This window comes from Streptomyces sp. ITFR-21 (assembly GCF_031844685.1).
GTDB lineage: Bacteria > Actinomycetota > Actinomycetes > Streptomycetales > Streptomycetaceae > Actinacidiphila.
Map to the genome: position 1 here is coordinate 1,604,317 of NZ_CP134605.1, position 113,495 is coordinate 1,717,811.

Below are 113,495 nucleotides of genomic sequence, written 5' to 3' on the forward strand. Positions count from 1 at the left end.
ACCGACGTGCTCGCGGCGTTCGAGGCCGCCAAGGGGTTCATGCCGCTCGACGAGGGTCTCGCGCTGTACGCCGCCGCCAAGGACGCCGCCGGGCTCGGGCTGCCGCTGCTGGAAGTGGGCACCTACTGCGGGCGCTCCACGATCCTGCTGGCGGACGCCGCCGCGGACGCCGGCACCGTCGCGGTCACCGTGGACCACCACCGCGGCAGCGAGGAGCAGCAGCCGGGATGGGAGTACCACGACGCGGAGCTGGTCGACGCGGCGACGGGGCGGACGGACACCCTGCCGACGTTCCGCAGGACGCTGTACGGGGCCGGTCTCGAAGACCACGTGATCGCCGTCGTGGGCCGGTCGCCGCAGGTGGCGAAGCTGTGGCGGCAGCCGCTCGGCCTGGTCTTCGTGGACGGCGGGCACACCGACGAGCACGCGAACGCCGACTACGAGGGGTGGGCGCCGCTGATCGCGGTGGGCGGCCTGCTGGTGATCCACGACGTGATCCCGGACCCGGCGGACGGCGGCCAGGCGCCGTACCGGATCTACCGGCGGGCCCTGGCGTCCGGGGTGTTCACCGAGGTGGCCGGGGTGCGGACGCTGAAGGTGCTGCGCCGGGAGCCGGGCGACCTCACGCTGCGAACGGGGTGAGGGGGGCGGCACCCGGCGCGGGGACCGCCGGCGGCGGCCGGCCCCACGGCGTACCGGAATGCCGCACCGGAGAGCCGCACCGGAGAGCCGCCCCCCCGCCGCGCGACGGCGGCCCGCCCGCGCCGTACCGGAGAACCGTTCCGGAAAGCCGCACCGGAACGCCGTCCCGGAACGCCCCACCGGAACGTACGGGAAAGCCACCCGCAGGGCCGGTGCGGGCCCGCGGGATGGGCCGATAGAGTCACTGGCGTGTTCAGCAACGAGTCACGCGGGGGCGGCCGGGGCGCTCCGCTGCTCGTCGCGGTCGCCGCGCTCACCACGGTCGCCGCGAGCGCGGTCTGCCTGGTCGGCTGCGGGTCGCAGACCGGCGCGGGGCGGTCGGACGCCGGCCGGCCCGGGAACCCGGCGCCCGTCACGGCCACCCGGCCGGCGAACACCGGCGCCGCGCCCACCCACACCACCCGGCCGAGGCTCCCGCTGACCGGCAAGGTCGTCGTGCTCGATCCGGGGCACAACCCGGACAACTACCTGCACACCGCCGAGATCAACCGCAAGGTGGACATCGGCAACGGCCGCAAGGAGTGCGACACCACCGGTACGCAGACCAACGCCGGTTATCCGGAGGCCCGTTACACCCTGGACGTGTCCCGCCGGGTGCGGGCGCTGCTGGTGGCGCGCGGCGCGCGGGTCGTACTGACGCAGAACGGCGACCGGCCGTACGGGCCCTGCGTGGACCAGCGGGCCAGGATCGGCAACGGGGCGCACGCGGACGCGGCGCTGTCCATCCACGCCGACGGCGCCCCCGCCGCGGACTACGGCTTCCATGTGATCGCGCCCAAGGCGCTGCACGTGGGCGGCGCCGACACCCGGGCCGTCGCGGCGCCCTCGCTGCGGCTGGCGGTCACCCTGCGCGCGCACTTCGCCGCCGCGACCCGGGAGCCGTTCGCCGACTACCTGGGCGGCGGCAAGGGGTTGATGGTGCGCGACGACCTTGGCGGCCTCAACCTGTCGACCGTGCCGAAGGTGTTCATCGAATGCGGCAATATGCGCAATGCCCGCGACGCCAAGTCGCTGACAGACCCGGCCTGGCGGCAGAACGCCGCGCGGGGTATCGCCGACGGACTCACCGCGTTCATCGAGGACGCGGCGAAGGGAAAGGGGTGACGGGACGGTAGCAGTCCGGTACGGATCGTGCGCCAATGGGCATACCCACTCCCTCGGTCATGATCACCCCCGTACGATGACACCGTCCCGAATATGAGCACCAGGTATGACCAAGTCACCAGGTACGGTCACGTACCGACAGCCGAGCGCGTTCGGCACCGCCGAACTCCGCGGAACCACCGAATGAACCGAATCGACAAAGGACAGGACCTGACGTGAACATCCGCTCCCTGACCCGAGGTGACGGCGCGGTCATCGGAGCAGCGGTGCTGCTCCTGATCTCCTCGTTCCTCCCGTTCTTCAGCTACAAGGTGTCCTTCGCGGGCGCGGAGTCCTCGCAGAACCTGTGGCACTCGGGCCTCTTCCCCATCCTCCCGTCGGTGACGCTGGCCGCGCTCGTGGCCGCCGCGGCGGTCTTCCTGGCCCGCTCGGGGCAGTTCGACGACCGTCAGCCGCTCGGGCTCTCCCTTGAGCAGTGGGGAGTGGCGATCTCGCTGTTCGTCGGCTGGACCGCCGTGTGGGCGACCCTCTTCAACAACCCCGACGGCGTCAGCAAGGGCATCGGCAACTGGCTGACGCTGATCTTCGGCGTGGTCATCGGGGTCGCGGCCCCGCTGCGCACCCGGCTGCCCGCCCTCCAGGCGCCGCTGCTGAACGCGCCGCGTCCCGCCCCCCAGCCGTACGGTGCCGGCGCGCCGCTGACCGGTGGCGCGCAGCCGTACGGTGCCGCCCCGCAGCAGGCGGGTTACGGCTACCCCGGTGGCGCGCAGTCCGTGGACCCGTCGTACGGCCAGGCCGCCCAGCAGACCACGCCGTACGGCGCCGCCCCGCAGGCCGCGGCCCACGCGCCGGCCGCCGAGTTCACCGCGTTCTGGTTCGCGGTGCCGGTGCCGCGCCCGCTGTACGCGGAGGACGGCTCCGGCGCCCAGATCGCCGAACTGACCCCCGGCACCTGGTACCTGGCGGTCGACCAGCACGGACAGTCGCTGATCGCCCAGACCCAGGACGGGCGCCGCGGGGTGCTCCAGGACAGCAGCGGCATCCAGCGGGGCTGATCGCCTCCGCTCCGCCGACCGGCTCTACCCGCGGTCTGCGGGCCCGCGACGTCTCCACCGCTGTTCCGGCGGCCGGTTCCCCCTGTGCCGGGGGACCGGCCGCCGCCGTTTCCGGTGGAGTTTCAATCACCCGTTCGAGGCAATGCGAGAGGCATGGCCAGACGGTATGGCGGCAACCCCGCCGCGGTGATCATCCTCATCGCCGCAGACATCGCAGCACTGATCCTGATCCTGTGGATCCTCTTCTTCGTCTTCGACGCCAACCGCGCGAACGACCTGGTCGACTGGGTGCACCACTCGGCCAACTGGCTGGCGGGCTGGTCGAAGGACCTCTTCACCGTGCACAACCTCAAGTGGCGCACGGTTCTCAACTACGGCCTGCCCGCGGCGGTCTACCTGCTGGTGGCGCATGCCGTCGCGGGCCGGGTGAACCGGGCCTGACCGGCACGGGCCGGACGCCGGGAAGCGGGCCGGCCGGATGCCGGGAACCGCTTTCGGCAGCACCGCGGCAGCACCTCAGCAGCAGCCGGGCGGCAGTCCGTCCGGCAGCCGCTCACCTCCGAAGACGGCGGTGGTCGCCTCATGTCCCCCGAGCGCGGCCACCGCCAACAGCATCGCGCCCGCCGTCCAGGTGGTGCGCTCGACCGGCCACACCTCCTGGTTCTCGAACTCGTAGCCCGTCCAGTACAGGCCGTCGTCGGCCCGCAGGTGCTGGATGTCGGCCAGGATCCGCACCGCGCGGTCGGACTCCCCCACCGCCCAGAGCGCCAGCGCGAGTTCGGCGCTCTCACCGCCGGTGACCCACGGGTTGGGAAGCACGCAGCGCACCCCCTGCCCCGGCACCACGAACCGCGCCCAGCCCTCCTCGATCCGTTCCAGGGCGCGCGGTCCGCGCAGCGCCCCGGACAGCACCGGGTAGTACCAGTCCATCGAGTACCGGCTCTTGTCGAGGAACCGCTCCGGGTGCCGGCGGATCGCGTGGCCGAGCGCGCCGGTGGCCAACTCCCAGCCGGGCTGCGGCTCTTCGCGGTGCTCGGCAATGGCCAGCGCGCAGCGCAGGGCGTGCTGCACCGATGAACTCCCGGTCAGCAGCGCGTCGGTGACGGCCCGTCCGGTGGCCTCCCGCTTCCAGCCGATCTGGCCGCCCGGCTGCTGCAGCGCGAGCACGAACTCCACGGCCGCGTAGACGTAGGGCCACATGCGGTCCAGGAAAGCGTCGTCGCCGGTGGACAGGTAGTGGTGCCAGACGCCGACCGCCGGGTACGCGCAGAAGTTGGACTCCCGGCCGCGGTCGGTGGGCCGTTCCGGGTCGCCGTCCTGGTATCCGGCGTACCAGGAGCCGTCGGGGTTCTGGTGCCGGGCCAGCCAGGTGTACGCGGCCGCCGCCCGGTCGTGCTCGCCCGCCGCGTCCAGCGCCATCGCCGCCTCCACGTGGTCCCACGGGTCCAGGTGGTGGCCGGGGAACCACGGGATCGCGCCGTCGGGGCGCTGGGCCGCGGCGATGGCGGCGACCGTGCCGGCGGCCTGCTCCGCGGTCAGTACGCCGGGCAGCACCAGCTGTTCGAGGCTGCCCTGGCCCTGCTCCTGGTCGGGCCAGGTCACTTGACCGCGCTCGCGGGCAGGTGCGGCTTGGTCGCGTACGCCACGAAGCTCTTGCCGATCACCGGGTTGAGCGCCTGCTCGGCGAGGCGGGTGGCCAGCGGCTTCTTCATGATGTCCCACACCAGCAGCCTGTGGTACAGCTTCACCGGCAGCACCTGGTCGTTGTCGACGCCCAGCGCGCACTTGAGCCACCAGTAGGGCGCGTGCAGCCCGTGCGCGTGGTGCGTGCCGTACGGTTCCAGGCCCGCCTCGCGCATCCGGCCGAGGAGTTCGTCGGCCTTGTAGATGCGGATGTGGCCGCCCTCGACCTCGTGGTACGCGTCGGACAGCGCCCAGCAGACCTTCTCCGGGCCGTAGCGCGGCACGGTCACCGCGATCCGGCCGCCGGGCCGCAGCACCCGGACCATCTCGGCGAGCACCCCCTTGTCGTCGGGGATGTGCTCCATCACCTCGGAGATGATCACCACGTCGAAGCTGTCGTCGGGGAACGGCAGCCGGAGCGCGTCGCCCTCCAGGGCGGCCGCCGTGGCGCCCCGCGGGGCCTCGCCGGCCTCGGCCATCGCCGCGAACCACCGGGCGACCTCGCGGATCTCCCCGCCGTCGCGGTCCAGCGCGACCACCCGCGCGCCGCGCCGGTAGCACTCGAAGGCGTGCCGCCCGCCGCCGCAGCCGAGGTCCAGGACCCGGTCGCCCGCGGCGACCGGAAAGCGGGCGAAGTCGACGGTCAGCATCAGCGATCGCTCCCCACGGTGGTTCCCGTTCGTGCGGTGGTGGTGCGGGCTGCGGGCGCGGCCGGGGCCGGGGCCTGCTCGGCGATGGCCGTCCGGTACAGCTCGGCGGTGGACTGGGCCGCGCGGGTCCAGGTGAAGCGCGCCAGCACCCGGGCGCGGCCCGCGGCGCCCAGGCGGCGGCGCAGCCCGGGGTCGCCGAGCAGCCGTTCCAGGGCGGTGGTCAGCGCGGCCGGGTCGCCCGGCGGCACCGCCAGGCAGCTCTCGCCGTCCGGCCCGGCGACCTCCGGGATGGCGCCGCCGGTGGTGGCGACCAGCGGCGTACCGGTGGCCATGGCCTCGGCGGCGGGCAGCGAGAAGCCCTCGTAGAGCGACGGCACGCAGGCCACCTCGGCGCCGCGGATCAGGTCCACCAGGTCCGCGTCGCTGATGCCCTTGACGAACGCGACCGCGCCGCCGAGCCCGTACCGCTCGATCGCCTCGGCGACCGGGCCCTTGGCGGGGCGGGTGCCGACGACCACCAGGTGCGCGTCGGGGCGGCCGGCCCGCAGCTTCGCCAGCGCCTCGACCAGGAAGACCAGGCCCTTGAGCGGTACGTCGGCGCTGGCGGTGGTGACGATCCGGCCGGGGATCTCGGGTACCGCCGGGTCGGGCGAGAACAGGCGGGTGTCGGCGCCGACCGGCACGGTGTGGATCCGCTCCGGCCGCACCCCGAGGTCCTCGGCGATCTCGTCCTTGGAGGACCCGGAGACGGTCAGCACCGACGGCAGCCGGCGCGCGACGCGCCCTTGCATGCGGGTGAAGCCGTACCAGCGGCGGAGCGACAGCCGCCGCTTCCAGCTGTCGGCGGCGGCCAGTTCGAGCCGGCGGTCCACCGTGATCGGGTGGTGGATGGTGGTGACCAGCGCCAGGCCGAGCCGGTCCAGGCCCAACAGGCCGTAGCCGAGGGTCTGGTTGTCGTGCACCACGTCGAAGTCGGTCCGGCGGGCGGCCAGATGGCGGCGGGCGCGCAGGCTGAAGGTGAGCGGCTCGGGGAAGCCGCCGGTCCACATGGTGGCGACCTCCAGCGCGTCGATCCAGTCCCGGTACTCGCCGCGTCCGGGCGTACGGAACGGGTCGGGCTCCCGGTACAGGTCCAGGCTGGGCAGCTCGGTGAGGGTGACACCGCCGCCCACCGCGTCGAGCACGGGGTACGGCTGCGCGCCGATCACCTCGACGTGGTGGCCGAGCGCGGCCAGCTCGCGGGACAGGTGCCGGACGTAGACGCCCTGGCCGCCGACGAAAGGATTGCCCTTGTAGCTGAGCAGCGCGATCCGCAGCGGGGTGTCCGGGCCCGGTGCGGCGGAGGAGGTCGCGGCGGCCCCTGCTGAGGTCACTCAGACCCCCTTCTCGCTGCGGTCGGGCCAGGGCCCGACCGGTCGCGCTAATCTAGAACAAGTTTCAGACGTGATGGTACAGAAGGCGAATCCGCCCGGCCCGGGAAGGTCCCCCCGGGCACCCCCTCCGGCGATGCGCACCACGGCTCCCGCCTGCCATCATGCACAGGCGCCGGCGACGGCGCGAGACAGCGGTGAGGCGGCAGGCACATGGCAGTGGGTACCGCGCGAACCGGCTCCGGCGCCCCTGGCGGCGAGGCGGGGGCCGCCGCGGGCGGCGCGGGAGCGCCCGGCGGCGCGGGAGTGCCCGGCGGCCGGACGGGTGGCGGCGCGGGTACGGGCGCGGGTGGCGGCGCGGGAGCGACCGACGCGGGGGCCGACGCCGGAGCGGGTGCCGGCGCGGACACGGGTGGGGGCGCGGAGACGGGTGGGAGCGCAAGGTTCGGCGGCCGTACGAAGGGCGCCGCGGGGGCGGGCCCCCGGGTCAGAACGGCGCCGCCGCCGCTGACCGAGCGGCAGGAGGCGCGGCGGCGCCGCATTCTGGACGCCAGCACCCGGCTCGCCTGCGGAGGCGGGTTCGACGCCGTGCAGATGCGGGAGGTCGCCGAGAGCTCGGGGGTCGCGCTGGGCACCCTCTACCGCTACTTCCCGTCCAAGATCCACCTGCTGGTCGCCACCATGGAGGACCAGCTGGGACAGCTCCACGGCACGCTGCGCAAGCGCCCGCCGGCCGCGACCGCCCCCGGCGAACGGGTCGCCGAAACGCTGCTGCGCGCCTTCCGCACCCTCCAGCGCGAGCCGCAGCTCGCCGACGCCATGGTCCGGGCGCTGATCTTCGCCGACCGCTCGGTCAGCGCGGAGGTCGCCACCGTCGCCCGGCTGACCAGGACGATCATCGTCGACGCCATGACCCCGACCCCGGCCCCGACCCCCACCGGCGCCCGCCTCTGCGCCGTCCGGGTGATCGAGCACACCTGGCACGCCGCCCTGGTCAGCTGGCTCACCGGCCGCTCGACCGCCACCGAGGCCACCCAGGACATCCGCACGGTCTGCACCCTCCTCGACCCCCTCCCCCCGGCGGACACCGGCCGCTGAAGGGGACGGCCGAGTGCTGGCGGTTCGATTTCGGCCAGGCCGGTGTTCGAATGGGAGGCGTGGCGCTGCCGGTTCCCGGCCAGGAGGGTGCGGAATCTGGTCGACGGGTCGCCGGGTGGGGCCGGGGCGGTGCGGCGGCGGGGGGGCGCGCGCGGGTGGCGGAGGGGGCGGGGTTGGGGCGGGGTTGGGGCGGGCCGGGCGGGGGGACGCCGGGCGACGGGCCGGGGGCGGGGGCGGCGGGCGCCGCTCCTCCCGGGCGGCGGGGTCCGGGCCCGGGGGAGGCGTACGGGCACTCCCGCGGCGGCGTGCGCGCCGCCGGAGCCGCCGCCGGCAGGGCGCCCCGGGCGCCGACGACGGCCGTGGGCGCGGCGCGGTGGCTCCGTAAGGCCGTTGTCCTGGCCGGATTTCGCCCGACCGGGCCGCCCCACCACGGGTTCGGCGGCCCTCAGCGGTGCACCCGAGCAACAAGCAGACCGCACAAGGGAGTTGACTGTCCGCATACGATTACCCCAGAAGGGGTTATGGGGCAATAATGCACCTCTGCAACTTTGTCTCCGAATTTTCCAGAAACGATCTGGACCCCGCGAGAGCGGAACGGCACACTCAGAACCAGCGTCAAGAAGGGACACCATGCCGCTCAGAAGCACCGCAACCGCCCGCCAGGAGCGCCTCGGTGCGGAGCTACGGAAGATGCGGGAGGCCGCTGGCACCACCGCCCGGGATACCGCGCGGCTGCTCGGCACCGACCCGGCGAAGGTGAGTCACATCGAGGCGGGCCGACTGGGCGTCAGCGAGGAGCGGTTACGCCGTCTCGCCGCGTTCTACGAGTGCGGGGACACCGCGCTCATCGACGCCCTCGTCGTGATGGCCAACGCACAGGGCCGCAAAGGCTGGTGGGAGGCGTACCGCGGTGTCGTACCCGCGGGCCTGCTCGACGTGGCCGAACTGGAACACCATGCGACGCACCTGCGGACCATCCAGATCACCCACATCCCCGGGGTGTTCCAGACCGAGGACTACACCCGTACGGTCTTCGGCTACGCGATACCCCAGCTTCCGGACAACGAACTGGAGGCGCGGGTCGCCCACCGCCTCGAACGCTCCGGAGTGCTCTACCGGGACGCCGCGCCGCCGTACGAGGCGCTGATCCACGAGGCGGCGCTGCGGATGCGGTTCGGTGGCGGCAAAGTGGCGCGCGCCCAGTTGGAGCACATCCAGGAACTGAGCCACCTGCCGCACATAAGCGTCCGCGTCATCCCCTTCACGGCCGACGGCCATATCGGGTCCGGGCACGCGATGCTCTACGCGAGCGGCCCGGTGCGCCCGCTCGACACCGTGCAGATCGACTCCGCGCACGGCATCAGCTTCCTGCACGCGGCACCGCACCTGAACAACTACCGCCTTCTGTACGACTCCCTTTCCGAGGTGGCCCTCGACCGGTCCCGGTCACGTGACTTCATCCACACCATCTCCCGAGACCTCTGAAAGGCATCGACCCATGACCGCGTCCCTGATTTGGCAGAAGTCCACGTACTCCCAGGAACAGGGCGAGTGCGTCGAGCTGGCCGCCGACGGGGGCGCGGTCCTGCTCCGCGAGAGCGACGCCCCGACGATCGTCCTCACCACCACCCCTAAGGCGCTCGCCCGCTTCCTGCAGGGCATCAAGATCAGCCGCCGCGGCAGCTGAGCGCGACGGTCCGGGCCCCGCCGGGGTCCGGGTTCGCCGCCAGGGGCGCGGCCGGGGCAGGTGCCGGAGCGCCGGGGCCGCGCGGGTTAGGGTGAGGCTCCCGTCCCCCGAAAGGCGGCTCGCTCCCATGTCCCCGCACCGCCGCGCTGCCGCCCTCGCGGCCGTCACCGCGACCGCCCTCCTCGCCCTGACCGGGCCGGCCGCCGCGGGCGAACCGCGCACGGGCACCGCCGGGTACGCCGTACGGCAGGCCGGACAGGCCGCGGCGCCCGCCTCCGCCGCCGCGCCCGCTTCACCCTCCGCGTCCGCGCCGGGCGGGGAGAAGAAGGACCCGGAGCACAAGAAGAAGGACGGCGGGTCCAGCGCCGGTACCTGGCTGATCGTGGGGGTCTTCTTCGTCGCCAGTGTCGGCGTGGGCTTCCTGCTGAGCGGGCGCAGGCGGCGGCAGGACTGACGCCGACGACGCGCGGACCCGCAGGCCGGACGGCCCACGGGTCGCGGTGGTACGGGGGTCCGCCCCGAGGGCGGGTCGGCGTCAGCCGACGTTCAGCAGCTCGTGGGTCAGGTCCCGGTAGCGAGTCAGCGCGACCCGGAGCTCCTCGGTGCCGGTCTTGTCGCCGTTGTCGTCGTGCCAGCTGCCCCGCAGCGAGTCGCGCCGCTCCTCGATCACCCGGGTGAGCCGGCGGACCGCCTCGTCCAGTACGGCGTCGGCCTCGCGTACGGCGCGCCGCGGGTCGTCGACGAAGCCGCCGAGCGCCCGCTCCATCCGGCGGTTGAGCTGGTCCGGGTCCCCGGCGGCGGCCGAGTCGGACCGCGCGACCGCGCTGCCGTTGTCGGTGCCCTTGTCGGTGCCGTCGCTCGGCGCGGTACGGGGCCGGGCGCCGGCCGACGCGGTCGTCGGCGTCAGCGGCCGGTGCATGCCGGCGGCGGCCGGGTTCTGCGACATCCCCGAGCCGGTGCGGGGCGCCATGAGGTCGCCGTCCCGGACCGTCTCGTCACCCTTGCTCTTGCCGGTGGCCGGCCGCGCGTCGGTACGGGTCCCGTCGGCGCCGGTCCCGTCGGTACGGGTCCCGTCGGTACGGGTCCCGTCGGTACGGGTCCCGTAGGCGCCGGTGCGGGCGGCCGCGTCCGTCCCGGTGCGGCGGTCCGCGTCGGTGTGGCGGTCCGTGCCGCCGCGGGCGTCCGTGCCCACGGCCGTGCCGGACGTCCTGCCGGACACCGCGCCGGACTGGGTGCCGGACGCCGTGTCCGCGGTGACGTCCTCGGCCGTCGCGCCACGGTCGACGCCGTCGGCGGTCGAGGAGGCGGCGGTCGGCGAGGCGGCGGAAGAGGGGGTCGCGCGACTCTGGGCGCCGGCGTTGGGGGCGGCGCCGGCGACGATCACGCCCTTGTCCGCGTCGTCATCGCCGTCGTTGTCAGCCGTGGCCGCCGGGTCGGGGGCGGTGGTCGGCCGCTGCGGGACGGTCGTCCGGCCGTCGGCGCGGCCGCCGGCCGCCTGCCCGTCGCGCCGGTCGGTGGCGGCCGTGTCCCGGCCGTCGTCCGTCGCGGCGAGCGTGCCGTCCTGGTCGTCCACTGTGCCGACGGCGTCGGCACGGTCCTCGGTACGTGTGCGGTTGAAGGTCATCGTCTTCGTCTCCTCGGATACCTGCTCGTCACGTGCGCCTGACCGTCCGGCACCGCCACCGCCCCGACAGGGCGGCTCTCGGGGGGTGCGGCCGGACCGGGTCAGCTGTGGTCGTCGGTGCTGCGGTCGTGCCGGGTGCCGGTCAGGGCCGCGAGGCGGTGAGTCGGCGAGCGGTGGTGCCCGCCGCCGTTGCCGTTGCCGTTGCCGTTGGCGTTGGCGTCCGCGGCCGCGTCGGTGCCGGCGTCACGGCCCGCGGCGGTGCCGGTGGTGTCCTGGTCGGCAACGGCGGTGTCCTGGTCGGCGACGGGGGTCCTCTCGGCGGGACCGGCCGGCGCGTCGGGGGCCGGCTGGGCGGCGGCCGGTCCGGTCGCCGTCGCCCTGCCGCCGACCGCGGGCCGGGTACCGGTGCCGCGCAGCATCTCGTCGAAGAGCGCGCGTGCCGCGACCAGCGCCTGCCGCATGTCCTCGGTCGCCTCGCGCCCGTCGGCCTCGCCCCGCGCGGTCAGCGCGTGGGCCTGGCGGTAACCCTGGACCTGGTAGGGGTGGTGCACGGACAGCGCGTCGAAGTGCTCGGGCGAGTCCGCGGCCGGGAAGCCGCGCTCGGCGGCGACCTCGGCGGTCAGCCGGTCGGCCTCCTGGAGCGCCTGGCCGGGCCGGTCCACGAAACGGGCCTGGATCTCGGCCCAGCGCTGCCCGTACCGCTCGCGCTGCTGCGCGTCGACCGGCTGCCGCTCGATGCCGCCGTACCGCTTGACGCGCTCGGTCAGCTCTTCCCGCGTGGCCTTGTCGTCTCCGTCGTGCTGAGCGAGCGTCCGCTCGTACTCGGGGCCGAACCGGCGCTTGAGGCCGACTCCGCCGGTCCCGCCACCGCGCATCAGCGTCACCGCCGCGACGATCGCGATCACCACAACTACCGCCACGATGACGGCGATTATCGCTCCTGTGGACATGAGTGCCTCCCGTTTGTGCAGCTCTCACCACGTCGGCTTGCCGCAGCCCGGCACCCCAAACACCCCCCTCACCCCATGTGCCGTTAACGGCCCGTGCCATCAGCGGAGTTGGCCCCGGAATCCGATCCCGGCCGGGTCCCGTTCGACCCGCTCCGGCCCGCCCGCCCGCACAGGCCCCCGCCAGTCCCCCGCGGGCTTTCCACCCGCCCCGCACACTCCGCACAGGCCCCCGCAGGCCCTCCTCAGGCCGGCTTCCGGCTCCCGGCCGCGCGCCGGTCGACCCGCTCGTGCGGCTGGTCGGCGTCGCCGCCGCACAACTCGGTGCTCAACTTACGGACCAGCGCGGCCAGTTCCGCGTGCTGGTCGGGGTCCCAGTCGCCGAGCAGTTCGGCCAGGACACCGCGGCGGGCCTCGACGAGGTGCTCGGCGGTGGCGCGGCCGGAGTCGGTGAGGACCAGCGGACCGCCGGACCGGGCGGCGTAACCGGGGGCCCGTTCGGCGTAGCCGCGTGACTCCGCCTCGATCACGGCCTGTTCGATCACCGCGGCGGGTACGGCGGTGTGCTCGGCGAGGTCGACGGGATCGGCCTCGCCGACCCGCGCCAGACGCAGCAGCAGCCAACTGGTGGCCGGCCGGATGTCCAGGTCGGCCATCCGGGTGATCCGGACGTAGAGGCCGGCGCGGGCCTCACGGCTGCCGATCACCGACAGGCAGCGGGCGATCTCGTCCAGCGAGGAGCGTTCGACGGGGTTGGTGCCCAGCGTCTCGCCGCCGTCGGGCGCGGTGACCGAGCCCCGCAGCGGCTGCTCCCGCAGGAACCAGGCCAGGACGAAGCCGGCCAGCGCGACCGGCACCGCCCACAGGAACACGGTGGTGATCGAGACCGAGTACGCGTGCCGGACCGGCCCCCTGACCGCCGCCGGCAGCCGGGCGATCGACGTGGGGTCGGCCTGCAGCCGGGACGGCCGTACCCCGGGCGGCAGCGCCGTCCCGCGCAGCGCCGAGGAGAGCTTCCCGGAAAGCCGGTCGGCGAAGATCGTGCCGAAGATCGAGACGCCGAAGGACGCGCCGATGGAGCGGAAGAAGGTGGTGCCGGAGGTGGCCGAGCCCAGGTCCTCGTAGCCGACCGAGTTCTGCACGGCGAGCACCAGCACCTGCATCACCAGGCCGAGGCCCAGGCCGAACACCAGCAGGTACAGGCTCGTCACCCAGACCGCGGTGTGCTCGTCGAGCCGGTGCAGCAGGAGCAGTCCGACGGTGGTGACGCCGGTGCCGGCGATCGGGAACACCTTGTAGTGGCCGGTGCGGCTGACGATCTGCCCGGAGACGGTGGAGGAGATCAGCAGCCCGACCACCATCGGGATGATGTGCACGCCGGAGAGCGTCGGCGAGTAGCCGTGCACGACCTGCAGGAACGTCGGCAGGTATGTCAGCGCGCCGAACATCGCGAAGCCGATGACGAAGGACATCGCCGCGCACAGGACGAAGGTGCGGACGCGGAACAGCCGGGGCGGCAGTACGGGTTCCTCGGCGCGCCGCTCGATCAGCACGAACACGGCGACGAGGACCGCGCCGGCCACCGTCAGCCCGATGACGGCGGACGAGCTCCAGGCCCACGTCGTACCGCCGAGGGAGGCGACCAGCACCAGGCAGGTCGCGGCGGCGGCGACCACGGCCATGCCCGCGTAGTCGATGCGGTGCGAGGTGCGGCGGACCGGGATGTGCAGGACGGCGGCGATCACCGCGAGCGCGACGGCGCCGATCGGCAGGTTGATGTAGAACACCCAGCGCCAGGAGAGCTGTTCGGTGAAGACCCCGCCGAGCAGCGGCCCGAGTACGCTGCTGGCGCCGAACACCCCGCCGAACACGCCCTGGTAGCGACCCCGTTCGCGGGGCGGCACGATGTCGCCGACGATCGCCATGGACAGCGCGATCAACCCGCCGCCGCCCAGGCCCTGGAGCGCGCGGAAGGCGATCAGCTCGGTCATGTTCTGCGCGATCCCGCACAGCGCGGAGCCGATCAGGAACAGCACGATGACGGTCTGGAAGAGCCGTTTCCGGCCGTACATGTCGCCGAGCTTGCCCCACAGCGGGGTGGCGGCGGTGGAGGCCAGCAGGTAGGCGGTGACGACCCAGGACAGGTGGTCGATGCCGCCGAGCTCGCTGACGATGGTGGGCAGCGCGGTGGAGACGATGGTCTGGTCGAGGGCGGCCAGCAACAGGCCGAGGGCGAGCGCGCCGATCGCGATCCGTACCGCCCGCTTGTCCTGGTGCTCGCCCGGCCGGGCGGCCTCGGGCCCCGGCGCGGTCGGGGTGTCCTGGGCCATGAAGGCTCCTCCTGTCGCCCCCCGATGGCCAGACACCTCATATTGACATTGTTTGTGCGGTTATGTGCTGTGACCTTCGACGACTGGCGGGTCGCTTTGCGGTGAGCGGATGCGCGACCGGTCGGATGATCGGCATAATCGCCGCTGACGTTGCGAACACGCGAACGACGACCGGGAGGGGACCCAGTGGCGTCGCAGCACGACGAGGACGCGGCGGGGGAATCCGCCGGCGAGCGGAACGGGCGCGGCGAGCCGGACCGGCGGGGCGGACAGGTCGAGCAGGGCGAGCTGCGGGCCGCCGAGCGCTCGGCGGAGCGCGCCGCCGAGCTGGCCGCGACCGAGGGCTTCCACCCGCTGCGGCTGCGGCCCTACGTCGTCGAGCCGGCCGGCGGACCGGCCGAGACCGCGGGACGCCCGCCGGCCGCGGCCGGCGGGGACGGGCCCGCACCGGCCGATCCGCAGCAGCGGTTCCCGGCGACGTACTCCGGTATCGAGTACGCCCCGCGCGGGCCGGAGCCGGCCGACGCGGCGCCGGCGGTCGTACGGGGACGGCACCGGCGGCACCGGCGCGGCGTCGTGATCGCGACGGCCACGGTCGCGGCGTCGGCGCTGGCCGCGGGCGCGGTGGCGGTCACCGGCCAGGTGATGGGCGCGCAGCAGGGCACCCAGGACCGCTCGCTGCCCGACCTCAGCACGTCCATGCCGGATGTCGAGCTGCCCCACGACGCGGCCCACGCCCAGGCCACCGCGGCGCCCCCCGTCACCCGCGCGGTCCCGACGGCCGGCTCCGCGCCGACCCCCGCGCCGACCCCCACCGCGTCGCCGTCGGCCTCGCCGTCGGCCACCGTGACCCTGCGCGCCGCCGTCGCCCTCACCACCGCGGCCGCCCCGCCGCCGGCCGCCCCCGCGACGACACCCGCACCCGCCGCGTCCACCCCGCCGAGCACCGCCCCCGCCGGGGCACCCGGCCGCCGGCCCGTCCGGTCCGCTCCGGCCCCCGCCACTCCGGCCCCGGCCCCCGTCCCGGCCTTCGCCCCCGACGTCCTCCAGCTCGGCGACACCGGCGGCGCCGTGGCGGACCTCCAGCGCGACCTCCGTGCGATCCACCTCTACCGGGGTCCCCTCAACGGCCGCTACACCCGCACCGTCGAGCTGTCGGTGGCCACCTTCCAGCTCTGGCACCACATCACCGACCCCCCGCTCGGCACCTACGGCCCCACCACCCGCGCCGCCCTGGCCCGGACCGTCCCCCACCACCGTCCGCGCGGCGTCTGAGCCCCCACCGTCAGGCCCCGGCCGGGTCCGCCCCCGCCGACGCGCGCCCCGAGACCCCGGCCCAAGACCCCGGCCCAAGACCTGGGCCCCGCACCCGCACCCGGCCCCCCGGGAACGCGGCGCCTAGGATCGAGCCGTGGGTATCGCAGAGCCGTTCGGTCCCGAGCACTTCCAGCTGGTACTGCTGCGCCGGATGGCGGACCACCGTCCCGAGCTGGTGGACGAGGCCCTCAAAGCCCTGGGCGCCACCCATACGGAGCTGCGGGACGCCCACCGGCGCTGGCAGGCGCGCCTGCACGCGCGGACCTTTCCCGGCGGCGAACGCCGCTACCGCGCCGCGCTCGGCCCCCCGCAGTCGCAGCGGACGCAGCGCGTCGGCGATCTGTCCTGCAAGGCCCTGCTGTGGCCGGTCCCGCTCTGGCCGGACCTGCGCTTCGAGGTGCTGTGCGCCCCCGGCGGCGGCGCGATCCTCAACGAGTGGCTGGTCCGGGCACCGGACGCCCCGCCGCCCGCGCTGACGGGCGCCGCCGACCTGACCCCCTGGTCCTGCACCGTGGAGGACGCCGCCCGCGCCTTCCCGCCGGCCCGGCCGCTCCCCGCGGACGCCCCGAGCCGCTCTGTGCTCGCCCTGACCGTCCCCGGCGTCCCGGGCCGTACCATCGCCCATTTCACCTGGGGACTGCTGCAGTACGCGGCCCCCGGGCAAAACTCCCGCCCGGAAAGGCTGGCGTAACCCGCCTTTGTTTTGTATCGTGATGGAACAAAGTGGTTCCGCTCGCTCCCCCTGACCGGCGAGCGGGGCCACGTTGTACGACGTCCGCGTACAGCTTCCGTGCCAGCGGGCCACTCCGAAGGAGCCGCATGCCGTCCGCGTCCGCCACGTTCACCGCCCGCGCCCTGCTGCTCGACATGGACGGCACCCTGGTGAACTCCGACGCCGTGGTGGAACGCGTCTGGAGCCGCTGGGCCGAGCGGCACGGACTGGACCCCGCCGCCGTCCTGAAGGTCGTGCACGGCCGCCAGGGCCACGCGACGATGGCCGCGCTGCTCCCGGACCGCCCGACGGCCGAGAACCACGCGGAGAACGCGGTGCTGCTCGCCGAGGAGACCGCCGACGTCGCGGGCGTCGTGCCCGTCCCCGGCGCCCCCGCCTTCCTCACCGCCCTCGGCGGCCACCCGCACGCCCTGGTCACCTCGGCCACCGAGGCGCTCGCGCGGGCCCGGATGGGCGCGGCCCTGCTGCCGCTGCCCCCGGTCCTCGTCACCGCCGAGCGGGTCAGCGCCAGCAAGCCCGACCCCGAGGGCTTCCTCAAGGGAGCCGCCGAACTCGGCTTCGCCCCGCGGGACTGCCTGGTCTTCGAGGACGCCGGGGTCGGCATCGCCGCCGCCCGCGCGGCCGGCATGCGCGTGATCGGCGTCGGCCCGCGCGCCGCCGCCCACGACCCGAGCGCCCACGTGGCCTCCCTGGAGCGGGTACGCGTCGAGGCCGCCCCCGGCGGCGGCCTCCTGATCACCGCGAACTGAGCACGCGCGCGCGGCCGTCGTACGGACCGGCCGCGTACGGACGCCGCGGGGGCGCGGGCTCCGGCTGCCCGCACGACACCGTACGGACCGGGCACGTACGGACCCCGGCCCACCGGCCCCGGGAGCGGGGACGCCGCCTGCGCGCGTGTACGGGTGCGTACGGCACCGGACAGGCCCGTCCGGCGGGTCCGGGCCCGCCGCGTACCGAGCGGGCGGGCGGTGTCCGCACCGCCGCCGCCGGACCGCGTCCGCTCAGCCCGCGACCGCCTCGTAGAGGCTGAAGCCGGCCAGCGCCACCATCACCGCCGCCGCGACCTTCGTGATCAGCCGCAGCGGCACCCGCTTCATCAGCAGCTGGCCGCCGAAGATACCGAGCGCGGCGACCGCCCACAGCCCCAGCACCGAGCCGATGCCGACCGAGACCGGGTCGCCGTAGCGCGCGGCGAGGTTCGCGGTCATGATCTGGGTGAGGTCGCCGAACTCCGCCACCAGGATCAGGGTGAAGCCGGTACCGGCCACCTTCAGGAAGCTCTGGTCGGCGGGCACCCGCACCTTCCCCTCCTCGTCGTCATCGTGCGAGAACAGCAGCATCGCCGCCCCGCCCAGGAACAGCAGGCCCACCACGCCCTGCACCAGGCGGTGCGGCAGCAGGGTCAGCAGGCCGCCCGCGGCGATGGCGAGGGCCACGTGGACGACGAAGGCGGCGGCGACCCCGCAGAAGACGTACGAGGCCCGGTAGCGGGTACCGAGCATGAGTCCGGCCAGCGCGGTCTTGTCGGGCAGTTCGGACAGGAAGATCACGCCGAAGACCACGGCGATGACGGTGATGCTGAACACGGAAGTCGGTCCTCGATCGGTCAGGGCGGCCGTACCGAGAGGAACCGCGGGGCGCGGGGTCGCTTCGGCACGGCAGCGTCGGAACACTGCGGCCGAAGGTCTCGCTGGCGGCGCCGGCCGGAAACCCGGCCGCCCCGCCTCCGGGCGCCGGCCCGGTCCGCCATGACGCCCGCACTCGCGGATGCCCTGAACGGCCCGAGCAGTATGTCGACGGTCCGGCGAAGAGCTACTCCCCTTCTGCTCGGCCCAGTCTACGGGACCGGTCCGCCGGGCCGGCGGCGGGGGGAGCACGGTTCCGGGCGGTCGAAGAACGCCGCGCGGACGATCATGAGCTGTCCCGCGGACGATCAAGGAGCGACCCGCGGACGATCACGTGGTGCCCCGCGGACGATCAAGGGATCGAAGATCGTGAAGCAGTTGTGCGCACGGCCGCCCCTTGCCGCCGCGGCGCGGCGACGTACGCTCGACAGCAGGCACTCCGAACTGCGGGAACGCGGACCGTGACGTTTTCGCCGAAGTATTCCCGCCGTAATGACGCCGTGATTGTCTCGTACGTCACGTGACCTGGACGGAACCGCCCAAGGGTACTGGCGTACGCTGTACGGCTGACGGCAGATGAAGATCGGCCGCCGTTGACGCGACACCGGAACCACGTTCGATCCGACCAGGTCAGACGCACAGGTACAGGCAACTCGGCGCTTCGCAACGGACTCGCAGGACCAAGTACGCACAACACGCGCAGGAACTGGCGAAGGACGAGGAGGCGCAGTGCTGCACGGCGTGGGCTCCCTGTTCGACTGGCCGTGGATCTATCTGCTCGTGGGCGTCTCGGTGCTGCTGGACGTCTTCGTCCCGGTGCTGCCGAGCGGGGTGTTGGTGATCAGCGCGGCCACCGCGGGGTCGACCCAGGCCGGTGACGGCATTCTCGACGTCTTCGCGCTGCTGGGCTGCGCGGCCACCGCCTCCTGCGCCGGCGACGTACTGGCGTACCGGCTGGCCTGGCGCGGGGGCGCCTGGTTCAACCGCAGGCTCGCCGGCTCCCGCAAGCTGGCCGCCGCGCACGAACGGCTCGGCCAGGTGCTGACCGGCGGTGGCGGCGCGTTCGTGGTGCTGGCCCGGTTCGCGCCGGCCGGCCGCAGCGTGGTCAGCCTCGGCGCCGGCGCGGCCCGGCGCCGCCCCGGGGAGTTCCTGCCCTGGTCCGCGCTGGCCGGGGTGTGCTGGGCGACGTACAGCGTCGGCCTGGGCTGGATCGGCGGCAGGTGGCTCGGCGCCAGCTGGCTCGGCACGGCCATGTCGCTCGCCGCGCTGGTGGGGGCGGGCGCCTTCGCCGCCTACGTCTTCAAGCGCGAGCGGCGGCTGGCGATAGCCGCCGCGTACGCGACCGTTCCGCTGACGATCCCCGGCCAGGGCACGCCGCCCGACCGCGGTTCGGTCGTCGAAGCGCTCTGAACGCGCGCCGGACCACGTCCTCAGCCCGTCCGGACCCTGCCCGGGTCCCGTCCTTCGCCGTCCCGGGTCACCCGGTGCCGTCCCGGGCGCAGCCCGGTCCGGCCCCGCGTGCCGCGCGGCGCCCGACCGCTCAGCGGCGGCGGCGCGCTCTGCCGTAGGACCAGCCGGTGCCCACCCCGGCCAGGTGCAGCGCGCAGAAGAACAGCCCCGCGACCATCAGGCTCCACGGCGTGAACGCCGCGTCAGTGTGGGTGTTGGTGACGTTGATGAGCCATGCGATGAAGAAGATGACGGCGCCGACGGCAGCCAACATGTGGATTCTCCCTTGGTTCCCAGGGCGCCGGCGGCGCCCGTCACCGCTCGACTGCCCGCCAACCGAAATTCGACGCACACGGGTTCGAGTGGACGGTCGCGCGTCGCCCGCGAGGGCCGTTCCGCCCCCGAACCGCCGTACCGGCGGCCCCACTTACCCGTTTTTCGGAAAGTAGTCTCACTCGTTTCGGCAATAGTCAGCACAGAGCGTGATGGCAAGAATGAGCGCGTACCAGCCACAACGGGAAGGACAGCACATGTCGGTCGACGCGGGCCAGGACACGACACAGGGCGCGCCGCGCAACGGTCAACCGCGGACAAGTCTGGACACGGCCGCCGCCAGGAACCTGGCGACCACCACCAAGTCCGCACCGCAGATGCAGGGCATCTCGTCCCGCTGGCTGCTGCGCGTACTCCCGTGGGTCCAGGTCAACGCGGGGACCTACCGGGTCAACCGCCGGCTGAGCTACGCGGTCGGCGACGGCCGGGTCACCTTCGTGAAGACGGGGTCCGAGGTCCGGGTCATCCCGCAGGAGCTCGGTGAGATCGCCGCCTTGCGCTCGTTCCAGGACGACGGGGCGCTCACCGCACTGGCGGATCGTTTCACCCAGCGGCAGTACGGGCCGGGCGAGGTACTCGCCGAGGCCGGGCAGCCCGCGGACACCGTCTTCCTGATCGCCCACGGCAAGGTGGAGAAAGTCGGCGAGGGCCCCTACGGCGAGCAGAACCGGCTCGGCGTACTGGCCGACGGCGACCACTTCGGCGAACAGGCGCTGTTGACCGGCGACACCACCTGGGAGTACACCGCCAGGGCCGGCGCCGCCACCACCGTCCTGGTCCTCCCCCGGCAGGAACTGGAGCCGCTGCTGGCCCAGTCCGCCGAACTGCGCGGCCACCTGGCGGCGTTCCGCTCGCTCCCCCCGCAGCGCGCCAACCGGCGCGGCGAGGCCGACATCGAGCTGGCCTCCGGCCACCGCGGCGAACCTGAACTGCACGGCACGTACGTCGACTACGAGGTCAGGCCGCGCGAGTACGAACTCAGCGTCGCGCAGACCGTGCTGCGGGTGCACAGCCGGGTCGCCGACCTCTACAACGAGCCGATGAACCAGACCGAGCAGCAACTCAAGCTCACCGTCGAGGCGTTGCGCGAGCGCCAGGAGAGCGAGCTGATCAACAACCCGGAGTTCGGGCTGCTTAACAACGCCGACTACGAGCAGCGGCTCCAGCCGCACGCCGGCCCGCCGCTGCCCGACGACCTGGACGAGCTGATCAGCCGCCGCCGCGGCACCCGCTACCTGCTGGCCCACCCGCGGGCCATCGCCGCCTTCGGCCGCGAGTGCACCCGGCGCGGCCTGTACCCGGACCCGGTGGAGGTGCTCGGCTCCACCGTCCCGGCCTGGCGCGGCGTCCCCATCCTGAGCTGCAACAAGATCCCGATCAGCGACGCCCGCACCACCTCGATCATCGCCGTCCGCACCGGCGAGGACGACCAAGGCGTCATCGGGCTCAACCAGACCGGGCTGCCCGACGAGTACGAACCCGGCCTCAACGTCCGCTTCATGGGCATCGACGAGAAGGCCGTCATCAGCTACCTGGTGAGCACGTACTTCTCTGCGGCCGTCCTGGTGCCGGACGCGCTGGGCGTGCTGGAGAACGTGAACGTGGCCAACTGGAACTGAGCGCGGCACATTCGGCCGGCCCCCGACCCGCCGGCCGCCCCGCCCGCTGACGGTCCCCGTACGAAGAGCGGCTCCCCTGCCGGGTCCGGCGGGGGAGCCGCTCCGCCGTTCCGCGCCTGCCTCAGGACGTGAGCACCAACTGCCGGAACACGTCGGCCGAGACGCCCAGTCCGGTGCCGAAGGGCGCGTCCAGGTCCCAGATCAGGAAGAGCAGGAAGGCGATGAGCGCGCTGAACAACCCGGCCAGCAGCAACTCCCGTGGTGACCGCCGGATCTGCAGCGTGAAGATGAGGCCGACCGTCACCAGCGCGCCGACGATCAGGCCGAACCACACCATGCCGGGCATCGTGGCACCGGCACTCTGCCCGCGCGACGCCCGAGCCTGATCGGCAGCGGCCACCTCGTCCACCACCGGCTGGTACGCCTGCGCGGCCAGGTCGCTCCTGGGGTCGAACTGTGTGACGTCGGCCCGTACCCGGTCGAGCAGCACCGTGCCCCGGGGCGAGAGTTCGCCGTGGTTCCGCAGGTACCGCCACTCGTGGTCGGTGACGAAGGCGGCGTACGCGTCCACGTCCGCGCGCACCTTGTCCCGCACCTGCGGCGGGTACACCTGAACCCGGGCCTTGACCTCGTGCAGCGCCTGCGCCTCGGCCAGGACGTCCGCCTGCGCGGCGCCGCGCCCCTCCCAGACCCCGGCGATGGCCAGGCCGAGGACGATGGCGTAGACCACGCCGATCATCATGACCATGTACTCGATGACGTCCGGCGTCTCGGACGGGTCGTCGTCTTCTGTGATCCTGCGCTGCCTGAGTACGACCACGCTGACCACCACGGCGCAGACCGCGACCATGGCGATGAGCAGTGCCACCCACTGCGACATGCTGAATTCCCCCTTGCTGTGGGTCAGTTGAACGGGTGCGGGTCAGTGGTTCCGGCGGTATGTGCGGGAGCCGGGCCGCAGCACCACCACGGCGAGCAGCGCCGGCACGGTGGTGAGCAGCATCGTCACGGTCAGCGCCTGCCGGTGCGGGGCGGGTGCGGCCGCCGGCTCGGGCTGCCGCACCGGCCACCTGACGGCCGCGGGCGTGACCGCGGGCGCGGGTGCGGTCGTCGGCGCGGGTTCGGGCATGGGCGGCGGGGCCGGGTCGGGCGTGGTCCGGGGCGCGGGAGCCGGGGCCGGCGCGGGGGCCGGCGCGGGGGCCGGCGGGGGCGGGGGTGAGGGGCGCGGTACCGGCGGCACGGCGGCGGGTGGCGCCGGGGTGGGAGTGGGAGTGGGGGTCGGGGTGGGCGTGGGCGGCGTCGTGGGCGTCGGCGTGGCGGTGGGAGTCGGCGACGGGCTGGGCGGCGGGCTCGTCGGAGGCGGCGGGGGCGGGGGCGGCGGCTTCACACAGGGCCAGGGCCAATGCCCATGCCGGCTCCCGAACAGCTGCGGCCACTGCCACGCGCCGTGCCACTGCCACTGCCACTGCCACGCCGCCGGCCAGCCCCACGGCCACGGCACACACCACTGCGGCGGATGTCCGTGTCCGGGCCCGTGGTGGTGCCCCGGTCCGGCCGGCGGACGGCCCCCGGGCCGGTGACGGCCTGGCGTGCTCACGTGCCCGGCCCCCTCGGGGCCCGTGACCGGTCCGGTGGCCTCACCCGGAGCGGGCCGCGGCGCGGACGGCGCCGGGTCCGTGACCGGCCCGCCGGACTGCCCGGGGACGGATCCGGGTGCGCTCCCCTGTCCGGGAGCAGCCGGGGGCGGCGCCGGCGGCGTCGTGGGCCCGGCCGGCGCTTCGGGTCCCGGCACGGGATCCAGTGCGGGATCCGGTGCGGGCGCGGGTGCGGGCGCGGGTTCCGACGGGCTCGGGGGAACCGGGTCCGGCGCGCCCTGCGGCGGCGCGGGGGCGGGCGCGGGCGACCGCGTCCCCGGGACCCGGGTGGGAGCCGGGTCGGCGGCCGGCTGCCTCGTACCGCGCCGCGAAGGCGGCCGGTCCTTGCAGCCGGGGGCCGGCTGGACGGTGGCGTGATGGGACGGCGGGCAAGGCGCGCGGGGCGCGGCTGAAGCCGCACCGCCGAACGCCCACGAGCCCGTCGCCATGACGGTGACGGCGAACGCCGCCCATAAGCGGGTGTGCTTCCCCCACTGAGTGCTCATCCGCTCATGGTCAGCACCCGGCCGCCAACCTGCCTGGCCCAGCACTCCAGTTCCCCCGAACGGGCTATTCCGTGACCAAACCTCCGATCACCCGCACGACCCCTCACCCGGCCGGCAGGGGCGCTGCGCCCCCGGGTCTTCCTCGAAGCCCAAGCCTGTTGGCGCAGCGTCAGGTGGTGAACCGATAACGAAGGCGCATCCAGTAGGACACACGACACGCAGGTCTTTCCGCCGCGCAGATCGACGCTCGTGGACGGGATATCCGACCGACAGCAACGGCTGAGCCGGGCTCCGGCAGAGGACGATTCCGATAATGCGGATTCGTACCCGAGCAGTTGGGACAACCACAGCACTCCGCGAACCGGTGCGGCGCGAAGGAACGCCGGAGAAGGGTGACGGGGACGGGAACCACCGAGCGGAAGAGAGTGGGGGCAGGGCGTAAAACGCTGAGTGCCTCGCCCGGTGGGACGAGGCACTCAGCGTATCGGAGGATACGCAGAACTACGCGGCACCGAACTCTCCAGCCGTGACGCCGCACACGAACGCAGTCCATGCTTCCTGCGAGAACACGAGAGCCGGGCCAGCCGGGTCCTTGCTGTCGCGCGTAGCGACGTGGCCTTCCACCGGAGCCACTTCGAGGCAGTTGTTCTCCATGCCGCTGTAGGTGGACTTACGCCACTGCGCACCGTTCAGATCGACCGCTATATTCACTGGTATTCCTCCCAATATCGCTGAACCAACTCCAACGACGCTTCCTCGTTCAGTGCGAGGGTGCACGTCCGATCAAAGTGCTGCGCCAACTCAACGACCCGCTTGGTCGATTCTACCAGTTCGCCCGAACCGAACGATTCCACGTAGGCGATGGTCGCCCCCGGCGGGGTTGTCAGGAGCGTCAGCGAACCACCGAGCATCCAGTAATCCCCGGCCTCGAACGGCACCACCTGCACGGTCACATCGGGATTCTCGGCCGCCCGGAGGACCGCCGCCATCTGATCCGCCATGACCGCCGGACTTCCGACCGGCCGCTTCAGGGCGGCCTCGTCCATGACCGCCCAATAAGGGGGCGGTTCCCCGCGGCGAAAAACCAACTTGCGGTCCATGCGCCTCAGTACCGCCGCGTCGAGGACCGGCCCCGGCGCCTTGGGCCTCTCCGCGCCGATACGTGCACGCGCGTACTCCTGCGTCTGCAACAGCGCCGGGATGCTGCTACTGGCGAAGACCTGGATCCGTTCCGCGCTGGCCTCGCGTTCGACTCCCTTTCGCTGGTACTCCTGGATGGTTCCACCGCTGATCAACTCCAGCAGGTCACCGAAAGTACCGCCGGTCCCCAACTTCTCGTCAAGGATGCGCACCAGCCTTTCGGATGGGATTTGCAGACCCCGTTCCACGCGTCCCAGATACGCGTGATCGAAGGTCGTCAGATCCTTGAGATCCCGTAGCGACCAACCACGCGCCTCCCGTCGCCGACGCAGTTCGTTGCCCAACACCCGTGACAGGGTCAGGCGCTCGTCATCATCTCGTTCGGCCACTTCACACCCACCTCCTTGACTGCCATATTGCCCCAGCCACGGACCGCGAAGTGACCACGTAGAACAAAAGCGTGTGGCCAACTTCCAGTTGGCCACACGCCACACCTGGGAAGTGGCCGCGCCAACCGCGATGGTGAGGACTCCCGTACAACGCAAACCCGAGGAGTCCGCGTCCGATGGCCCTGCCGCGCGTTGCCCCCACCCCGCCTGTCGGTGCTTTTCCCATGGGCCGGATCGTGCCCTACATCACGGCCTGGTCGTCGGAGCAGGACCTGCCCGGCACGCTCGTCGGCCGCCACGGCCGCCTCGCCTACGCCGACGAGCACCCCGCCGACCGCGACAGCATCGGCACTCTCTGGCGCCGGGTCGGGATCAGTCCCGGCAAGGGCAGGCCCGAATTCGGCGCCGTGCACACCCCGCGCCAACGCCGGGCCATGCAGCGCGTCCTGTGCCAGGTCTGCGGCAACCAGCCCGACCACAACGACGACGGGGTCCTGTGGCTCATGGGCCGCACCGAATACGAACGCGACCCCTGGCCCGCCCCCATCGAATCACCCCACCCGCCGGTCTGTCTGCCCTGCGCCGTCACGGCGGTCACCCTCTGCCCCCACCTGCGCGACCACTACACGGCGCTCCGCGTCCGCCGGTTCCACCCGTCCGGCGTCTTCGGCGCCCTGCACATCCCCGGACCGCTCCGACCGCGGATCATCGCCGCCGAAACCCTCGCCCTGAGCGACAGCCGCCTCCGCTGGATGCAGGCGAGCCAGCTGATCATGCGGCTCGCCGACTACCGCGTCGTCGACCTCGACGCCGAAGCCGCCGCCCACGGACTCATCAGCTGACGATCCCATCCCCCCTCCTCACCCAGCGGACCCGCCATACCGCCTCCCCGGCGGCGGCCAGATCGTCTGGGCCGAACGCGCGTCCGGGCCTGTCCCCCTTGCGATGGCTGCTGCGGCCGTACTCGGCCCGACAGGCGGATCGGGGCCGCCTGTCCCGATCCGCCTGTCGGGCCGATGGCGGGACCGCGTGGTGCCGCAACGCTGGAAGGGTGGATCAGACGTCGACGACTTCGATCGTCCACGCGCACGTGGACTCGACGTCGAGGCGCAGCGTTCCGCCCGCGTGCAGGTGGGTGGTGCCCGAGCCCTTCGTGCCCAGTTCGTCGACGTACCGGTCGGCGGGCGCCGGGCCGTTCACGACGAAGGCGCCCGCGGATCCCGAACCGGTGCAGTCGTAGCTGTACTCAAGGTCCCAGTCGCCCCGGACGGTGAACGTCCCGGTGGACCGGGCACCGCTGCCGGACGCCTTGAGGGCGACGGCCGACGTGTGGACGGCGGGCGCGGTCGTCGGCGCCGTGGCGGCGGCGGGCACGGGGACGGCCGGGGCCGCCGCCGTGGTGTCGGCCCTGTCGCTGCTGCTGTGGCTGCTGACGCCGCCCGTGACCTCGGCGACGACGGCGAGGGTGAAGAGGAGCCCGAGGATGCCGAGGACGATCGGCACGACCTTGGCCTTCCTGCGCGGCGGCGGGGGCGGCGGCCCCCACGGCCCGGCGGGCCGCCCTGGGCCGGGCGGTAAGTCCCAGGGCAGGTCGGGCGGTTGGTACGACATGAGTCCCCCCAAGTGATGCATCCGGTCGATAACCGTATGATCTCAGGCGTAACGGGTGACAGGGGACGTTGTTTCCCGTCTGCGCCGCCCACGGCTCCGGACGGGCCGGCTACAGCAGGTTCGCCGCCCACTTCTTGATCATGCCCGCCCCCTGCTGCGAGGGCCGCTGCTGCTCGCCGTGCAGTGCGTTGAGCACCACCACGGTCCCGGTGAGAGCGGGGATGAGCCACTGCACCACCGCCAGCTGCTTCCGCGCATGCTCCACGTCGACGGGGTGCTTGGCCGCCTTCTCGCGGTGCGAGGGCTCGGGGGACGACACCAGTTCGATCTTCGCGCCCAGTACGCCGCTGTAGGCGGTGGCGGCCATCGCCGCGGCCGTGACCGCCATTTTCGCGACGGTGGACGCGGCCACCCCCTGCTGGTTTTTCACCCGGGCCGCGTTGGCGGCCAGCACGCCGGCGCCGCCGATGAGGTGCACGGCGATCGCGCCGGCGTTGACCGGGGTCCAGCGCTTCCAGCCGACCGACGCGATCCGGGCGGTGTCCATCTCGGTGTCCCCGACGGTTGCGGCGGACCCGTTGAGACCCACGCAGCCCATGAGGGACCCGCCGAACCATGTTGCGATGCCGAGGTCGTGGAGGCTGCGGTACGCGGTGTTGCGCTCAGACATGACGGGCCTTCCCGGTTGGGGCGGAGGGGACGCTGTCCACCCTTATCGGTAAGGCGGCGGCCCGCCACCCGGGGCGGGTGGAAGAGTGGCGTCCCCGCGGACCGGACGGGAACGGTGGACGCCGACCGGGGCCGCACAAAAGCGGCGGCTCGGCCGACGGGCCGGGCCGGGTACTGATCGTCCAGGGTCGCGGACTCCGACCGGGCGCGGGAATGGGGACTCCGTCCGCGCGCAGGGATGGGGAAGACCCCTGCCGCGGCGGCGGAAGGGGTCTCGGCACGGGGTGGGCGTGGACGGTTTCGAACCGCCGACATCCGCCTTGTAAGGGCGGCGCTCTACCGCTGAGCTACACGCCCGAGGGTTGCGACGCCACAGGATACCTTGCGCCGAGGGCTGGTCGGCAACCGTGGGCGGGCGGACCGGACGATGTGATCGCGGCAGGCGGGTGGGAGGATGGAACGGACGGTGGTGGGGGCTGAGCGCGGGGAGAGAGAGTCACGGTGACGACGGCACGCTCGTGGTGGCGGCGCGGCGACGACAACCTGCGTGCCCAGGCCCAGGCGGCGAAGGACGCGGCCGCCCAGGCGTTCTACGAGCTGGACACCGCGCAGCGCGACCTGGAGATCTCGATAGAGACGATCTCGGCCGTGGACGACTCCGCCGAGGCGCGGCGCGCGCTGGCCGGTTTCCGGGCGCTGGGGGAACGGATCGACCAGGTCAGCGCCACGTACATCGCCGCGGTGGACGCGCACGACCTGGACCGGGACGAGCTGGAGCACGCCGCCGCCGGGCGGGCCCGCGCCGAGCTGACCCGGGCCAAGGACGAGTTGGAGAACGCGCAGCGCGAGCTGGAGCGCTTCCGGTCCGGTCTCGGCCCGCTGCTGGGCAAGGCCGAGACCCAGCTGGCCCGGCTGGCCCCGGCCCGGGAGCGGGCCAAGCAGTCGCTGCTCGCGGCGAGCAACGCGCTGGACGCGGCCCGCGCGGCCGGGCTCAAGGCGGACGACCTCGCCGCGCGGCTGGCGGCGCTCGCCCCGGAGCTGACCAAGCTCAACGAGGGGCCGAGCCGGCACGGCGTGACCGAGACCGTACAGCGGGCCGACGGCGTACGGCGCACGGCGGAGGCGGTCAGGACGGAGGCCGAGCGGCTGCCCGAGCGGGCCGCGGAGCTGGACAAGCGGCTGGTGTCGCTGCGCACCCGGGTGCAGGCGCTGGCCACCCGGGCGGAAGGGGTCACCCCGGTGCTGAGCGAGCTGCGGCGGCGGTTCTCGGTGGCCTGCTGGGAGGACCTGCAGAGCGTCCCGGAGCAGGCCGCGCAGGCGGTGCGCCGGGCCGAGGAGGCGCTGGCCGAGGCGCGGCGGGCGCGGGCGGAGCAGCGGTGGGCGGACGCCACCGCGCAGCTGGCCACCGTACGGTCGCTGATGGACGACGTGGACGGCGCGGTGGGCGCCGCGGGCGACCGGCTGCGGCGCCTCAACGAGGTCAGCAAGGACCCCAAGGCCGAGGTCGAGAAGACCCGCTTCGCCATCCGCGACGCCCAGCGCCTGGCCATGCAGGGCCGCAGCACGCCCGAGCCCCGGCATGCCCGCCCGCTGGACGAGGCGGTGGCCCGGCTGGACCGGGCGGTGGCCGCGCTGGATGGCCGGCACCCCGACTACTGGGCGTTCCTCACCGAGACGGCGGCGGTCCGGGAGACCGCCAACCGGGTGGTGGCGAACATCAGGGAGGACCGCGCGGCCGGCCGCTGAGTCAGCTGCAGCAGCCCCCGCCGCAGCAACCGCCGCCCCCACCGCCGGCCGGCGCCGGGGCCGGAGCGGAGGACGGTCCTGCCGAGATGCCCACCGAGACGGTCGACAGCAGCTTCACCGTGTCGGAGTGGCCCTCGGGGCAGACCGAGGGGGCGTTGGCCTGGGACATGGGGCGGCGCAGTTCGAACGTCGAGCCGCACGACTTGCAGCGGTATTCGTAACGAGGCATGGGCCCAGCGTATCCCCCGCGACCCGCCGCGCGACCGTTGCACCGGCCGCCGCCCGGCCGGAAGCGCGGGCCGGCCGCCGCCGACACGGGCCCGGCGCCCGCTGCGAGCCGACCCCGGCCCCCGACCGACCGCAGGCGCGGACCCGGCCCGCCCGTAGCCGACCGCTGCCGTGTGCCCGCCGCAGGCCGGCCGCCGCCGCGAACCGCCCGCCCGTGCGGGGCCTCGGCGGCGCGGGGGCACCGTGCAGGGGTGTAGGTCGGCCGACCGCCACCGCCCGGCGGCGCCGTCCGCGGGGAACGGCCGCCAGCGGGGCGGCCCCTCACGGTGCCAGGCCGTCGCCCTCGGTCCGGTCCAGCATGTGGCGCAGGATCTCCTCGCCCGCCGCCACGCCCACCGTGGGGAGCGCGATGATGTGCGGGGCGCTCCAGCCGGTGTCGGCGAGTTCGCCGTGGCCGGGGCTCCAGCCGCTGTCGGCGGCCATCAGCAGGTCGGCGTCGAGCAGCGAGTCGCCCGCCGCGAGCACCGTCCCGGCGCCGGTCCTGCGGACCACCTCGGCCAGCGCGGCGCTCTTGCTGAGCGGCTTGGGGACCGCGTAGATCTTGCGGCCCTGGAGGGAAACCGTCCAGCCGCGCGGCTCGGCCCACTCCGCGAGTTCCTTGACCCAGCCGGCCGGCAGCAGTTCGCGCGCCACCACCAGGTACGCGAACAGGTCCTCCGCGATGCGTTCCTTGCGCAGCCACTCGGGGTCCGCCGTCGCGGCCAGGTGCGCGCGGACCTCCTCCAGCGGCGCGGAGCCGGCGGCGAGCCGGCGGCGCATCTCGGCGTTCCAGTCGTGGTCGGTGTGGCCGTCCACCAGCAGGTGGCCGCCGTTGGCGCAGATCGCGTAGCGCGGCTGGCGGCCGGGCAGGCTGATCCGGCGGTACTGCTTGCGGGTCCGGGTGGTGGTGGGCACGAACCGCGCGGTGTCGGCGAGTTCGACCAGCAGCCGGCCGGCCGCCTCGGTCATGTACGACAGCGGCCTGGCCTCGTGCACCTCGACGCACAGCAGCCGGGGGGCCTGCTCGTCGGGCATGGTGAGGGCGAGCGCGCCGGTGGAGTAGATGAGGGTGCGGTCCAGGTCGCTGGCGACCAGCGTGCGGGCGGCCGGCCGGAGATCGGGCTTGGCCTCGGGGGACTTCACTTGCTGCCTACCGCCTTGCCGTCGGTACCGGTCGCGCCACGGGTGAAGCGGGGGTGGATGAGGCCGACGCAGGAGTACGGGAGGGCGTCGACCTCCTCCACGGGGACGCCGCGCTGGGCGGCGAGCAGCCGGACGTGGCCGAGGTCGGCGTCGGCGCCGCGCCGGGCGAGGATCTTCCACGGGACGCGGCGCAGCAGGACCCGGGTGGTCTCGCCGACGCCGGGCTTGACCAGGTTCACGTCGCCGATGCCGTACTCCTCGCTGATCCGCTCGACCGCCCGCCAGCCCGCCCAGGTCGGGGAACGGTCCTGCGCGCGCAGCGACTTGACGTCCTCGGCCACCGCGTCGGCGACCGTGTCGAAGGCGGCGGAGACGGTGTCGAGGAAGAGGCCGGAGACATCGTCGGCGAGCAGTTCGCGGTAGAACTTGGCGCCGTGGAAGTCGTCGGGGCCGATCAGGTCGGTGTTCAGCACGGTGCGCGAGATGAGGCCGGAGACCGTGGAGTTGAGGCACGCGGAGGGGATCAGGAAGTCGTCGCGGGTGCCGTAGGTGGACACGCAGCCGCCGGGGTCGGCGAGGACCGCGATGTCCGGGTTGAAGCCGCCGAAGTCCCGTACGGCGTCGGCTAGTTCGCGGGTGATGGCGCCCTTGCCGGTCCAGCCGTCGACGAACACCGCGTCGGCCGGGTCGTGGTGGGCGGCCAGCCAGCGCAGCGCGTTGGCGTCGATGCCGCGGCCCCGCACGATGGAGACCGCGTAGTGCGGCAGTTCCAGGCCGTGCGTGTGCCGGGCCCAGCGGCGCATCAGCACGCCGACCGGGGTGCCGGCGCGGGCCAGCGAGACCAGGACGGCGTCCGGGCCGCGTTCGGCGAGCACCAGCTCGGTGACGGCGCCGACCGCGCGGGCGATCCGGGCCGCCGAGCCGGCCAGCGCGGAGCGGAACAGCTCCTGGTACTCCGGGGTGGGCTGGTACTCCACCGGCAGCGACTCGGCGTAGTGCGCGCCGCCGCTCTGGATGGCCTCCTCGCGTTCCTCGGTGGGCGCCTCCAGTTCCACGCCGGACAGGTCCTTCAGCAGCCAGCCCACCTCGTCCGGCGGGTACGAGGAGAACTCCGGTCCGCGCAGCGGCTCGGGCAGCCGGCGGGGTGCGGTCTCGCTCATGGCGCGGGTGCTTCCGTTCGGTCGGTGGGACGGCACGACGGCGAGCACTACCGTGCCGGTGAGCTCGGCCAGCCGGCCGGCCAGTCCCCCGGGCGCGTGCAGCGCGCCGGTGTCCCCCACCGAGTCCACCACACAGACCACGGCGTCGAAGCCGACGACGTTGTACGCGTACCGCTCGCGCGAGCCGGTGTCGGTGGGTTCGTCGTGGGCCGGGAAGACGATCCGGGTCCGGATCGCGTAGCCGGGGTCGTCCACCGCCAGCACCGGTGAGCGGGTGGTGGTCGAGTACCGCACCTCGGCGGGCACCCCGGCGCCCACCCCGGCCGGCGCCTGGCCGCCCGCCTCCCCCGCCCCGCCGGGCGGCGCCGCCCGCAGCGCGTCCTGCAGGGCCTGGGCCAGGCGCAGGGGCGCGTACATCAGCTCCTCGTTGCCGAGGACCAGGATCCGGCGGGCGGTCCGCGGCAGTGCGGCGGCCAGCCGGCGGCCCATGGCGGGCAGCGCGGCCTCCAGGCGTTCGCGGTGCTCGGGCAGGAAGCCGTGGCGGCCGCCGTCGGGCAGGGCTTCGGGCCAGCCGAGGTCGACCCGGCGGACGGCGGCCGCGGGTGAGCCGCTCGCGGGCGGCCGCTCGTGGGCCGCGACCAGCGCCTGGCCCTTGGCCAGGACGCCGGGCGGCAGGGTGACGGTCCCGGTGGCGAGGGCGACGACGTCGATCCGCGTGCCCAGGGAGTCGGCGAAGTCGGTCAGGGCGGCGCGGTCGGCCGGGGAGCGCAGGTCGGTGAGGGCGACGACGACGTAGCGGGACCGCGGGTGGCGTCCGTGCAGGTCGCTGATGGTGTTGCGGACGGTGCGGCCGGTGGAGAACTCGTCGTCGACCAGGACGAGCGGGCCGTCGCCGGTCAGCAGGGCGGGGTCGGCCGGCAGGATGTGGTGGCCGGTGGCGTGGCTGTGCTCCTCCTCGAAGCCGCCGTGCCGGGCGGCGCCGGGCACGGCGCGGCGGGTCGAGTGCAGGTAGGGGGCGGTGCCGAGGCCGTCGGCGACCACGTGGCCGAGACCGGTGGCGGTCTCGGCGTAACCCAGCACCACGGCCCGGTCCGCCGCGGGGCCCAACAGCAGCCGTACCCGTTCACCGAGCCGGTGGGCGTGCCCGTACACGGTGTCCGGGTCCTGCGGTACGTGCTTGCCGAGCACGTTGGAGACCAGCAGGTGGGCCCGCTTGGGGTTGCGCCGCAGGGCGAGGCCGAGCAGGTCGTGCAGGCCGTCGCCGTGCAGGGCGACGCCCAGCCGGTCGGCGACCCACTGGCCGGGCCAGGGCGCGTTCGTTGCCATCAAGCGGGTTTCCCTTGCTCCAGGTGGTGCGGATGATCCGGGCGGGGCCGGCGGGCGGCCCCGTCAGGAGGACGGCAGGCTCGCCGCCAGCAGTTCCACGAAGCCCACGTCCTCGTGGGCGACGCCGAACACCTCGGCCCGCCGGATGGTCCGCTCCGCCCACGCCCGGTGCGGCTTCACCTCGTTCATCTTGTTCGTGTACGACGAGCGCAGCACGCCGCCGCCGCTGCGGTCCTGGTGCAGGATGTCGGCCGCGTCCGAGAACTCCTCGTGGCTGACCACGTTGAGCGCGTGCACGACCGGTACGTGCGTGGGGTGGATGCAGGTCTTGCCCTGGAGGCCGTTGGCCCGGTCGAGTTCGATCTCGCGCAGCAGCCCGTCCATGTCGCGGGCGAGCAGCGCGTCCCGCAGGTCCTCCGCCTCGGGGGTGAAGGGGCTGCGCCGCAGCTGCGGCTTGAACATCCGCTCGTTGTGCCGGAAGTACTCCCAGACCGGGCCGCTGACGGTGAAGCCGCTGCCGTCGGCGCGGCCGAAGACGTTGACCACGTCGGCGATCACCGACGCGACGATCTGCACGTCGTACGCGGTCATCTCGGGTGCCCGGCGCAGTCCGTAGGAGGCGCAGAAGTCGGTGACGCCGAGCCGCATCGCGAGCACCCGCTCGCGGTACTTGTCGACGGTCCGCGATATGCCGTGCAGCGCCTCCACCCGGGTCTCCAGGTGCAGCAGCTGCGGCGACTCCAGGACCGGCATGGCGAACAGCCGGTGCCCGCAGGCGGCCTCGGCGCGGGTGAGCGCCTCCAGGAAGGGGACGCCGGTCTCCTCGGTGAACTTGGGCAGGACGAATCCGGAGAGCAGTGCCACGGTGTGGCCGAGCCGGTCCACCAGGTCGGTGATCTGCTCGGGGGTGCGGACCCGGATGAAGAGCAGCGGCAGGGCGGCCGCGGCGTCGGGGCGGGCGGCGAGGTCGGCGAACTGCCGGACGAGGTTGGCCTCGCCGGCGACGACGTCGCGGTCGTCGATGGAGTCCTCCAGGCAGAGCACCATGGAGACGACGCCGTTGGCGGCCTGTTTGCGCACGTCGTCGGCGAGCCGCGGCCGGGTGGCGGGGCTGTAGAGCGTGGCGCCGAGGGCGACAGCGAGCGTGTGGGCGGGCGAGTCGGCGGTGAACTCCTGCGGCTCGCGGTGGAACAGTTCACCTCTCAGCTCAGAGGTGAGATGTCCGAAGTGTCGCATACGCCCCCTTTCAGGGTGGTCGGGCCAGGAGACATCTGGCCGATTATCGTACGTGCGACGATGGGGTGCTGGTTCCCCGCTCACGTGAAAAGCAGGTAACCGACGCAGGTCTACCGCATGACCCTCGCACCGGAACGGTTACTTGGTCATGCCATCGAAACCGGCCGGTTCCTTGCGGTCGTGCGCCGGACCCGGCCCGGCCCGCCGCACGGCGTTGTGGGGCGGCCCGCCCGGGGGGCAGGATGACCGGTATGACGCACGTGATGGTGAAGGGTTCGAACATCCCGCTGGACGCCTCCGGCGTCCGGGCCGTGCTCCGCTGGTCCCCCCGGCCGGACGCCCCCGACGTGGACGCCTCCGCGCTGCTGGTCGGCCCCGACGGCCGGGTCCGCTCGGACGCCGACTTCGTGTTCTACAACGAACCCCGCCATCCCTCGGGCCTGGCCCGCCACCTGCCGAAGAAGCGCGTCGCGGAGGGGCTGACCGACACCGTCGAGGTGGACCTGGCCGCGCTGGACGCCACCGTGGACCGGGTGGTGATCGCCGCCTCCTGCGACGGCGGGCCCTTCAGCCAGGTACGCGACCTCGCGCTGCTGCTCTACGACACCGCCGGACCGCAGCACGCCGCCCCGCTGGCCACCTTCGACGTGGTACCGGACACCGGCCACGAGACCGCGCTGATCTGCGGCGAGCTGTACCGCAGGAACGCCGGCTGGAAGTTCCGCGCGCTCGGCCTGGGGTACGCCGACGGGCTGGTCGGCCTCGCGACCGAGTTCGGCATCGCGGTGGACGACGGCGAGCCCGACCCGGACCTGACCACGGCGCTGCCGCCGGAGGCCTTCCAGCCCACCGGGGCGGTGCCCGCCGCCCCGCCCGCGCCCGCCGACCCGGCCGCCACCAGCGCCTACGGCTACCCGCTGCCGGCCCCCGCCCACGTGCCCCAGCAGCCCGCCTACGGCTACCCGCAGCCCGTGGCCGCCGCCCCGGCGACGGTCGCCCCCCCGGTCCACCAGCAGCCGCAGACGGGCTATCCGGCGTACGGCTACCCGCAGCCGGTCGCCGCCACGGCGCCGATGCCGGTACCGGTGCCGGCACCCCACAGCGGCGACTCCGGGTTCACCCTGCCGCCCCAGGGCCCGCAGTTCCAGCCGGGCCGCTGAACGGCCCCCGGGGCCGCCGAGGTGCCCCTCGGCGGCCCCGGGGCGCGGCGCGGGTCCGTCACACCTTCGACTTGTAACCGCGCCCCCACTGGAGCCCCCAGCCGTACAGCCGGTCGATCTCGGCCTGGAAGCCGTATACGTAGCGCACTTCGCGGCGCACCACCAGTTCGCCCTTGCGGTTCTCGATCAGCAGCACCGCGCACGACCTGGCCTGCGGCTCGCGCTCGTTGAGCGAGATCTCGATCCGCGGGCCGGAGCCGGGGAAGATCTCCAGCTTGGCGTGCGCCCGGTCGAAGGCGGGGGTGCCGTCGTAGATGTAGACGAAGACCAGCAGCCGCTTGAACTCCTCGCGCTTGTCGAGGTTGATGAACAGCGTCTCGCCCGAGCTGCCGCCGAACCGGTCGTCGCCGCTCACCTTGATGTACGGCGCCGAATCGAGGTCGCCGAGGAAGCCGCCGAGCGGCTGCACCACGCCCTTGGTGCCGTCGGCCAGTTCGTACAGGCAGGCCAGGTCCAGGTCGACGTTGACCATCGCGGGGCCGGCCGCCTGCACCACCTGCGGCTTGAAGACGTCCAGTTGCCTGCGCAGGAAGCCGCGCCGCTCCACGGTCCAGCCCGCGGTGTCCGACGTGCGCATCTGCCAGGACAGGTTGACCCGCATGTTGCCCACCGCGGCGCCCTGCTTGGTGAGTGAGATCTCCGGGCGCCGCTTGGTCAGCTCGACCGAGTGCACGTTTGTCAGATCGAACTGCCGGCTGCCGCCGGACCCCAGAAAACTCCGCCAGTCCATCGGTCTCCACCCTCCGGTGCTCCGCCGTATCCGTACGGTGCTGTTCCCTGTCCGTACAGTGACATGCCGCTGCCCCCGCCGGAAGACGGGGGCAGCGCCCAGTGCGGCCCGACGCCGGTCAGACCCCGGACGTCACTTCGGTCTTGTCCTCCGACGCCTCGGAGTCCGCCTCGAGCCGCCGGTTGCGTACGACCGACGACCAGTACGACGCGGCGATCAGGACCACGCCGACGAGTCCGGTGATCACCTCGCTCACGTCGTACTTGACGGTGATCACCAGGATGACCGCCAGCGCGCCGATCGCGTAGTGCGCGCCGTGCTCCAGGTACACGTAGTCGTCCAGCGTGCCCTTGCGGACCAGGAAGACGGTCAGCGACCGGATGTACATCGCGCCGATGCCGAGACCGAGGGCGATCTCGAAGATGTCGTTGCTGACCGCGAAGGCGCCGACCACTCCGTCGAAGGAGAAGGAGGCGTCGATGACCTCCAGGTACAGGAACATGAAGAACGCGGCCTTGCCGGCCAGTCCGACGACCTGGGAGGCGGTCGCGCCGCCGCGCTCCTCGGGGATCGCGGCCCCGCCCCCGGCCGGCCCCTCGTCGTCGAGGTCCTCCTCCTCGTCCTCCAGCCGGTCCTCGAAGAAGCTGGAGACCCCGCCGACCACCAGGTAGGTGATCAGACCGCCGACACCGGCCAGCAGGACCGTCTCGCCCTTGTCGACGGTGCCGTGACCGCCGTGCACCGGGACGCCGGTGGCGACCGTGGTGGCCGCGATGACCAGCACGATCATCGCGACGGCCACCGAGAGCATGTCCAGTTTGCCCAGCTTCGACAGCGGCCTTTCCAGCCAGCCCAGCCAGGTGATCTCCCGCTCCTCGAAGATGAAGTCGAGGAAGATCATCAACAGGAACATGCCGCCGAATGCGGCGATGGCCGGGTGGGCGCCGGTGACCAGGCTCTCGTAGCGGTCGTGGTCGTCGATCGCGACCCGGACCGCCTCCCACGGGCTGAGCTTGGCGGTGATCGCCACAATGATGATCGGAAAAACCAACCGCATGCCGAACACCGCGATCAGCACACCGACGGTCAGGAACATCTTCTGCCAGAAGGCGTTCATCTTCCGCAGGATGCCCGCGTTGATCACCGCGTTGTCGAAGGAGAGCGAGATCTCAAGGACGGACAGGATCGCGACGATCGCGAGTCCCTTCGGTCCCCAGAGGACGCCGGCCAGGGCCAGGCCCGCGGCGGTGATGCCGAACGACCAGCCGAAAGTTCTGAGGAGCACGTGCTTCCCACCCAATCCCTTGAGAATCCCCTGAGCCAAGGGAGCCTCGCGCGTACGCGGCTTTACGAAACGTTGACCCCGAAGTCTAGGGCGATGCCGCGCAGCCCGGAGGCGTACCCCTGGCCCACAGCGCGGAACTTCCATTCGCCGCCGTAGCGGTAGAGCTCGCCGAAGATCATCGCCGTCTCGGTGGAGGCGTCCTCGGTCAGGTCGTAGCGGGCCAGCTCGGTGCCGTCCGCCTGGTTGAGCACACGGATATAGGCGTCGCTGACCTGGCCGAAGGTCTGCACCCGGGCGTCGGCGTCATAGATGGAGACGGGAAAGACGATCTTGTCGACGGCGGGCGGGACCTTGGCCAGTTCGACCAGCACCGTCTCGTCGTCGCCGCCGGAGCCGCCGACCAGTTCGTCACCGGTGTGCTCGACGGAACCCTCAGGGCTCTTGAGGTTGTTGTAGAAGATGAAGTAGTCATCTCCCAGTACCCGGCCGTTCGCGCACAGCAGCGCGCTGGCGTCCAGGTCGAAGTCGGCGCCGGTGGTGGAGCGGGCCCTCCAGCCGAGGCCGATCTGCACCTGGGTGAGATTCGGCGCGGCCTTGGACAGGGAGACGTTGCCTCCCTTGGCGAGCGTGACGCCCATCGTGGTCTTTCCTCCCCGCAAATGGTTCCGAACGGCTGTCAGACGTTGACGCCGAAGTCCTGGGCGATGCCGCGCAGCCCGGAGGCGTACCCCTGGCCGATGGCACGGAACTTCCACTCGGCGCCGTGCCGGTACAGCTCGCCGAAGACCATCGCGGTCTCGGTGGAGGCGTCCTCGGTCAGGTCGTAGCGGGCCAGCTCCCGGTTGTCGGCCGCGTTGAGCACCCGGATGTAGGCGTTGCGGACCTGGCCGAAGCTCTGCTGGCGCGGCTCGGCGTCGTAGATGGAGACCGGGAAGACGATCTTGGCGACGGCGGGCGGCACGGTGGACAGGTTGACGTTGATCACCTCGTCGTCACCCTCCCCCTCACCGGTGAGGTTGTCACCGGTGTGCTCCACCGAGCCGTCCGGGCTGCGCAGGTTGTTGAAGAACACGAAGTGCGCGTCGGACAGGACCTTGCCCTGTTCGTCGGTGAGCAGCGCGCTGGCGTCCAGGTCGAAGTCGCTGCCGGTGGTGGTGCGGGCGTCCCAGCCCAGACCGACGACGACCGCTGTGAGATTCGGCGCCTCCTTGGTCAGCGAGACGTTGCCACCCTTGCTAAGGCTGACTCCCACGTGTCCTCCCGTCCCTTCGGTGCGGTGGTACGCGCCAGTGCGTGGACGCACGCGCGTGCCCGATCAACGTGCCGAGCTTAGTGACCGGTTCCCCGCGACTACAGCGCTTCGAGCGCCTTTGCGTATTCGTGAAGGTCACGGGCGTCCGGCAGGCCGTTGACGATGGTCCAGCGGACCGTGCCGCACCGGTCGACCACGAAGGTGCCGCGCAGCGCGCAGCCCTTGTCCTCGGCGAAGACGCCGTAGGCCCGGGAGGCCGTGCCGTGCGGCCAGAAGTCCGACAGCAGCGGGAAGTCCAGCCCTTCGGTGTCGGAGAAGACCCGCAGCGCGTGCATCGAGTCGCAGGAGACCGCGAGCACCTGGGTGCGCTCGTTCTGGAAGGCGGCCAGCTCGTCCTGCACCGCTCGCAGCTCGCCCGCGCAGACGCTGGTGAAGGCGAACGGGAAGAAGAGCAGCACAACGTTCTTACGGTGCCGGAGGTCGCTCAGCGCGACGGGCCGGCCGTGCTGGTCGGGCAGCCGGAAATCGGGCGCGGCGGCGCCCACCTCGATGGCCAAGGCCGCGGTCCCTCCGTCGGTGGCGCGGGTGGTGCGGGCGCGTGCGGGCAGGTGCGGTGGGCCGGGCCGGCCGCGGGGCGGCGTGCCCCGCTCCGCGGAGTCGGCGGCGGCCGGCGCGGCACGACGGGTCATCAGGCGTGCGCCATCGGCCGGCCGAGGGCGCACGCGGGCCCGCCCGCCCGGCGTGGGGGCTGCGCGCTCAGCGGCCGAGCGCGCAGCCCCGGGGACGCTCCGGAGGCCGGCGGCTAGCGCCGGGCGGCGCGCGCCGCCTTCGGGGTGACCAGGCGGCTGCCGGTCCAGTCCCGGGCCGCGTTGACGCTGCTCGTCTGGGCCAGGCCGGCGGTCTGGGCCGCCTCACCGATCTCGCTGGGCTCGACATGGCCGTCACGCCCCGTCTTCGGGGTCATCAGCCAGATCGGTGCGCCGGGGTCGACCGTCGACGTGGCGTCGACGAGCGCGTCGGTGAGGTCGCCGTCGTCCTCGCGGAACCACAGCAGGACGGCGTCGGGCACGTCGTCGTAGTCCTCATCGGCGAGCTCCTCGCCCGTGAGCTCCTCAATGCTCTCGCGAAGCTCCTGGTCGGTGTCCTCGTCGTACCCGAGCTCCTGGACCACCTGTCCGGGCTCGAAACCAAGCCGGCTCGCCGGGTTGGTCCGCTCCTCCGCGTGGTCCGCGGTCGCGCTCACGCTTTGCCTCCTGTCATGGGAACTGCATTGTTCGGCTGAGTCCGTATGTGCCCGCTGCGGCGCGAGCCTATTGGCGGTAGTCCACACGGGCGCGGCGGATCGCGCAAGTACCCGGCGTACGAGACCGCCGAAACGGTGACGATTCGACCGTCTTCCCCGCAACCCGCACCCTGGGTTCCTTACCCATAGTGACGCAGACCACTCCGGTTTGCCGGTGTTGTGGGTGATTGGAGCCGCGCGTCGGACGTACGTCCACCCGGGCGTAGAGTGCAGGTTTGGCCGCCTGTCGGCCGCCGGACCCGCCGGGCTGTGCCGGCCCACCGGTTACCGCTCGGTAGAGATGACGTATCGAACGCTGCGGTACACGATGGATGCGGCGACCCAGCAGAGCACCTTTATCGCACCCCTATCAGTGAAGGAACAGCGTGGCTTCCGGATCCGATCGCAACCCGATCATCATTGGCGGCCTTCCCAGCCAGGTCCCGGATTTCGATCCCGAGGAGACGGCGGAATGGCTCGACTCGCTCGACGCTGCCATCGACGAGCGCGGCCGGGAGCGGGCCCGCTACCTGATGCTCCGCCTCATCGAGCGCGCCCGCGAGAAGCGCGTCGCCGTGCCCGAGATGCGCAGCAGCGACTACGTCAACACCATCGCCACCAAGGACGAGCCGTTCTTCCCCGGCAACGAGGAGATCGAGCGCAAGATCCTCAACGCCACCCGCTGGAACGCCGCGGTGATGGTGTCGCGGGCGCAGCGCCCCGGGATCGGCGTCGGCGGCCACATCGCGACCTTCGCCTCCTCCGCCTCCCTCTACGACGTGGGCTTCAACCACTTCTTCCGGGGCAAGGACGACGGCCTCGGCGGCGACCAGATCTTCTTCCAGGGGCACGCCTCGCCGGGCATCTACGCCCGCGCGTTCCTGCTCGACCGGCTCACCGAGGCGCAGCTGGACGCCTTCCGCCAGGAGAAGTCCAAGGCGCCGGACGGCCTGTCCAGCTACCCGCACCCGCGGCTGATGCCGGACTTCTGGGAGTTCCCCACCGTGTCCATGGGCCTGGGCCCGCTCGGCGCGATCTACCAGGCCCGGATGAACCGGTACATGCAGGCGCGCGGCATCGCCGACACCTCCGCGTCGCACGTCTGGGCGTTCCTCGGCGACGGCGAGATGGACGAGCCGGAGTCGCTCGGCCAGCTGTCCATCGCCTCCCGCGAGGGCCTGGACAACCTGACCTTCGTGGTGAACTGCAACCTCCAGCGGCTCGACGGCCCGGTCCGCGGCAACGGCAAGATCATCCAGGAACTGGAGTCCCAGTTCCGCGGCGCCGGCTGGAACGTCATCAAGCTGGTCTGGGACCGTTCCTGGGACCCGCTGCTGGCCCAGGACCAGGACGGCCTGCTGGTCAACAAGATGAACACCACGCCGGACGGCCAGTTCCAGACGTACGCCACCGAGACCGGCGGCTACATCCGCAAGCACTTCTTCGGCGACGACCAGCGGCTGCGCCGGATGGTGCGCGACCTCAGCGACGAGCAGATCCTGCACCTGGGACGCGGCGGCCACGACCACCGCAAGATCTTCGCCGCCTACACCGCGGCCCAGGAGCACCGGGGCCAGCCGACCGTCATCCTCGCCCAGACCATCAAGGGCTGGACGCTGGGCCCGAACTTCGAGGGCCGCAACGCGACCCACCAGATGAAGAAGCTGACGGTCGACGACCTCAAGCGGTTCCGGGACCGGCTGCACCTGCCGATCACCGACCAGCGGCTGGACCAGGGATACCCGCCCTACTACCACCCGGGCCGGGACTCCGAGGAGATCCAGTACATGCACGACCACCGCAAGAGCCTCGGCGGCTACGTGCCCAGCCGGGTGGTGCGCGCCAAGCCGCTGCCCCTGCCGCCGGACACGGCGTACGCGACCGCGAAGAAGGGCTCGGGACAGCAGTCGATCGCCACCACCATGGCGTTCGTCCGGGTGCTCAAGGACCTGATGCGGGACAAGGAGATCGGCAAGCGCTTCGTGCTGATCGCCCCGGACGAGTACCGGACCTTCGGCATGGACGCGTTCTTCCCGAGCGCGAAGATCTACAACCCGCTGGGCCAGCAGTACGAGTCGGTGGACCGCGAGCTGCTGCTGGCGTACAAGGAGTCGCCGACCGGCCAGATGCTGCACGACGGTATTTCCGAGGCCGGCTGCACCGCCTCGCTGATCGCCGCCGGCTCCGCGTACGCCACCCACGGCGAGCCGCTGATCCCGGTGTACGTCTTCTACTCGATGTTCGGTTTCCAGCGCACCGGTGACCAGTTCTGGCAGATGTCCGACCAGCTCGCCCGCGGTTTCGTGCTGGGTGCCACCGCCGGCCGGACCACCCTTACGGGTGAGGGCCTCCAGCACGCCGACGGCCACTCCCAGCTGCTGGCCTCGACCAACCCGGCGTGCGTCGCCTACGACCCGGCGTACGGCTTCGAGATCGCGCACATCGTGCAGGACGGTCTGCGCCGGATGTACGGCGAGACCGCCGACGGCAGGCCCGGCGAGGACGTCTTCTACTACCTGACCGTCTACAACGAGCCGGTCCAGCACCCGGCCGAGCCCGCCGACGTGGACGTCGAGGGCATCCTCAAGGGCGTACACCGCTTCAAGCCCGGCACGGCGGGCACCGTCCCGGCGCAGATCCTGGCGTCCGGCGTCGCGGTGCCGTGGGCGGTCGAGGCGCAGCGCATCCTGGCCGAGGACTGGGACGTACGGGCCGACGTGTGGTCCGCGACCTCCTGGAACGAGCTGCGCCGGGAAGCCGTCGACGTCGAGCTGCACAACCTGCTGCACCCGGAGGAGGAGCAGCGCGTGCCGTACGTGACGCGCAAGCTCTCCGGGGCGCAGGGCCCGTTCGTCGCGGTGTCGGACTGGATGCGCTCGGTGCCGGACCAGATCGCCCGCTGGGTGCCGGGCCGGTACGCCTCGCTCGGCGCGGACGGCTTCGGCTTCGCCGACACGCGCGGGGCGGCGCGGCGGTTCTTCCACATCGACGCCCAGTCGATCGCGCTGGGCGTGCTGACCGAGCTGGCCGGGGAGGGCAAGGTCGACCGCTCGGTGCTGAAGCAGGCGGTGGACCGCTACCAGCTGCTGGACGTGGCCTCGGCCGACCCCGGCGTCGCGGGCGGCGACGCGTAGGGTCCGCGGGGGCGCGGCACCTGGGCGCGGCGCGTGCGGCCTGATCGCGGCGGCGCGAAGCCGTCCGAGCGGGCACGAAGCGATAGAGGACGGTACGGGACTCCGGCCGGTGGTGACACCGGCCGGAGTTTCGGCGTTTTCCGGCCGTAACCGATTTCCGCCATATTTCGTTGTCAAACGTGACCCGTATCACGCAGCCACCGAGTGATCTTCCACGTCTTCTACCCTGCAAACAGGAGACGCCGTCCGCCGACGGCCCCGATCCTCACCCCGGCCGACCCGCTGACCCCGGGAAGAATGCGCGAGGCAACAGCGAGTGACCCTTCTTCACATGCGCATGAGCCCGACCTCCCTGCGAGCGCTGCTCGCCCTGGTCGTCGTCTTCATCATGCTCGCCACCACCGGCTGGACCGCCGTCCGGCCGCACGGCAGCGCCGACCCGCGGGCCGTGTCGCTGTCGGCCTGGTCGAGCGGCACGATCGGCGCCCGGCGGCTGCCGGACCCGAGCGCCGCGCCCGGCGCCATCGCCCGCTTCTTCGCCTCCCTGACCGCCGGTCAGCGGCGCACGCTCGCCGACCGCTACCCGCTGGTGGTCGGCAACCTCGACGGCGCCCCGCCGACCCTGCGCTACCTGGCCAACCGGCGGGCCCTGCGCCAGGCCCGCGACACCGAGGCCGCGCTCTACCGGGGCGACCGGCTCACGCCCGTGGGCCGCAGGAGCGCCGACGAACTGATCGACCGCTACGACTCGCTGCTCGCCGGCCGCCGGCAGATCCTCGCGTTCGACCCCTCCGGCACCGGCCGCGCCGCCGAGGTCCTCGGCGACCTCGCCACCGCCACCCGGATCTCGATCGTGGTCCCCGGCGTCGACACCGACCTGCTCCGCTTCGAGCGCCTCACCAAGACCTACGAGTCCCCGGTCGGCATGGCCCGCGCGCTCTACGGCGCCGAGAAGGCCGCCGAGCCGGACGCGCGCACCGCGGTGATCGCCTGGGCCGACTACACCACCCCCACCGGGGTCGGCCTGGCCGCCTCCACCGGCGCGGACGCCGAACGCGGCGCGGTCCGGCTGGAAAACCTGCTGGCCGCGCTGCCAGGACACGCCCCGGTGGCACTGTTCTGCCACTCCTACGGCTCGGTACTGTGCGGGGTGGCGGCGCCCGACCTGCCGCGCGGACGGGTCCGCGACATCACCGTCTTCGGCAGCCCCGGCATGCGCGCCCGGCACGCCTCCGACCTCGGCACCACGGCCCACGTCTGGGCGGCCCGCGACTCCGGCGACTGGATCAGCGACGTCCCCCACCTGGAGTTCGCCGGCCTCGGCCACGGCGCCGACCCCGTCTCCGCCTCCTTCGGCGCCCGCGTCATCAGCGCCGCCGGCGCCAACGGCCACCCCGGCTACTTCGCCCCCGACACCACCAGCCTCGCCAACTTCGCCGAGATCGCCCTGGGCCACTACCAGGCAGTCGCCTGCAACGAGGGCACGGAGTGCGCGGGGGGGCTGTAGCCCTCCTGCGCGGTGCTTTCGTCGGGGGGCGGCGGCCCGGCGGTGCCGGGGTGCCCGAGGGTGGGTGCCCAGTGGGGTGAGGGTGCCCCAAGGTGGGTGCCGTGGGGCGTGGGGGTGACCACGGGTGGGTGCCGTACGGCGTCAGGTGAACCAACCGGCGAACCCTACGGCGCCACGCGGGGCAACCCAGCCCCCGGGCCTGGGCCCCCTTGGGTGCCCCGACGCCCGACGGCACCCACCGGGCACCGGCCCATGGGCACCCCGCCACCGGGCACCCACCCATGGGCACCCCCACCCCCCCACCGCGCCCCCTTGGGGCACCGATCCGCTCGGCGGTTCGCCGGTAGCCGGCGAACCGCCGGCCGTGCTGGCGGCAAAAAGAGAACCGGGAGACCCGTTCCGTGCATGTCAGCCATAGGGTGGGCCCCATGGGCGACGTGCTGGCCGGAAACAATGCCGTATGGGAGTTCGAACCCGACGCGGTGGTCATCCGTTACAGCCGGTCGGTGCGGGGGTCACGGCTGCTTCAGGCGCTCGGGGAGCGGCGGGTGCCGGTGGAGGCGCTGGAGGGGGTGGAGCTGGAGGAGGGGCGGCGCGGGACGGTCGTGCTGCGGGGGGTGCCCCGGGCCGGGGTGGATCCGCTGGTGGAGGTGGCCGGCGGGCAGCTGCGGGAGACCGCGGACCCGTACCGGCTGGTGCTGCCCGAGCAGTCGCGGACGCTCGCCGAGTACTACCGGGACGAGCTGCGGGCGGCGATCGCCGCGGCGGAGCCCGCCGAAGCAGCCGGCCGGTTCCTGGTGGCGGCGCCCGCCGGGCCGCGCTCCTTCAAAGCCTACGACGCGAAGGCGTTCTTCGACGGCCGCACCGTCGTCTTCCGCTGGTTCTGGACCGGCGCGTCCACCGCCAAGTGGAAGGCCGGTGACCAGTTCTTCCCGGTGGCGGAGCTGACCGGCGTCGACTGGCGCTCCCCCGAACTGCTCCACGGCCACCTGCGGCTGCTGCGCCGGGACGTGGGGCCGCCGCCGGGCGAGGCCGACCAGGACCCGGCCGCGGTCGTCTTCGGCCTCGGCTACGGGCCGGTGCACGAGTCCCTGCCGTTCGCCGCCGCGGTGCTGGCCGCGATCCGTACCGTCCGGGTGGGCCCGCAGCTCTGACGCGGACGGGCCCGCGGCGCGCTGTGGCGCCGCGGGCCCGGATCCCCGGGAGCGCCGCTACTCGCGGGCCGCCGAGGTGCCGCTCATGTCCGGATAGCGGTCACCCGCCACCTCGGAGGCGATCGGTTCCAGCCACGCCAGCTCGGCGTCGGTGAGGGTGATCCGCGCGGCGGCGGTGTTCTCCTCGACACGGGACGGCCTGCGGGTGCCGGGGATCGGCACCACGGACAGGCCGTGCACCGCGGCCCGCTGGTGCACCCAGGCGAGCGCGATCTGACCGAGGGTCGCGCCGTGCGTCTGTGCGGCCTTGCGGACCGGCTCCAGCAGCGCCGCGTTGTGCCGGGCGTTGTCCCCGGAGAACCGCGGCTGGAAGCGGCGGAAGTCGTTCTCCGGCAGATCGCTGGCCGCGTCCTGGAACGCTCCGGTCAGAAAGCCCCTGCCGAGGGGCGAGTACGGCACGACCGCGACGCCCAGCTCGGCCGCGGCGCCCACCAGCGAGGTCTCCACGTCCCGGCTGAACAGCGACCACTCCGCCTGCACGGCCGCGATCGGGTGTACCGCGTGCGCCGCGCGCAGCTCGGCCCCGGTCACCTCCGACAGGCCCAGGTGGCGCACCTTGCCCTCGGCGACGAGCTCGCCCATCGCACCGACCGACTCCGCGAACGGCACCCGCGGGTCGTGCCGGTGCATGTAGTACAGGTCGATCACATCGGTGCCCAGCCGCCGCAGGCTGCCCTCGACGGCCTGCCGGACGTAGGCGGGATCGTTGCGGACGGCCCGGTACGACGGGTCCTCCCGCCTGCGCTCGATGGCGAACTTGGTGGCGACGGTGATCTCGTCACGGTGCGCCTTGACGAAGGGCGCCAGGAATTCCTCGTTGGCGCCGAAGCCGTACATGTCGGCGGTGTCGTAGAGGGTGACGCCGAGTCCGAGCGCCGTCTCCAGCGTCTGCCGGGCGGCGGCCTCGTCGGTCTCGCCGTAGAAGTCGCTCATGCCCATGCAGCCCAGGCCCTGCGCGCCCACCTCCGGGCCGCCGGTGCCGAGCCGCTCCGTGCCGATACGCCCACTGCTGTCTGCTGCCATCACGTGCCTGTCCTTTCCGGCGCCCGAGCGGCACCCGCGTACGTGGCGATCTTGCCGTCGAGCACGACCAGGGTGTCCTGCAGTTCGGCGATGCGCTGGAGGACGTCGAGTCGCGTCGACTCCAGCAGCGCCCGGCGGTCGCCGAACGTGGCGTCACCGGCCCGGACCATCTCCGCGTACGCCACCATGTCGGCGACCGGCATCCCGGTCAGCCGCAGCTTGCCGACGAAGGCCAGCCAGTCCAGATCCCGGTTGGAGAAGCGCCGCTGCCCGGTGTGTGAGCGGTCCACATGCGGCATCAGGCCGATCCGCTCGTACCAGCGCAAGGTGTACGCGCTGAGCCCGGTGAAGTCGGCGACCTCGCTGATCGTGTACTGGTCCTGCCCGTCGGGCCGCGGATGTCCGGGGTCTTCCTCGCACGTCGCCACGGGGACCGATTCGCTCTTCGCCACCTGCACGACCGTCATACCCCCACGCTAAGACCTTGGAGTGCGCTCCAGGCAAGCGGACCTTTTTTGCCGCCTTCTCGCCTCCGGGCGGATCAGTACCCAAGGGTGGGTGCCCGGCAGCGTGAGGGTGCCCCTTTGGTGGGTGCCGTCGGGCGTCGGGGCACCCAAGGGGGCCCAGGCCCGGGGGGCTGGGTTACCCCACACGGCGCCGTACGGTCCGCCGGTCCGTTCACCTGACGCCGTACGGCACCCACCCCGGGGCACCGACCCGCCCGACGTTCGGCCGTGTAGCCGGTGAGCCGAAGGGCGCGCCGGTGTCGAAAGGGAGAGCGCGCGCAGTGAGCGAGGAACGAGCGAGTGAGCACGGTCGACCGTCGACACCGGACCCAAGCGCCCGGAGGCGAGAAGGCGGCAAAAAAAGGGGGATGGACGGCACCCCACCGCCCCACGGCACCCCCACCCCACCGGGCACCCACCTGTGGGCACCCTCACGCTGCCGGGCACCCACCCGTGCCCACGCCCACCGAACCGCCAACGGCACCCCCGTGTAGCCGGTGAGCCGAAGGGCGCGCCGGTGTCGAAAGGGAGAGCGCGCGCAGTGAGCGAGGAACGAGCGAGTGAGCACGGTCGACCGTCGACACCGGACCCAAGCGCCCGGAGGCGAGAAGGCGGCAAAAAGGGGAGGCCCGGAGGCGAGAAGGCGGCAAAAAAAGGAGGCCCGGAGGCGAGAAGGCGGCAAAAAAGGGCACCCTCTAAGCTCGCCGCCATGGAGAGCCTGCGCTTGATCGGGAACTGGCCGGTGACCGCCGCGGCGGCCGTCGTCGTACGGCGGGACGGGACGACCGCGGGGAGTTACGGGCCTGGTGGGCGGCGGTTCGAGCTGGCCTCGGTGACGAAGCCGCTGAGCGCGTACGCGGTGCTGGTCGGCTACGAGGAGGGCGTCTTCGAGCTGGACGACCCGGCCGGGCCGCAGGGCTCGACGATCCGGCACCTGCTCGCGCACACCTCGGGTCTCGCCTTCGACGAGCACACGGTGGTCGCGGCGCCCGGCACCCGGCGGGTGTACTCCAACGCCGGATTCGAGGTGCTGGGCGAGACGCTGGCGCGGGCGGCGGGGATGCCGTTCGCGGAGTACCTACGGCAGGCGGTCCTGGAGCCGCTGGGCATGAGCGGTACGTCGCTGCCCGGGTCGCCGGCCGCGGGCGGGGTCTCCACGGCGGAGGACCTGGCGCGGTTCGCCGCCGAGCTCCAGGCACCCCGGCTGCTGCACCCCTCGACGGTGGCCGCCGCGACCTCGGTGGTCTTTCCCGGACTCAAGGGCGTCCTGCCGGGCTATGGGCACCAGAACCCCAACGACTGGGGTCTCGGCTTCGAGATCCGCGACGGCAAGTCCCCGCACTGGACCGGCTCGCTGTCCTCCCCCGGCACCTTCGGGCACTTCGGCCAGTCCGGCACCTTCCTGTGGGTGGACCCGGCGGCGGGCGCGGCCTGCGCGGTACTCACCGACCGGGCCTTCGGGCCGTGGGCGCTCCCGCTGTGGCCGCAGCTGACCGACGCCGTCCTCACCGAACTGCAGGGCTGACTTATTTTTGCCGCCTTCTCGTCTCCGGGCGCTCGAATCCGGTGTCGACGGTCGAAGCGCTTGGAGGCGAACCGGCGGCAGAAAAAGGGCCGTGCATCTCCCACACCAGATACTCCGCCGGGCCCCGTGTCGCCGCGTGTACCGCCCGTTCGTCGGTGATCCGGGCCGCGTCTCCCGGCTTCAGCAGGTGGTCGCCGAGGTGTACCCGGCCGCGTACCACGTGGACGTACAGGAAGGGGGCGTCGGGCAGGGGGCAGGAGTCGGGGGCGGTGGGGCGGCCCGCGTGGAGGGCGGCGGCGGGGTGCCGCAGGCGCAGGGCGGGCGCCGTGCCGGGGGCGCCGGAGGCCAGCAGGCGCAGGCCGGGGCCGGGGGGTGCCGGGGCGGGGGCCGCCGCGTAGCCGGGCGGGCCGCCGAAGACGCCGGGGTGCAGCCACATCTGTACGAACCGCAGTGGCGTACCGCCGGCGTTGCGTTCCTCGTGCCGGACGCCGGACCCGGCGCTGAGCACTTGCAGGCCGCCGGGGCCGAGCCGGGTGGCGCGCCCCTCGCCGTCGCGGTGCGCGAGTTCGCCCGTGACCACCCAGGTGACGATCTCGGTGTCCCGGTGCGGGTGCTCGGCGAAGCCCGCGCCGGGCGCGAGCCGCTCCTCGTTGCAGGCCAGCAGCAGCCCGAACCGTACGTTGTCCGGCGCGTAGTGGGCGCCGAAGGAGAACGCGTGCCGGGTCTCGATCCCCGTGCCCGCCTCACCGCTCCGGTAACGGTCGCCGGCCCGCCGTACCTCGATCACGCGACCACCCTACGCACTCGGGGCAAACCCTCTTCAGACCCCCGCACCACCCGCCGCAGGCGATAAGGCAGGCTTGTGCCGTGCCCGACGCCTCGCATGCCCCGCAGCCGCCCGCCGCCGATCCCCTGCGCGCGGAGCACTCCGCGACGCTGCGGCGGCTGGAGAAGTCCGCCGGCCGGCTGGCGGCGAACGCCATCGCACGGATGGACGAGCAGCTGCCGTGGTACCGGGCGATGCCGCCGGAGAACCGGTCCTGGATCGGGCTGGTGGCGCAGGCCGGTATCGCCGCGTTCACCGAGTGGTTCCGGCACCCCGAGGCACCGCAGGCGATCAGCACCGACGTGTTCGGGACGGCGCCGCGCGAGCTGACCCGGGCGATCTCGCTGCGGCAGACCGTGGAGATGGTCCGCACCACCATCGAGGTGATGGAGGCGGCGATCGACGAGGTGGCCGCGCCCGGCGACGAGTCGGTGCTGCGGGAGGCGCTGCTGGTCTACGCCCGGGAGATCGCCTTCGCCACCGCGCAGGTGTACGCGCAGGCCGCCGAGGCGCGCGGCGCCTGGGACGCCCGGCTGGAGTCGCTGGTGGTCAACGCGGTGCTGTCCGGGGAGGCCGACGAGGGCGTGCTGTCCCGGGCCGCGGCGCTGGGCTGGAACTCGCCGGACAAGATCGTGGTGGTGCTGGGCACCGCGCCCAGTGGCGACAGCGAGTTGACCGTCGAGGCGATCCGCCGGGCCTCCCGGCACGCCAAACTGCAGGTGCTGACGGGGGTGTTCGGCGAGCGGCTGGTGGTCATCGCCGGCGGCTCGGGCGAGCCGTTGCGGGTGGCGAAGGCGCTGATCGGCCCGTTCGCGACCGGTCCTGTGGTGGCCGGGCCCGTCGTCGGCGACCTGTTGTCCGCGACGCGTTCGGCGCAGGCCGCGGCGGCCGGCCTCAAGGCGTGCGCGGCCTGGCCGGACGCGCCGCGGCCGGTGCAGTCCGACGATCTGCTGCCGGAGCGGGCGATGGCCGGGGACCGCTACGCCCGCGAGCAGTTGGTGGAGGAGATCTACAGGCCGCTCAAGGAAGCGGGCTCCGCGCTGCTGGAGACGCTGAGTGTCTATCTGGAGCAGGCGTCGTCCCTCGAGGGGGCCGCGCGGATGCTGTTCGTCCACCCCAATACCGTTCGCTACCGGCTGCGACGTGTGACTGACGTCACCGGTTGGTCACCCTCTGATGTACGGTCGGCCTTCACCCTGCGCATCGCACTCATTCTCGGCCGTCTGTCGGATGCGGATCGTTCGCGCTGAGCCTTTGTGGGACACCGACAAATCACCTGACAGTTCTTGGTCCCTGTCCTCACGGGCGGTCCGGGGCGCCGCCGAGAGAGAGTGGGAGTGTGCTCGTACTCGTCGCTCCCGGACAGGGCGCCCAGACGCCCGGCTTCCTCGCCCCCTGGCTCGAACTCCCCGGCGCCGCCGACCGGCTGGCCGGCTACTCGGTCGCGGCCGGACTCGACCTGGCCCACTACGGAACGAAGGCCGACGCGGACGAGATCCGTGACACCAAGGTCGCGCAGCCGCTGCTGGTGGCCGCCGGTCTGCTGGCGGCGGCCGAACTGAACACCGTACCGGGCCTGGTGGCCGGGCACAGTGTCGGCGAGATCACGGCGGCGGCGCTGGCCGGGGTACTGGACCGGTCGGACGCGATGGCCTTCGTGGCCGCCCGCGGCCGGGCCATGGCCGAGGCGGCGGCGGTCACCGAGACCGGCATGTCCGCGGTGCTGGGCGGCGATCCGGAGCAGGTCGTGGCGCATCTGACCGCTCTCGGTCTGACGCCGGCGAACGTCAACGGCGCCGGTCAGATCGTCGCGGCCGGCACGCTGGCCCAGCTGGCGGCGCTCGCCGCCGACCGGCCGGACAAGGCCCGGGTGATGCCGCTCAAGGTGGCGGGCGCCTTCCACACCGCCCACATGGCTCCCGCGGTGGCGGCGCTCGAAGCGGTGGCGTCTTCGCTGAGCGTTGGTGACCCCGTCCTGCCGTATGTTTCCAACGCCGACGGGAAGACCGTGGACAATGGCGCGGAGGTCGTACGCAGGCTGGTCGCGCAGGTGTCGAACCCGGTGCGCTGGGATCTGTGCATGGAGACGTTCAAGCGGTTCGGAGTCACCGCGATCATCGAGGTGGCCCCTGGCGGCACCCTGGTGGGGCTTGCCAAGAGGGCGCTGCCCGGGGTCAGGGCCCTGGCGCTGAAAACACCGGACGACCTCGAAGCGGCTCGTGCGCTGATCGCCGAACTCGGCGCGCCTGCCGAAGAACGAGCCGAATAGGAGTCCTGTCCGATGACAGCGAAGATCAGTCCGACGAAGGGCGCGCCCTACGCACGGATTCTCGGCGTGGGCGGCTACCGGCCGACCCGCGTCGTCCCCAACGAGGTGATCCTGGAGCGGATCGAGTCCAGCGACGAGTGGATCAAGGCCCGCTCCGGCATCGCCAGCCGGCACTGGGCGGGGCCGGACGAGACCGTCGCGGAGATGTCGCTCGCGGCCGGCGGCAAGGCCGTCGCGGCGGCCGGGATCGACGCCTCCGAGATCGACGCGGTGGTGATCGCGACCGTCTCGCACTTCAAGCAGACGCCGGCGATCGCCACCGAGATCGCCTACCGGCTCGGCGCGGGCAAGCCGGCCGCGTTCGACATCTCGGCGGGCTGCGCGGGCTTCACCTACGGGCTGACGCTGGCCAAGGGCATGGTCACCGACGGCAGCGCGTCCTATGTGCTGGTGGTCGGTGTGGAGCGGCTGAGCGACCTCACCGACAAGACCGACCGCTCCACCGCGTTCCTGTTCGGCGACGGCGCGGGCGCGGTCGTGGTCGGTCCGTCGGACGTGCCGGCCATAGGCCCCACGGTATGGGGCTCCGAGGGCGACAAGTCCGACACCATCACGCAGACGGTGGCGTGGGACCGGTTCCGGGACGGCGACACCACGGGCCTGCCGCTCGACGAGAACGGCGGGGTGAAGTTCCCGGCGATCACCCAGGAGGGCCAGGCGGTCTTCCGCTGGGCGGTGTACGAGATGGCGAAGGTGGCCCAGGAGGCGCTGGACGTCGCCGGGATCAGCGCCGACCAGCTCGACGCGTTCATCCCGCACCAGGCGAACATGCGGATCATCGACTCGATGATCAAGGCGCTCAAGCTTCCCGACCATGTCGCGGTGGCCCGTGACATCGAGACCACCGGAAACACCTCCTCCGCGTCCATCCCGCTGGCCATGGAACGGCTGCTCGACACCGGAAAGGCCAAGAGCGGCGACACCGCGCTGGTCATCGGGTTCGGGGCGGGTCTGGTGTACGCGGCGACGGTCGTTACTCTCCCCTAGTCACATCCCCTCGCGGCGCCGCAGTCCCGCACGCCGCACCACCCGGTTACACCACAAGGAGCGCCGCTAATGGCCACCAAGGAAGAGATCGTCGCCGGTCTTGCCGACATCGTGAACGAGATCGCCGGTATCCCCACCGAGGACGTCCAGCTGGACAAGTCCTTCACCGACGACCTCGACGTCGACTCGCTGTCCATGGTCGAGGTCGTCGTGGCGGCCGAGGAGCAGTTCAGCGTGAAGATCCCGGACGACGACGTGAAGAACCTCAAGACGGTCGGCGACGCGGTCGACTACATCCTGAACGCTCAGGGCTGAGCCGGTCCCCCTGGCGGGACTGAGACCCCTCGGACGACGCGCTTGTCGCCCGCCCTTCTAGACGTGGAGAGACATTCCTGTGAGCCCGACCAATCGCACCGTGGTCGTCACCGGTATCGGAGCAACCACACCGCTGGGTGGCGACAGCGCGTCGACCTGGGAAGCACTGCTGGCCGGCCGGTCCGGCGTACGGCGGCTGACCGAGGACTGGGCGGCCGAGCTGCCGGTGCAGATCGCCGCCCGGGTGGCCGTGGAGCCCGGCGAGGTGCTGCCCCGGCCGCTGGCCCGCAAGCTCGACCGCAGCGCGCAGTTCGCGCTGATCGCCGCCCGTGAGGCGTGGGCCGACGCCGGCTTCACCGCCAAGGCGGGCGAGGACCCGTCGATCGACCCGGACCGGCTGGGCGCGGTCATCGCCTCCGGCATCGGCGGCGTCACCACCCTGCTCGACCAGTACGACGTGCTGAACAAGCAGGGCGTGCGGAAGGTCTCCCCGCACACGGTGCCGATGCTGATGCCCAACAGCCCTTCGGCGAACGTCGGGATCGACGTCAACGCGCGGGCCGGGGTGCACACGCCGGTCAGCGCCTGCGCGTCGGGCGCCGAGGCCATCGGCTACGCCATCGAGATGATCCGCAACGGCCGCGCCGACGTAGTGGTGGCGGGCGGTACCGAGGCGGCCATCCACCCGCTGCCGATCGTGGCCTTCGGCAACATGATGGCGATGTCCAAGCGCAACGACGACCCGACGGCCGCGTCCCGGCCGTACGACTCCGGGCGGGACGGCTTCGTGCTCGGCGAGGGTGCCGGCGTGATCGTGCTGGAGTCCGCCGAGCACGCCGCCGCCCGCGGCGCCCGGGTGTACGCGGAGGCGGTCGGGCAGGGCCTGTCGTCGGACGCGCACCACATCACCCAGCCGGAGCCGTCCGGCCGGGGCATCGCCGCCGCGCTCCAGCACCTGCTGGACACCTCCGACCTCAAGCCGGCCGAGATCGTGCACGCCAACGCGCACGCCACCTCGACCCCGCAGGGCGACGTGACGGAGATCAGGGCGCTGCGCAAGGTGTTCGGCGACGACGTGGACCACATCGCGATCTCCGCCACCAAGTCGATGACCGGGCATCTGCTGGGCGGCGCGGGCGGCATCGAGACGGTCGCCACCGTGCTGGCGCTCCACCACCGGCTGGCCCCGCCGACGATCAACCTGGACGACCCGGACCCGGACCTCGACGCGGACGTGGTGCGGGACAAGCCGCGGGCGCTGCCCGAGGGCAGCATCGCGGCCCTCAACGACTCGTTCGGCTTCGGCGGCCACAACGTGGTGCTGGCACTGCGGTCCTGGAACCGCTGACCGGGCGGCGGTCCCCGGACCCCCGGCCGCGCCGGGGGCGGTTGGGCGTGCCCCGGATCCGGCGCCCCCGACGGATCCGCGCGGCATGCCGGGTGCCCTGGCCAGTCCTCCCGACCGGCCAGTCCTCCCGACCGGCCAGTCCTCCCGACCGGCCGGGGCACCCGGCTGTCCGGGGGCTCCCTCCCGGCGGCGTCGTCACGGGCGGTCCACCACCTGCCCGGCGCAGGACATCCCGCCGCCGAAGCCGAGCAGCAGTACCGGTCCGCCGGCCGGGAGTGTGCCGCGCCCGACGAGCTCGGCGAAGGCCAGCGGCACGTACCCGCCGGGGCCGCCCGGCCCGGCGGGTCGCGGGGCCCGGCGGGTCGCGGGGCCCGGCGGGTCGCGGGGCCCGGCGGGTCGCCCGGTCGGAAACCCGCGGGCGCGCCCGACCCGGGGGCCGTCAGGACGTGGCGGGTGGGCCGTCGGGGCCGAAGCTGGCGAAGTAGGCGGCGGCCATGTCCTCGCCGGCGTAGCCGAGTTCACCGGCGCGGCGCATCCGTTCCGCGCCGGCCGCCGCCGCGTCGAGCGTGACGCCCGCCGACTCCCCGGCGGCCACGATCAGCCGCAGGTCCTTCTCCGCTCCCTCGACCGTGAAGCTGGGCGAGAAGTCGCCACCGAGGATGGCCGCGCCCTTGATCCGCAGGTAGGCGACGTCCATGGCGCCCCCCTCGATCGCGTCGAAGAACCGCGCCGGGTCCACCCCGAGGCCCTTGGCCAGCGCCAGCGTCTCCCCGGTCGCCACCGTCAGCGCGAGCACCCAGTTGTTGAGCACCAGCTTGAGCGCGCTGGCCGGGCTGTCCGCCGCGTCGCCGTCCAGCCAGACGGTCCGGCCGCCGATCGCGTCGAAGACCCGGTCGGCGACCGGCCGGGCGGCGGCAGGACCCGCCGCGGTCACGGTCAGTTTCCCGGTCTCGGCGACCGACTTCGTGCCGAGCACCGGCGAGTCGAGGAACAGCAGGCCGTGCTCGGCGGCCAGCGCGGCCAGCTCCCGCTGCGACGACGGCCCCACCGTGCTGGTCTGCGCCCACACGGTGCCCGCCGCCAGCACGGGGGCCGCGGTCCGCATGACGTCGAGCACGGCGGGGCCGTCCAGCAGCATGGTGAGCACCGCGTCCGCGCCGCGTACCGCCTCGGCCGGGTCGGCGACGACCTCGACGCCGTGCTCGGCGAGCGGCAGCGCGCGGGCGGTCGTACGGTTCCAGGCGCGTACCCGGTGTCCCGCGGCGACCAGGCTGCGGGCCATCCCGGCGCCCATCAGACCGGTACCGAGGACCGTGACGGTCAGGGGTGTGTCGTGAGAGGACATGGCAGCCAGGCTATTGCGCCCGGCGTCAGACCACTTGGTGCAGCCAGCGGACCGGCGCGCCCTCACCCGCGTAGCGGAACGGCTCCAGCTCGTCGTCCCACGGCTTGCCGAGCAGTTTGGACAGCTCGCCCTCCAGGTCCCCCTCGCCCTTGCGGGCGCGCTGCATCGCGGCGCGCAGCCGGTCCTCGGGGATCAGGATGTCGCCGTGCATGCCGATCACGGCATGGAAGATGCCCAGGTCGGGGGTGGCGCTGTAGCGCTCGCCCTCCGCGCCGGAGCAGGGCTCGGCGGTGACCTCGAAGCGCAGCATGTGCCAGCCGCGCAGCGCGGAGGCCAGCTTCGACGCGGTACCGGGCTCGCCCTGCCAGGAGAACTCGGCACGCCAGGTGCCGGGGGCGGCGGGCTGGCGGATCCAGTCCAGGGAAACGCGCACGCCGAGGACGCCCGCGACGGCCCACTCGACGTGCGGGCACAGCGCGCGCGGCGCGGCGTGCACGTATAGAACACCACGTGTCGTCACCGGTACCTCCAGTGTGGGACGAGGTTCGCCTTCCCCAGCGGCCTCAACACCCGAACCGGCTGCTCCCGGGGCAACATGAGACATTCTGCACTATTCATCGCAAACAGGACGACATTGGTGCCTGACGCCCGGCCGGTTTCGACCTCCCGTCGGTTCGCGCGGGTGTCAGGCTAAAAGCTACCGTGCGGCGTCATCGAGGGAGTGACGTACCGTCGGGCTCGTAACAGATGTCACCCACTCGTCGGAGGGGAGCGCGGCATGCGGCACCCGGGACGGCCCGCCGTCCGGCACGGCGTGACGGCCGCCGTCGTGGCCCTGCTGCTGGCCCTGGTGCTGGGCGGCCTCTTCGGCTGCGGCGCCCGGGGCGCGCCCCCGGACGGGCGGCGGGCGACGGCACCCGCACAGATCCCGCGTTCCCCGAGCACCGGGCCGCAGCGGCGGGCGGCGCCGAAGCCGGCCCGCCCGTGGAACGTCCACCCGGCGTCCGTCGCCGCGCTCGGCGACTCCATCACCCGCGGTTTCGACGCCTGCGACCCGCTCGCCGACTGCCCCGAGGTGTCCTGGGCGACCGGTTCGCGCGCCGGGGTCGGCAGCCTCAGCAGCCGGCTCCCGGTGGGGACCGCCGGCTGGAACCTCGCCGAGTCGGGGGCGCGGGTCGGCGGTCTGACGGCCCAGGCGCGGGCCGCGGCGGCGCACCGGCCGGCCATGGTCACCGTGCTGATCGGGGCCAACGACGCGTGTACGGCGAGCGTGGCCGCCATGACGCCGGTCGCCCGCTTCCGCGCGGACTTCACCGCCGCGCTGGCCTATCTGCACCGCGTGCTGCCGGACACCCAGATCCTGGTGGCCAGCATCCCCGACCTGCGACGCCTGTGGTCGGTCGGCCGCACCAACGTGCTCGGCAGGCAGATCTGGAAGCTGGGCCTGTGCCCGTCGATGCTGAAGGACGCGGAGGCCCGGACCCCGGCGGCCGACGCCCGCCGCACCGCCGTCCGCGACCGGGTGATCGCCTACAACGCGGCCATGGGCGGAGCCTGCGCCCGCCTTCCGCGCTGCCGCTACGACAACGGCGCCGTCTTCGGCTACCGCTTCACCACCCACGACCTCAGCCGGTGGGACTGGTTCCACCCGAACGCGACGGGCGAGGCGAAGCTGGCGGCCCTCCTCGCGGGGGTCGCGGGCTTCCGCACCGCGAAGTAGCCCCCCCGCCGGCACCCTGCGGGCGCGCGGACGCCGACGGCGGCTCGCCCCGGCGGGGAGACCGAAAGCCGGAATTTCACCCGCACGGGTGATGCGGGTGGGAAGGCCCCCCCACGGGGGACGAGGGTGCGGCGCGGGATGGGGGGACGAAGGAGCGCGGGCGGGCGGGCCGAACGGCGCCCTCGGAGCCGGCGTCGAGCACCGGGCGCGGCGCAGGCGGGCGCGCCGGGCCGGCCGGGGGCGCCCCGGACCGTCAGGCGCTGAGCGCGGCGGAAACGCGGGGGTCGGAGGAGGAGTGCGCCGCCGTCACGGTGTACGCCCCGGCGAGGAACCGCCAGGCCGCCGCCGCCTCGTCCCAGACCTCGGCGGCCCTGCGGGGCAGCGGGACCACGACCTCGACGCGGGCCCCGGGAGCCGCCACGGCCACCGCGAAGCCCGCGAGCCACCGCCCCGGCCGCTCCGGCCGCTCCGCCGCCCGCTCCCCCCGCGCTGCCGGTGCCGGTGCCAGGTAGAGCTGGACGACCTCCCGTCCCGCCCGCGCGCCGACGTTCCGCACGGTGACCCGCGCCGTCGCCAGCGTGCCCTCCTCCGGGTCGCCCCGGTCGAGCACCAGCGCCTCGTACTCCCACTCCGTGTAGCCGAGCCCGTGCCCGAAGGCGTACGCGGGTTCCGGTCCCGGCCGCCGGTCCCACGCCCGGTAGCCGATGAACAGCCCCTCGTCGTAGGGGAGTACGCCGTCCTCGGGGACGACCCGGCTGACCGGCGCGTCCGCCAGCCGGGCGGGCCAGGTGGTGGGCAGCCGCCCGCCCGGCTCCGCAGCGCCGAGCAGCACGTCGGCGAGCGCCGCCCCCGCCTCCTGCCCGGGAAACCACGCGAGCAGCACCGCCGCCACCTCCTGCCGCCACGGAAGCTCCACGGGTGAGCCGGAGTTGACGACGACCACGGTCCGCGGGTTGACCGCCGCGACCCGGGCGACGAGTTCGTCCTGGCGGCCGGGCAGCCGCAGGTCCTTGCGGTCGAAGCCCTCGGACTCGACGCGTTCGGTGGTGGCGACGACCACCACCGCGGTGTGCGCGGCCCGCGCCGCCTCCTCCGCCTCGGTCAGCAACTCCTCGGAATCCTGCTCGGGTTCGCCGTGCAGCAGGGTGAACCCGACGGCCTCGACGGGGAGTTCCTCGGGCTTGGGCGGGGTGGACAGCAGGCTGACCGCCACCGGCTGGCCGGCGGTCAGCCAGACCGTGCCGCGTTCGGTGGGCCGCCCGAAGAACGCCTCGAACGGGTCGGCGTTCTCGTCCCGTTGGCAGCCGTCGAAAAGCACCTGCCCGGCCACGGTCAGCCGCAGGGCGCCGGTGCCCCGGGTGCCGAAGCGGTGCGCGCCGCTCACGCGGGGCGTGAAGGTGCCGCAGGTCTCGACCGTGTGCAGCCGCCGGTAGGAGACGCCGGCCGGCAGGTCGCCGAGCCACTGCACCTGTCCGCCCGGCAGGGGCTCGCCGCCCAACTCGCGCCCCTCGGCGTCCCGGACGACGGCCCGCAGGGCGAACCCGGGCCCGGCCGCCGCCAGTTCCGCACTGGGGTCGGCGCCGAGCGCGTACCGCAGCGGGACGCCGGCCGGCAGCGCGGCCCGCAGCCCGTCGAACGGCGAGACCACGTGGTCGGGGTAGACCTGGGCGGAGCCGCCGCCGAGGATCCTGGCCTGCCGGGCGGCGGCACCGATCAGCGCGATCCCGCCCTCCTTCAGGCCGGCGGCCTCCAGCGGCAGGACGCGCGCCGGGCCGCGTACCTCGTTGCGCAGCAGCACGCAGGCCCGCGCGGCGAGTTCGCGGGCCAGCGCGTCCCCGTCGACGCCGGCCGGCCGGTCGGCCACCGCGACCGCCGCCGGGGTGCCGGACAGCAGCCCGGCCCGCGCGCACAGCCGCAGCACCCGGCGCGCCGCGTCGTCCACCAGGCTCTCCGGCACCTCGCCGGCCCGTACCGCGGCGGCCAGCGCCTCGCCGTAGACGGTCCGCGGGCCGGGCATGGCGATGTCCAGGCCGCCGCGGATCGCCCCGGTGGTGGAGCGCGCGGCCAGCCAGTCGGAGACCACGACCCCGTCGAAGCCCCACTCGCCGCGCAGCACGCCGCCCACCAGCGTCTCGTGTTCGGTCATCGGCACGCCGTTGACCGCGTTGTAGGCGGCCATCACCCCCCACGGCCGGGCGCCGGTGACGATGGCCTCGAAGGGGGCCAGGTACAGCTCGCGCAGCGCCCGTCCACCGATCCGGTTGTCCACGGTGAAGCGCTCGGTCTCGGCGTCGTTGCCGGTGAAGTGCTTGACGGTGACGCCGACGCCGCCGTCCTGCACACCGAGCACGTACGCGGTGCCGATCGCGCCGGTCAGATACGGGTCCTCGCTGTACGCCTCGAAGTGCCGGCCGCCGAGCGGGCTGCGGTGCAGGTTGACGGTCGGCGCGAGCAGCACGTGCACGCCCTTGCGGTGCGCCTCCTGTGCGAGCAGCCGGCCCACCCGGCGGGCGAGCGCGGGATCCCAGGTGGCGGCCAGCGCGGTGGGGCTGGGCAGCGCGACGGACGGGTCCTCGGCGGTCCAGCGCCGGCCGCGTACCCCGATCGGGCCGTCGGACATCACCAGCGAGCCGAGGCCGATCTCGCCGAGGGCGGGCAGCGTCCACATGTCCTGCCCGGCCAGCAGCCGCGTCTTGGCCGCCAGGTCGAGCTTGCCGAGCGCTTCCCCGACGGCCCGCTCGCGCTCGGCATCCGCACCCTGTGCGTACGGCGTCATCCGCTGTCCCCTTACGTGCCGCGTCCCGGTCGCATCCCCGGCCGCGTGATCCTTCCGGGGTGCCATCCTGGGCCCGGCACCCACGGTCCACCTGCCAAACGGTCGGCATAGTTGCCATTCCGTAATCTTGTAGGCTCGGGCCGGAGTTCAGCAGCGGAAGCAGGGGGAGCGGGACATGCCGAGGACGAGGGCCGACCGCGCGGAGCGGCGCGGCGAGATCATCCAGGCCGCCACGGAAGTGATCGCCGAACGCGGCTACCGGGGTGCGACGCTGGCCTGCGTGGCCGAGCGGGTGGGGCTCACCCAGCAGGGCCTGATGCACCACTTCCCCACCAAGGAGGCCCTGTTGGTGGCCGTCCTGGAGGCCCGCGACCAGTGGGACATGGCGTCGGCGGCCCTGCACGGGCACGCCTGGCCGCTGGAGGTGGTGGCCAGCCTGGTCGAGTACAACGCCACCCGGCCCGGCATCGTGCAGGCGTTCACCGTTCTGGCGGGCGACAGCGTCACCGAGGGCCACCCGGCCCAGGAGTACTTCCGCGAGCGCTACGCCTGGGTCCGGGACGGCGGCGCGGACGCGCTCCGCGCGGAGTACGGCGACCGCCTCCCGGGCGGCCTCACCCCCGAACGCGCCGCCACCCTGCTGGCCGCGGTGATGGACGGCCTCCAGGTCCAGTGGCTGCTGGACCCCGGGGCCGTCGACATGCCCGCCGCCTTCCGCGACTTCCTCGCCCTGCTGGCCCCGATGCCGCCCCGCGCCGGGAAGTGACGGCGCGGTACCGGGGCGGCCGGTAGGTGCGGGAAGGCCGGGACCGCCGGGAAGGCCGGGACCGCCGGGAAGAGCCAGGCCGGCCGGGAAGGCCGGGACCGCCTCGAAGAGCCAGGCCGACCGGGAAGGCCGGGACCGCCGGGCGCCCCGGCGTCCCCGCGGCGGTCACGTCACCACGGCCCGGCCCCCGTCACTCCGGGAGCGCCACCAGCATCTTCCCGGTGTTCTCGCCGCGCAGCATCCCGAGGAAGGCGTCGACGTTCCGCTCGATCCCGGTCAGCACCGTCTCGTGGTGGCGCAGCCTGCCCTCGCGCAGCCAGCCGCCGGCCTCCTCGAGGAACCGCGGGCGCAGGTCGTCGTGGTCGCCGACCAGGTAGCCGCGCAGGGTGAGCCGGCTGCCGATCATCATGGCCAGGTTGCGCGGGCCGGGCGGCGGCTCGGTCGCGTTGTAGCTGGAGATCGCCCCGCACATCGCGATACGGCCGTTCTGCCGCATCACGGAGATCGCCGCCTCCAGGTGCTCGCCGCCGACGTTGTCGAAGTAGACGTCGACGCCCTCCGGCGCCGCCGCCGCCAACTGCTCGGCCACCGGCCCGTTCTTGTAGTTGAAGGCGGCGTCGAACCCGTACTCCCCGGTCAGCAGCGCCACCTTCTCGTCGGAGCCCGCGCTGCCGATCACCCGCCCGGCGCCCTTGAGTCTGGCGATCTGGCCGGCCTGGCTGCCGACGGCACCGGCCGCGCCGGAGACGAACGCCGTCTCGCCCGCGGCGAGTTCGGCGATCCGCAGCACCCCGGCGTACGCGGTCAGACCGGGCATGCCGAGCACCCCGAGGTACGCCGACAGCGGCGCGGCCTCCGGGTCGACCACGACGGCCTCGGCGGCGTCCACCAGCGCGTACTCCCGCCAGCCGAGCATGTGGCGCACATGGTCGCCGGCCTCCAACCCGTCGGCGCGCGAGGCCACCACCTGTCCGATCGCCCGGCCCGTCATCGGCTCGCCCAGCGCGAACCCGTCGGCGTACGACTTCCGGTTGCCCATCCGGCCGCGCATGTAGGGGTCGACGGACAGGTACAGGTTGCGGACCAGGACCTGGCCCGGTCCCGGCTCGGGAACCTCCGTCTCGACCAGGGCGAAGTCCTCGGGCACCGGCCAGCCATCGGGGCGGGCGACGAGATGCCACTCGCGGCTCTTCGGCATACGGGGGTGTCTCCTTCCGTGGGGACGAGGCCGACCGGCCCGGATCGACCTCGCGTCGGCCGCGAGCCGGTCCGGTCGGCCTCAAAAAAAATTCAGGTCTTTAATTAACCATCTTGATGTTTCAGGTTGTCAAGTAATGGGGTAGCCTTCGACCATGAGCCCCCGCATGGACCCGCTGACCGCTGAGGTCGTCGACCTGATCGGCACCGTGGTGGCCCGCTACTACCATGAGTACGACGCCGCTGCCGCCGTCCACCGGCTGACCGGTGCCCAGGCGCGCGTACTGGCGCTGCTGTCCGGCGGACCGATGCCGATGCGGCGGATCGCCCAGCAGCTCAGGTGCGAACCGTCCAACGTCACCGGCATCGTGGACCGGCTGGAGGCCCAGGGTTTGGCCGAGCGCCGCGCCGACCCGACCGACCGCCGGGTGAAGCTGGCCGCCGCCACCGACACCGGGCGTGAGACGGTCACCGACCTGCGCGACTCCCTGGGCTTCGCCCGCGAGCCCCTGGCCGGCCTGTCGGTACGCGACCGCACCGCCCTGCGCGACCTCCTCCAGCGCGTACTGGCCGCCGACCCCGACAGACCCTAGGCCGCCCCCCCGGACCCTCCGCTCCCGCTCGCCGCCCAAATCCGTGTCCCCGGCGGTACGGCCCGCGGCACCGCGGCGAACCGGACGTCTGCGTCACAGGAGTAACAGGCCCCCGGCAAGCAAGGTAAAGAGATCGTCAAATCCCGACGATTTTCCTTGCCCTGGCACCCCTTTCATCCGATTTGTACGCGCACGCGGCTTGACGTACCGCGGGGCTCCACGATTCTAATAAGGCTGACCTAACCAAGGGCAGGCTTCGCTTACACGCCGAACCGGTACCAGAAGGACCCTCATGCTCCCAACGTTCGTCATCGGACTCCGCGAAGGACTGGAGGCGGCCCTCATCGTCGGCATCATCGCCTCCTTCCTCGGTCAGCAGGGCCGCCGGGACGCGCTGAAGAAGGTCTGGCTCGGGGTCGGTCTCGCGGTGGCGATCTGCGTCGTGGTCGCGGTGGCGCTGCAGATCTACTCCAGCGACCTGCCGCAGCGCCAGCAGGAGCAGCTGGAGACGGTGATCGGGGTGATCGCCGTGGTGATGGTCAGCTACATGGTGCTGTGGATGCGCCGCCACTCCCGCGACCTGCGCAAGGACCTGGAGGGCATGGCCGGCCGCGCGCTGTCCGAGGGCTCGGCCTCGGCGCTGGTGACGATGGCCTTCCTGGCGGTGCTGCGCGAGGGCTTCGAGACCTCCGTCTTCCTGCTGGCCACCTTCAACGAGAGCAGCAACCCCGCGTACGGCGGCACCGGCGCCGCGCTCGGCATCCTGCTCGCGGCCATCGTCGGCTACGGCATCTACCGCGGCGGCGTACGGCTCAACCTGTCCCGCTTCTTCCGCGCCACCGGCATCGTGCTGGTACTGGTCGCGGCCGGCCTGGTCGCCACCGCGTTCATGACCGCGGCCGAGGGCGGCTGGCTCGACCAGGGCGCGCAGGCGTTCGACCTGTCCTGGCTGGTCCGGCCCGGCACCCCGACCTCCTCGGTGGTCACCGGGGTGCTCGGCATCCAGCCGTACCCGACCTGGCTGATGGTCGCCGGCTGGCTGGTCTACGCGATCCCGATGACGGCCGTCGTGCTGTGGCCGGCCCGGCGCCGTACGGCGCCTCCGGGCACGCCGGAGACCACCGACGCCCGAGGCCCCGCCGACACCCGGGCCGCCCGGAGCGCCCCGGACGGCTCCGGCGCCGCCACGGCCGAGGCCTCCCAGGCGGGCTGAACCGCCCGCGCCTCCCCTTCTTCCCCTTACCCCGCTTCCCCCCACCCGTCCACCGCCGTACCCCTCTGTTTCCCGCGCCCACCGCCGGGTCTTCCCTAGGAGCTGACCGTGAACCCCCGTGCCAACCACCGCCGTGTCCTGGCCTGCGCCGCGACCGTGATCTCCGCGGGCCTGCTGCTGACCGCCTGCGGCGGCGACAAGGGGGACGGTTCGAAGAACTCCTCCGCCGCGAACGGCCAGGACGCCGCCGCCAAGTCGTCGACCGTCGCGATCACCATCACCGACAAGGACTGCGCGCCCACCCCGGCCACCGTCCCGGCCGGCGCGGTGAAGTTCACCGTGAAGAACAAGAACTCCGCCAAGGTCACCGAGGCCGAGCTGCTGGACGGCGGCAAGATGCTCGGCGAGAAGGAGAACCTCACCCCGGGCCTGTCCGGCGACTTCTCCCTCTCCCTGACCGCGGGCACCTACCAGGTCTACTGCCCGGGTGCGGACACCGACAAGACCACGTTCACCGTCACCGGCTCCACCGCGCACAGCTGGAAGGACGACCCGCAGCTGGTCGCCGCCACCAAGACCTACGCGGCCTGGATCGACGGCGAGGTCCAGCAGATGGTCACCACGACCGACGCGTTCACCGCCGCGGTCAAGGCCGGCAAGACCGACGAGGCCAAGCTGCTCTACGGCAAGGCCCGCGTCCACTACGAGCGCATCGAGCCCACCGCCGAGATCTGGGGGGACCTGGACGGCCGGATCGACGGCCGGATCGACGACGCGGCCACCCCCGCCGACTTCACCGGCTTCCACCGCATCGAGCAGGCGCTGTGGCAGACGAAGTCGCTGACCGGCACGGACAAGCTCGCCGACCAGCTCAGCGCCGACACCCACAACCTCTACGCCAAGGTGCAGACGGTCGCGTACCAGCCCGCCGAGATCGCCAACGGCGCCACCGACCTGGTCAACGAGATCCAGTCCTCGAAGATCACCGGCGAGGAGGAGCGCTACTCGCACATCGACCTGCTGGACTTCGAGGGCAACCTGGCCGGCGCCAACGAGGCCGTCACCGTCCTGCTGCCGGTGCTCCGACAGAAGGACCCGGCGCTGGTCGCCACCCTCGCCGAGCGCTACCAGCAGACCGCGGACGCGCTGGCCGAGTACGTCGCCAAGCCCGGTTACGAGGAGACCGGCTACCTGGACTACAGCAAGGTCACCGCGGACCAGCGGCGTACGCTTTCGCAGACGGTGGACGCCTACGCCGAGGCCGTCTCGAAGATCGCCGGCAAAGTCGCCTGAACGGCCCCGACGGCCCGAGAGAGATTTCCTGACCGTGAACGACACTCCGGACATCACCCCCGAACCCCGTGCCACCGAGCCGGCGGCGGCCGTCAGCCGCCGCCGCCTCCTCGGGGCGGTGGGTGCCGGAGCAGCCGTGGCCGGCGCCGCCCTGGGAGCGGGCGGCGCCGTCCTGGCGACCCGCCACGACGACAGCGGCGGCGCCCCGGCCGCCGCGCAGGCCGCCACCGTGCCGTTCCGCGGCGCGCACCAGGCCGGCATCGCCACCCCGTCCCAGGACCGGCTGTGCTTCGCGACGTTCGACGTCTCGCCGACGGCGGACCGCGCCGACCTCGCGGACCTGCTGCGGACCTGGACCGCGGCGGCCGAGGCGATGGCGGCCGGCAAGCCGGTCCCGGGCGACGCGGGCGACCTCAACACCCCGCCGGACGACACCGGCGAGGCGGTGGGCCTGACGCCGGGCCGGCTGACCGTCACCATCGGCTACGGCCCCTCGCTCTTCGACGGCCGCTTCGGGCTGGCCGGCCGCCGCCCGTCGCTGCTGCGGAAACTGCCGCAGCTGCCCGGGGAGAACCTCGACCCGGCCAACTCCGACGGCGACCTGTGCGTGCAGGCGTGCGCCGACGACCCGCAGGTGGCCTTCCACGCGATCCGGAACCTGCGGCGGCTCGGCTTCGGCACCGTCGTACCGCGCTGGATGGAGCTGGGCTTCGGCCGCACCTCCTCCACCTCCCCGCAGCAGGCCACCCCGCGCAACCTGATGGGCTTCAAGGACGGCACCCGCAACATCGACGCCACCGACCCGTCCCTGATGGCGCAACACGTGTGGATCGGGGACGACGAGCCGCAGCGGTGGGTGCGCGGCGGCTCGTACCTGGTCAGCCGGAAGATCCAGATGCGGCTCGAGCAGTGGGACCGGGACCGGCTCGGCGACCAGCAGGACGTCTTCGGCCGGTTCAAGACCAGCGGCGCCCCGATGACCGGCCAGGCCGAGTTCGACACCCCGGACTTCGCGGCGAAGGACGGCGACGGCCAGTACGTGATCCCCGCCCGCGCGCACATCCGGCTGGCGGCCCACGAGAACAACAACGGGCTGCGCCTCCTGCGCCGCGGCTACTCCTACACCGACGGCATCAGCCCGGAGACGGGCGACCTGATGGGCGGCCTGTTCTTCGTCGCCTTCATGAAGAGCCCGGACCAGTTCGCGACGCTGCAACGGGTGCTGGGGGCGCACGACGCGCTCAACGAGTACATCCAGCACATCGCCAGCGGCCTGTTCGCGGTCCCGCCGGGACTGCCGGCCGGCCAGGACTGGGGCGGCCAGCTCTTCGGGTAGCCGGGGTCCGGTCGGGATCCCCCACCCGGCAAGGGCCGGTCGGCCGGAGTACGGCCAGCGTCCGGCCGGGCGGGGCTCCACCCCGATGCGGCTCCGGGTACGCCGGACGACCGACCGCCGTGTCACCCGATACGGTGAGAAGTGGCAACACGCCGGCCGCGCCGCCCGCGGGTGAGGCATCGCTTGAGCATGCCGCAACGCACCCGTGCCGTCCTGCTGACCGTCTTCGGCCTGCTCGCCGCCGTCCTGCCGGCCGGCCGGGCCGCCGCCGCCCCGACGCGGGCCACACCGTGCGTGACCACGCTGTGGAAGGCCGGCACCGGCGGGTACCGGACGTACCGCATCCCGGCCGTCGTCACCGTCCGCGGCACCCTGGTGGCCTTCGCCGAGGGCCGCGTGCACAGCTCCGCCGACAACGGCGACATCGACGTGGTGGAACGGCGCTCGGCCGACGGCGGCTGCACCTGGACACCGCAGCAGGTGGTCGCCGAGGACGGGACCGACACCGTGGGCAACCCGACACCCGTGGTCGCCGCCGACGGCACCCTGGTGCTGCTCACCAACCGGCAGGCCGGGCAAACCACCCAGGGGCAGATCCAAAGCGACCAGGTGCCCGCCGCCGACAGCCGCCGCGCCTTCGTGCAGACCTCCGCCGACGCCGGCGCCACCTGGTCCGCGCGGCGCGAGATCACCGCGTCGGTCAAGCGGCCGGGCTGGCTGTGGTTCGCCACCGGCCCCGGCCACGGCCTGACCCTCACCCGCGGCAGGGCCGCCGGGCGCCTGGTGGTGGCCGCCAACCACTCGGAGGCCGACGGCCGTTCCGGCGTGGACCTGCTGCTGTCCGACGACGACGGCCGCACCTGGCGGCTCGGCGCCTCCGAGAACGACACCGACGCCACCCTCCGGCCCAACGAGACCAGCGCCGCCCAACTGCCCGACGGCGAGATCTACCTTTCCGCCCGCAACAACGGCGGCGGCACCGGCATGAACCGCGCGTCCGCGTACTCCGCGACCGCCGGCCGCACGTACACCACGCCGCTGCGCCCGCTGCCCGGCCTCGTCGGACCGTCCGTGCAGGGCGGTGTGCTCCAGGACCCCGGTCTTCCGGCCGGCCTGCCCTGCGCCCCGCTCCTCTACTCCGGCCCCGCCGACCCCGACAGCCGCCGCCACCTCACCCTGCGCCGCTCCGACGACTACGGCCGGACCTGGCACACCCTCACCGACCTCACCGCGCCCATTACCCCCGCCGCGTACTCCGACCTCACCGGGATCGCCCGCGGCGAACTCGGTACGGTCTTCGAGACCGGCGCCGACTCCCCGTACGAGGAGATCGCCTGGCGCCGCGTGTCCCTGCGCTGCCCCTGACACCTTCCCGCTCCCCCGGCCCGGCCGACCGCGGCCTCCCCCGGCCCGGGTGTGCCCGGTCTCCCGGGGCCCGGGAGAGGCCGCCGGGCCGCGCGCCGGTCCGGCGGCGCTCGGGGCTGGACCGAGACGGCCCGGACGGGCGCCGGATCGGGCTGCTCCGGCAGCGAACCGCGCCCGAGCTACCAGCAGTCGGTGGCCGCCGGCTGCGCCGGGCGCGCCAGCGAGGGGCGTCTTTGTCGTTGCCGACGGGACCACCGGCGTCGCCGTCGCCCGCGACCCGGGCGGCTCGGGAACGGTGATCTGGTCCACCTGACCCACCGGCCGGGCGGCGCCCCGCCCCAGGGACCGAGGCGCCGCCCGGCAGCCGCCCGGCGCTGTCGGGTGTACCCCCCCCCCGTCGCCCCTCCGCGAGCTGGTGGGCGGCGGCGGGGTACGGCTTAGGACCTGCTGAACTGAGGGCGGTACGGCCCGGCCTGTGCCGGGCCGTACCGATCCGTGCCGCGCGGATCCGTACCGCGCCGATCCGTACCGCGCCGATCCGTACCGCGCCGATCCGTACCGCGCCGATCCATGCCGCGCCGATCCATGCCGCGCCGATCCATGCCGCGCCGCGGATGTCAGCGCCCGGAACGCCGGCCGGAGCCGAGCCGCCGCAAGCCCAGGAAGACCATCTCGGCGGCGAACACCACGATGCCGATGATCAGCAGGTAGAACAGGCCGTGGGCGATGACGCCGATGAGGAACAGCGCGAGCGCGACGAGGACCACCAGCAGAGCGAGGTAAAGGAACATAGCGCGGGTGCCTCCTCAAAGCGGACGGCCGACGCCCGGCAGGAACGCGGCCCGTCTGCTCTCCAGCCTCCGCCCCGTCGCCCGCCGCCGCCACTCGCGGGCTCAGCGGCGCTCAGGGTGCTCCCGGGCCCAGGAGGCGGCGAGTCACCCCAGCTCGGCGCCCTATGACGCCGGCCGGGCGGCCGACCCGGCGGCCCGTACTGGCGTGTACCCGACATATTGTGCCCAGCCGGGCCATTCGCACGGCGGTGGCGGGGCGGTCAAGGGCGTCCGACCGGCCACAGGCGCGCCTTCAGGTCACACCGTCGGACCACCACCCACGCTGAGCGCCGGCGGCCCTACGGTTCGTGACCGCGTCTCTTCCTCGGGGGCGCAAGAGCCGCCGTCGCGCCGGAGACCGGGGTCGACCCGCCGCCGGCCGCCCGAGCAGGAAGCGACACGACGTATGTCCACTGTCACCAGGACAGGCACCTGACCTTCGATGACCGCCCGCCCGCCCGACCGACCGCGAAGGGCTCACCACCAGCAACGTCCGCTGGGGAATCCCCGCGGGCGGTGGCAAGAGCGGCTACGTGTTCACCGGCAGAACCACCGATGTGGTCACCGACGGCACCGAGTTCGTGATCGGCACGTTCACCCGGCAGAACTTCCCGATCCAGTCCAACGGCGTCAACCGGTTCGAGGTCGACCTGTCGGTCAACGTCACCTTCGAGAGCGGCCTCTCCAAGGACTTCAGCTTCCGGTTCCGCCGGCGCAACGAACTCCCCGGACCGCGTCACTCCCGTCTGGCACCTGACGTCCGAATGCCGGGGGCCACTGCCGTCCGTATCCAGGTGGTCGCACGTCCACACGAGGGCGCCGATCGGCACGGCGGGCTCCAGCCCTTCTTGCCTTCCACCTCGCTCAGCAGTCCCCGCAGGTAGGACACCCATCCGCCGCCTCGGCTCCACCCGCCAGAACCGGCCTGCGAACCGCGCCACGGAGTCACCGGACAGAACTGATTACTCGTCAGCTATCCGTCCCGGCACGAAGTGGTCAACGACGCCACACACTCCACGTCACGGAGTGCCGTTGCAGTACTGGGGCGCGTAGGGGGTGGCGAGCTCGTGGCGGATTCCGTTGAGGAAGAGCCGCAGGCCGTAGGCGAAGCGCTCCTGCGGGTCAGCGTCGAAGGCCGAGAAAGCGACGTCGTCCGCGAGTGCGGCGAAGGCCTCCATCCTCCGCGGCCACGAGCCGCCGTCGACCAGGTCCGCGCGAGCCTGCTCCTCGATCGTGTGGCCGATCACGTACTGACTGACCGCCATGACCGCCCATGCCGCCTGCCGGGGCGGCAGCCCGGCTTCGCGGAGCAGGGCGGCGGAGGTGTTGCCGAACAGGACGGTGTGAGCCTCGGCCGTGTACGCGCCGGCCACGACGCGGGCGCCGTCGCGGTGGCGCAGCAGAGCGTGCCGGAGCCGGCCGGCTAGGACCAGACCGCGCTCGTCCCAGGGCCCGGGTTCCAGTGTGAGGTCGATCGACTCCAGGATGCGCTCGGCCATGGCGTCCAACAGAGCCTGCTTGCAGGAAAAATGCCGGTACAGCGCGCTGGCTCGTACCCCCAGCGCTTCACCGAGTCTGCGCATGGTCAGGCCGTCCAGGCCCGTCTCGTCCAGCAGCGCCAGTGCTCCGTCGACCACGTTCGCCTTCCGCAGCAGCATCCCGCCCGCTTCCCATCGTCGTGCGCGGCCCGGCCGGTGCCGGGCCGGTCTGCGACAGATCCTCCGGGAGTCGGTTGACACCCGGCTGCACCCATCCTAACGTGAACGATGTTCACCGTGAACAATGTTCACCGACGGGCACACCCATGCCGGTGCCAAGCCGCGGGTGCCCGGCACCGCGACCAGGAAAGACCGGGCGGCGGTCCGGTCACGTCCAATGATCGGAAGGAACCCCTTGTGCGAGTTCTCATCGCGGGCGGCGGGCCGACCGGCCTCACGCTGGCCATTGACCTGGCCCGACGCGGCGTGGAGGTACGCGTCGTCGACAAGGCCGACGGCTTCTTCCGCGGATCGCGCGCGGACACGATCCAGCCGCGCACGCTGGAGGTCTTCGATGATCTGGGGGTGGTGGACGCCGTCCTCGACGCGGGTTGTCTTCCGCCGGCCTACCGAGTCCACCTCGACGGCGACGCGGTCGAGGAACGCCGGATGGCAGAGCTGCGCGCACCCCGGCCCGACCAGCCCTACCCCAACCCCTGGACGCTCGGTCAGTCGCAGCTCGAAGGCATACTCCGTTCCCGGCTCGCCGAACTCGGGACGCGGGTGGAGCTCGCGACGGAGCTGGTCGGCCTGGAGCAGGACAAGCACGCGGTGACCGCGCGCTTCCAGACGGGCGAGACCGCGCGCTTCGACTACCTGGTCGGGGCCGACGGCGGTGCCAGTACCGTACGCAAGGCGACCGGGATCGCCTTCCCCGGCACCACCGACGAGACCTTCCGGCTCGTGATCGGCGACGTGCACGCACCGGGCCTCGACCCGGCCATCGGCCACTGGTTCGCCGCCGCCACCAGCCCCATGACCGGCGTGGCGATGACCCCGCTGCCCGGCACCGGCATGTTCCAGCTCAACACCGCCATCGGCACGGGCGAGGACGCCTCCCTGACCACCATGCAGACCGCCCTCGACGGATTCTCCGCCGGCGTGCACCTGACCGGCTGCCACTGGGCCACCGTGTGGCGCCCGAACATCAGGCTCGCCGAACGATTCCGCGCCGGGCGCGTCTTCCTGGCCGGCGACGCCGCACACGTCCACCCGCCCACCGGCGGCCAGGGGATGAACACCGGCATCCAGGACGCCTACAACCTCGGCTGGAAACTGGCCGCACAGACCCTGCTGGACAGCTACGAGACCGAACGCAAAGCCGTGGCGGCCACCGTCCTCAAGGTGAGCGACGACCTCCTGCGGCAGTACGCCGCCGGCCACGCCGAAGCCCACCAGCGCGGCGAGGAGCACCTCGGCCTCCACATCAGCTACCGCACGCAGACCGCACCCGGCGCCCTCGCCCCCGGCGACCGCGCCCCCGACGCGCCGGTCCAGGACCCCACCGGCAAGCGGATCCGGCTGTTCGACCTCTTCCGCGGCCCGCACGCGACCCGGCTCGTCTTCGGCGCGCCCGCACCGGACACGGACCACTCCTACGCCGTCCTGCGCCCCGGCGACGACCCGGCCGGCTGCTCCCGCTACGTCATCGACACCGATGGCAACGCCTTCACCGCGTACAGCGTGCTCAACGCGCCAGCCGACGGCCACATCCTCGTCCGCCCCGACGGCCACCTGGCCTAGCGGGGGCGGGCGGACGGTTCCGTGCCGAGGCCGGCCCCCAGGTCGTCGTCGACCAGTTCCGGGGCGCGGTGAACCACCGCCTGCTGATACCCGGCGAGCCCATCACGGCGACGTTCGTCGACGCGCTGCCGGACAACCTGTGCAGCGGCATTCCCGCCCCCGGGAACCGGGCCGAGCAGCCAGAACGGGGACGGGGCGCCGAGCCCACCGGTGGCGGCGACCCGCCCGGCTGGCCGCACGAGACCGGCGCCCACCCGGGCGACCCGCTGCTCGCCCGCCCGATCGACCTCCGCGAGGGACCGGTAACGAGCCGATGGAAAGGACGCCGTGCTCGGTGAGGTCGTCCCAGAAGTTGACCGGGACGTGGCCGACGGCGCGGCCCTGTTCGTCGAGGAGGCGGCCCATGCGTTTGACGGTGCGCAGCACGATGAGGCGGTCGACGACCTGGACCTGGGGGAGTTTCGCGGCCATCGCCAGTTCCAGCCGGTGAACCTCCTCCACCGTGCGCAGCCAGGTGCCCAGCATCAGACTCGACTCAGCGGCGACGGTGGCGCACAGGCGGGCCTGGCGCAGCCGGCTCAGTGCCTGGGCGCTGTCGACGCGGGCGTCGACCGGGGCGTTCGCCCACAGGTACGCCTGGACGGGCCATCCGCACACCGCCGCCGCGACATCGGCGCGCGGCAGGATGACGCCCGAGGCCAGCAGGTATTCGACCTGGCGGCGGGCGGTGGTCGGGCTGACGCCGGCCCGCTCGGCGAGTTCGGCGTAGGAGGCGCGCCCGTCGTGTGACAGATGCGTCAGCATCGTCTTGAGCGTATCGGTGAGGGCGAGTGGTGTGTCGCCCGGCCGCCGGGCGGGCCGGTCGTCACGCCGCTGGTCGAGCAGCGTCGCCGCGCGCGGCGCCAGATCGCCGAGCCGCCATACCGAGCCCTCGGCGTACAGCCGGGTGGCGAACCAGACCCTGGTGGTCAGCACGTGCTCCACCTGGCCGAGGTGTTCCAGCAGGTAGTGGGACATCGTGGTGAGGTCGGCCGCCGCGACGGTGACCAGGATGTCCGCCCGGCCCGAGGTCAGCTCCACGTTGAGCGCCGGCGGGTGGGTGGCCAGTTCCCGGGCGACCCGCATGCGGTGCGCGGGGTGGCAGGTGATCTCCACGTAGGCCAGGCACTGCGCGTTGCGCTGAGCCATGCCGGGACCGACGGTGACCCATGCGATGCCGTTCTCCGTGAGGTGCCGCCAGCGGCGGGCCGCGGTCGCGGGGGTGATGCCGAGCGCCGCGCCCAGCGCGGACCAGGAGATGCGGGGCGCTATCTGCAGGGCATCGATCAAGAGCCGCTCACCATCGGTGAGAGTGATTGATTTCGACAATTTCACCACCCAAAAAAGTGATTTCTGCACATGTAACATCCCGGTGATTCTTCGGATCCTAGCCTCATCCGCACCCCGTCAGCCCTACAGACAGGTACGGACATGGCTTCTCAGCAGGCCCTTCGCACAGCTGCGGCCGACCTCGCGCCGCAGCTCACGGCCTTGCGGCAGCGGTTGCACCGACATCCGGAGATCGGTCTGGAGCTTCCCAGGACCCAGCAGACGCTGCTGGGCGAACTCGACGGACTCGGTCTGGAGATCTCCACCGGCAAGGCACTCAGTTCGATCACCGCGGTCCTGCGCGGACCGGAATCCGCGCGAGCCACCGTACTGCTGCGGGCCGACATGGACGGGCTGCCGGTGACGGAGGCGAGCGGAGTCGCGTTCGCCAGCGAGATCGACGGGGCGATGCACGCCTGTGGCCACGATCTGCACATGGCCATGCTGGTGGGGGCCGCGCGCCTGCTGTCGGAGCACCGGGAGGCGCTGCGCGGGGATGTGGTCTTCATGTTCCAGCCCGGTGAGGAGGGCTGGGACGGCGCCGGCCTGATGATCGACGAGGGCGTACTCGACGCCTCCGGCCGGCGGGCCGACGCGGCGTACGGCATGCACGTGATGGCGGCGAAGTACCCGCGGCGGACCTTCGGGACCCGGCCCGGCACGCTGATGGCCGCCAGCGACTGGCTGGGGGTGACCGTGCACGGCCGGGGCGGCCACGGCTCCGCGCCGCACAACGGGCGCGACCCGGTGACCGCGGCGGCTGCCATGGTGACCGCGCTCCAGACCATGGTCACCCGGCGTTTCGACATCTTCGACCCGGTGGTGGTGACCGTCGGCTCCTTCCACGCCGGCACCCGGCGCAACATCATCCCCGACACCGCGCACTTCGACGCGACCATACGGACCTTCTCCGAGCCGGCCAGGGAGCGTATCCGCTCGGAGGCGCCGCGGCTGTGCGCGGAGATCGCCGCGGCCCATGGCATGGCGGCGGAGGTGGAGTACAACGACGAGTACCCGGCGACGGTCAACGACGCGGTGCACGCCGAGTTCGCCCGGCAGGTGGTCACCGACGTCTTCGGCGACGCCGGCTACCGGGGTATGGCGCATCCGGAGGCCGGGGCGGAGGACTTCTCCCGGGTGCTGGACGCGGTGCCCGGCTGCTACCTCATGCTCGGCGCGGCCACCGGTGACCCGGCGGGCAGCCCGGACAACCACAGCCCGCGCGCCACGTTCGACGACGCCGTGCTGCCCTTGGGCGCCCTGCTGCACGCCGAGCTGGCCGTCAGATCGCTCGCGCGGGACGACGCCGCGGCGGCCGGCTCCGCCGGACCGGCGGAAGGCGGCCGCTCATGACCTCCGTACCCAACGGCCGGCCGGTGCCCCGCCGTACCGTGCTGCACGGCGGCTCCGTCTTCGACGGCACCGGCAGCGCCCCCGTCCCCGCCGACGTCGTGCTGGCCGACGGCCGCATCGTCGAGGTCGGCACCGGGCTCGACGGAGACGACGGCGTGGACATCAGCGGGCAGACGGTCCTGCCCGGCTTCTTCGACTGCCACGTCCACCTCACCACAGCCGGCGTCGACGTCATGCGCCGGATCAACCAGCCGTTCAGCTACGAGTTCTTCCAGGCCGGCCGGCATCTCAAGGCGACCCTGGACGTCGGCGTCACCACCGTGCGGGACGCCGGCGGCGCCGACGCCGGGCTGCGCGAGGCGGTGCGCGACGGGCTGATCGAGGGCCCCCGCACGCTGCTCGCGATCAGCATCATCGGCCAGACCGGCGGCCACAGCGACGGCCTGCTGCGGTCCGGTTACGACCTGCGCCTGTCGCAGCCGCACCCCGGCCGGCCCAGCGGTCTCGCCGACGGACCCGACGAGATGCGCCGGGTGGTCCGGCAGATGATCCGGGCCGGCGCCGACGTGATCAAGGTCTGCTCGACCGGCGGGGTGCTCTCTCCCGACGACGACCCGCGGCACGCCCAGTTCGGGCGGGACGAACTGACCGTAGCGGTGGCCGAGGCGGAGGCCGCGGGGCTCTCGGTGATGAGCCACGCCCAGGGGCCGGTGGGCATCAAGAACGCCCTGCTGTCCGGAGTCCGCTCCATCGAGCACGGCATCTACCTGGACGATCAGGCCATCGAGCTGATGCTGGAATCCGGCGCCTGGCTGGTGCCGACCCTGTCCGCCCCGCTGGCCGTCATCGAGGCCGCCGCTGCGGGCGTCCAGCTGGCCCCCTCGGTGGTGCGCAAGGCCGTCGAGGTCGCCGAGGCGCACCAGGACTCGGTGCGCAGGGCCGCGCTCGCCGGGGTCCGGATCGCCATGGGCACCGACAGCGGTGTCGGCCCGCACGGCGACAACCTGCGCGAACTGGGCCTGATGGCCGGCTGCGGGATGAGCCCGGCCGACGTGCTCCACGCCGCGACCGGCAGCGCCGCCGAACTGTGCGGCCTCGCGGACGTCGCCGGGCGCGTGGCACCGGGCCTCGCGGCCGATCTGGTGGTCGTCGACGGCGACCCGTACGAACTGACCGGCATAGCCGACCACGTCGCCCAGGTCTGGCAGGGCGGACGGCGGGTGGTCCGCACCACCCGCACCCCGTCCGTACCGGCCGCGAACGAGATGGCGACCGCGAACGAGGAGTCCGCCCATGCCAGGTGACCTGCTGCTGGCCAACGCCACGGTCATCGCCCTCGACCCCGATGTCCCGCCCACCGCCAACGCCATCGGCATCCGGCGCGGCCGGATCGCCTGGGTCGGCGACGTCAAGGACGCGCCGCACGCCTTCGGCGGCAACCACCGCGAGGTGGACCTCGGCGGCGCCACCGTCGTGCCCGGGTTCAACGACGCGCACCAGCACGTGATCACCCTCGGGTACTGGATGTCCCAGATCGACTGCCGCCACCCCGCGGTCCGCTCCATCGCCGAGCTGACCCGCGCGGTCGCGGAGCGCGCGGCGGCCACCGAACCGGGGCAGTGGGTGCTCGGCCGGGGGTACGACGACAACAACCTGCACGAGCACCGGCACCCGACCCGCCAGGACCTCGACGCGGTCAGCCCGCACCACCCGGTGATGATCCGCAACGTCAGCGGCCACATGAGCGTGGCCAACTCCGTCGCGCTGCGGCAGGCGGGCATCACCCGGCACACCCCGAGCCCCTTCGGCGGCCACATCGCCACCGACGCCGACGGCGAGCCGACCGGGCTGCTCCAGGAGAAGGCACAGGACCTGCTCGGGGTGCCGTTCCTGCCGCAGGACAAGTCCCTACTGCGCGAGTATCTGCGCGTCGGGGGCCGGGCGTGCCTGGCGGCAGGCATCACCAGCGGCCAGGAAGCGGGGATCTTCAGCCCGCCGGAGTTCTCGGTCTTCCAGGAGGCGTGGGCCGACGAAACCCTCGCGCTGCGGACGTACATGATGATCCGCACCCCCTTCCTGGAAGCGCTGGAAGGACTCGGCCTGTTCACCGGCTTCGGCGACGACCGGCTGCGGGTCGGCTCGATCAAGGCCATCTCGGACGGGTCGCTGATCGGCCGGACGGCAGCGGTCTGCCACCCGTACGAGGACGCGCTGCGGGAATCGTCGGCGGTCGGTGACGCCCCCGCGGACAACGAACTGGGCCTGGCCATGTTCACCCAGGACGAGCTGGACGACATCGTCTGGCGCGGTCACAGCAACGGCTGGCAGATGGCGATCCACGCCATCGGCGACCGTGCGATCGACATGTGCCTGGACGCGTACGAGAGCGCGCTGCGCCGGGCACCGCGGCCCGACCACCGGCACCGCATCGAGCACTGCGGGGTCATGCGCCAGGACATCATCGAGCGGATGGCCCGGATGGGCGTGATCCCGGTGAGCCAGCCGCCGTTCATCGCCGAGTTCGGCGACGGCTTCCTGCGCCACCTGGGGCCCGAGCGCTGCCGGCTGACCTATCCGCTCGGATCACTGCTGCGGGCCGGGATCCCGGTGGCCGGCAGCAGCGACTCGCCCGTCTCCTCGTACCAGCCGCTGATCGGCATCCAGGCGGCCGTCACCGAACTCACCGCGAACGGCGACCCGTTCGCACCCGCCGAGGCGCTGACCTTCGACGAAGCGCTCGCCCTTTACACCCGCAACGCCGCCCACGCCTCCTTCGACGAGAAGAAGAAGGGCTCGGTCACCGTCGGCAAGTACGCCGACCTGACGGTGCTGCGCGACGACCCGCGAACGGTCCCGGCCACGACGATCTCGCAGATCGGCGTCGCGGCCACGATTCTCGGAGGTGAAATCGTTCATGAGGCAACGACCACAGCGCCCTGCTGACCCGGCACGGCGCCGCGGAGCCGAGCGCTCGCAGGGAGCCGCGCGATGAACGCCCGGCTGGCCTACGCGCTCCGCAGAGTGCTGCTCACCGTGCCCGTGCTCCTCGCGACGAGCGTCTTCGTCTTCCTGCTGATCCGGCTGGTGCCCGGCGATCCGGTCCGCACCATGCTCGGCATCCGGGCCACCCCGACCACCGTCGCCACCGTCCGCGACCAGCTCGGTCTTGACCACTCGCTGCCCGAGCAGTACTGGATGTGGCTCACCGGGATCTTCCACGGCGACCTGGGCACGGACTTCGTCAGCCACGAGCCCATCACCCGGCTGCTGGGCGTGGCGTTGCCGGTCACCCTCGAACTGACCGTGCTGGCGATGCTGCTCGCGCTGCTGGCCGGTGTGCCGCTGGGAGTGCTGGCCGCCACCCGCGGCGGCTGGAGCCGCAAGCTCACCGGCGGGTTCGTGATCGGCGCCATCAGCATCCCGGACTTCTGGCTCGGCCTGATGCTGGTCCTGGTCTTCACCGGGGTCTTCAACCTGCTGCCACCCACCGGGTACGTGGCGCTGACCACCGACCCCGTGCAGAACATCCGGTACATGATCCTGCCGGTGCTGACCCTGGCGACCGGTCAGAGCGCGTACATCCTGCGCACCACCCGGGCCGCCATGCTCGGCACGCTGGGCGAGCCGTTCGTCGCCTTCCTGCGGGCCAAAGGACTGCGGGAGCGGTCGGTGGTCGCGGTGCACGCGCTGCGCAACTCCTCCGGGCCGATCGTGACCGTCACCGGCATCCAGTTCGGTGTGCTGCTCGGCGGCGCCATCGTCATCGAGACCCTGTTCGCCCTGCCCGGCGTCGGGCGGCTCGTCGTCACCGCCATCAGCCAGCGCGACTACGTGGTGGTGCAGGGCGGCGTCCTGGTGGTCGCCTGCCTGTTCATCGTGGTCAACCTGCTCACCGACCTCGTTCACGGGCTGCTCGACCCGCGGGTGGAAGAGGCGGTGGCGCGATGACCGCCGTGGACCAGCGCCGGACGAAACCGGTGCCCGCCCGCACCCTGCTCGGCGGCAGCGCGCGGCTGAGCCGGCGGCTCGGCGGCCGGGAGGGCGTGATCGGGTGGTCGCTGCTGGCGGTGCTGGTGCTGATCGCCCTGCTCGCTCCGCTGCTCGCCCCGCACAGTGCCGAGGCGATCGACGACTCCCGGGTGTTCGGGTCGCCCACTGCCGCGCACCCGCTCGGCTCCGACGACCTCGGACGCGACGTGCTCAGCCGCATCCTGTTCGCCTACCGGGTCTCGCTCGGCATCGCGGTCGGCTCCGTGGTGCTGGCGATGCTCATCGGCATCCCGCTCGGTGTGCTCGCCGGATACGCCGGCGGCTGGGTGGATCTGGTGCTGATGCGAGCCGTCGACCTGCTGCTGGCCTTCCCGGCCCTGCTGCTGGCCATCTCGCTGATCGCGATCCTCGGTCCCGGCAGCGGCGTCGCCCTGCTGGCGATCGCGGTGATCTACATACCGATCATGGCCCGGGTGGTACGCGGTTCCGTACTGGTGGTGCGGAACCAGCCGTATGTCGCCGGGGCCAGGACCCGGGGCGTGTCGCACCTGCGGATCGTGTGGGGCCACGTGCTGCCCAACTCCATCGGGCCGGCGCTGGTGCAGGCCAGCGTGCTGACCGCGTTCGCCATCATCATCGAGGCGTCGCTGTCCTTCCTCGGCCTCGGTGCCCAACCGCCCACCCCCGAACTCGGCCTGATGCTCGCCGAGGGCAACAACTACCTGACCCAGGCGCCGTGGGTGGAGATCTTCCCCGGCCTGGCGATCTCGCTGACCGTCTTCGCCTTCAACATGATCGGCGACGGACTGCGGCGCGGCTTCGACCCCTACGGGATGGCGCGATGAACGAGACGCTGGTGCAGTTCCGTTCGGTCGGTGTCCGGTACGCGTCCGGCGCCGGCGAGGTCTCCGCCGTGCGAGACGTCTGCCTCGACCTCCACAGCGGTGAGACCTTCGGCCTGGTGGGGGAGTCCGGCTGCGGCAAGACCACCCTGGCCATGGGCCTGATGGGGCTGCTGCCGCCGGCCGCCCGGGTCGACGGCGACATCGTCTTCCAGGGCCGCGAGCTGGGATCGCTGCCGGAGTCCGAGCGACGGGCGCTGCGCGGCGACCGGATGAGCATGGTCTTCCAGGACCCGGCCACCTCGCTCGACCCTGCCTTCGGCATCGGCGGCCAGATCGCCGAGACGATCCGCGCCCACCGCGGCGTCGGGCGCAAGGAGAGCAAGGCGCGGGCGCTGGAGCTGCTGCGGCAGGTCGGTATCCCGGCCGCCGAGCAGCGGTACTTCGACCCGCCGCACCGGCTCAGCGGCGGGATGCGGCAGCGGGTGGTGATCGCCGCCGCGCTCGCCAACCAGCCGGCGCTGCTGCTCGCCGACGAACCCACCACGGCGCTCGACGTCACCATCCAGGCACAGATCCTCGACCTGCTGCGCGACCTCCAGCGGCAGCACGGCACCACCATCCTGCTGATCGCCCACGACCTCGGGGTAGTGGCGCAGATCTGCGACCGGGTGGGCGTGATGTACGCCGGGCAGCTGGTCGAAGTCGCACCGGTCGCCGAGTTGTTCGCCCGTCCCGAACACCCCTACACCCGGGCCCTGCTGGACGCGCTGCCCGGCAAGACCCGCACCGCCGGCCCGCTGCGGGTCGTCGCCGGCGAGGTGCCCGACCTCGCCGACCCACCGTCGGGCTGCCGGTTCAAGGACCGCTGCCCGCAGCGCACCGGCGACTGCGACCGGACCCCGCCGCTGGCCGACGCCGGAGCCGGCCGGCGGATCGCCTGCTGGCTGTCCCCGGCGACCCGCGCGGCAGCCGCCCGGCAGGCGCCCGGAAAGTCCCCGACCCCGGTAGGTGAGCTGAGTTGACCGATCAGACGACCGATCAGACGACCGATCAGGCGACGGAGCAGGCGACGGAGCAGAAGACGTCCCGCCCGCTGCTGGAAGTGGACGGCGTGGTCAAGCGCTTCCCGGTCCGGCGCGGACTGTTCGGGTCCGGCGCCTGGGTGCACGCGGTCGAGGGCGTGGACCTCACCGTGGGACGCGGCGAAGTCGTCTCCCTCGTCGGCGAGTCGGGCTCCGGCAAGAGCACCCTCGGCCGCTGCGTCACAGGGATGTCCGCACCCACCGCAGGCCGGATCCGGTTCGACGGTGAGGACATCACCGGCACGGACGGGCCCGGCGGCCGCCGTACGGCCCGTACCGCCCGGCAGTCCTTCCGGCGCCGCGTGCAGCCGGTCTTCCAGGACCCACGCGGCTCCCTCGACCCGCGCTGGAGCGTCGAACGCACCATCCGCGAGCCGCTGAACGCCTACCGGGTCGGCACCCCGGCCGAACGGACCGTCCGCGTCGCGGAGTTGATGGCCCTGGTGGGCCTCGGCAAGCATCTCGCCGAGCGCCGCCCGCGAGAACTGTCCGGCGGGCAGCAGCAACGCGTCGCCATCGCGGCGGCGCTCGCTCTGGGACCCGATCTGATCGTCGCCGACGAACCGGTCTCCGCCCTGGACGTGTCGGTGCAGGCACAGATCCTCAACCTGCTCGCCGAACTGCGCTCCGAACTGGGCGTCGCACTGCTCTTCATCGCGCACGACCTGTCGGTGGTCGAGCACATCTCGGACCGGGTCGCCGTGATGTACCTCGGGCGGATCGTCGAGACCGGAACCGTCGCGGAGATCTTCAGCCGGCCTCGGCACCCCTACACCCGGGCGCTGATCGACTCCATTCCGCGTCCCGACCCGGCCCAGCGGATGTCTGCGGTCCGCCTGACCGGGGAGATCCCGAGCCCGGTCACCCCGCCGTCCGGGTGCCGCTTCCACCCCCGCTGCCCGGTCGCCGTCGACAGGTGCGCCACCCACGAACCGCCCACCGTCACCTTCGGCCCTGGCCACCGGGCCGACTGCCACGTCCTCACCGACGCGGACGCCGCGCACCCGGCCGTCCGACCCGCCGCCCCCTTCACGGCCGCGGACCCCGCCGCCCTCCTAACGGCCGCGGACCCCGCCGCCCCCGCCCAGCCGGCCATCCACCGCGCCGCCCCCAGCAAGGAGATGTCATGACCGACCAGCCCGCTCCCACCACGGCCGACCTCAGCGCGGTCCCGCCGGCACCCGGCGCCGCACGGTCCGGCGCCGAGGGCCGCCGCGTCGCGGTCTCCCTCACCTTCGACTTCGACGCCGAGTCGGCGTGGCTCGGCTCCTTCAAGACCGACACCCCCTCCGCCCTGTCCCGCGGCGCCTACGGCGCCAACGAGGGAGTGGGCCGGATCCTCACCCTGCTGGAGAAGTACCGGCTCCCCGCCACCTTCTTCATCCCCGGCGACACCGCCGACCGGCACCCGCAGGAGACCAAGGCGATAGCCGCCGCGGGCCACGAGATCGGCCACCACGGTTACCTCCACGAGCCCCCGCCCGGCCTCACCGAGAGCGAGGAGCGGGAGATGATCGAGCGCGGCATCGACGCCCTCGAACGCCAGGTGGGACAGCGCCCGCGCGGCTACCGCTCCCCGGCCTGGGAACTGTCCCACAACACCTATCCGCTGCTGGCCGAGTACGGCATCGAGTACGACGCCAGCCAGCTCGGCGCCGACCGGCCCCACTGGGTGCACGACAAGGACGCACGCACCGACATCGTCGAAGTGCCGGGCGCCTGGGAGCTCTGCGACTCCTCGCTGTTCATGTTCGCCTTCTCGCCGCACTACCTGGCAGGCATGTCGTCACCGCACAAGGTCCAGGACATGTGGTGCGGCGACTTCGACGGCATGTACGCGGAGAGCAGCGACGCCTGCTTCGTACTGACCATGCATCCGCAGATCATCGGCCGGCACCACCGTCTGCAGATGCTGGAGCGCGTCATCCGGCACATCTGCCAGTTCGAGGGCGTGTGGTTCGCCCAGATGGGAGAGATCGCCGACGACTTCCGGGCCCGCCAGTCGGCCGGCCCGGCGAGCTGATCCGCCCGGCCGCTCTCCCCCTCCTCTCCTTCTCCTTCCGCCCAACGCCCTCAACAGGAGCTGTCATGTCCCCCGAGAAGAACGACAACGCACGTGCCGAATCACTCGCCAACGGCTTCCTGTCCGGACGGATCAGCAGACGCGACCTGTTCCGGCGGTCCGCCGCACTCGGCGGCGGCGCGATCGCCGCGACGACGCTCGGCTCGCTGCTGACCGCCTGCGGCCCCAACGACTCGGCGGCCGCGAAGAGTTCGGCCGCCCCGACCGGCAAGCCCGTCACCGGCGGCACCCTGACCGCGGCACTGACCGGCAACCCGTCGAGCATGGATCCGGCCGCGGCCGGCATCTACACCAGCCTTCAGGTGATCGACAACGTCTTCAGCAAGCTGATCGTGTTCGACGACAAGGGCGGCTTCGTAGGCGACCTGGCCACCTCCTGGAAGCAGAACGACCCGGTCACGTACACCTTCGACCTGGTGGACAACGCCACCTTCCACAACGGCGAGAAGTTCACCGCGGACGACGTGAAATACACCTTCGAGCGCATCGCGGACCCGAAGACCGCGTCCTCCTACGCCTCCGCCTACACCTCGATCAAGAACATCGAGGTCGTCTCGCCGACGCGGGTGATCTTCCACCTCAGCGAGCCGTTCTCGCCGCTGCTCAACAACCTCGCCCAGAACGGCGAGATCGTGAACCGCAAGGCCGTCGAGTCGTCCGACCCCACCCGCAAGCCGGTCGGCACCGGCCCGTTCAGCTTCGTCGAGTGGGTGCAGAGCGACCACATCACCCTCAAGCGCAACCCCGCGTACTTCCGTGCCGGCCAGCCCTACCTCGACACGATCGTCTTCAAGTTCCTCGCCGTCGACAAGAGCCGGGTGGAGGCACTGCAGTCGGGACAGCTCGACTGGGCGGACGCGGTGCCGCTCGACGAGCTGCGCTCGCTCAAGGCCAACCACAGCTACCGGTACGTCACTTCGGCCCGCGCGGGCATCCCCGACTTCGTCGCGATGAACACCTCCAAGGCTCCGTTCAACAACAAGGCCTTGCGGCAGGCGGTGGCCGCCGCCATCGACCGCAAGCAGATCCTGGACGTCGCCTACTTCGGGGCGGGCGAGGCCGGCACCATGGAAGTGCCCTCCGGCTCCTCGTGGTACGGCGGCACGCCCCCCTACGCGGCCGGTCCCGACCTGGACACCGCCCGCAAGAAGATGGCCGAGGCCGGGCTGTCCAAGGGACTGAGCATCACGTACCTGACACTGCCGCAGTACCCCGAACTGCAGAAGACCGCCGTGCTGGTGCGCGACCAGCTCGGCAAGATCGGCATCGACGTCAAGCTGCAGCAAACCGAAGTGACGGTGTGGTTCGACCGCTACGCCAAGGGCGACTACCAGATGACCTCCGCGTACTGGTCCGGCACGATCGACCCGGACAACTTCTACTCCACCCAGCTCGCCACCGGATCGCCCAACAACAGCACCAAGTACAGCAACCCGACCGTGGACGGTCTGATCAAGAAGGCCCGCGCCGCGTCGAGCGAGAGTGAACGCAAGTCGCTGTACGAGCAGATCCGGCAGATCGTCTGGGACGACGCGCCCCTGGTCTTCGTGCACTACGAGACCATCAACTACCTCATGCGCTCAGGTGTCTTCGGGTCCGCCATCAACCCGTCGCTGGAACTGGGCTTCGGCCACGTCTGGAAGCAGAAGTGACCGCCTGACCGCCGTCCGTCGTTTGGGCGTCCCTCGCGCCCGACGAGCCCGCCGCCCCGCCGCCCGCACCGTCTCTCGACCCGGTGTGGGCGGCGGCTCCGTCGGGGAAGTGCCCACGGGAACGGACGGCCCTGCGTCTCCGCGCGTTGACCGCCTCGATGGCGTCCGTCGAGCAGATGACGGTGCGGATCTCGACGTCGAAAGGGAAGAAGGGCACGAACCCGGCCCAGGCGTTCCCCGCAACCGGACGATCGCCGGATACTTCCTGCTTGAAGGCGACCCGCGTGGTGGGGCGGGTGGGACTCGAACCCACGACCGACGGATTATGAGTCCGCTGCTCTAACCGGCTGAGCTACCGCCCCGTGCGGCGCGCCGTGCGCGCTGTCTGCCGCAGCATAGCCGCTCATACGATCTGTCGCCCTCGCGGGTCACGGACGGGGCATCAGGTGGACGGGGCGGGCGCCGGGCGGGGGCCCGGGGGGACGGGGAAAGGGTGCGCAAGGGCACCGCGGGCGTCGGGCGGCAAGGGGAGGAGGCATGAAAAAAGGAGCCCTCGCGAGGCCCCGACCGTGCGCTCCCCCGACTGGACTCGAACCAGTAACCTGCCGGTTAACAGCCGGCTGCTCTGCCAATTGAGCTACAGGGGACCGAGCTCCCCCGACTGGACTCGAACCAGTAACCTGCCGGTTAACAGCCGGCTGCTCTGCCAATTGAGCTACAGGGGATCGCTCTGTCTGCGCCGAACACACCCGCTCGGATGTTCCCGGCAGGCGCGCGTTCGGTGCGACACATACATTAGCGCAAGTGGAGGGGTGCTCCGCCAACCACTTGTGCCGGGGTTGCCACCCGGGCGGGCAGGGTAGGCGCCGAGGAAGTCCGACAGGGACGAAGAAGGGTGGAGCCATGTACCGGCTGACGTTCATCGCAGGGGCCCTCGTCGGCTACGTGCTCGGCACGCGGGCGGGCCGGGAGCGGTACGAGCAGCTGCGCAAGGGCGCGCAGAAGATCGCGCAGAACCCCGCGGTGCGCAACACCGCGGAGAGCGCCGTGCAGCAGGGCCGCAGCGCCGCCGCCAGGGCGGCGGACTCGGTGGCCACGAGGTTCGGCGACCGGCTGCCGGACACGCTGGCGGGGAAGGTGCGGGCGCTGCGCGACGGGAACGCCCCGGCGGACGACTGGGGCACCTCGAACACCTGACCCCGACCTGGGTCCGCACCCTGTGCCGGCGCCGGCGCCTCCCCAGCGGGGGCGGGGCGCCGGCCTCCGCCGTACGGCGCGGAACACGCCCCGGCGCGATGACACGGACCCGTCCGTGAGGCGCGAGGCGCCCGAGGTGCGGCATCATCAGCGGCATGGGCAAAGTCGCGGGGATAGACAGCTCCACCACCGGCACCACCGTCGTCGTGTGCGACAGCGACACCGGAGAGGTGCTGCGGCAGGGGCACGCGCCGCACCCGATCGGGGAAGGCGAGAAGCCGACCGAGATCGACCCGCAGGCGTGGCTGCTCTCGCTCGGCGAGGCCGCCAAGAACGGCCTGCTCGAAGGGGTGCAGGCGATCGGCGTCTCCGGGCAGCAGCACGGGCTGCTGCTGCTCGACGCGGGCGGGGTGGCCGTACGGCCGGCGCTGCTGCGCGGGGACAAGCGGGCGCAGGCGCAGGCCGCGGACCTGGCCGAGGAGCTGGGCGGGGCGAGCGGCTGGATGGAGGCGGTCGGCGCGGTGCCGCAGGCCGCGTACCCGGTGGCGAAGCTGCGCTGGCTCGCGCAGCACGAACCGGCCACCGTCAAGCGGACCGCCGAGGTGCTGCTCCCCCACGACTGGCTGGTGTGGCAGCTGCTGGGCCGGCCCGCCCGCCGTACCACCGACCGCGGCGACGCCTCCGGCACCGGCTACTGGTCGGCGGCCACCGGCGAGTACCGCACCGACCTGGTGGAACGGGCCTTCGGCCACCCGGTGGGGCTGCCGGACGTACTGGCCCCGGCGGAGCCCGCCGGGCAGACGCCCGAGGGCCTGCTGATCTCGGCCGGTACCGGGGACACCATGGCCGCGGCGCTGGGCCTGGGCCTGGGGCCGGGGGACGCGGTGGTCTCGCTGGGCGCCGGCGGCACCGTGTTCGCGGTGCACCAGGAGGTGCTGAAGGACCCCACCGGTACGGTCACCGCGTTCGCCGACGCCACCGGCCGCCATCTGCCACTGCTGCACGTGCGCAACGCGGTACGGACGCTGCGGGCCACCGCCGAGCTGCTCGGTACGGACCTGGCCGGGCTCTCCGAGCTGGCGCTGCGGTCGACGCCGGGCGCGTACGGGCTGGTGCTGCTGCCGTATCTGGAGGGCGAGCGCACGCCGGACCTGCCGCACACCGCGGGCACGCTGGCCGGGCTGCGGCGGGACTCGATGAAGCCGGAGCATCTGGCGCGGGCCGCGTTCGAGGGCATGCTGTGCGGGGTCACCGACGCGCTGGACGTACTGCGCGGCAAGGGGGTGCCGGTGCGCCGGGTGTTCCTGCTGGGCGCCGCCGCGGAGCTGCCCGCGGTACGGGCGATCGCCCCGGGGCTACTGGACGCGCTGGTCGTCGTACCGCAGGCCGCCGAGTACGCGGCGATCGGCGCGGCCCGACAGGCGGCGTGGTCGCTGGGCGCGGTGCTCGGCTCCCAGTCGCAGGGCGAGCCGCCGCAGTGGCGGCAGGGCACGGCGACGCTGCTGGACCCGGGGGACGACGCGGCGGTGGGCTCCGCGGTACGGCAGCAGTACACGGCGGTGCGCGAGCACACCCACCCGGGGGCGTTCGCCGCGCTGTGACCGTCCGCGCCGCGGCGAGGGCGCCGCGCCCCGCCGCGCCCCGCCTGAGCCGTGAGCCGTGAGCCGCCGGACGCCCCGGGCCCTCCCCCGCCCCGAACATGTGCCCGGCTTCAATCATCTGCGCCCCGCCCCTGCCGGAAGATAGGGTGGCCCGCCGGCCGCTCCCGCCCGCCGTACCCGCACCTCCCGCCGGCCGCTCCCGGCTGTCCGGCCCGCCCGTGCGGGGGCCGCCGCCGCGTGCCACGTCAACCACCGGCGGGCCGCGCCGCCTCCTGACCGTCAAAATGTGCTGTGCGACCCCCGTCGTCACCCGAGGCATCCCGAGGTATCGAGTTGTGCTGATCCGACTCCTGCGGTCCCACCTGGGGCCGTACAAACGCCCCATCGGCCTGCTGGTGCTGCTCCAGCTGGTGCAGACCATAGCCACCCTGTACCTGCCCACCCTCAACGCCGACATCATCGACAACGGCGTGGTCAAGGGCGACACCGGCTACATCCTGGGCCTGGGCGGCGTCATGCTCGGGGTCACCGTGGTCCAGGTGTGCTGCGCGATCGGCGCGGTCTTCCTCGGCGCCAGGACCGCGATGGCGGTCGGCCGGGACATCCGGGCGTCCGTCTTCGACCGGGTGCAGACGTTCTCCGCCCGCGAGGTCGGCCAGTTCGGCGCGCCCTCGCTGATCACCCGCACCACCAACGACGTCCAGCAGGTCCAGACGCTGGTGCTGATGACCTTCACGCTGATGGTGTCGGCGCCGATCATGTGCGTCGGCGGCATCATCATGGCGCTCGGCCAGGACGTGCCGCTGTCCTCGCTGCTGCTGGTCGTGGTGCCGGTGCTCGGGATCTCGGTGAGCCTGATCATCCGCAGGATGCGCCCGCTGTTCCGCACCATGCAGACCCGGGTGGACACGGTGAACCGGGTGCTGCGCGAGCAGATCACCGGGATCCGGGTGATCCGGGCGTTCGTCAAGGACGAGTACGAGCAGCGCCGCTTCGGCGCGGCCAACGAGGAGCTGACGGCGGTGTCGCTGGCCACCGGCCGGCTGATGGCGCTGATGTTCCCGATCGTGATGTCGATCGTGAACATCTCCAGCGTGGCGGTGCTGTGGTTCGGCGCGCACCGGATCGACGGCGGCGGCATGCAGGTCGGCGCGCTGACGGCGTTCCTCAGCTATCTGATGCAGATCCTGATGTCGGTGATGATGGCCACCTTCATGTTCATGATGGTGCCGCGGGCCGAGGTGTGCGCCGAGCGGATAGAGGAGGTGCTGGGCACCGAGTCCAGCGTGGTGCCGCCGGCCGAACCGGTCACCAGCCTGCGGCGGCACGGCGAACTGGAGCTGTCCGGCGTCGAGTTCGCCTACCCGGGCGCCGAGGCTGCGATCCTGCGCGGGGTGGACCTGGTGGCCAGGCCCGGCGAGACCACCGCGGTGATCGGCTCCACCGGCAGCGGCAAGTCCACGCTGCTCGGCCTGATCCCGCGGCTGTACGACGCCACCGGCGGCCGAGTCCTGGTCGACGGCGAGGACGTGGCCGCGATCGAGCCGGCGCTGCTGGCCGAGACGGTGGGGCTGGTGCCGCAGAAGCCGTATCTGTTCTCCGGCACGGTCGCCTCCAATCTCCGCTACGGCAAGCCGGAGGCGACCGACGAGGAGCTGTGGCACGCGCTGGAGGTGGCGCAGGCCAAGGACTTCGTGGCGGCGCTGGAAGGTGGTCTGGACGCGCCGATCGCGCAGGGCGGCGGCAACGTCTCCGGCGGGCAGCGGCAGCGGCTGGCCATCGCCCGGGTACTGGTCCGGCGGCCGGAGATCTACCTGTTCGACGACTCCTTCTCCGCGCTGGACTACGCCACCGACGCGGCGCTGCGCCGGGCGCTGGCCAGGGAGACCGCGCGTGCCACCGTGGTGATCGTCGCCCAGCGGGTGTCCACGATCCGCGACGCGCACCGGATCGTCGTGCTGGACGAGGGCCGGGTGGTCGGCACCGGCACCCACGCCGAACTGATGCGGGACAACGAGACCTACCGGGAGATCGTGTTGTCGCAGCTGACCGAGCAGGAGGCGGCGGCATGAGCGAAGGACAGCGGCCGGCGGTCCAGCGACCGCCGCGGCCGATGGGCGGTCCGGCCCGTTTCATGTCCGGCGGACCGGTCGAGCGGTCGATGGACTTTTCGGGCTCCCTGAAGCGGCTGCTGGGCACGATGCGCCCGGACCGCTTCCTGCTCTCCGTGATGCTGACGTTCGGCCTGGTGAGCGTCGCGCTGTCGGTGACCGGCCCGCGGATCCTGGGCCGTGCCACGGACCTGGTCTTCGCCGGGGTGATCGGCCGGCAGGTCCGGGGCGGCTCCAAGCGGCAGGCCCTGGACACGCTGCGGGCGCACGGGCAGGACAAGACGGCCGACCTGCTGTCGGGCATCGACTTCACCCCCGGCCAGGGCATGGACTTCCACGCGATCCGCGACGTGCTGCTGCTGGCGCTGGCGGTGTACGTGGTCGCGGCGGCGCTGAGCGTCATCCAGATGCGTACCGCGACCAGGATCATCAACCAGGCGGTGTACCGGCTGCGGTCCGACGTCGAGGTGAAGCTGTCCCGGCTGCCGCTGTCGTACTTCGACCGGCAGCCGCGCGGCGAGGTGCTCAGCCGGGCCACCAACGACATCGACAACATCGGCCAGAGCATGCAGCAGACCATGGGCCAGCTGATCAACTCGCTGCTGACCATCGTCGGTGTGCTGGCGATGATGTTCTGGATCTCCTGGCTGCTGGCGCTGGTCGCGCTGGTCACCGTGCCGGTGACGCTGCTGGTGGCCACCCGGGTCGGCAAGCGGGCACAGCCGCAGTTCGTGCAGCAGTGGAAGACCACCGGGGCGCTCAACGCGCACATAGAGGAGATGTACACCGGGCACTCCCTGGTAAAGGTCTTCGGGCGGGCGAAGGAGTCCGCGGAGATCTTCGGGCGGGAGAACGAGCAGCTGTTCCGGACCGGTTTCCGGGCCCAGTTCATCTCCGGCACGATCCAGCCGATGATGATGTTCATCGGCAACCTGAACTACGTGCTGGTGGCGGTGATCGGCGGTCTGCGGGTGGCGTCCGGGGCGCTGTCCATCGGTGACGTCCAGGCGTTCGTGCAGTACTCGCGGCAGTTCAGCCAGCCGCTGACGCAGGTCGCGAGCATGGCGAACCTGATCCAGTCCGGGGTCGCCTCCGCCGAGCGGGTCTTCGAACTCCTCGACGCCGAGGAGCAGTCGGGCGAGCCGCGGGTACCGGCCCGGCCTGCCGTGCGGCGCGGGCGGGTGGCGCTGGAGGACGTGGCCTTCCGCTACCTGCCGGACAAGCCGCTCATCGACGGCCTGTCGCTGACGGTGGAGCCGGGGCACACGGTGGCCATCGTCGGCCCGACCGGCGCCGGCAAGACCACGCTGGTCAATCTGCTGATGCGGTTCTACGAGGTGTCCGGCGGCCGGATCACCCTGGACGGCACGGACGTCTCGGCGATGTCCCGGCAGGAGCTGCGGGCCTCGATAGGGATGGTGCTGCAGGACACCTGGCTGTTCGGCGGCACCATCGCGGAGAACATCGGGTACGGCAGTGAGGGCGCCGGGCGGGCGGACATCGAGGCGGCGGCCCGGGCGGCGCACGCGGACCGCTTCATCCGCACGCTGCCCGACGGCTACGACACGGTGATCGACGACGAGGGCACCGGCGTCAGCGCGGGCGAGAAGCAGCTGATCACCATAGCGCGGGCGTTCCTGTCCGACCCGGTGATCCTGGTGCTGGACGAGGCCACCAGCTCGGTGGACACCAGGACCGAGGTACTGATCCAGCGGGCCATGGCCAGGCTCAGCGACGGCCGGACCAGCTTCGTCATCGCGCACCGGCTGTCCACGATCCGCGACGCCGACGTCATCCTGGTGATGGAGTCGGGGTCGATCGTGGAGCAGGGCACGCACAGCGAGCTGCTCGCCGCACGGGGCGCGTACGCGCGGCTGTACGCGGCGCAGTTCGCGCAGGCCGTGGCGGAGGTGGACTAAGGGCTCCGCCGTTCGGATCCCCGCGGCGTCACGGGGGCCCGGGGCCCGAAGCTCGGGACCGGGCCCCCCGGGGCCCCGCCGCGTCCCCCTCGGGCCCGGAAGGGCCGGTCGGGCCCGGAAGGGCCGGTCGAGGTCGCGGGGGTCAGTCGAGGTAGCCGTGGAGCTGGTCGGCGAAGGCGTGGTCGCGCAGCTTGCCCAGCGTCTTGGACTCGATCTGGCGGATCCGCTCCCGGGTGACCCCGAAGATCCGGCCGATCTCCTCCAGCGTACGGGGACGGCCGTCGGCGAGCCCGTACCGCAGCTGGACGACCTTGCGTTCGCGCTCGCCGAGCGTGGACAGCACCGCCTCCAGGTGCTCGCGCAGCAGCAGGAACGCGGCCGACTCGGCCGGTGAGGCGGCGTCGCCGTCCTCGATGAGGTCGCCGAGGGCGACGTCGTCCTCCTCACCGACCGGGGCGTGCAGCGACACCGGCTCCTGGGCGAGCCGCAGCACCTCCCAGACCCGTTCCTCGGTCAGGTCCAGTCGGACGGCGACCTCCCCGGTGCTCGGTTCGCGGCCGTGCTCCTGGAGGAGGAGGCGCTGGACGCGGACCACGCGGTTGATCAGCTCCACCACGTGCACGGGGACGCGGATGGTACGGGCCTGGTCGGCGAGCGCGCGGGACATCGCCTGGCGGATCCACCAGGTGGCGTAGGTGGAGAACTTGTAGCCGCGGGCGTAGTCGAACTTCTCGACCGCGCGGATCAGGCCGACGTTGCCCTCCTGGACCAGGTCGAGCATGATCAGGCCGCGGCCGATGTAGCGCTTGGCCACCGAGACGACGAGCCGCAGGTTCGCCTCTATCAGGCGCCGTTTGGCCGTCCGGCCGAGCACGACCAGGCGGTCGAGGTCGACGGCGAGCCGGGAGTCCAGGTCGGGGAAGGCGGCGAGCTTCTCCTCCGCGAACAGGCCGGCCTCCACCCGGCGGGCCAGCTCGACCTCCTCGGCGGCCGAGAGCAGCGGGATGCGGCCGATCTCGCGCAGGTACTGGCGGAAGAGGTCGGCGGAGGGGCCGGCCGCCGCCTCGGCGCGCAGCGACCTGAGCGGCGGGGCGGGGTCGAGGAACCCGGCCGCGTCGGGCGGGGCCGCCACGTCGGACACGTCGGACACGTCGGGCAGGTCGGGCAGGTCGGGCAGGTCGGCCACACCGGCGACGTCGGGCGGCACGTCGGCGAGGTCCTGGAGGTCCGGAGGTCCGGCCTCCGCAACCCTCTTGCCCCCCTTGCCCTCCTCGGCCTCCTCGGCCTCCTCGGCGTCCGCCGGGGCCCCGGCCTCCTGGACGTCCCCGGGGGCCCGGGAAGGCCCGGGGTCCTCGCGCTCCCGCGGCGGGTCGGACCCCGCGCCTTCCCCGCGCTGTTCCGGCACCCGGGACACCGGCGCCGAGGGCAGCGCCTCGGCGACGGCCGGCAGTACGGGGAACGCGACCGGGAAGTCCGGCCGGGGTTCGGTCTCGACCTGGATCTGGCTTCGGGTCTGCACGGAAGCGACCTCCGCGATGAGCGCGACAATGGGCTCGGAGAAGGGCTGGGGCCGAGCCGTTCCGCGAAGCTCCGGCCAAGCCAGACCCCGGGCGCCGTCACCCAGTGTGGCCCACGACACGCCCCGCCACGAGGGTCGTGCGTACGCTTTTTCACGCCACGTCACCACCCGCGTCCGTGTGGTGACGGCGGCTCAGGCGGCCGGAGGCGGGGCGGGGCGCCGTCGCGGGGCGGGGGGAGGGCCGCGGCGCGGCCGGAGCGGCCCGGCAAGACCGGCGGGAAGGCGCGCACGGCCGGCGGCACCGGGCCCGCCGAGAACACCTCGGCGGCGGCCGGACCGGCTCGGCCCGCCCGGCTACAGGCCGGCCGCGCCCAACTGCCGGAGCCTGCGGCCGTAACTCTGCAGCGCCCACAGTTCGTCCCGGAGGGTGACCCGCTCCGGCGCCTCCTGCGGCACGCCCTGCGCGTCGAGCCGCGCGTGGGCCGCCTGCACCTCGGCGACCCGCCGGGACACCGCGTTCAGCCGTACGTCGACCAGCACCGCGCCGGCGTAGAACTCCGGTGCCTTGTGCATCACCGGCTCGACGGCCAGCTCCGTCACCCAGGTACGTACCGTGTCGTCCGGCGCCGCCTCCCGGACCCGCGTCAGGTAGTCCGGGTCCGCGTGATCGGTGCCGCCCGCCTGCGCGATCACCCGGCGCACCGCCGCGTACGGCGGGCCGGTGAACTCGTCCTCGCCATAGGCGTCGAAGGCGGGCGAGACCAGGTGCGGGAACTGGAGGGCCAGCTTGAGCAGTTCGCGCTCCAGGCGGTGCGCCGGGCTGCGCAGGTCGAGCCGGGGGCCGGAGGCGGTCGCCCTGGCCGGGCCCGCCGACGCGCCGGGGCCCGGCCGGGGCGGGCGTCCACGGTCGGCGACCGGCGCGTTGCCCGCCGCCCGGGCCCGGGACATCGCCCGGACCCGGCGGATGATCGACTGCTCCTCGGACTGGGTGGCGATGCCCGCCATGCCGATCAGCCGGATCGCGTAGCGGTCCCGCAGCGACTGGTTCTTGATCGCGGCCACCACCGGGACCGCCGCGTCCACCGCCGCCACCCGGCCCTCGTCGGTGTCCAGGTTGTAGCGGGCCACGATCGAGCGCAGCGCGAACGCGAACAGCGGGGTGCGCCCGTCGATCAGCCGCTGCACCGCCGCGTCGCCCTCGGCGAGCCGCAGCTCGCAGGGGTCCATGCCGCCGGGGGTGATCGCGATGGACGTCTCGGCGGCGAACTTCTGGTCGTCCTCGAACGCCCGCAGCGCCGCTTTCTGGCCCGCGTCGTCGCCGTCGAAGGTGAACACCACCTCGGCGAGCGCGTTGTCCATCAGCAGCCGCCGCAGGATCTTGATGTGGTCGCCGCCGAACGCGGTGCCGCAGGTGGCGATCGCGGTGGTGACGCCGGCCAGGTGGCAGGCCATCACGTCGGTGTAGCCCTCGACGACCACCGCCCGGCCGGTCCTGGCGATCTCCTTCTTCGCCAGGTCGATCCCGTACAGCACCTGGGACTTGCGGTACAGCGGGGTGTCGGGCGTGTTCAGGTACTTCGGCCCCTGGTCGTCCTCGCGCAGCTTGCGCGCGCCGAAGCCGATCACCTCGCCGGTGATGTCCCGGATCGGCCAGATCAGCCGGCCCCTGAAGCGGTCGATCGCCCCGCCACGCCGGCTTTCCGAGGCCAGCCCGGAGACGATGAGCTCCTTGTCCGAAAAGCCCTTCCCGCGCAGGAACCGCACCAGGTGGTCCCAGCCGGCCGGCGCGTACCCCACGCCGAAGTGCTCCGCCGCGGCCTGGTCGAACCCGCGCCCGGCCAGGAACTTCCGCCCGATCTCCGCCTCGGCCGAGCCCAGTTGCTCGACGTAGAAGGCCGCCGCCGCCCGGTGCGCCTCGACCAGCCGGATCCGCTCCCCCTGCTGCCGGCCGGGGACGTGGCTGCCCTCCTCGTACCGCAGCGTGATCCCGGCCTGCCCGGCCAGCCGCTCCACGGCCTCGGTGAACGACAGGTGGTCCAGCTTCATCACGAACGCGAGCGTGTCGCCGCCCTCGCCGCAGCCGAAGCAGTGGTACAGGCCCTTGGCCGGACTGACCTGGAAGGAGGGGGACTTCTCGTCGTGGAAGGGGCACAGGCCCTTGAGGTTGCCGCCGCCGGCCGGTCTGAGCTGGAGGTACTCCGAGACGACGGCGTCGATGGGGACGGCGTCGCGTACCGCCTTCACGTCCTCGTCCCTGATCCTGCCGGCCACGGGGGAAGTCTACGGCCCTGGTGGGACGGGCCGGTCCGGACCCGGGGATTGACCCGCCGACGGGGAGGGGCTAGCTTCGCGATTCGTTAGGAAGCTTTCCTGTTACCGGGGTTCCGGGGAGTGCGCATGCCGTTCCGTCGTACGGGCAGGGCCGCGGTGACCGGGGTGACGGCCGCCGCCGTGCTGGCCGGACTGTCGCTGACCGGCGGGGCGGACGCCGTGGCGGACGCCGCCGGCGGGCTGGTCCGGGTCGACCAGGTGGGATACGCGGACGGTGCCGCCAAGGAGGCGTTCCTGCTGGCGGGGTCGCCGGTGTCCGGGGCGCGGTGGCGGCTGGTGGACGGCCGCGGCCGGGCGGTCGCGGCGGGCCGTACGGCGACGAGCCTGGGGCGGTGGAACGCGGCCTACCCGGCGGTCTACCCGATCGACTTCAGCCGGGTACGCACCCCGGGCGGATACCGCCTGGTGGTCGACGGCGCCGCCGCCTCACCGCTCGTCACCATCGGCCCGTCGGCTGCGGTCTTCGCCCGGCCCGCCGCCGACGCCACCCGCTTCTTCCAGGCGCAGCGCGACGGCGCCGACCCGGTCCCCGGGCAGCTGGGACGCGGGCCCGCGCACCTGAACGACGCCAAGGCCGCAGTCTACGACCCGCCCGCCTACACCGACCCCGACGGCGACACCGTCGAGGCCGCGCCCGGGAAGGCCGGCGGCACCGTCGACGTCTCCGGCGGCTGGTTCGACGCGGGCGACTACCTGAAGTTCACCGAGACCACGTCGTACGCGGTGGCGGCCCTCCAGATCGCGGCGCTGCGGACCGGCGCCGGGCCCGCCTCCGCGCTGGGTGCCGAGGCGCAGCACGGTCTGGAGTGGCTGGACCGGATGTGGGACGGCACGACGAGGACGCTCTACATCCAGGTGGGCCTGGGTTCGGGGACGGAGGACGGCAGCGTGGTCGGCGACCACGACGTGTGGCGGCTGCCGGAGAAGGACGACACCGACCGGGCCCACCCCTTCCTGCGGAACCGCCCGGTCTTCCGGGCCGCCGCGCCCGGCTCGCGGATCAGCCCCAACCAGGCCGGCCGGCTGGCCGCCGACTTCGCGCTCGCCGCCCAGCGGTACGCCGCCACCGGCCGCGCCGCCGACCGCGCCAGGGCCCAGGGGTACCTGGCGACCGCCGCGCAGATCTACGGCCTGGCCGACACCGGCCCCGGGCAGCTGGTCACCACCGTCCCGTACGGCTACTACCCGGAGACCAGCTGGCAGGACGACCTGGCCTTCGGCGGCGCCGAACTGGCGCTGGCCGCGTAGCAGCTGCGCGACCCGCGGGCCTCGGGGTGGCTGCGGCAGGCCGCGCGGTGGGCGAAGGGCCACCAGGGCGAGGACGGCGCGGACAGCCTCAACATGTACGACACCGGCGCGCTCGCCGACCTGGACCTGGCCCGCGCGGAGAAGGCGGCCGGCGAGCCCCACGGCCTGGCGGCGTCGTATAAGCAGCTGATCGGCTACGTGCGAGGGCAGCTCGACACCGCCAGGGACCGCGCGGCGGCCGACCCCTTCCGCGCGGGCGCGGTCTACGACGACTTCGACGCGGACTCGCACACGCTGGGGCTGGCCGCGACCGTCCGGCTGTACCGGTCGGTGACGGGCGACCGCTCGTACGACCGGTTCGGCACCGAGCAGCTCGACTGGCTGCTCGGCGCGAACGCCTGGGGCACGTCCTTCATGGTCGGCGAGGGCACCACCTTCCCGCGGTGCACCGCCGGCGAGCTGGGCAACCTGGCGGGCAGCCTGGACGGCGGGCGGCCGCTGGAAGTGGGCGCGGTCGTCAACGGCCCCAACGGCTCGGCCCAGTTCGAGGACGGCCTCGGCGACTACCTGGACGGCATGCGCCCCTGCCCGGCCGCCGACGACCCGTTCGCCGCCTTCACCGGCCACGGCAGCACCTACACCGACGACGTGCGCTCCTGGCAGAGTTCGGAACCGGCCCTGGACATGGACGCCTCGGGCCTGCTGGCCTTCTGCCTGTCCCGGTGAGCGGCCGGCCCGGGTCCCGGACCGCCGCCGTGCAGACCGCGTACACCGTGCTCGTCGAAGCGGGCACCGGCCGCGGGCGGGTGGCGAAGGCCGGGCACCGGGCGCCGCGGGGACCGGGAGCGCCGTGCGCGACCGGGCGGGTCAGCGGTCGAGGTCCTTGGTGACGAAGACGTAGTGCGGGCCGCTCGGCCGGAGTTCGAACTGCTCGCCCTGGGCGGTGAAGCCCAGGTGTTCGTAGAAGCCGGTGGCGGCGATCCGGCCGTTGCACCAGGCGAGGGCGGCGCCGCGGGCGGCGGCCTCGCGCAGGCCGGCGTTGAGGGCGGCGGCGCCGAAGCCCCGGCCGCGGACCTCGGGGGCGCTGCCCATGCCGCGGAAGCGGTAGGCGGGGGCGGGCTCGCCCGGCAGCGGGTCGGGGAAGAAGGTCACACAGCCCTTGACCGTGCCGCCGCCGGCCCCGCCGTCCCCGTGCCCGGCGGCGTCCCCGTCGTCGTACACCGCTATGTGGAAGGTGTCGCCGCGCGAGTCCTCCGGATAGACGGCGGTCTCGCGCGGCATCCCGGTGCGCAGCACCGCCCACCGCAGGGCGAAGATCTCCTCGACGGGTACGACGGCGGTCCGCATGGCGGGTGTCCTTCCTGGTCAGTCCAGGAGAGAGGCTAGCGCGACGGACGGGTCGGCCAGCGCGTCGGGGCCCACCGGGCGGTCGCTACGGATCAGCTGCTGGACGGTGTCGGTGACGTCCCAGACGTTGACGTTCATGCCGGCCGTCACCCGGCCCTCGCGCAGCCAGAACGCGATGAACTGCCGCTTGCCCACGTCGCCGCGGCACACCACCTGGTCGTAGCTGCCGGGGGCGGCGTAGCCGGAGAACTCCAGGCCCAGGTCGTACTGGTCGGAGAAGAAGTACGGGACCCGCTGGTACGGCTCCCGGCCGCCGAGCATGGCGCGGGCGGCGGCCGGGCCGCCGCCCAGGGCGTTCGCCCAGTGCTCGACCCGCAGCCGCAGCCCGAGCGGCGGGTGCTCGGCGTTGGCGACGTCGCCGGCCGCGTAGATGTCGGGGTCGGAGGTGCGCAGGCCCGCGTCGACCGCGATGCCGCCGCCCTGTTCCGGGGCGACCAGCGCCAGCCCGGCGGACTCGGCGAGCGCGGTACGGGGGGCGGCGCCGATCGCGGCGAGCACGTCGTGCGCGGGGTGCTCCTCGCCGTCGTCGGTGACGGCGGCCAGCACCATGCCGTCCTGGCCGATGATCTCGGTGAGCTTGCGGCCGAACTGGAAGCGGACGCCGTGCTCGGCGTGCAGGTCGGTGAACACGGAGCCCAGCTCCGGGCCGAGTACGGAGTGCAGCGGGGTGGGCGAGGGCTCGATGACGGTCACCTCGGCGCCGTAGCCGCGGGCGGCGGCGGCCACCTCCAGGCCGATCCAGCCCGCGCCGGCGATCACCAGGTGTCCGTTCTCCCGGCCGAGGCTGGTCAGGACGTGCTTGAGCCGGTCGGCGTGGGCCAGCCGGCGCAGGTGGTGCACGCCGGCCAGTTCGGTGCCGGGGATGTCGAGGCGGCGGGGCTCGGAGCCGGTGGCGAGCAGCAGCTTGTCGTACTGGAGGGTGGTGCCGTCGCCGAGGGTCACGGTGTGGGCGGCGCGGTCCAGGTGGACGACCGGCTGGCCGAGGTGCAGCTCGATGTCGTGCTCGGCGTACCAGCCGGGCTGCTGCACGAACAAGGTGTCGCGGTTTGAGGTGCCGGCCAGATAGCTCTTGGACAGCGGTGGGCGTTCGTAGGGGTGGTCGCGCTCGTCGCCGATCAGTATCACCCGGCCGGTGAATCCCTCGGAACGCAGCGTCTCCGCGGCCTTGGCCCCGGCGAGCCCCGCCCCGACGATCACGAAGGTCTGGTGTGCGTCCACCACTGTGCGCCTCCCCTGCCGGTCGTTGCCGGTCGTTCGTTATACGCGAGCGTCCCGCACGTCAGTGCCGTCCGGAAGAGCGCCGCGCCGGTCCGTTCTTGCGCCGTTCCTCTGCCGAACGTCCACTGAACGCCCGAACGATCCCTGCCGGCGGCCCTTTTCCGGACCGCCCGACATGATCATCGCATCGATACGCAAGGGTCTCCAGGGATCTGGGTGACGCGCGTTGCCGCAGAGCCGCGGCGCGGGGGTGCGCGCGGGGGCGCGAGGGGGGCGCCGGACCCGGAGCGGCGGCCGAGGACGACCCGGCCGCCGGAGGCACGCGGGACGCGGACGCCCGCGCGACAGACCCTAGGACGTCAGCCGGGCGTGGAGGGCGGTGGCCGCCGCGTCGGTGAGGGAGGCGATCTGGTCGACGACCGCGCGACGGCGGGCCGCGTCGTCGGGGGCGGCGTCGAACAGGGCCCGGAACTGGGGGTCCAGGCCCCGGGGGGCGCGGTCGAGCAGGGTGTGGGCCAGCTCGCCGATGAGGACCCGCTGCTCGGCGCGGCGCCGCGCGTGGGCGGCGCGCTGCATCACGTAGCGGTCGGCGACGGCCTTGAGCACCGCGCATTCGAGCCGCTGCTCCCGGGGGACCACCAGTTCCGCGCCGTACCGGGTGAGCCGGGCGGTGCCGTACCGCTCCCGGGTGGCCTCCTCGGCGGCCAGGCAGAAGCGGCCGATCAGCTGGGAGGCCGCGTCCTTGAGCCGCGCCTGGTCCAGCGCGCTGCCGTCGTAGCGGCGCGGCCACCACGGCTGGTCGAGCAGCCGGTCGAGCGCTGCGGCCAGCTCGGCGGGGTCGGTGCCGGGCGGGGCGTACCGGGCCGCGGCGCAGCCGAAGACCTCGGCCCGCTCAGGGCGGGACAGCAGGGCCCGGGGGTCTATGTGGCCGGCCTGGAGGCCGTCCTCCACGTCGTGCGCGGAGTACGCCACGTCGTCCGCCCAGTCCATGACCTGCGCCTCGAAGCACTGGCGGCCCTCGGGCGCGCCCTGCCGCAGCCAGCGGAAGACCGGCAGGTCGTCCTCGTACACCCCGAACTTGCGGCTGCCCGGAGTCGTCGGGTGGCCGCCGCGCGGCCAGGGGTACTTGGTGGCCGCGTCCAGCGCGGCCCTGGTGAGGTTGAGCCCGACGCTGACCAGTCCGCCGTCGCCCGTGTCCCCGCCCGCGGCCCCCTCCGGCGCCGCCACGAACCGCTTCGGCTCGATCCGGGTCAGCAGCCGCAGGCTCTGCGCGTTGCCCTCGAACCCGCCGCAGTCCGCGGCGAACTCGGCCAGTACCAGCTCCCCGTTGTGGCCGAAAGGCGGGTGTCCGAGGTCGTGCGCCAGGCAGGCAGTCTCGACCAGGTCGGGGTCGCAGCCGAGCGCCGCGCCCAGCTCCCGGCCGACCTGCGCGCACTCCAGCGAGTGGGTGAGCCGGGTGCGCGGGCTGGTGTCGGTCACCGCCGCGCCGCCCACCCCGGGGTCCATCACCTGCGTCTTCCCGGCCAGCCTGCGCAGCGCCGCCGAGTGCAGCACCCGGGCCCGGTCGCGCTGGAAGGCGGTACGTCCGGGCCGCTTGTCCGGCTCGGGCACATAGCGTTCCAGGTCGTCGCGGCCGTACGGCCCGTGCCGCTCGTACGGTTCGGGATGGCCGGGGGCGGCGCCGGGTGGTCGGTGGTTCACTGCCATGCCCCTGACGGTAACCGCCCGCGCCGACGGGGGTGGCGACACGTACGTGTACGGACGGACTCACGCACGGCCGTGCACCGGGCCGCGCGTGCGGCGCGGCGACCGACCGGGCGCGCGCGGTGTGGCGGGCCACGGCCGTCCGGCGGCGTTCGGCCGAAGGGGAACCCGGCCCCGGGGTTTTCGCGTCCACCAGGGTCGGTCAGGACGGTCGCCCGGGGCCGGGGCGGGGGGAGGGCAGGCGAGGGGAACGTCATGCGCGTACCGGAGCGGGTGGTCCGGATCGGCCCCGCCTTCCCCGCACCCGGCGCGAGTGGCGCCGCCTGGCCCGGGTCGCCGTCGCCTGCTGCGTCCTGGCGCTGCCGCCCGCCACCTGGCTGCGGCTCGGCGCGGGCGACCGGGTGCGGTCGGCGGCGGACGTGCCGGGCGAGCCGGTGGCCGTGGTGTTCGGGGCCGGGCTGTGGCACGGGCGGCCGTCGCCGTACCTGGCCCACCGGCTGGACGCGGCCGCGCGGCTGTACCGGGCGGGGACGGTACGGGTCGTGCCGGTGACCGGCGACAACGGCCGGACGCCGTACGACGAGCCGGGCGCGGTGCGGACGTACCCGGCCGCGCACGGGGTGCCCCGGGGCAAGGTGGTGCCGGACTACGCCGGCTTCGACACCCCAAGACTCCTGCGACCGGGCCGAGCGGGTGTTCGGGGTGGACCGGGCGGTGCTGGTCAGCCAGGGGTTCCACATCCGCCGGGCGCTCGCGCTGTGCGCCGCGGCCGGCGTCGACGCGTACGGGGTCGGGGTGGACGAGCCGCACGACGCGACCTGGCTGGCGGGCGGGGTGCGCGAGCTGCTGGCCGCGGACAAGGCGGCGCTCGACGTGCTGGTCAAGCCCGACCCGCGGTTCCTCGGCCCGCACGAGGACGGCGTGGCCCGCGCGCTCGCCGGGCCGTCCGCGCGCTGACCGCGTGTGCCACCCTTGAAACGGTGGCACGTACCCGGCTGCGGAGAGGAACTGACCGATGGCGTCGGCGCGACAGCACACGTACCGGACCGAGGTGGTCTGGACCGGCAACCAGGGCACGGGCACCAGCACGTACCGCGCCTACGGCCGCGACCACGAGGTGTCGGTGGCCGGCCTGCCGACGCTCCTCGGCTCCGCCGACCGCTCGTTCCGCGGCGACGCCGGGCGCTGGAACCCGGAGCTGATGCTGCTCGCGGCGCTCTCGCAGTGCCACCTGCTGTCGTACCTGCACGTGTGCGCCGTGAACGGGGTCGTGGTGACCGCCTACACCGACCACGCGGGCGGCACGATGGAGGAGACCGGCGACGGCGGCGGCCACTTCACGGAGGTGGTGCTGCGGCCCGCCGTCGAGGTCGCGTCGGCCGCAATGGCCGACACGGCGCGGTCGTTGCACGGCGAGGCCAACCGGCTCTGCTTCATCGCGAGTTCGGTCAACTTCCCGGTCCGGCACGAGCCGACGGTGACGGTGGCAGGGGCGGAGGCGGAGGCGGAGGCGGAGGCGGTCGCTCCGTAGCGCCTCCGCCGGAAGCGCCCGAGGGGCGCGGCGGGCGCGGCCGATACGTCGGGCGCGGGTACGGGTCACGTAACCCGTACGAAACAAAGGCTGAGCACAATCCGCGGCATGAGGATCGACGAGGTCGCGTGGGCCGATCCGGACGCCGTCGCGCTGCGGGACCGGCAGCGGGCCGAGATCGCCGTGCGGTACGGGACGCCGGACAGCGAACCCGGGGTGCCGCCGTCGGCTGCGGACATCGCCGTGTTCTTCGTCGCCCGGGACACGGACGGCACCGGAGTGGGGTGCGGCGGGCTGCGCGCCCTCGGGGAGGGCGTCGGCGAGGTCAAGCGCATGTACGTCGACCCGGCCCACCGCGGCTCGGGTGTCGCGCCGCTGATCCTGCGCACGCTGGAGGACTGGGCGCGCGGCCGGGGGTGGACCGCGCTGCGGCTGGAGACGGGCGACGCCCAGCCGGACGCCGTCCGCTTCTACACCCGCTCCGGCTACCGGCGGATCCCCAACTTCGGGGTGTACGCCGACGCGGCGCGTTCCCTGTGCTTCGAGCGGTCGCTGCCGGAACGGCCCGGCGGCGCGGCCGGATCCGCCGGCGCCCCGGCGGCCGAGCCCGCCGGGGGCCCTGCCGCCGACCCTCCCGACACCCCCCGCTGAGCGGGTTGCGGCGCGCTCGGCCCGCGGCGCCGTCAGCCCGCGGCGACCGCCGCCGTACGGGACCTCAGGCGGCGGAGCATCCGGCCGTCCTGGAAGCCGACCGCGCGGGCGGCGGACTCGAGGGTGGCGCCCTGCGTGACGAGGTGCTGGGCCCGCTCCAGGCGCAGTTCCTGCTGGTAGCGCAGCGGGGTGCGGCCGGTGGCGGCGGTGAAGCGGCGGGTCAGGGTGCGCTCGCTGAGGCCGGTGGCGGCGGCGAGGGCGGTCAGCGGGAGGTGGTCGGCGAAGCGGGCGTCGATGAGGTCCTGGGCCCGGTGCACGGCGTCGCTGACGTGGCCGCGGTGCCGCAGCATCGCGCTGGCCTGCTGCTCGTCGCCGTTGCGGCGGGCGTAGACCACCATCTGCCGGGCGACCCGGGCCGCGGCGGCGGGCCCGTGCCGTACCGCCACCAGGTGCAGCGCCAGGTCGATGCCGCTGGCGATGCCCGCGGAGGTGACCACCCGCCCGTCGACCACGTACAGCACGTCGCGTACCACCGCGGCCTTCGGGTAGCGGCCGGCCAGTTCGTCCTGGAGGTCGTGGTGGGTGGTGCAGCGGCGGCCGTCGAGCAGCCCGGCCCGCCCGAGCGCGTCCGCGCCCGCGCAGACACTGGCGACGGTGCCGCCGGCCGCGTGGTGGACCCGCAGCCGGTCCAGGGTGTCGGGCCGCAGCGCGCCGGTGTCCCGGAGACTGGGCGACCGCCAGCCCGGCACCAGGACCAGATCGGCGGCGGACAGCGCGGGCCACTCGGTGGCGGCCCGCAGCGGCAGCCCCTGCGCGGTGAGGACGTCTTCCTGCTCGGCGGCGTACCGGAGCCCGTAGGGGAGGCCGAGGTCCGCGGCGGTGGAGAACACCTGGGCGGGCCCGGCCAGATCGAGCAAGTGCACGCCGGGAACCAGCAGGAAGACGACCTCGGTCACGATCCGGTCAGCTCCTTGACGGTGGTGACGGTCGCGAACCGGCCGGCGAGCGCGTACCGGGTCCTGGCGATGACCTCGTCCGGCAGCAGCGTGCGCGGGTCCGCCAGTACCTCGGCGAGCGGGCGGCCGGCGGGCGCGTCGGGGTCCGGGATCGGCTCGGTGGCGGTGGCGTCGACGACGAAGGTGACGTCGTAGCCGAGGTCGGAGGCCAACCGGGTGGTGGTCTCCACGCACTGCTCGGTGCGGATGCCGCAGGTGATCAGCGAGCGGATGCCGCGTTCGGTGAGGATCTGCTGGAGGTTGGTGGTGGTGAAGGCGTTGTGCGAGGTCTTGGTGAGCACCGGTTCGCCGTCGGCCGCCGCGAGCCCGTCGATCGGCCGGACGTACCCGAGCAGCGGGTCGAAGACGGTACCGGTGCCGGGCTCGGCGTGCAGCACCCAGATCACCAGGTCGCCGCGGGCGCGGGCGAAGTCGACCAGGCGGCCGACCTGTTCGGCGACCTCCGGGTCGGAGGCGGCCTGCCAGCCCGCGCGCTGCCGGAAGGACTCCTGGACGTCGATGACGACGAGCGCCGTACCCGAGGCGGACGCCGACTGCTGGGACTTCTCGGTTGAGGTCATGGTCCGATCCTGACGGGGTCCTGCGGTCAAGGATAGGCATGGTCGGGCCCGGCCACGGAACGATCCGGTCACCCGGACCGGGCCGGGCCGCGCGGAATCCGGCAGGAGCGGCCGACCGCGGGACACGCGCAGGTCACATCTGTCACGTCGCGGTAACCGGAGGCCAACGGCCCGGCCACAACCTGCCGCGCCAGCCGCGTTGCGCTCATGACATCGTCCCCCGTGGGTAGTTGAGGCGACGAGGAGGTGTGTCATGGAGACGCAGCAGAGCACGGGGACGCAGCAGATCACGGTGACCCGTACACCGTGGTGGGCGAAGATCGTCATCGGGGTGGTGGTCATCGGGGTGCTGTTCTTCCTGCTCGGGCGGGCGGACCTGCTGCCCGGTATCCCGAACCCGTTCGAGGAGAAGACCACGGACCGCAGCGGACCGGTGCTGCTGAAGTCGATCCAGGACATGAACCGCTTCGAGGGCGCCAGCGGCAACTTCGAGGTGGTGGTGGACCTGGACAAGGACGCCAAGTTCCTGCCGGACTTCATCCGCGGCAAGCGCACCCTGTACGTCGGGGCCGGCAGCGTGGACGCGTATGTGGACCTGGGATCGATCGGCGAGAACGCGGTGACGGTCTCGGACGACCGCAAGGCCGCGGCGATACGGCTGCCGCACGCGGCCCTCGAGCGGACCTCGCTCGACACCAAGAACAGCTACGTGGTCTCGCAGCAGCGGGGCTTCTTCGACAGGGTCGGTGACTTCTTCGGCAGCAACCCCGGCAACATGCAGCAGATGAACGAGTTGGCCGCGCAGAAGATCCAGGACGCGGCCAAGCAGACCGAGTTGGCGACGCGGGCGGAGACCAACACCCGCTCCATGCTCCAGCAGATGCTCACCTCGCTGGGCTTCACGACGGTCAGCGTCACCTTCGGCCCGCCCTCGGCGACCCCGGTCCCGGCCCCGTCGGCGTCCGCCTCGGCGTCGGCCTCGGCGTCCTGACCGCCGGGAGCGCCCGCTCCTCCTCGTAACCGGCCCAGGGCACCCGCCCTGCCCGGCGACCGCCGCGGCGACCGCGCCGCCCCCACGGGCGCGCGGTCGCCGTCCGGCGTCCCGGGACCCCCGCAGGGACCCGCCGGCGAGCCCTCGCCACGAGCGAGCGCCCTGCGGGGGCGTGACGGGCAGGGGCGTAATGGGCGAGGGCGTAATGGGCGGGGCGTGATGAGCCGGGCGTGATGAGCCGGGGGCGGCGCCTCCGCACGAAGCGCCGCCCCCGGCGGAATGGGCCGGAGCCCCGGGGTGGGCCGGCGGTGAGGGTTGGGGCCCCGGGGTGGGGCCGCCGCCGGCTGGTCCGGGCCCGGCCCGGTCAGGTGGTCATCGCGGAGTGGCCGCGGCGCGGCCCGCTTCGAGGCGGGCGACCGGGATGCGGAACGGCGAGCAGGAGACGTAGTCGAGTCCGACGTGGTGGAAGAAGTGCACGGACTCCGGGTCGCCGCCGTGCTCCCCGCAGACGCCGAGCTTGAGGCCGGGGCGGGTGGCGCGGCCGGCCTCGGCGGCGGAGCGGACGAGGGCGCCGACGCCGTCCCGGTCGATCGTCTCGAACGGGGAGACGCCGAAGATGCCCTTCTCCAGGTAGGCGGTGAAGAAGGACGCCTCCACGTCGTCGCGGGAGAAGCCCCACACCATCTGGGTCAGGTCGTTGGTGCCGAAGGAGAAGAACTCGGCGGCCTCCGCGATCTGGCCGGCGGTGAGGGCGGCCCGGGGCAGCTCGATCATGGTGCCGATGGACAGCCCGAGCGAGGTGCCGGTGGCCGCCTCGACCTCGGCGACCACCCGGTCCGCCTCCTCGCGGACGATCTCCAGTTCCTGGACGGTGCCGACCAGCGGGATCATGATCTCCGGCCGCGGGTCGCCCTTGACCGACCGCCGGTGCGCGGCGGCCTGGGCGATGGCCCGTACCTGCATCGCGAACAGCCCCGGGATGACCAGCCCGAGCCGTACCCCGCGCAGGCCCAGCATCGGGTTCGACTCGTGCAGCCGGTGCACCGCCTGGAGCAGCCGCAGGTCGTTCTCGTTGGCGTCCCTGCGGGCCTCGGCCAGCGCCACCCGGACCGACAGCTCGGTGATGTCCGGCAGGAACTCGTGCAGCGGCGGGTCCAGCAGCCGTACGGTGACGGGCAGTCCGTCCATCGCCTCGAACAGCTCGATGAAGTCGGCCTTCTGCAGCGGCAGGAGCGCGCCGAGGGCCTCGTCGCGCTCGGCGTCGGTGTCCGCGAGGATGAGCCGCTCGACCAGCTCGCGCCGCTCGCCGAGGAACATGTGCTCGGTGCGGCACAGGCCGATGCCCTGTGCCCCGAACCGCCGGGCGCGGGCGGCGTCCTGCGCGTTGTCGGCGTTGGCCCGCACCCGCAGCCGGCGCACCCGGTCGGCGTACGCCATGATCCGGTGCACGGCCTGGACGAGTTCGTCGGCCTCCTCGGCGCCGGCGTGCATGCGCCCCTCGAAGTACTCGACGACCGGTGACGGTACGACCGGCACCTCGCCGACGTACACCTTGCCGGTGGAGCCGTCGATCGAGATCAGGTCGCCCTCCTCTATCACCAGGCCGCCGGGCGCGGTCAGCCGGCGCCGCTTGGTGTCGACCTCCAGCTCCTCGGCGCCGCACACACAGGTCTTGCCCATGCCGCGGGCGACGACGGCGGCGTGCGAGGTCTTGCCGCCGCGGGAGGTGAGGATGCCCTGCGCGGCGATCATGCCGTCGAGGTCGTCGGGGTTGGTCTCGCGGCGGATCAGGATGACCCGCTCCCCCGAGCGGGACCACTTCACCGCGGTGTACGAGTCGAAGACCGCCTTGCCGACCGCCGCGCCCGGTGAGGCGGCGATGCCCCAGCCGATCCGCCGCACCTGCGGGCTGTCGGCGACCGTCTCCTCGAAGCGGGGGAACATCAGCTGGCCGAGCTGGGCGCCGGTGACCCGCTGGAGGGCCTCGGCCTCGTCGATGACCCCCTGGTCGACCAGCTGGGTGGCGATCCGGAAGGCGGCTGCCGCGGTGCGCTTGCCGACCCGGGTCTGGAGCATCCACAGGTGGCCGCGCTCGATGGTGAACTCGATGTCGCACAGGTCCTGGTAGTGCGTCTCCAGGGTCTCCATGATCTTCGTCAGCCGGTCGTACGAATCCCGGTCGATCGTCTCCAGGTCGGCGAGCGGCACGGTGTTGCGGATGCCGGCCACCACGTCCTCGCCCTGCGCGTTCTGCAGGTAGTCGCCGTAGACGCCCTGGTGGCCGCTGGCCGGGTCGCGGGTGAAGGCGACGCCGGTGCCGGAGTCGGGCCCGAGGTTGCCGAAGACCATCGAGCAGACGGTGACGGCGGTGCCGAGGTCGCCGGGGATGCGTTCCTGGCGGCGGTAGAGCTTGGCGCGGTCGGTGTTCCAGGAGTCGAAGACCGCCCGGACGGCCAGGTCCAGTTGCTCGCGCGGCTCCTGCGGGAACTCGCGGCCGGCCTCCTTGGCCACGATCGACTTGAAGTCGTCGACGAGCTGCCGCAGGTCGGCGGCGTCCAGACCGAGATCGCTTCCGGCGCCCTTGGCCCGCTTGGCCTCGTCCAGCGCCTCTTCGAACAGCTCGCCGTCCACGCCCAGGACGGTTTTGCCGAACATCTGGAGCAGCCGGCGGTAGGAGTCCCAGGCGAACCGCTCGTCGCCGAGCCGGGCCGCGAGGCCCGCCACCGAGGCGTCGGACAGGCCGATGTTGAGGACGGTGTCCATCATGCCGGGCATCGAGAACTTGGCTCCCGAGCGGACCGACACCAGCAGCGGGCCGTCGGGCTGGCCGAGCTTCCTGCCCATCCGGCGCTCCAGCGCGTCGAGGTGCGCACTCACCTCGTCGCGCAGGGCGGACGGCTCCGTGCCGGTCTCCAGGTAGACCCTGCACGCCTCGGTGGTGATGGTGAAGCCCGGCGGGACGGGCAGTCCGAGGTTGGTCATCTCGGCGAGGTTCGCACCCTTCCCGCCGAGCAGGTCCTTGAGGTCCTTGTTGCCCTCAGTGAAGTCATAGACGAACTTCGGTTGTTTCTCTGGTGCCGACACGTGGTCCTCGACTCCTCGCGATCCTCGCGGCCGGGTTGCGGCTGGGATGCCCTGACGGCGGGGAGCGTACCCATCTCCAAGGTGCTGAAGAGCGTCCATCACCACGACACACGGGTGTAACCGCCCGTCTGCCGACAAATCCAATGTGGACGGCCGCCGGCGGGAATCCGGCGTCCGTTCACGAGTCGAAGGGGGAATCCCGGAGGGCGAGACGCCACCCTGGATCCGGCTACGCGTGGTGACGGTTGGGGTGGCGACATGGAGACACGGGGGGCGGCACGGAGTGCCGTTCATTCGAGAGGTAAGGCGCTCCTTTGTGCGCTCCGATGAGCGCAAGAGATATCAAGTGTGGCATGAATCACGCGCCGACGAGCCGCCGCGTCTCACATCCCGGACGGGCCGGGGCAGCCCGCCCGCGCGGCGGGCGCCCGGCGGGGCAGCCCCGGGGGCCCGGTCAGCCGCCGGAGGTGTCCGTTTCGGCGTCCTCGCTCAGCGCAGCGCAGTCGTACGGGTCGTCGAGCCAGCCGTCCGGGAGGACCACCCGCTTGCCCGGCGCGGTACGGCCGCGCGGGCCGTCGGCGTGGACCGGCCAGGGCTGGGCGTGGTCCAGCATCCCCAGGTGCTCGTCCAGTTCGGCGAGCGAGGAGGCGGTGGCCAGGGCGCGGCGCAGTTCGGAGCCGACCGAGAAGCCCTTGGTGTACCAGGGCACGTGCTTGCGGAAGTCGATGACCCCGCGGGCCTCGTCGCCGAGCCACCGGCCGAGCAGCTCGGCGTGCCGCCGCATCACGGCCGCGACCTGTCCGAAGTCCGGTGCCGCGGCGGCCCGGTCGGCGCCGGGTTCGAAGGCCGCCACCAGGTCGCCGAACAGCCACGGCCGACCCAGGCAGCCGCGTCCGACCACCACGCCGTCGCAGCCGGTCTCCCGCATCATCCGCACCGCGTCCTCGGCGCACCAGATGTCGCCGTTGCCCAGCACCGGGATGTCCGGGACGTGCTCCTTGAGCCGGGCTATGGCGTCCCAGTCGGCGGTGCCGCCGTAGTGCTGGGCGGCGGTACGGCCGTGCAGCGCCATCGCGGTGACGCCCTCCTCGACCGCGATCCGGCCCGCGTCGAGGTACGTCAGGTGGTCGTCGTCGATGCCCTTGCGCATCTTGATGGTGACCGGGAGGTCGCCCGCGTTGCCCACCGCCGCACGCAGGATCGCCCGCAGCAGGTTCCGCTTGAAGGGCAGGGCCGAACCGCCGCCCTTGCGGGTCACCTTCGGCACCGGGCAGCCGAAGTTGAGGTCGATGTGGTCGGCCAGGTCCTCGTCCACGATCATCGCGACCGCCTTGCCGACGGTGGCCGGGTCGACGCCGTACAGCTGGATCGAGCGCGGGGTCTCGGTGGCGTCGAAGCGGATGAGGTGCATCGTCTTCTCGTTGCGCTCGACGAGGGCGCGGGTGGTGATCATCTCGCTGACGAACAGGCCCCTGCCGCCGGAGAACTCCCGGCACAGGGTGCGGAAGGGCGCGTTGGTGATGCCCGCCATCGGGGCGAGCACGACCGGCGGCCACACGGTGTGCGGGCCGATCGTCAGAGCGCCCGTAGCGGGCGGGGCCAGGGCGGCGTCAGCGGTCATGCGACCCATTCTCGCGCACTCCCCCGGCAGCCCGCGGCCCCGCCCGCGGGCCTGTGGACAACTTCCCCCGGCCCCCGCCGCCCCCGAACCGCCCCCGTCCCCACTAGTTGTACGATATTAATGGTTAGACTCGTACAATCATTGGAGCCACCATCCATATCGAAGCCGACGCCATACCCGAGCTCACGCGTCAACGCCGTCTGCTCATTCTCGGCGTCTGCTGCCTGAGCCTGCTGATCGTCAGCCTCGACAACACGATCCTGAACGTGGCGCTGCCGTCCGTGCAGAAGGACTTCCACGCCGGTGTCTCCGGGCTGCAGTGGACGATCGACGCGTACCTGCTGGTGCTGGCCTCGCTGCTGCTGCTCTCCGGGTCGACCGCGGACCGCATCGGGCGCAAGCGGATCTTCCAGACCGGGCTGGTGCTGTTCACCTCCGGTTCCCTGCTGTGCAGCCTGGCGCCGGGCCTCGGCTGGCTGATCGCCTTCCGGATGGTGCAGGCGGTCGGCGGTTCGATGCTCAACCCGGTGGCCATGTCGATCATCACCAACACCTTCTCCGACGTGCGCGAACGCGCTCGGGCGATAGGCGTCTGGGGCGGGGTCATGGGCGTCAGCATGGCGACCGGGCCGATCGTCGGCGGCGCGCTGGTGCAGTCGGTCGGCTGGCGGTCGGTCTTCTGGATCAACCTGCCGGTGGGACTGGCCGCGCTGGTGCTCACCGCCCGCTACATCCCGGAGTCGCGGGCGCAGCGGGTGCGCCGGGCGGACCCGGTGGGGCAGGTGCTGGTGATCGCGCTGCTCGGCACGCTCACCTACGGGATCATCGAGGGGGCGGGCGCAGGCTGGACGTCCCCGCTGATCATCGGCTGCTTCGCGGCGTCGGCGCTGGCGGTGGCCGGGCTGGCCGGCTACGAGAAGCGGCGGGTCGACCCGCTGATCGACACCCGGTTCTTCCGCAGCGTGCCGTTCAGCGGGGCGACCTTGATCGCGGTCAGCGCCTTCGCCGCGCTCGGCGGGTTCCTCTTCCTCAACACCCTCTACCTCCAAAACCAGCGGGGCATGTCGGCGCTGGACGCCGGCCTCCACATGGTGCCGATGGCGGTGATGACGCTGATCTTCGCGCCGGTGTCCGGCCGCCTGGTCGCCTCCCGCGGACCGCGGGTCTCGCTGGTGCTCGCGGGCGTCGCGATGACGGTCAGCGGGGTCCTCTTCGCCGCCTTCGACGCGCAGTCCTCCGACACCCGGCTGTACGTCACCTACGTCCTGTTCGGCATCGGCTTCGGCTTCGTCAACGCGCCCATCACCAACACGGCGGTCTCCGGCATGCCCCGCGCCCAGGCGGGCGTGGCGGCGGCCGTGGCCTCCACCAGCCGCCAGGTCGGCCAGTCCCTGGGCGTCGCCGTCCTCGGTGCCGCCCTGGCCGCGGGCCTGCACGCCGGCGCGTGGTGGATCATCGCGGGCTGCGGCCTGTCGGTGCTGGTCCTCGGTACCCTGACCACCGGCCGCTGGGCCCGCGGCACCGCCGAGCGCACGGCGAGCCTGCTGACCCCGGAGCCGGAGGACGTACGGGTGACGGCGGTGAACGCGTGATCGCGACGAGGACGGGCTGAGGACGGATACGGCCATGGAGACGGGTACGGCCGAGGGCGCGGGTACGGACATGGAGACAGGTACGGCCGAGGGCGCGGGTACGGACATGGAGACGGGCGCGGCCCAGGGCGCGGGTACGGCCGCGGAGGGCGCGGACGCCGCCGAGCGGGTCTGGCGCAACCTGCGCGCCCTGGTCCTGGAGCGGAACGAGCGCCGCAAGGAGACCGCCGAGGCCCTCGGCATGAGCTTCTTCCGCGTCAAGGCGCTGCGCCGGATCGCGGCGGCCCCCTCCCGGATGAGCGAACTCGCCGCCGAACTGGCCTCCGACCGCCCCTATCTCACTCTCGTCGTCGACGACCTGGAGGGCCGCGGCCTGGTCGAACGGCGCCAGCACCCCACCGACCGCCGCTTCAAGATCGTCTCGGCCACCCCCGAGGGCCACCGGGCCGCCGCCCGCGCCAACGCCATCCTGGGCACTCCGCCGCCGGCCCTCCTCGCCCTGTCCCCCGCCGACCTGGCCGCCCTCGACCGCATCACCACGGCACTGGCCGCGCAGGACTGACCGCCGGCCCGAGACCGCGCCCGGCGCGGGCCCCGTCCGGCTGCGACCCCGACCAGCGCGGACCCCGCCCGGTTCCGACCCCGGCCCGGTCTCAGACCCCGACCGGGCTCCGCTCCGCGAGGATGCCGGCGTACAGCCGGTCCAGGCGCTCGCGGGAGACCTCGTCGACCGGGGTGTAGGTGGTCAGCCGCGGGCCCGCCTGGGGGCCGAGCCACAGGTTGGTGGAGTCGAAGGCCAGCGGGCCGACCACCGGGTTGAGGAAGCGCTTGACGTGCGTCTCCGGCTGGAGCACCTCGTGCCGCTCCCAGACCTCGCAGAACTCCGGCGACGCCTGCTGAAGGCGCTTCAGGAGGGCTTTCCAGGGCGCCTCGCCGAGGTGCTGGGCGAGCGAGACGCGGAACTTCGCGGCCATCAGCCGGATGTTCGTCTCGCGGTCCGGGACCTGTTCCTTCCACCGGGGGTCGGTGAAGCACAGCCACATCACGTTGCGGTCCTCGACCGGCAGCGCGTCGAGGTCGCCGACCAGCCGGCCGTAGGTACGGTTGTAGGCGATGATGTCGTACCGGCTGTTGAAGACGGCGGCGGGCATCGGCTCCAGCTGGTCGATCATCACCTGGACGGCGGGGGACATCCCCGGGCAGTCCAGGTAGGGGTGCGGATCGGGAGCGCCGGCCAGCGTGAACAGGTGGCGGCGCTCGTCCCGGTCCAGCATCAGGGCGCGGGCGATGGCGTCGGCGACCTGCCCGGAGACCTGGATCTCGCGGGCCTGTTCGAGCCAGGTGTACCAGGTGACGCCGACGGCGGCGAGCTGCGCCACCTCCTCGCGACGCAGCCCGGGGGTGCGGCGCCGGCGGCCGGGAGGCAGTCCGACCGACTCCGGGGAGATCCGTTCGCGGCGGCTGCGCAGG

General features: G+C 73.0%; 99 protein-coding genes, 4 tRNA genes and 2 pseudogenes (2 of these 105 only partly in view). 55 read left to right on the forward strand and 50 right to left on the reverse strand.

What is annotated here, in order from left to right:
- The 4 genes from RLT57_RS07140 to RLT57_RS07155 form a co-directional block, all read left to right on the forward strand.
- Nucleotides 1–642: the 3' portion of a class I SAM-dependent methyltransferase gene (locus tag RLT57_RS07140; RefSeq protein ID WP_311296517.1), read on the forward strand. 3 nt of this gene lie to the left of the window's left edge; the window shows 642 of its 645 coding nt (coding positions 4–645); the start codon falls outside the window, past its left edge; the stop codon is at nt 640–642.
- Nucleotides 643–891: 249 nt separating this feature from the next.
- Nucleotides 892–1,806 carry an N-acetylmuramoyl-L-alanine amidase gene (locus RLT57_RS07145; protein WP_311296518.1) on the forward strand — a complete coding sequence of 305 codons (915 nt, stop codon included), beginning with the start codon at nt 892–894 and terminating at the stop codon, nt 1,804–1,806.
- Between the two features lie 215 nt (nt 1,807–2,021).
- A complete protein-coding gene (locus RLT57_RS07150) occupies nt 2,022–2,861 on the forward strand; it encodes a hypothetical protein (protein ID WP_311296519.1) in 840 nt (279 codons plus the stop codon).
- Nucleotides 2,862–3,014: 153 nt separating this feature from the next.
- On the forward strand, nt 3,015–3,302 hold the full coding sequence (locus tag RLT57_RS07155; protein WP_311296520.1) for a hypothetical protein: 288 nt from the start codon (nt 3,015–3,017) through the stop codon (nt 3,300–3,302).
- Nucleotides 3,303–3,377: 75 nt separating this feature from the next.
- On the opposite strand, the gene RLT57_RS07160 is transcribed toward RLT57_RS07155, so the two are convergent.
- From RLT57_RS07160 to RLT57_RS07170, 3 genes are read right to left on the reverse strand one after another with little or no spacing between them, the layout of a single operon-like run.
- Nucleotides 3,378–4,463: a prenyltransferase gene (locus RLT57_RS07160; protein ID WP_311296521.1), complete on the reverse strand. Its 1,086-nt coding sequence runs from the start codon at nt 4,461–4,463 to the stop codon at nt 3,378–3,380.
- Complete coding sequence (locus RLT57_RS07165; RefSeq protein ID WP_311296522.1) at nt 4,460–5,194, reverse strand: class I SAM-dependent methyltransferase; 735 nt, start codon at nt 5,192–5,194, stop codon at nt 4,460–4,462. Before RLT57_RS07165 ends, RLT57_RS07160 begins: the two co-directional genes overlap by 4 nt.
- On the reverse strand, nt 5,194–6,567 hold the full coding sequence (locus RLT57_RS07170) for a glycosyltransferase family 4 protein (protein WP_311296523.1): 1,374 nt from the start codon (nt 6,565–6,567) through the stop codon (nt 5,194–5,196). The genes RLT57_RS07165 and RLT57_RS07170 overlap by 1 nt, the downstream gene beginning before the upstream one ends.
- Nucleotides 6,568–7,071: 504 nt before the next feature.
- On the opposite strand from RLT57_RS07170, the gene RLT57_RS07175 reads away from it, so the two are divergent.
- The 4 genes from RLT57_RS07175 (at nt 7,072) to RLT57_RS07190 (ending at nt 9,803) form a co-directional block, all read left to right on the forward strand.
- Complete coding sequence (locus tag RLT57_RS07175) at nt 7,072–7,662, forward strand: TetR family transcriptional regulator (RefSeq protein WP_311300613.1); 591 nt, start codon at nt 7,072–7,074, stop codon at nt 7,660–7,662.
- Between the two features lie 630 nt (nt 7,663–8,292).
- A complete protein-coding gene (locus RLT57_RS07180) occupies nt 8,293–9,147 on the forward strand; it encodes a helix-turn-helix domain-containing protein (protein ID WP_311296524.1) in 855 nt (284 codons plus the stop codon).
- 13 nt (nt 9,148–9,160) lie between these two features.
- Nucleotides 9,161–9,349, forward strand: coding sequence for a DUF397 domain-containing protein (locus RLT57_RS07185; RefSeq protein ID WP_311296525.1), 189 nt, complete (start codon nt 9,161–9,163; stop codon nt 9,347–9,349).
- A 127-nt stretch (nt 9,350–9,476) separates the two neighbouring features.
- Entirely contained in the window at nt 9,477–9,803 is a 327-nt protein-coding gene (locus RLT57_RS07190) for a hypothetical protein (protein ID WP_311296526.1), read from the forward strand.
- 81 nt (nt 9,804–9,884) lie between these two features.
- Here the strand turns inward: RLT57_RS07190 and RLT57_RS07195 are convergent, their stop codons facing one another.
- The 3 genes from RLT57_RS07195 to RLT57_RS07205 form a co-directional block, all read right to left on the reverse strand.
- Nucleotides 9,885–10,973, reverse strand: coding sequence for a hypothetical protein (locus RLT57_RS07195; RefSeq protein ID WP_311296527.1), 1,089 nt, complete (start codon nt 10,971–10,973; stop codon nt 9,885–9,887).
- 101 nt (nt 10,974–11,074) lie between these two features.
- Nucleotides 11,075–11,923, reverse strand: coding sequence for a hypothetical protein (locus RLT57_RS07200; protein WP_311296528.1), 849 nt, complete (start codon nt 11,921–11,923; stop codon nt 11,075–11,077).
- Between the two features lie 242 nt (nt 11,924–12,165).
- The gene (locus RLT57_RS07205; RefSeq protein WP_311296529.1) at nt 12,166–14,250 is read right to left on the reverse strand and encodes an MFS transporter; all 2,085 of its coding nucleotides are present in this window, start codon (nt 14,248–14,250) and stop codon (nt 12,166–12,168) included.
- A gap of 186 nt (nt 14,251–14,436) precedes the next feature.
- Here RLT57_RS07205 and RLT57_RS07210 point away from each other — a divergent pair, with 186 nt between their 5' ends.
- From RLT57_RS07210 to RLT57_RS07220, 3 genes are all read left to right on the forward strand, one after another.
- Nucleotides 14,437–15,525, forward strand: a complete 1,089-nt coding sequence (locus RLT57_RS07210; protein WP_311296530.1) for a peptidoglycan-binding domain-containing protein — start codon at nt 14,437–14,439, stop codon at nt 15,523–15,525.
- Between the two features lie 142 nt (nt 15,526–15,667).
- Nucleotides 15,668–16,258 carry a hypothetical protein gene (locus tag RLT57_RS07215; RefSeq protein WP_311300614.1) on the forward strand — a complete coding sequence of 197 codons (591 nt, stop codon included), beginning with the start codon at nt 15,668–15,670 and terminating at the stop codon, nt 16,256–16,258.
- Between the two features lie 128 nt (nt 16,259–16,386).
- Nucleotides 16,387–17,049, forward strand: coding sequence for an HAD-IA family hydrolase (locus tag RLT57_RS07220; protein WP_311296531.1), 663 nt, complete (start codon nt 16,387–16,389; stop codon nt 17,047–17,049).
- Between the two features lie 252 nt (nt 17,050–17,301).
- On the opposite strand, the gene RLT57_RS07225 is transcribed toward RLT57_RS07220, so the two are convergent.
- The gene (locus tag RLT57_RS07225) at nt 17,302–17,886 is read right to left on the reverse strand and encodes a TMEM165/GDT1 family protein (RefSeq protein WP_311296532.1); all 585 of its coding nucleotides are present in this window, start codon (nt 17,884–17,886) and stop codon (nt 17,302–17,304) included.
- A gap of 768 nt (nt 17,887–18,654) precedes the next feature.
- On the opposite strand from RLT57_RS07225, the gene RLT57_RS07230 reads away from it, so the two are divergent.
- The gene (locus RLT57_RS07230) at nt 18,655–19,335 is read left to right on the forward strand and encodes a DedA family protein (RefSeq protein ID WP_311296533.1); all 681 of its coding nucleotides are present in this window, start codon (nt 18,655–18,657) and stop codon (nt 19,333–19,335) included.
- A 130-nt stretch (nt 19,336–19,465) separates the two neighbouring features.
- Here RLT57_RS07230 and RLT57_RS07235 read toward each other — a convergent pair whose 3' ends face one another.
- Nucleotides 19,466–19,648: a hypothetical protein gene (locus RLT57_RS07235; RefSeq protein WP_311296534.1), complete on the reverse strand. Its 183-nt coding sequence runs from the start codon at nt 19,646–19,648 to the stop codon at nt 19,466–19,468.
- Nucleotides 19,649–19,904: 256 nt separating this feature from the next.
- Between RLT57_RS07235 and RLT57_RS07240 the strand changes: the two genes are divergently transcribed.
- On the forward strand, nt 19,905–21,326 hold the full coding sequence (locus RLT57_RS07240; RefSeq protein WP_311296535.1) for a family 2B encapsulin nanocompartment shell protein: 1,422 nt from the start codon (nt 19,905–19,907) through the stop codon (nt 21,324–21,326).
- 121 nt (nt 21,327–21,447) lie between these two features.
- Here RLT57_RS07240 and RLT57_RS07245 read toward each other — a convergent pair whose 3' ends face one another.
- From RLT57_RS07245 to RLT57_RS07260, 4 genes are all read right to left on the reverse strand, one after another.
- Nucleotides 21,448–22,206 carry a hypothetical protein gene (locus tag RLT57_RS07245; RefSeq protein ID WP_311296536.1) on the reverse strand — a complete coding sequence of 253 codons (759 nt, stop codon included), beginning with the start codon at nt 22,204–22,206 and terminating at the stop codon, nt 21,448–21,450.
- Between the two features lie 42 nt (nt 22,207–22,248).
- A complete protein-coding gene (locus tag RLT57_RS07250) occupies nt 22,249–22,389 on the reverse strand; it encodes a hypothetical protein (protein WP_311296537.1) in 141 nt (46 codons plus the stop codon).
- Nucleotides 22,390–23,967: 1,578 nt separating this feature from the next.
- The gene (locus RLT57_RS07255) at nt 23,968–24,177 is read right to left on the reverse strand and encodes a DUF397 domain-containing protein (RefSeq protein ID WP_311296538.1); all 210 of its coding nucleotides are present in this window, start codon (nt 24,175–24,177) and stop codon (nt 23,968–23,970) included.
- Entirely contained in the window at nt 24,174–24,995 is an 822-nt protein-coding gene (locus RLT57_RS07260; protein ID WP_311296539.1) for a helix-turn-helix domain-containing protein, read from the reverse strand. Before RLT57_RS07260 ends, RLT57_RS07255 begins: the two co-directional genes overlap by 4 nt.
- A gap of 176 nt (nt 24,996–25,171) precedes the next feature.
- On the opposite strand from RLT57_RS07260, the gene RLT57_RS07265 reads away from it, so the two are divergent.
- Nucleotides 25,172–25,837: a hypothetical protein gene (locus RLT57_RS07265; protein WP_311296541.1), complete on the forward strand. Its 666-nt coding sequence runs from the start codon at nt 25,172–25,174 to the stop codon at nt 25,835–25,837.
- A 214-nt stretch (nt 25,838–26,051) separates the two neighbouring features.
- Here RLT57_RS07265 and RLT57_RS07270 read toward each other — a convergent pair whose 3' ends face one another.
- The 3 genes from RLT57_RS07270 to RLT57_RS07280 all read right to left on the reverse strand — a co-directional run bounded on the left by RLT57_RS07270 (nt 26,052) and on the right by RLT57_RS07280 (nt 27,632).
- Entirely contained in the window at nt 26,052–26,498 is a 447-nt protein-coding gene (locus RLT57_RS07270) for a hypothetical protein (RefSeq protein ID WP_311296542.1), read from the reverse strand.
- A 217-nt stretch (nt 26,499–26,715) separates the two neighbouring features.
- Nucleotides 26,716–27,276, reverse strand: coding sequence for a hypothetical protein (locus RLT57_RS07275; RefSeq protein WP_311296543.1), 561 nt, complete (start codon nt 27,274–27,276; stop codon nt 26,716–26,718).
- Nucleotides 27,277–27,560: 284 nt separating this feature from the next.
- A tRNA-Val gene (locus tag RLT57_RS07280) sits at nt 27,561–27,632 on the reverse strand.
- A 144-nt stretch (nt 27,633–27,776) separates the two neighbouring features.
- On the opposite strand from RLT57_RS07280, the gene RLT57_RS07285 reads away from it, so the two are divergent.
- On the forward strand, nt 27,777–29,021 hold the full coding sequence (locus tag RLT57_RS07285) for a hypothetical protein (RefSeq protein WP_311296544.1): 1,245 nt from the start codon (nt 27,777–27,779) through the stop codon (nt 29,019–29,021).
- 1 nt (nt 29,022) lies between these two features.
- Here RLT57_RS07285 and RLT57_RS07290 read toward each other — a convergent pair whose 3' ends face one another.
- The 4 genes from RLT57_RS07290 to RLT57_RS07305 all read right to left on the reverse strand — a co-directional run bounded on the left by RLT57_RS07290 (nt 29,023) and on the right by RLT57_RS07305 (nt 34,153).
- Complete coding sequence (locus RLT57_RS07290; protein WP_311296545.1) at nt 29,023–29,250, reverse strand: FmdB family zinc ribbon protein; 228 nt, start codon at nt 29,248–29,250, stop codon at nt 29,023–29,025.
- A gap of 320 nt (nt 29,251–29,570) precedes the next feature.
- Nucleotides 29,571–30,431 carry an HAD family hydrolase gene (locus tag RLT57_RS07295; RefSeq protein ID WP_311296546.1) on the reverse strand — a complete coding sequence of 287 codons (861 nt, stop codon included), beginning with the start codon at nt 30,429–30,431 and terminating at the stop codon, nt 29,571–29,573.
- Nucleotides 30,428–32,917, reverse strand: a complete 2,490-nt coding sequence (locus tag RLT57_RS07300) for a phosphoribosyltransferase (RefSeq protein WP_311296547.1) — start codon at nt 32,915–32,917, stop codon at nt 30,428–30,430. The genes RLT57_RS07295 and RLT57_RS07300 overlap by 4 nt, the downstream gene beginning before the upstream one ends.
- A gap of 63 nt (nt 32,918–32,980) precedes the next feature.
- Complete coding sequence (locus RLT57_RS07305) at nt 32,981–34,153, reverse strand: HpcH/HpaI aldolase/citrate lyase family protein (RefSeq protein WP_311296548.1); 1,173 nt, start codon at nt 34,151–34,153, stop codon at nt 32,981–32,983.
- A gap of 251 nt (nt 34,154–34,404) precedes the next feature.
- Between RLT57_RS07305 and RLT57_RS07310 the strand changes: the two genes are divergently transcribed.
- Entirely contained in the window at nt 34,405–35,313 is a 909-nt protein-coding gene (locus RLT57_RS07310) for a TerD family protein (RefSeq protein WP_311296549.1), read from the forward strand.
- Between the two features lie 58 nt (nt 35,314–35,371).
- Here the strand turns inward: RLT57_RS07310 and RLT57_RS07315 are convergent, their stop codons facing one another.
- The 6 genes from RLT57_RS07315 to RLT57_RS07340 all read right to left on the reverse strand — a co-directional run bounded on the left by RLT57_RS07315 (nt 35,372) and on the right by RLT57_RS07340 (nt 39,883).
- Nucleotides 35,372–36,103 (reverse strand): TerD family protein, encoded by a 732-nt coding sequence (locus RLT57_RS07315; RefSeq protein ID WP_311296550.1) that lies wholly within the window; start codon nt 36,101–36,103, stop codon nt 35,372–35,374.
- A 118-nt stretch (nt 36,104–36,221) separates the two neighbouring features.
- Complete coding sequence (locus tag RLT57_RS07320) at nt 36,222–37,388, reverse strand: DUF475 domain-containing protein (RefSeq protein WP_311296551.1); 1,167 nt, start codon at nt 37,386–37,388, stop codon at nt 36,222–36,224.
- Nucleotides 37,389–37,450: 62 nt separating this feature from the next.
- Nucleotides 37,451–38,026: a TerD family protein gene (locus tag RLT57_RS07325; RefSeq protein WP_311296552.1), complete on the reverse strand. Its 576-nt coding sequence runs from the start codon at nt 38,024–38,026 to the stop codon at nt 37,451–37,453.
- 38 nt (nt 38,027–38,064) lie between these two features.
- Nucleotides 38,065–38,640 (reverse strand): TerD family protein, encoded by a 576-nt coding sequence (locus tag RLT57_RS07330; RefSeq protein ID WP_311296553.1) that lies wholly within the window; start codon nt 38,638–38,640, stop codon nt 38,065–38,067.
- Nucleotides 38,641–38,738: 98 nt separating this feature from the next.
- On the reverse strand, nt 38,739–39,197 hold the full coding sequence (locus tag RLT57_RS07335) for a peroxiredoxin (RefSeq protein ID WP_311300615.1): 459 nt from the start codon (nt 39,195–39,197) through the stop codon (nt 38,739–38,741).
- 245 nt (nt 39,198–39,442) lie between these two features.
- Nucleotides 39,443–39,883 carry a DUF3052 domain-containing protein gene (locus RLT57_RS07340; RefSeq protein WP_311296554.1) on the reverse strand — a complete coding sequence of 147 codons (441 nt, stop codon included), beginning with the start codon at nt 39,881–39,883 and terminating at the stop codon, nt 39,443–39,445.
- Nucleotides 39,884–40,308: 425 nt separating this feature from the next.
- On the opposite strand from RLT57_RS07340, the gene aceE reads away from it, so the two are divergent.
- From aceE to RLT57_RS07355, 3 genes are all read left to right on the forward strand, one after another.
- Nucleotides 40,309–43,056, forward strand: a complete 2,748-nt coding sequence (gene aceE, locus RLT57_RS07345) for a pyruvate dehydrogenase (acetyl-transferring), homodimeric type (protein ID WP_311296555.1) — start codon at nt 40,309–40,311, stop codon at nt 43,054–43,056.
- Nucleotides 43,057–43,387: 331 nt separating this feature from the next.
- Entirely contained in the window at nt 43,388–44,563 is a 1,176-nt protein-coding gene (locus RLT57_RS07350; RefSeq protein ID WP_311296556.1) for an alpha/beta hydrolase, read from the forward strand.
- Nucleotides 44,564–44,991: 428 nt separating this feature from the next.
- On the forward strand, nt 44,992–45,717 hold the full coding sequence (locus RLT57_RS07355; RefSeq protein ID WP_311296557.1) for a DUF4429 domain-containing protein: 726 nt from the start codon (nt 44,992–44,994) through the stop codon (nt 45,715–45,717).
- A 57-nt stretch (nt 45,718–45,774) separates the two neighbouring features.
- Here RLT57_RS07355 and RLT57_RS07360 read toward each other — a convergent pair whose 3' ends face one another.
- A complete protein-coding gene (locus tag RLT57_RS07360; RefSeq protein WP_311296558.1) occupies nt 45,775–46,800 on the reverse strand; it encodes an aldo/keto reductase in 1,026 nt (341 codons plus the stop codon).
- The gene (locus tag RLT57_RS07365) at nt 46,800–47,267 is read right to left on the reverse strand and encodes a MerR family transcriptional regulator (RefSeq protein ID WP_311296559.1); all 468 of its coding nucleotides are present in this window, start codon (nt 47,265–47,267) and stop codon (nt 46,800–46,802) included. The genes RLT57_RS07360 and RLT57_RS07365 overlap by 1 nt, the downstream gene beginning before the upstream one ends.
- Before the next feature lie 748 nt (nt 47,268–48,015).
- Between RLT57_RS07365 and RLT57_RS07370 the strand changes: the two genes are divergently transcribed.
- Nucleotides 48,016–48,831 carry a serine hydrolase domain-containing protein gene (locus RLT57_RS07370; RefSeq protein ID WP_311296560.1) on the forward strand — a complete coding sequence of 272 codons (816 nt, stop codon included), beginning with the start codon at nt 48,016–48,018 and terminating at the stop codon, nt 48,829–48,831.
- A gap of 1 nt (nt 48,832) precedes the next feature.
- Here RLT57_RS07370 and RLT57_RS07375 read toward each other — a convergent pair whose 3' ends face one another.
- Entirely contained in the window at nt 48,833–49,615 is a 783-nt protein-coding gene (locus RLT57_RS07375; RefSeq protein WP_311300616.1) for a pirin family protein, read from the reverse strand.
- Between the two features lie 83 nt (nt 49,616–49,698).
- On the opposite strand from RLT57_RS07375, the gene RLT57_RS07380 reads away from it, so the two are divergent.
- From RLT57_RS07380 to fabF, 5 genes are all read left to right on the forward strand, one after another.
- Complete coding sequence (locus RLT57_RS07380) at nt 49,699–50,907, forward strand: PucR family transcriptional regulator (protein WP_399128219.1); 1,209 nt, start codon at nt 49,699–49,701, stop codon at nt 50,905–50,907.
- A gap of 89 nt (nt 50,908–50,996) precedes the next feature.
- The gene (locus tag RLT57_RS07385) at nt 50,997–51,926 is read left to right on the forward strand and encodes an ACP S-malonyltransferase (protein WP_311296561.1); all 930 of its coding nucleotides are present in this window, start codon (nt 50,997–50,999) and stop codon (nt 51,924–51,926) included.
- Nucleotides 51,927–51,938: 12 nt separating this feature from the next.
- On the forward strand, nt 51,939–52,973 hold the full coding sequence (locus tag RLT57_RS07390) for a ketoacyl-ACP synthase III (RefSeq protein WP_311296562.1): 1,035 nt from the start codon (nt 51,939–51,941) through the stop codon (nt 52,971–52,973).
- A gap of 69 nt (nt 52,974–53,042) precedes the next feature.
- A complete protein-coding gene (locus RLT57_RS07395) occupies nt 53,043–53,288 on the forward strand; it encodes an acyl carrier protein (RefSeq protein WP_311296563.1) in 246 nt (81 codons plus the stop codon).
- A 79-nt stretch (nt 53,289–53,367) separates the two neighbouring features.
- Nucleotides 53,368–54,636 (forward strand): beta-ketoacyl-ACP synthase II, encoded by a 1,269-nt coding sequence (gene fabF / locus RLT57_RS07400; RefSeq protein WP_311296564.1) that lies wholly within the window; start codon nt 53,368–53,370, stop codon nt 54,634–54,636.
- Nucleotides 54,637–54,831: 195 nt separating this feature from the next.
- Here the strand turns inward: fabF and RLT57_RS07405 are convergent, their stop codons facing one another.
- From RLT57_RS07405 to RLT57_RS07415, 3 genes are all read right to left on the reverse strand, one after another.
- On the reverse strand, nt 54,832–54,951 hold the full coding sequence (locus RLT57_RS07405; protein ID WP_399128222.1) for a 3-oxoacyl-[acyl-carrier-protein] synthase III C-terminal domain-containing protein: 120 nt from the start codon (nt 54,949–54,951) through the stop codon (nt 54,832–54,834).
- 124 nt (nt 54,952–55,075) lie between these two features.
- Complete coding sequence (locus RLT57_RS07410; RefSeq protein WP_311296565.1) at nt 55,076–55,981, reverse strand: NAD(P)-dependent oxidoreductase; 906 nt, start codon at nt 55,979–55,981, stop codon at nt 55,076–55,078.
- Nucleotides 55,982–56,006: 25 nt separating this feature from the next.
- Nucleotides 56,007–56,501: a DUF3145 domain-containing protein gene (locus RLT57_RS07415; protein WP_311296566.1), complete on the reverse strand. Its 495-nt coding sequence runs from the start codon at nt 56,499–56,501 to the stop codon at nt 56,007–56,009.
- Nucleotides 56,502–56,759: 258 nt separating this feature from the next.
- On the opposite strand from RLT57_RS07415, the gene RLT57_RS07420 reads away from it, so the two are divergent.
- Nucleotides 56,760–57,701, forward strand: coding sequence for an SGNH/GDSL hydrolase family protein (locus RLT57_RS07420; RefSeq protein WP_311296567.1), 942 nt, complete (start codon nt 56,760–56,762; stop codon nt 57,699–57,701).
- A gap of 253 nt (nt 57,702–57,954) precedes the next feature.
- On the opposite strand, the gene RLT57_RS07425 is transcribed toward RLT57_RS07420, so the two are convergent.
- The gene (locus RLT57_RS07425) at nt 57,955–60,477 is read right to left on the reverse strand and encodes a glycoside hydrolase family 3 protein (protein ID WP_311296568.1); all 2,523 of its coding nucleotides are present in this window, start codon (nt 60,475–60,477) and stop codon (nt 57,955–57,957) included.
- A gap of 175 nt (nt 60,478–60,652) precedes the next feature.
- On the opposite strand from RLT57_RS07425, the gene RLT57_RS07430 reads away from it, so the two are divergent.
- Complete coding sequence (locus RLT57_RS07430; protein ID WP_311296569.1) at nt 60,653–61,243, forward strand: TetR/AcrR family transcriptional regulator; 591 nt, start codon at nt 60,653–60,655, stop codon at nt 61,241–61,243.
- A gap of 190 nt (nt 61,244–61,433) precedes the next feature.
- Here RLT57_RS07430 and RLT57_RS07435 read toward each other — a convergent pair whose 3' ends face one another.
- Nucleotides 61,434–62,441 (reverse strand): NADP-dependent oxidoreductase, encoded by a 1,008-nt coding sequence (locus RLT57_RS07435; protein ID WP_311296570.1) that lies wholly within the window; start codon nt 62,439–62,441, stop codon nt 61,434–61,436.
- Nucleotides 62,442–62,595: 154 nt separating this feature from the next.
- Between RLT57_RS07435 and RLT57_RS07440 the strand changes: the two genes are divergently transcribed.
- From RLT57_RS07440 to RLT57_RS07460, 5 genes are all read left to right on the forward strand, one after another.
- Nucleotides 62,596–63,033: a MarR family winged helix-turn-helix transcriptional regulator gene (locus RLT57_RS07440; protein ID WP_311296571.1), complete on the forward strand. Its 438-nt coding sequence runs from the start codon at nt 62,596–62,598 to the stop codon at nt 63,031–63,033.
- Nucleotides 63,034–63,325: 292 nt separating this feature from the next.
- Nucleotides 63,326–64,246: an iron uptake transporter permease EfeU gene (efeU, locus tag RLT57_RS07445; protein WP_311296572.1), complete on the forward strand. Its 921-nt coding sequence runs from the start codon at nt 63,326–63,328 to the stop codon at nt 64,244–64,246.
- 108 nt (nt 64,247–64,354) lie between these two features.
- Nucleotides 64,355–65,539: an iron uptake system protein EfeO gene (gene efeO / locus RLT57_RS07450; protein WP_311296573.1), complete on the forward strand. Its 1,185-nt coding sequence runs from the start codon at nt 64,355–64,357 to the stop codon at nt 65,537–65,539.
- A 34-nt stretch (nt 65,540–65,573) separates the two neighbouring features.
- Nucleotides 65,574–66,875 carry an iron uptake transporter deferrochelatase/peroxidase subunit gene (efeB, locus tag RLT57_RS07455; protein WP_311296574.1) on the forward strand — a complete coding sequence of 434 codons (1,302 nt, stop codon included), beginning with the start codon at nt 65,574–65,576 and terminating at the stop codon, nt 66,873–66,875.
- A 189-nt stretch (nt 66,876–67,064) separates the two neighbouring features.
- Nucleotides 67,065–68,240: a sialidase family protein gene (locus RLT57_RS07460; protein ID WP_311296575.1), complete on the forward strand. Its 1,176-nt coding sequence runs from the start codon at nt 67,065–67,067 to the stop codon at nt 68,238–68,240.
- 617 nt (nt 68,241–68,857) lie between these two features.
- Here the strand turns inward: RLT57_RS07460 and RLT57_RS07465 are convergent.
- Complete coding sequence (locus tag RLT57_RS07465; protein WP_311296576.1) at nt 68,858–69,031, reverse strand: hypothetical protein; 174 nt, start codon at nt 69,029–69,031, stop codon at nt 68,858–68,860.
- A 521-nt stretch (nt 69,032–69,552) separates the two neighbouring features.
- Between RLT57_RS07465 and RLT57_RS07470 the strand changes: the two are divergent.
- Nucleotides 69,553–69,954: pseudogene (locus tag RLT57_RS07470) on the forward strand (choice-of-anchor K domain-containing protein); the annotation flags it as partial.
- 135 nt (nt 69,955–70,089) lie between these two features.
- On the opposite strand, the gene RLT57_RS07475 reads toward RLT57_RS07470, so the two are convergent.
- Nucleotides 70,090–70,728: a TetR/AcrR family transcriptional regulator C-terminal domain-containing protein gene (locus RLT57_RS07475; RefSeq protein ID WP_311296577.1), complete on the reverse strand. Its 639-nt coding sequence runs from the start codon at nt 70,726–70,728 to the stop codon at nt 70,090–70,092.
- Nucleotides 70,729–70,965: 237 nt separating this feature from the next.
- Here RLT57_RS07475 and RLT57_RS07480 point away from each other — a divergent pair, with 237 nt between their 5' ends.
- Complete coding sequence (locus RLT57_RS07480) at nt 70,966–72,351, forward strand: FAD-dependent monooxygenase (protein WP_311296578.1); 1,386 nt, start codon at nt 70,966–70,968, stop codon at nt 72,349–72,351.
- Nucleotides 72,352–72,453: 102 nt separating this feature from the next.
- Here the strand turns inward: RLT57_RS07480 and RLT57_RS07485 are convergent, their stop codons facing one another.
- Complete coding sequence (locus RLT57_RS07485) at nt 72,454–73,680, reverse strand: Lrp/AsnC family transcriptional regulator (protein ID WP_311296579.1); 1,227 nt, start codon at nt 73,678–73,680, stop codon at nt 72,454–72,456.
- Nucleotides 73,681–73,821: 141 nt separating this feature from the next.
- Here RLT57_RS07485 and RLT57_RS07490 point away from each other — a divergent pair, with 141 nt between their 5' ends.
- From RLT57_RS07490 to RLT57_RS07530, 9 genes are all read left to right on the forward strand, one after another.
- Nucleotides 73,822–75,072 carry a M20 metallopeptidase family protein gene (locus tag RLT57_RS07490; protein ID WP_311296580.1) on the forward strand — a complete coding sequence of 417 codons (1,251 nt, stop codon included), beginning with the start codon at nt 73,822–73,824 and terminating at the stop codon, nt 75,070–75,072.
- Nucleotides 75,069–76,376, forward strand: coding sequence for a metal-dependent hydrolase family protein (locus tag RLT57_RS07495; RefSeq protein WP_311296581.1), 1,308 nt, complete (start codon nt 75,069–75,071; stop codon nt 76,374–76,376). Before RLT57_RS07490 ends, RLT57_RS07495 begins: the two co-directional genes overlap by 4 nt.
- Nucleotides 76,366–78,015 (forward strand): amidohydrolase, encoded by a 1,650-nt coding sequence (locus tag RLT57_RS07500; protein ID WP_311296582.1) that lies wholly within the window; start codon nt 76,366–76,368, stop codon nt 78,013–78,015. Before RLT57_RS07495 ends, RLT57_RS07500 begins: the two co-directional genes overlap by 11 nt.
- A gap of 45 nt (nt 78,016–78,060) precedes the next feature.
- Entirely contained in the window at nt 78,061–79,020 is a 960-nt protein-coding gene (locus tag RLT57_RS07505) for an ABC transporter permease (RefSeq protein ID WP_311296583.1), read from the forward strand.
- Nucleotides 79,017–79,907: an ABC transporter permease gene (locus tag RLT57_RS07510; RefSeq protein WP_311296584.1), complete on the forward strand. Its 891-nt coding sequence runs from the start codon at nt 79,017–79,019 to the stop codon at nt 79,905–79,907. The genes RLT57_RS07505 and RLT57_RS07510 overlap by 4 nt, the downstream gene beginning before the upstream one ends.
- Nucleotides 79,904–80,929 carry an ABC transporter ATP-binding protein gene (locus tag RLT57_RS07515; RefSeq protein WP_311296585.1) on the forward strand — a complete coding sequence of 342 codons (1,026 nt, stop codon included), beginning with the start codon at nt 79,904–79,906 and terminating at the stop codon, nt 80,927–80,929. The genes RLT57_RS07510 and RLT57_RS07515 overlap by 4 nt, the downstream gene beginning before the upstream one ends.
- Complete coding sequence (locus RLT57_RS07520; protein WP_311296586.1) at nt 80,926–82,119, forward strand: ABC transporter ATP-binding protein; 1,194 nt, start codon at nt 80,926–80,928, stop codon at nt 82,117–82,119. Before RLT57_RS07515 ends, RLT57_RS07520 begins: the two co-directional genes overlap by 4 nt.
- Complete coding sequence (locus tag RLT57_RS07525; protein ID WP_311296587.1) at nt 82,116–83,012, forward strand: polysaccharide deacetylase family protein; 897 nt, start codon at nt 82,116–82,118, stop codon at nt 83,010–83,012. The genes RLT57_RS07520 and RLT57_RS07525 overlap by 4 nt, the downstream gene beginning before the upstream one ends.
- Before the next feature lie 65 nt (nt 83,013–83,077).
- Nucleotides 83,078–84,724: an ABC transporter substrate-binding protein gene (locus RLT57_RS07530; protein ID WP_311296588.1), complete on the forward strand. Its 1,647-nt coding sequence runs from the start codon at nt 83,078–83,080 to the stop codon at nt 84,722–84,724.
- Here RLT57_RS07530 and RLT57_RS33280 read toward each other — a convergent pair.
- The 4 genes from RLT57_RS33280 to RLT57_RS07545 all read right to left on the reverse strand — a co-directional run bounded on the left by RLT57_RS33280 (nt 84,675) and on the right by RLT57_RS07545 (nt 85,449).
- Nucleotides 84,675–85,037 (reverse strand): transposase, encoded by a 363-nt coding sequence (locus tag RLT57_RS33280; protein WP_399128231.1) that lies wholly within the window; start codon nt 85,035–85,037, stop codon nt 84,675–84,677. The two genes, RLT57_RS07530 and RLT57_RS33280, sit on opposite strands and share 50 nt — an antisense overlap.
- Nucleotides 85,010–85,086: transfer RNA gene (locus RLT57_RS07535), tRNA-Ile, on the reverse strand. The genes RLT57_RS33280 and RLT57_RS07535 overlap by 28 nt, the downstream gene beginning before the upstream one ends.
- Before the next feature lie 212 nt (nt 85,087–85,298).
- Nucleotides 85,299–85,371, reverse strand: a tRNA-Asn gene (locus RLT57_RS07540).
- Nucleotides 85,372–85,376: 5 nt separating this feature from the next.
- A tRNA-Asn gene (locus RLT57_RS07545) sits at nt 85,377–85,449 on the reverse strand.
- Nucleotides 85,450–85,627: 178 nt separating this feature from the next.
- On the opposite strand from RLT57_RS07545, the gene RLT57_RS07550 reads away from it, so the two are divergent.
- The 4 genes from RLT57_RS07550 (at nt 85,628) to RLT57_RS07565 (ending at nt 91,552) form a co-directional block, all read left to right on the forward strand.
- On the forward strand, nt 85,628–85,921 hold the full coding sequence (locus RLT57_RS07550) for a YtxH domain-containing protein (RefSeq protein WP_311296589.1): 294 nt from the start codon (nt 85,628–85,630) through the stop codon (nt 85,919–85,921).
- A gap of 155 nt (nt 85,922–86,076) precedes the next feature.
- The gene (locus tag RLT57_RS07555) at nt 86,077–87,522 is read left to right on the forward strand and encodes an FGGY family carbohydrate kinase (protein ID WP_311296590.1); all 1,446 of its coding nucleotides are present in this window, start codon (nt 86,077–86,079) and stop codon (nt 87,520–87,522) included.
- Nucleotides 87,523–87,857: 335 nt separating this feature from the next.
- Complete coding sequence (locus tag RLT57_RS07560; RefSeq protein WP_311296591.1) at nt 87,858–89,594, forward strand: ABC transporter ATP-binding protein; 1,737 nt, start codon at nt 87,858–87,860, stop codon at nt 89,592–89,594.
- Nucleotides 89,595–89,635: 41 nt separating this feature from the next.
- Complete coding sequence (locus RLT57_RS07565; RefSeq protein ID WP_311300618.1) at nt 89,636–91,552, forward strand: ABC transporter ATP-binding protein; 1,917 nt, start codon at nt 89,636–89,638, stop codon at nt 91,550–91,552.
- A gap of 142 nt (nt 91,553–91,694) precedes the next feature.
- Here RLT57_RS07565 and RLT57_RS07570 read toward each other — a convergent pair whose 3' ends face one another.
- The gene (locus RLT57_RS07570; protein WP_311296592.1) at nt 91,695–93,071 is read right to left on the reverse strand and encodes a sigma-70 family RNA polymerase sigma factor; all 1,377 of its coding nucleotides are present in this window, start codon (nt 93,069–93,071) and stop codon (nt 91,695–91,697) included.
- 354 nt (nt 93,072–93,425) lie between these two features.
- Nucleotides 93,426–95,342, reverse strand: coding sequence for a DNA primase (gene dnaG / locus RLT57_RS07575; protein ID WP_311296593.1), 1,917 nt, complete (start codon nt 95,340–95,342; stop codon nt 93,426–93,428).
- Between the two features lie 126 nt (nt 95,343–95,468).
- Here dnaG and RLT57_RS07580 point away from each other — a divergent pair, with 126 nt between their 5' ends.
- Both RLT57_RS07580 and RLT57_RS07585 read left to right on the forward strand, forming a co-directional pair.
- Nucleotides 95,469–96,650 (forward strand): glycoside hydrolase family 9 protein, encoded by a 1,182-nt coding sequence (locus RLT57_RS07580; RefSeq protein ID WP_311296594.1) that lies wholly within the window; start codon nt 95,469–95,471, stop codon nt 96,648–96,650.
- 93 nt (nt 96,651–96,743) lie between these two features.
- Nucleotides 96,744–97,376 (forward strand): glycoside hydrolase family 9 protein, encoded by a 633-nt coding sequence (locus RLT57_RS07585; RefSeq protein WP_311296595.1) that lies wholly within the window; start codon nt 96,744–96,746, stop codon nt 97,374–97,376.
- A gap of 141 nt (nt 97,377–97,517) precedes the next feature.
- On the opposite strand, the gene RLT57_RS07590 is transcribed toward RLT57_RS07585, so the two are convergent.
- The 3 genes from RLT57_RS07590 to RLT57_RS07600 all read right to left on the reverse strand — a co-directional run bounded on the left by RLT57_RS07590 (nt 97,518) and on the right by RLT57_RS07600 (nt 100,982).
- Nucleotides 97,518–97,997: a GNAT family N-acetyltransferase gene (locus tag RLT57_RS07590; protein WP_311296596.1), complete on the reverse strand. Its 480-nt coding sequence runs from the start codon at nt 97,995–97,997 to the stop codon at nt 97,518–97,520.
- A gap of 18 nt (nt 97,998–98,015) precedes the next feature.
- On the reverse strand, nt 98,016–99,278 hold the full coding sequence (locus tag RLT57_RS07595) for an NAD(P)/FAD-dependent oxidoreductase (RefSeq protein ID WP_311296597.1): 1,263 nt from the start codon (nt 99,276–99,278) through the stop codon (nt 98,016–98,018).
- 348 nt (nt 99,279–99,626) lie between these two features.
- Entirely contained in the window at nt 99,627–100,982 is a 1,356-nt protein-coding gene (locus tag RLT57_RS07600) for a deoxyguanosinetriphosphate triphosphohydrolase (protein ID WP_311296598.1), read from the reverse strand.
- A gap of 320 nt (nt 100,983–101,302) precedes the next feature.
- On the opposite strand from RLT57_RS07600, the pseudogene RLT57_RS07605 reads away from it, so the two are divergent.
- The 3 genes and pseudogenes from RLT57_RS07605 (at nt 101,303) to RLT57_RS07615 (ending at nt 103,161) form a co-directional block, all read left to right on the forward strand.
- A pseudogene (locus tag RLT57_RS07605) lies at nt 101,303–101,936 on the forward strand (SanA/YdcF family protein).
- A gap of 58 nt (nt 101,937–101,994) precedes the next feature.
- Nucleotides 101,995–102,510 carry an OsmC family protein gene (locus RLT57_RS07610; RefSeq protein ID WP_311296599.1) on the forward strand — a complete coding sequence of 172 codons (516 nt, stop codon included), beginning with the start codon at nt 101,995–101,997 and terminating at the stop codon, nt 102,508–102,510.
- A 108-nt stretch (nt 102,511–102,618) separates the two neighbouring features.
- Complete coding sequence (locus RLT57_RS07615) at nt 102,619–103,161, forward strand: GNAT family N-acetyltransferase (protein ID WP_311296600.1); 543 nt, start codon at nt 102,619–102,621, stop codon at nt 103,159–103,161.
- Nucleotides 103,162–103,193: 32 nt separating this feature from the next.
- Here RLT57_RS07615 and RLT57_RS07620 read toward each other — a convergent pair whose 3' ends face one another.
- The gene (locus RLT57_RS07620; RefSeq protein ID WP_311296601.1) at nt 103,194–104,117 is read right to left on the reverse strand and encodes a GlxA family transcriptional regulator; all 924 of its coding nucleotides are present in this window, start codon (nt 104,115–104,117) and stop codon (nt 103,194–103,196) included.
- Entirely contained in the window at nt 104,114–104,737 is a 624-nt protein-coding gene (locus RLT57_RS07625; protein WP_311296602.1) for a cysteine hydrolase family protein, read from the reverse strand. The genes RLT57_RS07620 and RLT57_RS07625 overlap by 4 nt, the downstream gene beginning before the upstream one ends.
- 253 nt (nt 104,738–104,990) lie before the next feature.
- Between RLT57_RS07625 and RLT57_RS07630 the strand changes: the two genes are divergently transcribed.
- Nucleotides 104,991–105,728: a DUF4230 domain-containing protein gene (locus tag RLT57_RS07630; protein WP_311296603.1), complete on the forward strand. Its 738-nt coding sequence runs from the start codon at nt 104,991–104,993 to the stop codon at nt 105,726–105,728.
- A 372-nt stretch (nt 105,729–106,100) separates the two neighbouring features.
- On the opposite strand, the gene ppdK is transcribed toward RLT57_RS07630, so the two are convergent.
- Together ppdK and dusB are read right to left on the reverse strand one after the other, a co-directional pair.
- The gene (ppdK, locus tag RLT57_RS07635) at nt 106,101–108,911 is read right to left on the reverse strand and encodes a pyruvate, phosphate dikinase (protein ID WP_311296604.1); all 2,811 of its coding nucleotides are present in this window, start codon (nt 108,909–108,911) and stop codon (nt 106,101–106,103) included.
- Between the two features lie 355 nt (nt 108,912–109,266).
- Nucleotides 109,267–110,433: a tRNA dihydrouridine synthase DusB gene (gene dusB, locus RLT57_RS07640; protein ID WP_311296605.1), complete on the reverse strand. Its 1,167-nt coding sequence runs from the start codon at nt 110,431–110,433 to the stop codon at nt 109,267–109,269.
- Nucleotides 110,434–110,606: 173 nt separating this feature from the next.
- Here dusB and RLT57_RS07645 point away from each other — a divergent pair, with 173 nt between their 5' ends.
- Together RLT57_RS07645 and RLT57_RS07650 are read left to right on the forward strand one after the other, a co-directional pair.
- Complete coding sequence (locus RLT57_RS07645; RefSeq protein ID WP_311300619.1) at nt 110,607–112,025, forward strand: DHA2 family efflux MFS transporter permease subunit; 1,419 nt, start codon at nt 110,607–110,609, stop codon at nt 112,023–112,025.
- A gap of 34 nt (nt 112,026–112,059) precedes the next feature.
- Nucleotides 112,060–112,587: a MarR family winged helix-turn-helix transcriptional regulator gene (locus RLT57_RS07650; RefSeq protein WP_311296606.1), complete on the forward strand. Its 528-nt coding sequence runs from the start codon at nt 112,060–112,062 to the stop codon at nt 112,585–112,587.
- A 91-nt stretch (nt 112,588–112,678) separates the two neighbouring features.
- Here RLT57_RS07650 and RLT57_RS07655 read toward each other — a convergent pair whose 3' ends face one another.
- Nucleotides 112,679–113,495, reverse strand: partial view of a helix-turn-helix transcriptional regulator gene (locus RLT57_RS07655; RefSeq protein ID WP_311296607.1) — the 3' portion only. The gene runs 77 nt beyond the window's last position; only the last 817 of its 894 coding nucleotides appear in the window; its start codon lies beyond the right edge, outside the window; the stop codon is at nt 112,679–112,681.

What these genes read in the sequence shown, in the direction of transcription:
- RLT57_RS07315 (WP_311296550.1), bottom strand. Translation starts at nt 36,103, where the DNA reads ATGGACTGGCGGAGTTTTCTGGGGTCCGGCGGCAGCCGGCAGTTCGAT.
- RLT57_RS07195 (WP_311296527.1), bottom strand. Translation starts at nt 10,973, where the DNA reads ATGACCTTCAACCGCACACGTACCGAGGACCGTGCCGACGCCGTCGGC.
- RLT57_RS07555 (WP_311296590.1), top strand. Translation starts at nt 86,077, where the DNA reads ATGGGCAAAGTCGCGGGGATAGACAGCTCCACCACCGGCACCACCGTC.
- RLT57_RS07310 (WP_311296549.1), top strand. Translation starts at nt 34,405, where the DNA reads ATGACGCACGTGATGGTGAAGGGTTCGAACATCCCGCTGGACGCCTCC.
- ppdK (WP_311296604.1), bottom strand. Translation starts at nt 108,911, where the DNA reads ATGGACGCTCTTCAGCACCTTGGAGATGGGTACGCTCCCCGCCGTCAG.
- RLT57_RS07205 (WP_311296529.1), bottom strand. Translation starts at nt 14,250, where the DNA reads ATGGCCCAGGACACCCCGACCGCGCCGGGGCCCGAGGCCGCCCGGCCG.
- RLT57_RS07290 (WP_311296545.1), bottom strand. Translation starts at nt 29,250, where the DNA reads ATGCCTCGTTACGAATACCGCTGCAAGTCGTGCGGCTCGACGTTCGAA.
- RLT57_RS07495 (WP_311296581.1), top strand. Translation starts at nt 75,069, where the DNA reads ATGACCTCCGTACCCAACGGCCGGCCGGTGCCCCGCCGTACCGTGCTG.
- RLT57_RS07515 (WP_311296585.1), top strand. Translation starts at nt 79,904, where the DNA reads ATGAACGAGACGCTGGTGCAGTTCCGTTCGGTCGGTGTCCGGTACGCG.
- RLT57_RS07585 (WP_311296595.1), top strand. Translation starts at nt 96,744, where the DNA reads ATGTACGACACCGGCGCGCTCGCCGACCTGGACCTGGCCCGCGCGGAG.
- RLT57_RS07625 (WP_311296602.1), bottom strand. Translation starts at nt 104,737, where the DNA reads ATGACCTCAACCGAGAAGTCCCAGCAGTCGGCGTCCGCCTCGGGTACG.
- RLT57_RS07305 (WP_311296548.1), bottom strand. Translation starts at nt 34,153, where the DNA reads ATGCGACACTTCGGACATCTCACCTCTGAGCTGAGAGGTGAACTGTTC.
- RLT57_RS07610 (WP_311296599.1), top strand. Translation starts at nt 101,995, where the DNA reads ATGGCGTCGGCGCGACAGCACACGTACCGGACCGAGGTGGTCTGGACC.
- RLT57_RS07430 (WP_311296569.1), top strand. Translation starts at nt 60,653, where the DNA reads ATGCCGAGGACGAGGGCCGACCGCGCGGAGCGGCGCGGCGAGATCATC.
- RLT57_RS07550 (WP_311296589.1), top strand. Translation starts at nt 85,628, where the DNA reads ATGTACCGGCTGACGTTCATCGCAGGGGCCCTCGTCGGCTACGTGCTC.
- RLT57_RS07360 (WP_311296558.1), bottom strand. Translation starts at nt 46,800, where the DNA reads ATGGCAGCAGACAGCAGTGGGCGTATCGGCACGGAGCGGCTCGGCACC.
- RLT57_RS07590 (WP_311296596.1), bottom strand. Translation starts at nt 97,997, where the DNA reads ATGCGGACCGCCGTCGTACCCGTCGAGGAGATCTTCGCCCTGCGGTGG.
- RLT57_RS07505 (WP_311296583.1), top strand. Translation starts at nt 78,061, where the DNA reads ATGAACGCCCGGCTGGCCTACGCGCTCCGCAGAGTGCTGCTCACCGTG.
- RLT57_RS07265 (WP_311296541.1), top strand. Translation starts at nt 25,172, where the DNA reads ATGGCCCTGCCGCGCGTTGCCCCCACCCCGCCTGTCGGTGCTTTTCCC.
- RLT57_RS07615 (WP_311296600.1), top strand. Translation starts at nt 102,619, where the DNA reads ATGAGGATCGACGAGGTCGCGTGGGCCGATCCGGACGCCGTCGCGCTG.
- RLT57_RS07355 (WP_311296557.1), top strand. Translation starts at nt 44,992, where the DNA reads ATGGGCGACGTGCTGGCCGGAAACAATGCCGTATGGGAGTTCGAACCC.
- RLT57_RS07220 (WP_311296531.1), top strand. Translation starts at nt 16,387, where the DNA reads ATGCCGTCCGCGTCCGCCACGTTCACCGCCCGCGCCCTGCTGCTCGAC.
- RLT57_RS07235 (WP_311296534.1), bottom strand. Translation starts at nt 19,648, where the DNA reads ATGTTGGCTGCCGTCGGCGCCGTCATCTTCTTCATCGCATGGCTCATC.
- RLT57_RS07165 (WP_311296522.1), bottom strand. Translation starts at nt 5,194, where the DNA reads ATGCTGACCGTCGACTTCGCCCGCTTTCCGGTCGCCGCGGGCGACCGG.
- RLT57_RS07185 (WP_311296525.1), top strand. Translation starts at nt 9,161, where the DNA reads ATGACCGCGTCCCTGATTTGGCAGAAGTCCACGTACTCCCAGGAACAG.
- RLT57_RS07180 (WP_311296524.1), top strand. Translation starts at nt 8,293, where the DNA reads ATGCCGCTCAGAAGCACCGCAACCGCCCGCCAGGAGCGCCTCGGTGCG.
- RLT57_RS07475 (WP_311296577.1), bottom strand. Translation starts at nt 70,728, where the DNA reads ATGCTGCTGCGGAAGGCGAACGTGGTCGACGGAGCACTGGCGCTGCTG.
- RLT57_RS07510 (WP_311296584.1), top strand. Translation starts at nt 79,017, where the DNA reads ATGACCGCCGTGGACCAGCGCCGGACGAAACCGGTGCCCGCCCGCACC.
- RLT57_RS07350 (WP_311296556.1), top strand. Translation starts at nt 43,388, where the DNA reads ATGCGCATGAGCCCGACCTCCCTGCGAGCGCTGCTCGCCCTGGTCGTC.
- RLT57_RS07565 (WP_311300618.1), top strand. Translation starts at nt 89,636, where the DNA reads ATGGGCGGTCCGGCCCGTTTCATGTCCGGCGGACCGGTCGAGCGGTCG.
- RLT57_RS07490 (WP_311296580.1), top strand. Translation starts at nt 73,822, where the DNA reads ATGGCTTCTCAGCAGGCCCTTCGCACAGCTGCGGCCGACCTCGCGCCG.
- RLT57_RS07460 (WP_311296575.1), top strand. Translation starts at nt 67,065, where the DNA reads ATGCCGCAACGCACCCGTGCCGTCCTGCTGACCGTCTTCGGCCTGCTC.
- RLT57_RS07435 (WP_311296570.1), bottom strand. Translation starts at nt 62,441, where the DNA reads ATGCCGAAGAGCCGCGAGTGGCATCTCGTCGCCCGCCCCGATGGCTGG.
- RLT57_RS07200 (WP_311296528.1), bottom strand. Translation starts at nt 11,923, where the DNA reads ATGTCCACAGGAGCGATAATCGCCGTCATCGTGGCGGTAGTTGTGGTG.
- RLT57_RS07245 (WP_311296536.1), bottom strand. Translation starts at nt 22,206, where the DNA reads ATGTCGCAGTGGGTGGCACTGCTCATCGCCATGGTCGCGGTCTGCGCC.
- RLT57_RS07600 (WP_311296598.1), bottom strand. Translation starts at nt 100,982, where the DNA reads ATGGCAGTGAACCACCGACCACCCGGCGCCGCCCCCGGCCATCCCGAA.
- RLT57_RS07500 (WP_311296582.1), top strand. Translation starts at nt 76,366, where the DNA reads ATGCCAGGTGACCTGCTGCTGGCCAACGCCACGGTCATCGCCCTCGAC.
- RLT57_RS07275 (WP_311296543.1), bottom strand. Translation starts at nt 27,276, where the DNA reads ATGTCTGAGCGCAACACCGCGTACCGCAGCCTCCACGACCTCGGCATC.
- RLT57_RS07530 (WP_311296588.1), top strand. Translation starts at nt 83,078, where the DNA reads ATGTCCCCCGAGAAGAACGACAACGCACGTGCCGAATCACTCGCCAAC.
- RLT57_RS07370 (WP_311296560.1), top strand. Translation starts at nt 48,016, where the DNA reads ATGGAGAGCCTGCGCTTGATCGGGAACTGGCCGGTGACCGCCGCGGCG.
- RLT57_RS07395 (WP_311296563.1), top strand. Translation starts at nt 53,043, where the DNA reads ATGGCCACCAAGGAAGAGATCGTCGCCGGTCTTGCCGACATCGTGAAC.
- RLT57_RS07155 (WP_311296520.1), top strand. Translation starts at nt 3,015, where the DNA reads ATGGCCAGACGGTATGGCGGCAACCCCGCCGCGGTGATCATCCTCATC.
- RLT57_RS07650 (WP_311296606.1), top strand. Translation starts at nt 112,060, where the DNA reads ATGGAGACGGGTACGGCCGAGGGCGCGGGTACGGACATGGAGACAGGT.
- RLT57_RS07325 (WP_311296552.1), bottom strand. Translation starts at nt 38,026, where the DNA reads ATGGGCGTCACGCTCGCCAAGGGAGGCAACGTCTCCCTGTCCAAGGCC.
- RLT57_RS07425 (WP_311296568.1), bottom strand. Translation starts at nt 60,477, where the DNA reads ATGACGCCGTACGCACAGGGTGCGGATGCCGAGCGCGAGCGGGCCGTC.
- RLT57_RS07190 (WP_311296526.1), top strand. Translation starts at nt 9,477, where the DNA reads ATGTCCCCGCACCGCCGCGCTGCCGCCCTCGCGGCCGTCACCGCGACC.
- RLT57_RS07410 (WP_311296565.1), bottom strand. Translation starts at nt 55,981, where the DNA reads ATGTCCTCTCACGACACACCCCTGACCGTCACGGTCCTCGGTACCGGT.
- RLT57_RS07365 (WP_311296559.1), bottom strand. Translation starts at nt 47,267, where the DNA reads ATGACGGTCGTGCAGGTGGCGAAGAGCGAATCGGTCCCCGTGGCGACG.
- RLT57_RS07465 (WP_311296576.1), bottom strand. Translation starts at nt 69,031, where the DNA reads ATGTTCCTTTACCTCGCTCTGCTGGTGGTCCTCGTCGCGCTCGCGCTG.
- RLT57_RS07630 (WP_311296603.1), top strand. Translation starts at nt 104,991, where the DNA reads ATGGAGACGCAGCAGAGCACGGGGACGCAGCAGATCACGGTGACCCGT.
- RLT57_RS07390 (WP_311296562.1), top strand. Translation starts at nt 51,939, where the DNA reads ATGACAGCGAAGATCAGTCCGACGAAGGGCGCGCCCTACGCACGGATT.
- RLT57_RS07525 (WP_311296587.1), top strand. Translation starts at nt 82,116, where the DNA reads ATGACCGACCAGCCCGCTCCCACCACGGCCGACCTCAGCGCGGTCCCG.
- efeU (WP_311296572.1), top strand. Translation starts at nt 63,326, where the DNA reads ATGCTCCCAACGTTCGTCATCGGACTCCGCGAAGGACTGGAGGCGGCC.
- RLT57_RS07440 (WP_311296571.1), top strand. Translation starts at nt 62,596, where the DNA reads ATGAGCCCCCGCATGGACCCGCTGACCGCTGAGGTCGTCGACCTGATC.
- RLT57_RS07420 (WP_311296567.1), top strand. Translation starts at nt 56,760, where the DNA reads ATGCGGCACCCGGGACGGCCCGCCGTCCGGCACGGCGTGACGGCCGCC.
- dusB (WP_311296605.1), bottom strand. Translation starts at nt 110,433, where the DNA reads ATGACCGCTGACGCCGCCCTGGCCCCGCCCGCTACGGGCGCTCTGACG.
- RLT57_RS07300 (WP_311296547.1), bottom strand. Translation starts at nt 32,917, where the DNA reads ATGGCAACGAACGCGCCCTGGCCCGGCCAGTGGGTCGCCGACCGGCTG.
- RLT57_RS07580 (WP_311296594.1), top strand. Translation starts at nt 95,469, where the DNA reads ATGCCGTTCCGTCGTACGGGCAGGGCCGCGGTGACCGGGGTGACGGCC.
- RLT57_RS07240 (WP_311296535.1), top strand. Translation starts at nt 19,905, where the DNA reads ATGTCGGTCGACGCGGGCCAGGACACGACACAGGGCGCGCCGCGCAAC.